Origin of the sequence: Microbacterium sp. AG157 (assembly GCF_003385695.1) — a bacterium.
GTDB classification, from domain to species: domain Bacteria; phylum Actinomycetota; class Actinomycetes; order Actinomycetales; family Microbacteriaceae; genus Microbacterium; species Microbacterium testaceum.
Genome location: NZ_QRDK01000003.1, coordinates 517475 through 629802 on the forward strand (window position 1 = coordinate 517475; position 112328 = coordinate 629802).

At 69.5% G+C, this 112328-nt stretch carries 108 protein-coding genes and 1 tRNA gene (2 of these 109 running past the window's edge); 47 read left to right on the plus strand and 62 right to left on the minus strand.

Features of this window, described 5'->3' with window-relative positions; translation table 11 throughout:
- The 4 genes from DEU35_RS11730 to DEU35_RS11745 all read right to left on the minus strand — a co-directional run.
- Positions 1-912: the 5' portion of an SRPBCC family protein gene (locus tag DEU35_RS11730; protein ID WP_116239605.1), read on the minus strand. It extends 66 nt beyond the left edge of the window; only the first 912 of its 978 coding nucleotides appear in the window; the start codon lies at positions 910-912; its stop codon lies off the left edge, out of view.
- An 18-nt stretch (positions 913-930) separates the two neighbouring features.
- Positions 931-1305 carry a helix-turn-helix transcriptional regulator gene (locus tag DEU35_RS11735; protein WP_116239606.1) on the minus strand — a complete coding sequence of 125 codons (375 nt, stop codon included), beginning with the start codon at positions 1303-1305 and terminating at the stop codon, positions 931-933.
- A 127-nt stretch (positions 1306-1432) separates the two neighbouring features.
- On the minus strand, positions 1433-2338 hold the full coding sequence (locus DEU35_RS11740) for an arginase family protein (RefSeq protein WP_116239607.1): 906 nt from the start codon (positions 2336-2338) through the stop codon (positions 1433-1435).
- Between the two features lie 34 nt (positions 2339-2372).
- On the minus strand, positions 2373-2645 hold the full coding sequence (locus DEU35_RS11745) for a winged helix-turn-helix domain-containing protein (RefSeq protein WP_115916228.1): 273 nt from the start codon (positions 2643-2645) through the stop codon (positions 2373-2375).
- Between the two features lie 98 nt (positions 2646-2743).
- Between DEU35_RS11745 and DEU35_RS11750 the strand changes: the two genes are divergently transcribed.
- From DEU35_RS11750 to DEU35_RS16865, 6 genes are all read left to right on the plus strand, one after another.
- Entirely contained in the window at positions 2744-4219 is a 1476-nt protein-coding gene (locus DEU35_RS11750) for a proton-conducting transporter membrane subunit (protein WP_116239608.1), read from the plus strand.
- Positions 4219-6765, plus strand: coding sequence for a DUF2309 domain-containing protein (locus DEU35_RS11755; RefSeq protein WP_116239609.1), 2547 nt, complete (start codon positions 4219-4221; stop codon positions 6763-6765). The genes DEU35_RS11750 and DEU35_RS11755 overlap by 1 nt, the downstream gene beginning before the upstream one ends.
- On the plus strand, positions 6765-7088 hold the full coding sequence (locus tag DEU35_RS11760) for a P-II family nitrogen regulator (protein ID WP_116239610.1): 324 nt from the start codon (positions 6765-6767) through the stop codon (positions 7086-7088). The genes DEU35_RS11755 and DEU35_RS11760 overlap by 1 nt, the downstream gene beginning before the upstream one ends.
- A 53-nt stretch (positions 7089-7141) precedes the next feature.
- The gene (locus DEU35_RS11765) at positions 7142-7921 is read left to right on the plus strand and encodes a DUF6671 family protein (RefSeq protein WP_147301864.1); all 780 of its coding nucleotides are present in this window, start codon (positions 7142-7144) and stop codon (positions 7919-7921) included.
- A gap of 751 nt (positions 7922-8672) precedes the next feature.
- Positions 8673-9017, plus strand: coding sequence for a hypothetical protein (locus DEU35_RS11770; protein ID WP_147301865.1), 345 nt, complete (start codon positions 8673-8675; stop codon positions 9015-9017).
- A gap of 226 nt (positions 9018-9243) precedes the next feature.
- Entirely contained in the window at positions 9244-9456 is a 213-nt protein-coding gene (locus tag DEU35_RS16865) for a hypothetical protein (RefSeq protein ID WP_147301866.1), read from the plus strand.
- Positions 9457-9521: 65 nt separating this feature from the next.
- On the opposite strand, the gene DEU35_RS11775 is transcribed toward DEU35_RS16865, so the two are convergent.
- The gene (locus tag DEU35_RS11775) at positions 9522-10595 is read right to left on the minus strand and encodes a DUF4241 domain-containing protein (protein WP_116239613.1); all 1074 of its coding nucleotides are present in this window, start codon (positions 10593-10595) and stop codon (positions 9522-9524) included.
- A 9-nt stretch (positions 10596-10604) separates the two neighbouring features.
- A complete protein-coding gene (locus DEU35_RS11780) occupies positions 10605-11354 on the minus strand; it encodes a DUF429 domain-containing protein (protein WP_116239614.1) in 750 nt (249 codons plus the stop codon).
- Positions 11355-11437: 83 nt separating this feature from the next.
- Between DEU35_RS11780 and DEU35_RS11785 the strand changes: the two genes are divergently transcribed.
- A complete protein-coding gene (locus DEU35_RS11785; protein WP_116239615.1) occupies positions 11438-11809 on the plus strand; it encodes a hypothetical protein in 372 nt (123 codons plus the stop codon).
- Positions 11810-11852: 43 nt separating this feature from the next.
- A complete protein-coding gene (locus DEU35_RS11790; RefSeq protein ID WP_116239616.1) occupies positions 11853-12740 on the plus strand; it encodes a helix-turn-helix transcriptional regulator in 888 nt (295 codons plus the stop codon).
- Between the two features lie 39 nt (positions 12741-12779).
- Here DEU35_RS11790 and DEU35_RS11795 read toward each other — a convergent pair whose 3' ends face one another.
- From DEU35_RS11795 to DEU35_RS11810, 4 genes are all read right to left on the minus strand, one after another.
- Positions 12780-13976 (minus strand): MFS transporter, encoded by a 1197-nt coding sequence (locus DEU35_RS11795; RefSeq protein ID WP_116239725.1) that lies wholly within the window; start codon positions 13974-13976, stop codon positions 12780-12782.
- 172 nt (positions 13977-14148) lie between these two features.
- Positions 14149-14829, minus strand: coding sequence for a class F sortase (locus tag DEU35_RS11800; protein WP_116239617.1), 681 nt, complete (start codon positions 14827-14829; stop codon positions 14149-14151).
- Positions 14830-16338 carry a tyrosine-protein phosphatase gene (locus DEU35_RS11805; protein WP_181904639.1) on the minus strand — a complete coding sequence of 503 codons (1509 nt, stop codon included), beginning with the start codon at positions 16336-16338 and terminating at the stop codon, positions 14830-14832. It lies immediately after the preceding gene.
- 197 nt (positions 16339-16535) lie between these two features.
- Positions 16536-17618, minus strand: coding sequence for a citrate/2-methylcitrate synthase (locus DEU35_RS11810; protein ID WP_116239726.1), 1083 nt, complete (start codon positions 17616-17618; stop codon positions 16536-16538).
- A gap of 52 nt (positions 17619-17670) precedes the next feature.
- Between DEU35_RS11810 and DEU35_RS11815 the strand changes: the two genes are divergently transcribed.
- On the plus strand, positions 17671-18852 hold the full coding sequence (locus DEU35_RS11815) for a citrate synthase (RefSeq protein WP_181904640.1): 1182 nt from the start codon (positions 17671-17673) through the stop codon (positions 18850-18852).
- A 230-nt stretch (positions 18853-19082) separates the two neighbouring features.
- On the opposite strand, the gene DEU35_RS11820 is transcribed toward DEU35_RS11815, so the two are convergent.
- Together DEU35_RS11820 and DEU35_RS11825 are read right to left on the minus strand one after the other, a co-directional pair.
- On the minus strand, positions 19083-19352 hold the full coding sequence (locus DEU35_RS11820) for a DUF6457 domain-containing protein (RefSeq protein WP_103207226.1): 270 nt from the start codon (positions 19350-19352) through the stop codon (positions 19083-19085).
- Positions 19353-19537: 185 nt separating this feature from the next.
- Positions 19538-20500, minus strand: a complete 963-nt coding sequence (locus DEU35_RS11825) for an alpha/beta hydrolase (protein WP_116239620.1) — start codon at positions 20498-20500, stop codon at positions 19538-19540.
- Positions 20501-20614: 114 nt separating this feature from the next.
- Here DEU35_RS11825 and DEU35_RS11830 point away from each other — a divergent pair, with 114 nt between their 5' ends.
- Positions 20615-21178 carry a TetR/AcrR family transcriptional regulator gene (locus DEU35_RS11830; protein WP_103207231.1) on the plus strand — a complete coding sequence of 188 codons (564 nt, stop codon included), beginning with the start codon at positions 20615-20617 and terminating at the stop codon, positions 21176-21178.
- A gap of 12 nt (positions 21179-21190) precedes the next feature.
- On the opposite strand, the gene DEU35_RS11835 is transcribed toward DEU35_RS11830, so the two are convergent.
- The 3 genes from DEU35_RS11835 to DEU35_RS11845 are packed head-to-tail and all read right to left on the minus strand — an operon-like array spanning position 21191 to position 23455.
- Entirely contained in the window at positions 21191-21766 is a 576-nt protein-coding gene (locus tag DEU35_RS11835) for a molybdenum cofactor guanylyltransferase (protein ID WP_116239621.1), read from the minus strand.
- Positions 21760-22956 (minus strand): gephyrin-like molybdotransferase Glp, encoded by a 1197-nt coding sequence (gene glp, locus DEU35_RS11840; RefSeq protein ID WP_258873541.1) that lies wholly within the window; start codon positions 22954-22956, stop codon positions 21760-21762. The genes DEU35_RS11835 and glp overlap by 7 nt, the downstream gene beginning before the upstream one ends.
- A gap of 40 nt (positions 22957-22996) precedes the next feature.
- Positions 22997-23455 (minus strand): GNAT family N-acetyltransferase, encoded by a 459-nt coding sequence (locus DEU35_RS11845; RefSeq protein WP_103207239.1) that lies wholly within the window; start codon positions 23453-23455, stop codon positions 22997-22999.
- A gap of 82 nt (positions 23456-23537) precedes the next feature.
- On the opposite strand from DEU35_RS11845, the gene DEU35_RS11850 reads away from it, so the two are divergent.
- Positions 23538-24032 (plus strand): DUF1990 family protein, encoded by a 495-nt coding sequence (locus tag DEU35_RS11850; protein WP_103207242.1) that lies wholly within the window; start codon positions 23538-23540, stop codon positions 24030-24032.
- Between the two features lie 399 nt (positions 24033-24431).
- Entirely contained in the window at positions 24432-26426 is a 1995-nt protein-coding gene (locus tag DEU35_RS11855; RefSeq protein WP_103207245.1) for a ricin-type beta-trefoil lectin domain protein, read from the plus strand.
- Positions 26427-26495: 69 nt separating this feature from the next.
- On the opposite strand, the gene DEU35_RS11860 is transcribed toward DEU35_RS11855, so the two are convergent.
- From DEU35_RS11860 to DEU35_RS11885, 6 genes are read right to left on the minus strand one after another with little or no spacing between them, the layout of a single operon-like run.
- Entirely contained in the window at positions 26496-27362 is an 867-nt protein-coding gene (locus tag DEU35_RS11860; RefSeq protein ID WP_116239622.1) for an Asp23/Gls24 family envelope stress response protein, read from the minus strand.
- 18 nt (positions 27363-27380) lie between these two features.
- Positions 27381-27968, minus strand: coding sequence for a hypothetical protein (locus DEU35_RS11865; protein ID WP_103207251.1), 588 nt, complete (start codon positions 27966-27968; stop codon positions 27381-27383).
- Entirely contained in the window at positions 27968-28546 is a 579-nt protein-coding gene (locus DEU35_RS11870; protein ID WP_116239623.1) for a DUF6286 domain-containing protein, read from the minus strand. The genes DEU35_RS11865 and DEU35_RS11870 overlap by 1 nt, the downstream gene beginning before the upstream one ends.
- Positions 28546-28938: a hypothetical protein gene (locus DEU35_RS11875; RefSeq protein ID WP_103207256.1), complete on the minus strand. Its 393-nt coding sequence runs from the start codon at positions 28936-28938 to the stop codon at positions 28546-28548. The genes DEU35_RS11870 and DEU35_RS11875 overlap by 1 nt, the downstream gene beginning before the upstream one ends.
- Positions 28935-29123 (minus strand): DUF2273 domain-containing protein, encoded by a 189-nt coding sequence (locus tag DEU35_RS11880; RefSeq protein ID WP_103207258.1) that lies wholly within the window; start codon positions 29121-29123, stop codon positions 28935-28937. The genes DEU35_RS11875 and DEU35_RS11880 overlap by 4 nt, the downstream gene beginning before the upstream one ends.
- The gene (locus tag DEU35_RS11885; protein WP_103207261.1) at positions 29120-29602 is read right to left on the minus strand and encodes an Asp23/Gls24 family envelope stress response protein; all 483 of its coding nucleotides are present in this window, start codon (positions 29600-29602) and stop codon (positions 29120-29122) included. Before DEU35_RS11885 ends, DEU35_RS11880 begins: the two co-directional genes overlap by 4 nt.
- 310 nt (positions 29603-29912) lie before the next feature.
- Between DEU35_RS11885 and fdhD the strand changes: the two genes are divergently transcribed.
- Positions 29913-30803, plus strand: a complete 891-nt coding sequence (gene fdhD, locus DEU35_RS11890; RefSeq protein ID WP_116239624.1) for a formate dehydrogenase accessory sulfurtransferase FdhD — start codon at positions 29913-29915, stop codon at positions 30801-30803.
- Between the two features lie 60 nt (positions 30804-30863).
- Positions 30864-33188 carry an FdhF/YdeP family oxidoreductase gene (locus DEU35_RS11895; protein ID WP_103207267.1) on the plus strand — a complete coding sequence of 775 codons (2325 nt, stop codon included), beginning with the start codon at positions 30864-30866 and terminating at the stop codon, positions 33186-33188.
- A 214-nt stretch (positions 33189-33402) separates the two neighbouring features.
- Here the strand turns inward: DEU35_RS11895 and DEU35_RS11900 are convergent, their stop codons facing one another.
- A complete protein-coding gene (locus DEU35_RS11900) occupies positions 33403-34398 on the minus strand; it encodes a glycerate kinase (protein WP_116239625.1) in 996 nt (331 codons plus the stop codon).
- 339 nt (positions 34399-34737) lie between these two features.
- Here DEU35_RS11900 and purL point away from each other — a divergent pair, with 339 nt between their 5' ends.
- The 4 genes from purL to DEU35_RS11915 all read left to right on the plus strand — a co-directional run bounded on the left by purL (position 34738) and on the right by DEU35_RS11915 (position 39183).
- Positions 34738-37080, plus strand: coding sequence for a phosphoribosylformylglycinamidine synthase subunit PurL (gene purL, locus DEU35_RS11905; protein ID WP_103207273.1), 2343 nt, complete (start codon positions 34738-34740; stop codon positions 37078-37080).
- Positions 37081-37137: 57 nt separating this feature from the next.
- The gene (locus tag DEU35_RS17190; protein WP_170210666.1) at positions 37138-37275 is read left to right on the plus strand and encodes a hypothetical protein; all 138 of its coding nucleotides are present in this window, start codon (positions 37138-37140) and stop codon (positions 37273-37275) included.
- 144 nt (positions 37276-37419) lie between these two features.
- Entirely contained in the window at positions 37420-38412 is a 993-nt protein-coding gene (locus DEU35_RS11910; protein WP_141376969.1) for a hypothetical protein, read from the plus strand.
- A 33-nt stretch (positions 38413-38445) separates the two neighbouring features.
- A complete protein-coding gene (locus DEU35_RS11915) occupies positions 38446-39183 on the plus strand; it encodes a hypothetical protein (RefSeq protein ID WP_258873542.1) in 738 nt (245 codons plus the stop codon).
- A gap of 701 nt (positions 39184-39884) precedes the next feature.
- Here the strand turns inward: DEU35_RS11915 and DEU35_RS11920 are convergent.
- Entirely contained in the window at positions 39885-40145 is a 261-nt protein-coding gene (locus DEU35_RS11920; protein WP_116239627.1) for a DUF3253 domain-containing protein, read from the minus strand.
- 47 nt (positions 40146-40192) lie between these two features.
- Here DEU35_RS11920 and DEU35_RS11925 point away from each other — a divergent pair, with 47 nt between their 5' ends.
- Positions 40193-40924 carry a YqjF family protein gene (locus tag DEU35_RS11925; protein WP_116239628.1) on the plus strand — a complete coding sequence of 244 codons (732 nt, stop codon included), beginning with the start codon at positions 40193-40195 and terminating at the stop codon, positions 40922-40924.
- 55 nt (positions 40925-40979) lie between these two features.
- Here DEU35_RS11925 and DEU35_RS11930 read toward each other — a convergent pair whose 3' ends face one another.
- The 4 genes from DEU35_RS11930 to DEU35_RS11945 all read right to left on the minus strand — a co-directional run bounded on the left by DEU35_RS11930 (position 40980) and on the right by DEU35_RS11945 (position 45051).
- Positions 40980-41885: a glycine betaine ABC transporter substrate-binding protein gene (locus tag DEU35_RS11930; RefSeq protein ID WP_103207288.1), complete on the minus strand. Its 906-nt coding sequence runs from the start codon at positions 41883-41885 to the stop codon at positions 40980-40982.
- Between the two features lie 138 nt (positions 41886-42023).
- Positions 42024-43028, minus strand: coding sequence for a proline/glycine betaine ABC transporter permease (locus DEU35_RS11935; protein ID WP_116239629.1), 1005 nt, complete (start codon positions 43026-43028; stop codon positions 42024-42026).
- Positions 43028-44362 (minus strand): glycine betaine/L-proline ABC transporter ATP-binding protein, encoded by a 1335-nt coding sequence (locus tag DEU35_RS11940; protein WP_103207294.1) that lies wholly within the window; start codon positions 44360-44362, stop codon positions 43028-43030. Before DEU35_RS11940 ends, DEU35_RS11935 begins: the two co-directional genes overlap by 1 nt.
- 383 nt (positions 44363-44745) lie before the next feature.
- Positions 44746-45051: a chorismate mutase gene (locus tag DEU35_RS11945; RefSeq protein ID WP_103207297.1), complete on the minus strand. Its 306-nt coding sequence runs from the start codon at positions 45049-45051 to the stop codon at positions 44746-44748.
- Between the two features lie 80 nt (positions 45052-45131).
- On the opposite strand from DEU35_RS11945, the gene DEU35_RS11950 reads away from it, so the two are divergent.
- Complete coding sequence (locus DEU35_RS11950) at positions 45132-46256, plus strand: AI-2E family transporter (protein ID WP_116239630.1); 1125 nt, start codon at positions 45132-45134, stop codon at positions 46254-46256.
- Positions 46257-46626: 370 nt separating this feature from the next.
- Here the strand turns inward: DEU35_RS11950 and DEU35_RS11955 are convergent, their stop codons facing one another.
- From DEU35_RS11955 to DEU35_RS11985, 7 genes are all read right to left on the minus strand, one after another.
- Positions 46627-47829, minus strand: coding sequence for a beta-propeller fold lactonase family protein (locus tag DEU35_RS11955; RefSeq protein ID WP_116239631.1), 1203 nt, complete (start codon positions 47827-47829; stop codon positions 46627-46629).
- Complete coding sequence (locus tag DEU35_RS11960) at positions 47829-49115, minus strand: adenylosuccinate synthase (protein WP_103207304.1); 1287 nt, start codon at positions 49113-49115, stop codon at positions 47829-47831. The genes DEU35_RS11955 and DEU35_RS11960 overlap by 1 nt, the downstream gene beginning before the upstream one ends.
- Before the next feature lie 96 nt (positions 49116-49211).
- On the minus strand, positions 49212-49970 hold the full coding sequence (locus tag DEU35_RS11965) for a FadR/GntR family transcriptional regulator (protein ID WP_116239728.1): 759 nt from the start codon (positions 49968-49970) through the stop codon (positions 49212-49214).
- 10 nt (positions 49971-49980) lie between these two features.
- On the minus strand, positions 49981-51144 hold the full coding sequence (locus DEU35_RS11970) for a mandelate racemase/muconate lactonizing enzyme family protein (RefSeq protein WP_116239632.1): 1164 nt from the start codon (positions 51142-51144) through the stop codon (positions 49981-49983).
- Between the two features lie 31 nt (positions 51145-51175).
- A complete protein-coding gene (locus DEU35_RS11975; protein ID WP_258873544.1) occupies positions 51176-52045 on the minus strand; it encodes a carbohydrate ABC transporter permease in 870 nt (289 codons plus the stop codon).
- Between the two features lie 7 nt (positions 52046-52052).
- Positions 52053-52928 (minus strand): carbohydrate ABC transporter permease, encoded by an 876-nt coding sequence (locus DEU35_RS11980; protein WP_116239729.1) that lies wholly within the window; start codon positions 52926-52928, stop codon positions 52053-52055.
- Between the two features lie 75 nt (positions 52929-53003).
- A complete protein-coding gene (locus DEU35_RS11985; protein ID WP_116239633.1) occupies positions 53004-54371 on the minus strand; it encodes an ABC transporter substrate-binding protein in 1368 nt (455 codons plus the stop codon).
- A gap of 215 nt (positions 54372-54586) precedes the next feature.
- Here DEU35_RS11985 and DEU35_RS11990 point away from each other — a divergent pair, with 215 nt between their 5' ends.
- Positions 54587-55312 carry a Pr6Pr family membrane protein gene (locus tag DEU35_RS11990; RefSeq protein WP_181904641.1) on the plus strand — a complete coding sequence of 242 codons (726 nt, stop codon included), beginning with the start codon at positions 54587-54589 and terminating at the stop codon, positions 55310-55312.
- A gap of 31 nt (positions 55313-55343) precedes the next feature.
- Complete coding sequence (locus DEU35_RS11995; RefSeq protein WP_103207315.1) at positions 55344-56021, plus strand: peptidylprolyl isomerase; 678 nt, start codon at positions 55344-55346, stop codon at positions 56019-56021.
- On the opposite strand, the gene DEU35_RS12000 is transcribed toward DEU35_RS11995, so the two are convergent.
- From DEU35_RS12000 to DEU35_RS12025, 6 genes are read right to left on the minus strand one after another with little or no spacing between them, the layout of a single operon-like run.
- The gene (locus DEU35_RS12000; RefSeq protein ID WP_103207318.1) at positions 56008-56835 is read right to left on the minus strand and encodes an inositol monophosphatase; all 828 of its coding nucleotides are present in this window, start codon (positions 56833-56835) and stop codon (positions 56008-56010) included. The two genes, DEU35_RS11995 and DEU35_RS12000, sit on opposite strands and share 14 nt — an antisense overlap.
- The gene (locus DEU35_RS12005; protein WP_116239634.1) at positions 56832-57551 is read right to left on the minus strand and encodes a glycerophosphodiester phosphodiesterase; all 720 of its coding nucleotides are present in this window, start codon (positions 57549-57551) and stop codon (positions 56832-56834) included. The genes DEU35_RS12000 and DEU35_RS12005 overlap by 4 nt, the downstream gene beginning before the upstream one ends.
- The gene (locus tag DEU35_RS12010; protein WP_116239635.1) at positions 57548-58630 is read right to left on the minus strand and encodes an ABC transporter ATP-binding protein; all 1083 of its coding nucleotides are present in this window, start codon (positions 58628-58630) and stop codon (positions 57548-57550) included. Before DEU35_RS12010 ends, DEU35_RS12005 begins: the two co-directional genes overlap by 4 nt.
- Positions 58627-59448 carry an ABC transporter permease gene (locus DEU35_RS12015; RefSeq protein ID WP_116239636.1) on the minus strand — a complete coding sequence of 274 codons (822 nt, stop codon included), beginning with the start codon at positions 59446-59448 and terminating at the stop codon, positions 58627-58629. Before DEU35_RS12015 ends, DEU35_RS12010 begins: the two co-directional genes overlap by 4 nt.
- A complete protein-coding gene (locus tag DEU35_RS12020) occupies positions 59448-60395 on the minus strand; it encodes an ABC transporter permease (RefSeq protein WP_116239637.1) in 948 nt (315 codons plus the stop codon). Before DEU35_RS12020 ends, DEU35_RS12015 begins: the two co-directional genes overlap by 1 nt.
- A complete protein-coding gene (locus DEU35_RS12025; RefSeq protein ID WP_116239638.1) occupies positions 60395-61546 on the minus strand; it encodes an extracellular solute-binding protein in 1152 nt (383 codons plus the stop codon). The genes DEU35_RS12020 and DEU35_RS12025 overlap by 1 nt, the downstream gene beginning before the upstream one ends.
- A gap of 202 nt (positions 61547-61748) precedes the next feature.
- Here DEU35_RS12025 and DEU35_RS12030 point away from each other — a divergent pair, with 202 nt between their 5' ends.
- Positions 61749-62501, plus strand: a complete 753-nt coding sequence (locus tag DEU35_RS12030; protein ID WP_246078156.1) for a DeoR/GlpR family DNA-binding transcription regulator — start codon at positions 61749-61751, stop codon at positions 62499-62501.
- Positions 62502-62566: 65 nt separating this feature from the next.
- On the opposite strand, the gene DEU35_RS12035 is transcribed toward DEU35_RS12030, so the two are convergent.
- Positions 62567-63805 carry an alpha/beta hydrolase gene (locus DEU35_RS12035; RefSeq protein WP_147301867.1) on the minus strand — a complete coding sequence of 413 codons (1239 nt, stop codon included), beginning with the start codon at positions 63803-63805 and terminating at the stop codon, positions 62567-62569.
- A gap of 108 nt (positions 63806-63913) precedes the next feature.
- Between DEU35_RS12035 and argG the strand changes: the two genes are divergently transcribed.
- The 4 genes from argG to DEU35_RS12055 all read left to right on the plus strand — a co-directional run bounded on the left by argG (position 63914) and on the right by DEU35_RS12055 (position 68681).
- The gene (gene argG / locus DEU35_RS12040; RefSeq protein WP_103207337.1) at positions 63914-65356 is read left to right on the plus strand and encodes an argininosuccinate synthase; all 1443 of its coding nucleotides are present in this window, start codon (positions 63914-63916) and stop codon (positions 65354-65356) included.
- A 174-nt stretch (positions 65357-65530) separates the two neighbouring features.
- Positions 65531-66136, plus strand: coding sequence for a TetR/AcrR family transcriptional regulator (locus DEU35_RS12045; protein ID WP_116239640.1), 606 nt, complete (start codon positions 65531-65533; stop codon positions 66134-66136).
- Entirely contained in the window at positions 66133-66747 is a 615-nt protein-coding gene (locus DEU35_RS12050) for a hypothetical protein (protein WP_103207344.1), read from the plus strand. The genes DEU35_RS12045 and DEU35_RS12050 overlap by 4 nt, the downstream gene beginning before the upstream one ends.
- Positions 66744-68681: a YhgE/Pip domain-containing protein gene (locus DEU35_RS12055; RefSeq protein ID WP_116239641.1), complete on the plus strand. Its 1938-nt coding sequence runs from the start codon at positions 66744-66746 to the stop codon at positions 68679-68681. The genes DEU35_RS12050 and DEU35_RS12055 overlap by 4 nt, the downstream gene beginning before the upstream one ends.
- Before the next feature lie 129 nt (positions 68682-68810).
- On the opposite strand, the gene DEU35_RS12060 is transcribed toward DEU35_RS12055, so the two are convergent.
- The 5 genes from DEU35_RS12060 to DEU35_RS12080 all read right to left on the minus strand — a co-directional run bounded on the left by DEU35_RS12060 (position 68811) and on the right by DEU35_RS12080 (position 77141).
- Positions 68811-71462, minus strand: coding sequence for a hypothetical protein (locus DEU35_RS12060; RefSeq protein ID WP_258873547.1), 2652 nt, complete (start codon positions 71460-71462; stop codon positions 68811-68813).
- Between the two features lie 135 nt (positions 71463-71597).
- On the minus strand, positions 71598-72959 hold the full coding sequence (locus tag DEU35_RS12065; RefSeq protein WP_103207349.1) for a sugar ABC transporter substrate-binding protein: 1362 nt from the start codon (positions 72957-72959) through the stop codon (positions 71598-71600).
- A gap of 85 nt (positions 72960-73044) precedes the next feature.
- Positions 73045-74001 carry a carbohydrate ABC transporter permease gene (locus DEU35_RS12070; protein WP_103207352.1) on the minus strand — a complete coding sequence of 319 codons (957 nt, stop codon included), beginning with the start codon at positions 73999-74001 and terminating at the stop codon, positions 73045-73047.
- Positions 74002-74010: 9 nt separating this feature from the next.
- Complete coding sequence (locus DEU35_RS12075) at positions 74011-74955, minus strand: carbohydrate ABC transporter permease (protein WP_180993415.1); 945 nt, start codon at positions 74953-74955, stop codon at positions 74011-74013.
- Entirely contained in the window at positions 74952-77141 is a 2190-nt protein-coding gene (locus DEU35_RS12080) for an alpha-galactosidase (RefSeq protein ID WP_218026344.1), read from the minus strand. The genes DEU35_RS12075 and DEU35_RS12080 overlap by 4 nt, the downstream gene beginning before the upstream one ends.
- Before the next feature lie 136 nt (positions 77142-77277).
- Here DEU35_RS12080 and DEU35_RS12085 point away from each other — a divergent pair, with 136 nt between their 5' ends.
- Positions 77278-78297, plus strand: a complete 1020-nt coding sequence (locus DEU35_RS12085) for a LacI family DNA-binding transcriptional regulator (RefSeq protein ID WP_103207358.1) — start codon at positions 77278-77280, stop codon at positions 78295-78297.
- A 493-nt stretch (positions 78298-78790) separates the two neighbouring features.
- The gene (locus DEU35_RS12090) at positions 78791-79297 is read left to right on the plus strand and encodes an SRPBCC family protein (RefSeq protein WP_103207360.1); all 507 of its coding nucleotides are present in this window, start codon (positions 78791-78793) and stop codon (positions 79295-79297) included.
- A 418-nt stretch (positions 79298-79715) separates the two neighbouring features.
- Here the strand turns inward: DEU35_RS12090 and mnhG are convergent, their stop codons facing one another.
- From mnhG to DEU35_RS12125, 7 genes are all read right to left on the minus strand, one after another.
- The gene (mnhG, locus tag DEU35_RS12095) at positions 79716-80096 is read right to left on the minus strand and encodes a monovalent cation/H(+) antiporter subunit G (protein WP_103207363.1); all 381 of its coding nucleotides are present in this window, start codon (positions 80094-80096) and stop codon (positions 79716-79718) included.
- Entirely contained in the window at positions 80093-80359 is a 267-nt protein-coding gene (locus DEU35_RS12100) for a monovalent cation/H+ antiporter complex subunit F (RefSeq protein WP_103207366.1), read from the minus strand. The genes mnhG and DEU35_RS12100 overlap by 4 nt, the downstream gene beginning before the upstream one ends.
- Positions 80356-80970, minus strand: coding sequence for a Na+/H+ antiporter subunit E (locus DEU35_RS12105; RefSeq protein ID WP_103207368.1), 615 nt, complete (start codon positions 80968-80970; stop codon positions 80356-80358). Before DEU35_RS12105 ends, DEU35_RS12100 begins: the two co-directional genes overlap by 4 nt.
- Positions 80967-82523: a Na+/H+ antiporter subunit D gene (locus DEU35_RS12110; RefSeq protein WP_116239642.1), complete on the minus strand. Its 1557-nt coding sequence runs from the start codon at positions 82521-82523 to the stop codon at positions 80967-80969. The genes DEU35_RS12105 and DEU35_RS12110 overlap by 4 nt, the downstream gene beginning before the upstream one ends.
- Positions 82520-83101: a Na(+)/H(+) antiporter subunit C gene (locus tag DEU35_RS12115; protein WP_116239643.1), complete on the minus strand. Its 582-nt coding sequence runs from the start codon at positions 83099-83101 to the stop codon at positions 82520-82522. The genes DEU35_RS12110 and DEU35_RS12115 overlap by 4 nt, the downstream gene beginning before the upstream one ends.
- Complete coding sequence (locus DEU35_RS12120) at positions 83098-86025, minus strand: Na+/H+ antiporter subunit A (RefSeq protein ID WP_116239644.1); 2928 nt, start codon at positions 86023-86025, stop codon at positions 83098-83100. Before DEU35_RS12120 ends, DEU35_RS12115 begins: the two co-directional genes overlap by 4 nt.
- Positions 86026-86121: 96 nt before the next feature.
- Positions 86122-87171 carry a substrate-binding domain-containing protein gene (locus DEU35_RS12125; protein ID WP_103207376.1) on the minus strand — a complete coding sequence of 350 codons (1050 nt, stop codon included), beginning with the start codon at positions 87169-87171 and terminating at the stop codon, positions 86122-86124.
- A 77-nt stretch (positions 87172-87248) separates the two neighbouring features.
- Between DEU35_RS12125 and DEU35_RS12130 the strand changes: the two genes are divergently transcribed.
- From DEU35_RS12130 to DEU35_RS12150, 5 genes are all read left to right on the plus strand, one after another.
- Positions 87249-88490 carry a sugar MFS transporter gene (locus DEU35_RS12130; RefSeq protein WP_103207379.1) on the plus strand — a complete coding sequence of 414 codons (1242 nt, stop codon included), beginning with the start codon at positions 87249-87251 and terminating at the stop codon, positions 88488-88490.
- 201 nt (positions 88491-88691) lie between these two features.
- Positions 88692-89387 carry an endonuclease NucS gene (gene nucS / locus DEU35_RS12135; protein ID WP_103208530.1) on the plus strand — a complete coding sequence of 232 codons (696 nt, stop codon included), beginning with the start codon at positions 88692-88694 and terminating at the stop codon, positions 89385-89387.
- Between the two features lie 43 nt (positions 89388-89430).
- Positions 89431-90135 (plus strand): HAD hydrolase-like protein, encoded by a 705-nt coding sequence (locus tag DEU35_RS12140; RefSeq protein ID WP_116239645.1) that lies wholly within the window; start codon positions 89431-89433, stop codon positions 90133-90135.
- On the plus strand, positions 90128-91321 hold the full coding sequence (locus DEU35_RS12145) for a hypothetical protein (RefSeq protein ID WP_116239646.1): 1194 nt from the start codon (positions 90128-90130) through the stop codon (positions 91319-91321). Before DEU35_RS12140 ends, DEU35_RS12145 begins: the two co-directional genes overlap by 8 nt.
- 52 nt (positions 91322-91373) lie before the next feature.
- Positions 91374-93437 carry a bifunctional lysylphosphatidylglycerol flippase/synthetase MprF gene (locus DEU35_RS12150; protein WP_116239647.1) on the plus strand — a complete coding sequence of 688 codons (2064 nt, stop codon included), beginning with the start codon at positions 91374-91376 and terminating at the stop codon, positions 93435-93437.
- Positions 93438-93501: 64 nt separating this feature from the next.
- Here DEU35_RS12150 and DEU35_RS12155 read toward each other — a convergent pair whose 3' ends face one another.
- On the minus strand, positions 93502-93708 hold the full coding sequence (locus DEU35_RS12155; protein WP_056225145.1) for a cold-shock protein: 207 nt from the start codon (positions 93706-93708) through the stop codon (positions 93502-93504).
- Positions 93709-94029: 321 nt separating this feature from the next.
- Between DEU35_RS12155 and DEU35_RS17195 the strand changes: the two genes are divergently transcribed.
- Both DEU35_RS17195 and DEU35_RS12165 read left to right on the plus strand, forming a co-directional pair.
- On the plus strand, positions 94030-94638 hold the full coding sequence (locus DEU35_RS17195; protein WP_181904642.1) for a GntR family transcriptional regulator: 609 nt from the start codon (positions 94030-94032) through the stop codon (positions 94636-94638).
- Positions 94639-94687: 49 nt separating this feature from the next.
- Complete coding sequence (locus DEU35_RS12165) at positions 94688-95116, plus strand: GNAT family N-acetyltransferase (RefSeq protein ID WP_103207393.1); 429 nt, start codon at positions 94688-94690, stop codon at positions 95114-95116.
- A 31-nt stretch (positions 95117-95147) separates the two neighbouring features.
- On the opposite strand, the gene DEU35_RS12170 is transcribed toward DEU35_RS12165, so the two are convergent.
- Positions 95148-96146 (minus strand): endonuclease/exonuclease/phosphatase family protein, encoded by a 999-nt coding sequence (locus tag DEU35_RS12170; RefSeq protein ID WP_116239648.1) that lies wholly within the window; start codon positions 96144-96146, stop codon positions 95148-95150.
- An 84-nt stretch (positions 96147-96230) separates the two neighbouring features.
- Positions 96231-96497, minus strand: coding sequence for a GlsB/YeaQ/YmgE family stress response membrane protein (locus tag DEU35_RS12175; RefSeq protein ID WP_103207399.1), 267 nt, complete (start codon positions 96495-96497; stop codon positions 96231-96233).
- 176 nt (positions 96498-96673) lie between these two features.
- Here DEU35_RS12175 and DEU35_RS12180 point away from each other — a divergent pair, with 176 nt between their 5' ends.
- Both DEU35_RS12180 and DEU35_RS12185 read left to right on the plus strand, forming a co-directional pair.
- On the plus strand, positions 96674-97597 hold the full coding sequence (locus DEU35_RS12180) for a DUF368 domain-containing protein (protein ID WP_116239649.1): 924 nt from the start codon (positions 96674-96676) through the stop codon (positions 97595-97597).
- Between the two features lie 83 nt (positions 97598-97680).
- Positions 97681-99162 (plus strand): ferric reductase-like transmembrane domain-containing protein, encoded by a 1482-nt coding sequence (locus DEU35_RS12185; protein WP_147301868.1) that lies wholly within the window; start codon positions 97681-97683, stop codon positions 99160-99162.
- 181 nt (positions 99163-99343) lie between these two features.
- On the opposite strand, the gene DEU35_RS12190 is transcribed toward DEU35_RS12185, so the two are convergent.
- A tRNA-Leu gene (locus DEU35_RS12190) sits at positions 99344-99427 on the minus strand.
- A 154-nt stretch (positions 99428-99581) separates the two neighbouring features.
- On the opposite strand from DEU35_RS12190, the gene DEU35_RS12195 reads away from it, so the two are divergent.
- From DEU35_RS12195 to pknB, 7 genes are read left to right on the plus strand one after another with little or no spacing between them, the layout of a single operon-like run.
- Entirely contained in the window at positions 99582-100319 is a 738-nt protein-coding gene (locus tag DEU35_RS12195) for a DUF3662 and FHA domain-containing protein (RefSeq protein ID WP_103207407.1), read from the plus strand.
- Entirely contained in the window at positions 100316-100855 is a 540-nt protein-coding gene (locus DEU35_RS12200) for an FHA domain-containing protein (RefSeq protein ID WP_103207410.1), read from the plus strand. Before DEU35_RS12195 ends, DEU35_RS12200 begins: the two co-directional genes overlap by 4 nt.
- Positions 100856-100864: 9 nt before the next feature.
- Complete coding sequence (locus DEU35_RS12205) at positions 100865-102103, plus strand: PP2C family serine/threonine-protein phosphatase (protein ID WP_103207413.1); 1239 nt, start codon at positions 100865-100867, stop codon at positions 102101-102103.
- Entirely contained in the window at positions 102100-103503 is a 1404-nt protein-coding gene (locus DEU35_RS12210) for an FtsW/RodA/SpoVE family cell cycle protein (protein WP_103207416.1), read from the plus strand. The genes DEU35_RS12205 and DEU35_RS12210 overlap by 4 nt, the downstream gene beginning before the upstream one ends.
- A gap of 49 nt (positions 103504-103552) precedes the next feature.
- Positions 103553-105007, plus strand: a complete 1455-nt coding sequence (locus DEU35_RS12215) for a penicillin-binding protein 2 (protein WP_103207419.1) — start codon at positions 103553-103555, stop codon at positions 105005-105007.
- The gene (locus tag DEU35_RS12220) at positions 105004-106782 is read left to right on the plus strand and encodes a serine/threonine-protein kinase (RefSeq protein ID WP_103207421.1); all 1779 of its coding nucleotides are present in this window, start codon (positions 105004-105006) and stop codon (positions 106780-106782) included. Before DEU35_RS12215 ends, DEU35_RS12220 begins: the two co-directional genes overlap by 4 nt.
- Positions 106783-106815: 33 nt before the next feature.
- Positions 106816-108516, plus strand: coding sequence for a Stk1 family PASTA domain-containing Ser/Thr kinase (gene pknB / locus DEU35_RS12225; protein ID WP_103207423.1), 1701 nt, complete (start codon positions 106816-106818; stop codon positions 108514-108516).
- On the opposite strand, the gene DEU35_RS12230 is transcribed toward pknB, so the two are convergent.
- Genes DEU35_RS12230 through DEU35_RS12235 form a run of 3 tightly spaced genes read right to left on the minus strand, consistent with a single transcriptional unit; the run spans position 108488 to position 110090 of the window.
- Positions 108488-109144, minus strand: coding sequence for an aminodeoxychorismate/anthranilate synthase component II (locus DEU35_RS12230; protein ID WP_116239651.1), 657 nt, complete (start codon positions 109142-109144; stop codon positions 108488-108490). The genes pknB and DEU35_RS12230 overlap by 29 nt on opposite strands.
- On the minus strand, positions 109141-109296 hold the full coding sequence (locus DEU35_RS17200; protein WP_170210668.1) for a hypothetical protein: 156 nt from the start codon (positions 109294-109296) through the stop codon (positions 109141-109143). The genes DEU35_RS12230 and DEU35_RS17200 overlap by 4 nt, the downstream gene beginning before the upstream one ends.
- Positions 109296-110090, minus strand: a complete 795-nt coding sequence (locus DEU35_RS12235) for a class E sortase (RefSeq protein ID WP_258873556.1) — start codon at positions 110088-110090, stop codon at positions 109296-109298. Before DEU35_RS12235 ends, DEU35_RS17200 begins: the two co-directional genes overlap by 1 nt.
- A 54-nt stretch (positions 110091-110144) precedes the next feature.
- Here DEU35_RS12235 and DEU35_RS12240 point away from each other — a divergent pair, with 54 nt between their 5' ends.
- Positions 110145-110384: a cell division protein CrgA gene (locus DEU35_RS12240; protein WP_094735171.1), complete on the plus strand. Its 240-nt coding sequence runs from the start codon at positions 110145-110147 to the stop codon at positions 110382-110384.
- A 51-nt stretch (positions 110385-110435) separates the two neighbouring features.
- On the opposite strand, the gene DEU35_RS12245 is transcribed toward DEU35_RS12240, so the two are convergent.
- Together DEU35_RS12245 and DEU35_RS12250 are read right to left on the minus strand one after the other, a co-directional pair.
- On the minus strand, positions 110436-111362 hold the full coding sequence (locus tag DEU35_RS12245; protein ID WP_258027895.1) for a rhomboid family intramembrane serine protease: 927 nt from the start codon (positions 111360-111362) through the stop codon (positions 110436-110438).
- 18 nt (positions 111363-111380) lie between these two features.
- Complete coding sequence (locus tag DEU35_RS12250; protein ID WP_103207428.1) at positions 111381-111938, minus strand: peptidylprolyl isomerase; 558 nt, start codon at positions 111936-111938, stop codon at positions 111381-111383.
- A 100-nt stretch (positions 111939-112038) separates the two neighbouring features.
- Here DEU35_RS12250 and DEU35_RS12255 point away from each other — a divergent pair, with 100 nt between their 5' ends.
- Positions 112039-112328, plus strand: partial view of a hypothetical protein gene (locus tag DEU35_RS12255; protein ID WP_056225083.1) — the 5' portion only. It continues 283 nt past the right edge of the window; 290 of the gene's 573 nt are visible here — the first part of the coding sequence; its start codon is at positions 112039-112041; its stop codon lies beyond the right edge, outside the window.

Sequence of the window (112328 nt, forward strand, 5' to 3'; positions counted from 1 at the left end):
GAGCACGGCGTCGCGGGTGGCGGCATCCGGGTACTCGATCAACAGCGTCACCAGGGTGGCCCCGTCCTCCTCGTAGAGCGACAGGTCGTTGATCGTCGCGGGGTAGTCGGTGCCCGTCATGTGCTCGGTCTGCACCATGCGGCGGGGTTCGTCGAGCAGCAGGATCTCGCCGTCGAACCCGAACGCCTCGCCCTCGGTGCCGGGCTCGGGCTCCCACGCGATGCGGTAGGTCCCGCCCTCGATGCGATCGACCTCGCGCTCGGTCATGCGCCAGCCGTCGGGGCCGAGCATCCACTGCCGCATCAGCTCGGGGTCGACGTGCGCACGCCAGACGAGCTCGCGCGGTCCGTCGATGAGCCGCGTGATGCGCACGTGCTGATCGTCGAGGACCTCGAGCTGCGTCCCCTTACCCTGTGCGAATTCGCGGAGCCCCTGGAGCACGGCGTCCAGCTGATTCATCGCGAGCGTCGAGCCCTCGACCGCGCCCATCGCGACAACCTGCTCCAGCGCCTCGGCGGAGGTGAAGTGACTGACGTTGGTGAGGCGCGCGCCCTCGGGCGTGGCCTCGAAGGCGAAGACCATGCGCATCGACGGCATCCCCTCGATGGGGGTGCCGTCCTCGTCGGCGAACGAGTCGATCACCTCGAACCCGCGCGGTTCGTCGATCGCGGTGAACTCCCACGCGCCACCGGCTCGCTGTCCCTGCGCCGAGGTCATGTGATACTTCGCCTGGCCGCCGATCCGGAAGTCGAAGGCGTCGAAGGTCGCCGGCCACCCGGGAGGGCCCCAGAAGCGCTCGAGCTGGCGCGGGTCGGTGAAGACCGCCCAGAGGCGTTCGGAGCCGACCGGAAAGTCGGCAACCAGGGTCATGGTGAGAGATTCGGTGTCGCTCTCGACGGATGTGACGGGCATGACGACTCCTTCGTCGGTTCAGTTTTCGGTGGGTTCGGAGAGAGGATCGGATGCCGGCACCCCGGCGTCTTCGAGCAGGATCGCGTCGAGTCGGTCGACGCGGCCGCGCCAGAGGTCTTCGTAGGAGCGCAGCAGCGCTTGAGCCTTCGCCAGAGCGGCGGGGTCGGCGGACACGAGTCGCACCCTCCCCTGCGCGCGCTTAGTGATGAGCCGCGCCTCGGCGAGCACGGCGATGTGCTTCGACACGGCGGCGAACGACATCGCGTACGCCGCGGCGAGCTCTGATACCGACTGCTCGGCGACGAGCGTGCGCCGCACGATGTCGCGACGGGTCGCATCGGCCAGGGCGTGGAAGACGCGGTCGATGTCGGCGTCGCTCCGTTGTTCAACCATTTGGTTGCACGTTAGCGCGGTGACCACACGCCCGCAAGAGCGCCCCCGATACAACACGGTTCGCTCGGCATCCCGTGTCCTCTCACCGCTATCCCGACGATGCGGTGATGTCGTCGCCCTGCAGACGTCACGGCATCCGGACCGCGGTCCCGAGTTCTCCCAGACCGTCCACGACGATGTCCGCCACGACGCGCGCGTGAGAGCCGTCGGGGTCCAGGTCGGGGTCGAAGACGGTGACGGAGGCGCCGCGAGCGAACGGCGCGAGTTCGACGAGGAGCCGGGTCAGCTGCGAGGCATCGAGTCCGCCCGGATCCGGGCTGTCGACAGCGGGCATGACGGCGGGATCGAGGACGTCGACGTCGACCTGCAGCCAGTATCCGCGTCCGACGACGCGTCGGATCTCGGCGGCAACGGAGGCGGCATCCCGCGCCAGGACATCCGCCGCGGGCACCACGCACCCCAGCGCGCGACGAGCCTCATCGACGTGCTGGTCGTCGTCCCGATGCCCGATGTGCGCAACACGAGACGGGTGGAAGTAGGGGGACAGGGCGTCGATGTCCGCAATCGCCGGCCAATGAAGACCGACAGCCGCGGCGAGATCCTCCCCGGCCACGCTCGCGCAGTCGTCGCTGTTGCCCGGGTGCCGGAAGTCGGTGTGCCCGTCGATGTGCACGAGACCGCCGCCACCTCGACGCGCACTGGCGATCCCCGCCCCGATGAGGACGCTGCAGTCGCCGCCGATGACGAGGGGCGACCGGCCCGACGCCCAGACGCCATCGATGCGATCAGCGAGCCGCCGCGCATGGTCGACGAGCTGAGCCTGATTGCGAACGAGACCCGGGGCGCGCGCGTCGTCGTCGTCGACATACCGGCCGGCGAGCACGATTCCGCCCTCCTGGGCCCCCCGATGAGCGAGGCGCTCGAAGAGGCCGGCCTCGCGCAAAGCATCCGGCGCCTTGGACACCCCCGGCACGCTCCCCCGCCGAGGCGGCCGCAAGCCGAGATTGGTCGGGGCCGAAACGACGGTGATCATCTCTCGATCTTGCCCTGCGTGTCGCCGCGGGAGGTCAGCCCCGCAACGCCTGCAGCAACGCCCCCACGGGGTGATCGCTCTCGATCGGGTGACGCAACGGCAGGTCCTCGACGCACTCGTACCGATTGCGCCGGCCCTCCTTCTCGCGCTTGAGGTACCCGGCGTCGACGAGGTCGGCCAGGATGCCGTGCGCCGTGCGCTCGGTGATGCCCACGGCATCCGCGATCTCTCGAACGCGAGCACCGGGGTCGCGGGCGACGTAGATGAACACATGGGCGTGGTTGGTCAGAAACGTCCATGTCGTCATCGCCACAGCATACTGACCCGCGGTACCGGAATCAAAGCACCGGTTAATCATTACCTGTTTTTTGACACCAGTAATTTTTTGCATGTAACGTGCTGCGCATGTCGCTTCTCGCCCCGCTCACGATCGCCGCGCTGCTCGCCGCGGTCGTCGCCGCCCTCCTCCCGGAAGTCGCGCGTCGGCACACCCCGGGCTCACTCGCCGCCTGCCCCGCAGCCGTCGCCGCGATCGTCGCCACCGTGGGCCTCGCATCGGCCCTCGCCACGGACGACGACATCGCCGGTTCCGCCCTCGCGCTGCTGGTCGTCGCCCTCACCGTGATCGTGCAGGCCTACGCCAGCCGCAACCTGCGCGGCGACCCCCGTTCGCGCAGCTTCTTCGCCCTGTCGTCTCTCGCGGCCGTCGGGTCGACCACCGCCATCGCCGCGAACGACGTCGTGCTGCTCGCGGCCGGGTGGACCCTCGGCACGGTCAGCATGATCGCCCTCATCTCGACCGGCGGTGCCGGGCCGCAAACCCGGATCGCGGTGTCGCGCAGCACGGTCGCCCTGCTGCTCGGAGACGCGGCCCTCTGGGCAGCGGTCATCGTGGCGGTGGCGTCCACCGGCTCGGTCTCGCTCGCCGCGCTCGGGAGCCTCGACGTCACCTCGGCGGCAGTGGTGAGTGTGCTCGTGGCGGTCGCGGCCGTGGCCCGCGCGGGCTCCTTCCCCCTGCACGGCTGGCTTCCCGCGACCGCGGCGACGACAACCCCGGTCTCGGCGCTCCTGCACGCGGGCTTCGTGAACGCGGGCGCGCTGCTCCTGCTGCGCTATGCCGCTGTGCCCTCCGCCGTGGGGCCCTGGGTGGTGGCCGTCGCCGGCGCGATCACGATGATCGTGGCGACCCTCGCCATGCTCACGCGCCCCGACGTGAAGGGCCGCCTCGTGCAGTCCACCGCCGCGCAGATGGGGTTCCTGCTCTTGGCCTGCGGGCTCGGGGCCTTCGGAGTGGCCCTGGTCCACGCGATCGGTCACGCGCTCTACAAGGCGAGCCTGTTCCTCGGCGCCGGCTCCGCGGTCGAGCACGCGCTGAAGGGCCGGGCGATCGCGCTCCCGGTGGCATCCCGCGGCGGCGCTATCGTCGGCGGCGCAGTCGTGCTCCTGACCGGGGCGGCGGCGCTGGCGGCATCCGGTGCGATCACTCACAGCGCGGCAGTGCTCCTCCTCTTCGCCTGGGCCACCGCGGTGATCGCCGGGGCGCGGATCGGCGGGGGTTCATCGCCGGCCGCGACCCGCACGGCCCTCCTCGCCGGTCTGGCCGCCGCCACCGCCGCCTATCTCGCGGTGGTCTTCCCCGCCGCCGAAGCGCTCACTCCGATCGCCGCCGCCGCACCCGTGCCCGCGCCGTTCGCCATCGCGGTCTTCGTGATCGCCGCCGTCTCGGGCCTCGCCGCGCGAGGCTCGGGCCGGTTCGCCGACCACCTCTTCGCCCTCGCCTTCGCCTGGGGTCGACCACCCCTGCCCCCGACCGCACCCCGCACGGACACGTCCTGGACCCCGGCACCCGCCGACGGCCCCCTCGAGTACCGGAGATTCTGATGACCACCCACACCTCCCCTCCCTCGCCCGCCGTCATCCGGGGCTGGATCGCCGCCGCCGGGCGCAGCATCTCTGCGCACTTCCCCCTCGAGACCTTCATCGCCCGCAACCCCGTCGCCGGCTACGAGAACCTCGATTGGGAAGAGGCGATCGGGCGGATCGCGCGAGACCACGGCATCCTGCTGTCTCTTTCGGAGCAACGGTTCCGTGACCTGCACGCGCGGGGGCGAATCTCGTCCTCCGACCTGCACGCGGCTCTGCGGTTCACCGTGCCCGAGGCGGGCTCCTCCCGCATCCTTCGCATCGGCGGCCTCGCCACCACGGTCGGCGAGGTGCTCGGGCATGACCTGCTCGTCGCTCCCCCGATGACAGCTGCCTCCCCGCAGCCGACACCGGCCGCACGGCTTTCGCCGCGGGTCCACGCGCGGGTCGACGACCTCACCGCGCGGTGGGCCGCCGCCTCGCTGGGCTCGGCACCCTGGTCGCGGGCGAACGGCGAGAACATGTGGACGACGTGGCGGCGCCTGGCCGCACTCGACCCGACCCTGTCGCGGCGGGTGCGCAGCGGCATCCGGAACTCTCCCGACGACCCGGCCGCGGCTGTCGGCGAAGCGCTCGCCCGGTGGCAGCTCGACGAGACCGCCGCGGAGTCCTTCCTGTCTGCGCACGTGCTCGCACTGCCGGGGTGGGCGGCGCTCGTCCGGCACGCCGGCACGACGGGTGTCGACCTCACCTCGCTCGTCGCGATCCGCGCGACGCTCGAGCGGTTGCTCCTGCCCGCCGACACCGTCCTTCCCGCGCGGGCTGCGAACGAAGAAGTTCCGACCGACGACACCGCCCGCATCGGCGCCGTCGCTCTCGCCCTCGGCGTCGACGCCACCGACGGCGAGGCGCGCGGTGCTCTACGGCCCGTCCTTTCGCTCATCGACCCCCCGGCGCGGCTCGCCGTCTGGCAGGAGGCCTTCGAGAGGGGCGTCGCGCGCGAGCTCGCCCCGGCGACCGCCCCGGTGCTCCGCCCGAGCGCACCGGTCCAGCGGCCGCTCGCGCAGGCGGTCTTCTGCATCGACACGCGGTCGGAGAGCTTTCGGCGGCACCTCGAGGCCGCGGGCGGGGTCGAGACCCTCGGCTTCGCGGGCTTCTTCGCCGCTCCCATCTCGTTCCGGCCCGCCGACGGGTCCGCCGAGGTCGCGTCGTGCCCGGTGCTGCTCACGCCTCGCGTCGCGATCACCGAGTCGTCCGTGCAGCGCGACGCGATCGCACGCTGGAAGCGGCAGCGCGCCGCCGGCGTGGAACGGGATGCCACGATCGACGCGCTCAAAGAGTCCGCCGTCGCACCGTACGCATTCGCGGAGACCGCCGGGTGGGTCCTGGGCGCCGCGAGCGCGGCCCGGACGCTCGCTCCGGAGGGCTGGCGCGCACTGGTGTCGCGGATGCGCCCCGCGAAGCCCTCGACGCACGTCGACGCGAACGTCGTCTTCACACTCGAAGAGCGCGTGCTCTACGCCGAGACGGCGCTGCGGATGATGGGACTCGTCGACCACTTCGCGCCCATCGTGCTACTGACCGGACACGGTGCCTCCGTGACCAACAACCCCTTCGCCTCGTCGCTGCAGTGCGGGGCGTGCGGCGGGCACGAGGGCGAACCGAACGCGCGGGCGGCGGCCATGATCTTCAACGACCCCGAGACGCGCGACGCCCTCGTCGCCCGCGGCATCTCGATCCCCGCCGACACGCTCTTCGTCGCGGCGCAGATGGACACCGTCACCGACGAAGTCACCCTGCTCGAGCCCTGGGCCATCCCGGCCACGCACGAGACCGCCGTGCTCGAGCTGACCCGGCGGCTCGAAACTGCCCGCGCCGGGAACACGGCCGAACGCGGCCCGAGTCTGCCCGGAGCGGGCGGCCGCCACGGCGCGATCCGCGACACCGCGCGCCGGTCGGCGGACTGGGCGGAGGCGTACGCCGAGTGGGGCCTGGTCGGTAACGCCGCCTTCATCGTGGGTCCGCGCTCGATCACGGCAGGCACCGACCTCGGTCGCCGCGCCTTCCTGCACAGCTACGACGCCGCCGCCGACCCCGACGGCTCGGGTCTCGAAACCATCCTGACCGCGCCGATGATCGTGGCGCAGTGGATCAACGCCCAGTACGCGGCCTCGACCGTCGCCCCCGACCGCTTCGGCGCCGGGCCGAAGCCCCTGCACAACGTCGTCGGCACGGTTGGCGTGCTCGCGGGCTACGGCGGCGACCTGCGCCTCGGCCTGCCCTGGCAATCGGTGGGCGTCGGCCGGGCGGCCCGGCACGAGCCGATCCGGCTCCAGGTGTTCGTCGAAGCCCCGCTCGCGCGGGTCAACGACATCATCGACGCCTCCGAGGCCGTCCGCACCCTGGTGACCAACCGCTGGATCACCCTCCGCGTCCGCGAGCACGACAGCGCCCGCTGGATGCGGTGGGGCCGCTATGGCTGGCAGGCCGACGACCTCGACATTCCCACCCCATCGGGCGTCCCCGCCGCCCCCGCAGAGACCACCACGAAGGAGATCCACTGATGAGCCTGTCCGAACTGACCCCGATGACCAAGATCGAGGTGGTCGTCGCGAGCGACGACGTCGCCGAGGTGTCCGCCCTCATGCAATCGTTGGGCGCCCGCGGCTACACCGCGATCACCGGCGTGGCCGGCGTGGGCCACCACGGCCCCCGCGGCGGCCGTCTGCTCTTCAACGACCACGACACCCTGACGCTGCTCGTCACCGTCGTGGCTCCCGAGAAGGCGGACGCGATCATCGCCGGCATCCGTCCCGTCCTGGATCACGCGTCGGGCGTGATGTTCGTCTCGCCGACCTCGGTCAGCCGCCCGGACTACTTCGCCTGATGCGCGCCGCGACGAGCCCCCCAGCGTCGGCGTACGCCGGCGAGACGATTGCCGTGGGCACCCGGCATGGCAAGGCGGACGCATTCGCCCCGGCCTTCTCCCGGTGGCTCGTCGCGGGCGTCATGCCGACGACACAGCTCGATACAGACTCCCTCGGCACGTTCACCCGAGACGTGCCGAGGGCGGGCACTCCCGAGCAAGCGGCCACGGCCAAGGCCCGCGGAGCGGCCCTCGAGCTCGGCACCTCGACGGGGCTGGCGACCGAGGCATCGTACGCCCCCGCGCTCGGGGGCTTCGGCCCCATGGTGCACGAGGAGCTCGCCGTCTTCGTCGACCTCGAACGCGGCATCCGCGTGCGCCACGGCATCCGCCAGTACACGCACGTCGCACCCGCGCGGACCGTCCGCACCGAGAGCGAAGCACGGCGCTACCTCGCCCGCGCGGGCTTCCCGCACCAGGCCGTCGTCGCGCACACCGACACCGGGATGCAGAAGGGGATCCAGGATGCCGCGATCATCGACGCCCTGCTCCGCCGCGGCCCCGTCGAGCTCGAGCCCGACCTGCGCGCCCATATGAACCCGACCCGGCGGAGGGTGCTGCGCCGGCTCTCGTGGCTGCTCGCGGCCCGGATGAGGCAGCTGTGTCCGGGGTGCGGGTGCCCGGGCTTCGGCCCGGTGGGCGTCGTGCGCGGACTCCGCTGCGGCGCGTGCGGCAATGCGACCTCGCAGGTGCGCATCGACGTCGACGGCTGCCCCGCGTGCGACGAGCAGCGCGAGCGCCGGCGGCCCCAGCGTGAGGCCGACCCGGCCACGTGCGATAGGTGCAATCCGTGAGGGGGGCTTTGGAGCCGGTGCGGGAGGTGCGGCGCGCGGTTGACTCACCATTTCACCCGACGGTGAGTTGTCGATTTTCGGTCTGCACGGGCCGGACGCACCGAAGGGCGCCTGGCCCGCGATCACCGCCGGCCATTACGCGGCGACGCGCACGAATGGGCGGAGCGTTTTGAGCCGCCATCCTCGCCGGACAATCAGGGGCTATCGAGCCGCCGCACCGTTCTCCGGGGCGAGCAAGACTCCGCGAGATCTGACCAGCCCACGACACCAAGCACTTGTTCGAGGTCGCCGGCCGCCGGCCGGACCCTCTCCCCCGAAACGCAGAAATGTTCGTTTTGCGAAAAGAACTCGTCGAACGCTACGTTCGCAGTGCCGGGGGGGGACCGGTGAGGCTCGAACGTTCCGGGGGGAACTTTGATCAGCAAACACTGGACCTGCCGTGCGGCAACTGCGACCATCACGATGATGCTTGCCTTGCTACCGACTGCCGCGAACGCCGATGACGGAGACCCGCCCCCGACATTGGACACGCTTCAGTCGGTCACAAGCACCGCGGCCGAAACCGGCATTGCCGCGCAAGAGATTTTGGCGGACCTTCATGGGATCTCGAGGGCTATAGGGCGAACAGACTGAAGTGGCGTATCGACGGCGGCGCCTTCCCCTACAAGTGCGACTGGCCGTGAATCGAGTCAGGTCACAGCGCGCCGCGCTGATTGCTACGGGTGTGACTGCTGGCGTAGCGATCACCGCGATGCTGGCCGTTCTCCTCGTCATGATGGCAACCCGGGACACACGACAAGACATTGACCTCGGCGACTTCGCTCACTCCAGCTCGCAATTTCGCGCGCTGAACGGCTACGAGGAGGCGACCGAGAAGCTCTGCAGTGACGTTGCTGGGTGCGTTCAGGGCTACAGCGCGACGTATGCGTCGTACCGGAAGTTCAGCAGCATTGACGATGCGGTAGCGTTCGCCGCCACGTCGTCTAGCTCCTACCGGTCGAACTGGATCGTGATCGAGTACGTCGGGCATTCCCTCAGCGAAGGCGACAGAGCCGATGTGCAGGAATACTTCGACAGCACCGCTACGTCCGAGTAAGGCGCTTCCAACTTTCGTTGTGGGCAGCATGCCCGGAACTAGCCGACGGGCCGGGCGGAACGGCATCACGGCTCGCCTATATCGCTCCGCGACTCGCCGCACAATGTCCCCCATTCGGGGGACCTGGCCCCGGTTATGCTGGCCCCGTATCGAGCCGCGTTCAACGAAGGCGCCGCGTCGATGTGTGACACCTCCTCATCTGCGAGCGACCCGAAGGCGAGGCACCGTGCGAACCGATCCGAATCAGAGGCCGTTCGGGCAGCCGGTCTGGACGAGTGCCGTGGCGGTGTTCCTTCTGTGGGCGTCCGTGTTCGTCCTTGGCCTGTCGGGTCTTGCGATGCTCACCGTTCACGGCGATACCGGCGCCCTGCTCCTCATCGCCGCGCTCATCGCGGCGGCTCCGGCTGCCGCTCTGAGTCAGCAGCGCAGTTCGATCTGAGCAACGCAACGGCCCCTGCGAGACGACCGCGAGAGGCCGGCCGCACCATCACGCGGCCGGTCGCCTCACAGGTGCCGCAGGTTCCCCTCTTCGTCCGCGGTGACGAGCACCAGGAAGTCGACGACGAGCTGTGCGACCGCGCCCGTCTCGTCGATCCCCCAGTACACCGGGTACTGACCGTCGCCGTACCCGGACTCCGCGACGATGCCCACGTCGGACGGCCCGAGACCGACCTCCTGGACGCTCGGCGAGGGCGCGTACATGTACTCGGTGAAGGCCGCGGCCTTGGCCCGCCGGCTCATGGTCGCGTACGCGGGAAGATCGACGATGCACGCGCAGCCCGCGTCGACGCCGAAGAAGTGCCCCGGGCCGGACGGCAGATCGGCGGGATGCCAGGTCACCGGCATCCGATCGCTGAAACGCACCCGCAGGGCGGCGTTGCGGCCGAAACCGGTCACTCTTTCGACCGGGTACGCCCCCGGGGCCACGCTGCGGGCCAGGGGTCGCGCGTCGTCGTTGTCGTATCCGAAGTCGAGCACGGCGAGCACACCCGACGTCGTCACCAGGGTTCCCGCGGGCGAGACGCGTACCTCCGACTCCTCTCCGCTGCGCCGGTGCACGACCGAGCGCTCGGTGAAGTTGCGCACCTCGTCGAGGGTTCGCTGTTCGTCGGGCACCTCGTCGAGAGAGGCGTCCGGTGCCGCGTCGGCGGCGAGCGCCCGGGCCTGTGCCGCATCGGCGAAGGGGGTGCGGGGGTCGTCGAAGTGCTGTTCGATGGCGCTGATCTTCCACCCGCGCCCTTCGCGCTCGAGAACGTACTCGTGCTTCTGACGCGTCGGCGAGTCGATCATCTCGGTCAGGACGAACGCGCGATCGCCCTCGACCTCGGAACGCACGATCCGTTCCGCCGCGACCCCGTAGCCCGGCGGCGTACCGAACGAGGAGTCCAAGCGGACGTGCTCCCCCACCACGTGATCACGTGTCAGCGGGACGACGAGTTCTCGCCACTGCGAGAACGCGTCCCGCCGCGTGGAACGATCCGCGAAGACGGGCGCTACACGCCGCCATTGCATGTCGTAATCCTCGAGGAAGCGCTGCACGCGCTTCTCCGCCGCTTTCGCCCCGCGATCGCCCCACATGGCGCCAGCCTATGTCGCCGCCAGCGTCTCGAGGGCCCCGTCCGGCAGCACGACCCACCCCTCGCGCCGAACGATGGGGAGCATTCCGGATGCCGGGCGCTCGAACGATCCGAGGGCTCCAGCGCGCGTGGCCAGAGCGGCGATGACGGCGTCGAAGGCGTCGGCCTTCGCGATCGCCAGGGGAGCGAACCCGCCGACGTCGAGCCACGGTGCCCGCTCGGTCAGGGCGTCGAACAGGAGCGCCCGGCGGGTGGCATCCACTCGATACCCGCTCGTGTCGAAGCCCCAGAGGCGCAGCGAACCGCCGGGATACACCTCGAACAGGCGCCCTTCGGCCGCGCGATCGACCGGGAATCCGGCCTCGGCCAACCGCCGCAGCAGTCCCGCGCCGCGCAGCGCCGTCACGCCCAGTCGGTCGGTCGAGACGCTCAGCGGCCAGCGCCCGATGCGTTCGCGCACGACGTGGTCGGTGTGGCGATAGACGAGCGAGCGGCGCCACTCCGCCCCTCCGTCGACCGGGCCGAGCGCGGGGTCCGCCTCGGCGTGGTGCGCTTGCACGAAGTCGACGAACGCGTCGGGCCAGCCGAGCGGGCAGTCCACCCCGAGCCACGCGTTGCCAGAAGCGACGGATGCCACGATGTCGGCATCCTGGATCCCGATCTCGAGCCGCGTGAGGCGGGCCGCGCCATCGGCCCAGTGCATCTCGGCGAGGGCCGTGCCGGGGGCTCCGGCGGCGAGGTCGACTCCGACGGTTCTCATCTCCTCGAGCCTAGGCGCGGTCGCCCGCGGCGAGGCCCGTCAAGACCTCGCCGAAAGGCCTCGCGACCTGGGAGGATCGAGACATGGCAGACGACGACCTCCCCGATTCGCTGGAACCGGCCGTCGACATCCCGCCGCGCGACGAGCCGCCCGCTCCTCCCACACCGAAAGGCGACCTGAGGATCGCGTCCGTCGTCGCGATCGTGACCGGCGTCATCGTCATCGCCTGGTACCTCTTCGTCGCGACGGCGAGCGCCATCGCCGACGTCGACAACCTCATGTGGATCCAGATCGGCATGTGGGTGCTCGCCGTGATCTCGTTCGTCTGCGGCATCGTGAGCCTGAACGCCCGCATGGCGCGCGAGCTCGCCGCGGCGGGGTTCATCGCGGGGGTGGCGGCGGGTCTGCTCTCCGTGACGATCGGACTGTTCAGCGGCCTCGAGCTCTTGGGCTGACGCGGCGCGGAATAGCGCCGAGACGAGCGGGGTTTCCGCTCTCATGACGTCACGCGCCGCGCTCGAGAGCGCTCTGTCGAACATCGACGTCCACCCCGGACACGCCTGGCGACAGTCGTTATCGGCGGGCGAGAGGGTGACGCTGTCACGTGGGGAAGCGGCGATCGTGTACGTCCGCTCGGGCGAACTCACCGGTGTCAGCGCCGCGCGAGCGGGATGCTCGGTCAACGCACCGTCCGGCGCGGCGACGACGGTCGAGGGCGGGCGCACCCTGCTCACGGGAGACGCGTTCATCTCGCTCGGATGCCACCCCCTCGAGCTGGCGTCGCAGTCCGGCGCCGAGGTGACCGTCGTCCCCCTCGAGGTCGTCGCGACCGTGCACACCCGCGCCCTGCCGCCGGTGGTGTTCGTCAGCGGCTTCGCCCGCGCCGAGCCCGCTGCGGCCGGTCTCGCCGCCCATCTCGGCGTCCCCGCACCGGGGGCCGCCCTCGACCGCCACGGCGACGAGACCATCTGCAAGCTCATGGTGACGACCGTTCTGCTGTCGGCGCTGCGCGCGTGGGCGGCGTCCGAGCAGGACGCGTCATGGCCGCCGCGCACCGCCGACCCGTTCCTCGCCCGCGTGGCGGCCGCCGTCGATGACGACCCCGGTCGCGAGTGGACGATCGATCAGCTCGCGGCGCTCGGCGCGATGTCGCGCTCGGTATTCGCCGCACGGTTCCGCGAGGTGTTCGGCACCTCACCCGCGTCGTATGTGACGGCGGTGCGGATGCGCCGCGCGGAAGACCTTCTCGACGCGGGGACCCCCGTCTCGGAGACCTCGCGGGCTCTGGGCTACGCCTCTGACGAGGGATTCCGCCGCGCGTTCCGGCGTCATGCCGGGGTCGCCCCGTCGGAGTGGCGCAGCGCTCGTCGGTCGCTCACCGCCTGAGACCCCGCCGCTCCATCGGTAGCGACGGGGTCGTCGTCGTCAGCCCGCGAGGGAACGCCGGCGCAGGGAGAGGCCGAACAGCACGGCGCCGATCACGAGCAGCAGGATGCCGATGGCATCCACCGTCACGACTCCCGCGGCGTCCACGAGCAGGCCGCCGAGGCCGGCCGCGATGGTGATCGCGAGCTGGAAGCCGGTGACGATGAGGCTGCCGCCCGCCTCGAGGCGGTCGGGCATGCGGTGCCCGACCCAGGTGTTCACGATGATCAGCCACGACGAGAAGAAGAAGCCCCAGACCAGGACGGCGGCCGCAACCGCCCCCACCGCCGAGGGGAGCAGGACCACGGTGGCCACGGCGAGCGCGATGACCAGCGGACCGACGACGGCCAGACGCGCGAAGGCGCGGTCGACGATGATCCCGACGAGGATGTTCCCCACGAACCCGCCGACCCCGAACAGGGCCAGCAGCAGCACGATGGTGCCCGCGTCGACGTCGGGGATGCGCTCGAGCGACAGACGCACGTAGGTGTAGGCGAGGAAGTGGCCGAGGACGACGAGCACGTGACCGACCATGCCACCCGCCACACCCCGGCGACGGAGGGTGTCGACCAGGATGCCGAGGCTCGACGCGGCTGCCGCCGGGACGGGCGGCAGCACGACGCGCACCGCGATGCCGACCGTCGCGGTCGCCACAGCCACGAGCAGGAACGCGAGCCGCCAGTCGAGCGCCTCGCTCAGCGCGACACCGAGGGGGACGCCCGCCACGGTGGCCAGCGACAGCCCCGCGGAGCCGAACATGACGGCGCGGCCGATGCGTTCGGGGCTCGACAGGCGTGCCGCCACAGTGATCGACATCGACCAGAACGAGCTGATCGCTGCCCCCAGCAGGAACCGGGCGATGAGGATGGCGACCAGGCTCGGCACGATCGCGACCACGAGGCTCGAGAGCGCGGCCGCGGCCGCCGCCAGGACGAGCAGCGTGCGACGGTCGAGCCGGGGCAGCAGCAGGCCCACCGTCGGGGCGACGAGCAGACCGGCCAGGGCCGTGACCGTGACGGTCTGGCCGGCCTGGCCCGGGGTGATGCCGAGTGAGGCGGCCATCTCGGTGAGGACGCCGTTCGGGAGGAACTCCGCCGTGACGAGCAAGAAGCTGAGCAGCATCACGACGATGAGGCCGCCGTACCGCATCGAGGGCGGGGCGGAGAGCGAGGTCGGAACGGGAGCGGTCGTGGTCATGTTCCGATGCTCGTTCAGCGCCGCCGCCCTCGCCCGACCGATCGTCCGCGGCATCCGACCATTCGTCCGGGCCTCCGCTCGGGTGCTCGCGAGAGGCCCGCGATCCTGTCCGCCGCGTTCGCTCCCGATGGGCGAGACCGCCGAGAGGCGGCTCCGGCGCCCCTTGCTCGGTTCAGGTGACTCTCCGGGCCTCGATCACGAGATTCTCGGTCGAGGGGAGACCGTCGGATCGCTGGAGGCAGGTGACGACGACAAGCCTGCCCGCGGTGTTCGCCCACACGTCGGCGTCGCTCCCGATGGCGGTCTTGTCCACGACCTGCGTTCGATCGACGCGATAGTGCACGTCGGCGACCGAGATGTCGGCCCCGACCGCGATCCGCGCCCGGGCTGCGTCCACGTCGATGAGCGCGTTGCCCGGGCCGACGCCGCCCCCGCGCAGCGAGTGCATCACGACGAACACGGTGCCCGCGTCCGCCCGGTCGGGCGAGACCCCGAGGTTGCGCACCCAGTACGCCGAGGTGAAGCCAGGCGGCTGCAGGACGCCATCGACGACGTTCATGGCTCCGAGCGGGACGTCGAGTCCCACCGACGGTGCGGTGAATCTGCCGACGCCCTCCGGCGTCGCGGATGCGCTCGGCACCGGGTCGGGCCCGTCGAGCTGCACGGGATTGCCCGCGAGATCGTGCTGCGCCGCCGAGGGGCCACCGTCACCCGCCGAGGCCGGGGGAGGCGCGAAGAACGGGCCGAGCGCGATGCCCGCGGTCACGATCAGCCCCAGGGCGGCGGCCACCGCGGTGGCGGCGAGGATGTCTCCCCGCCGCCACCGCCGCAGAGACCGGAGAAACCGGTTCATTCAGCGTCCCAAGCGCGAGCGCGCGCGGCGCGTCACGCCGACGAGGGCCAGCAGCACCAGACCGAGGCCGCCCAGGGCGATCCACGGCCATGGCGCGGGCTGTGCGATCACCGTCCCTCCGGTTGCCACCGAGGGACCGGCGGAGCCGGTGCTCGCGGCGGTAGCGGTGGCCGCGGGCACCGTCACGGACAGGGGAGCGCTCACGGCGTTGCCGTTGGCATCCGCCAAGAACAGCGTGTGCGCCCCCGTCGCCAGCGATGCCGGCAGCATCACGTCAGCGGTGATCGAGCCGTCGCCGGCGGCAGTGAGGTGGCCGATGACCGTGGGCGTGGAGTGCACGACCACGTCGTAGTCTGCCCCGGCGACGAAGCCCGCGCCGGTCACGTGCACCGTCGAGCCTGCCGCGATGTTCGTTCCCTGCGCGAGCGCGATGGTGGGGAGAGCGACGGTGATCGTGTAGGTCTTCATCGTGGTGCCGTCTTCGGCCGTCACCGTGACGGTGGCCGTCTGGCCCGACACGGTGACCGCCGAGGTAGCCGCAGCGCTCGAGGTCGTCACCCGCACGTCGGATGCCGAGAGCGTCGCGATCGGGGCGGTCACGACCGCGCCACCGGTGTCGGCGGCGGTGTCCAGGGGAACACCGACACCCCCGACGCTGATGCTCGAGGCGGTTGCGTCATTCGAGACGAGGAAGCGGGAGCGCAGAGCGGTGGCCTCGGTCGGTGTCACGCCGATGGTCTGAGAGATGTAGGCGTCGAGGCCGCCGTACTTCTTCGCGACGTCCGCCTCGAACGTGCCCTGCAGCAGCGCGGGAGTGGCCCAGGTGACGCCGAGCTGCGTGTTCGACAGCAGATAGTCGTGGAGGATGTCGGAGCTGCCGACCCCCAGGATGCGGTACAGCAGGTCCATCACGGTGCCGGTGCGGTCCATGCCGTGCGAGCAGTGGATGAGGACGGTCCCGGTGGTGTGGGCCGACATCAGCCGAAGGATCTGGGCGTAGGCGCCGATCATGACGCCGGGCGACGAGGGGCTGACATATCCCTTGTCGACGAGGTCGTGGTACATCGCCGTGTCATCGCTATAGTTCCCGTCGCTGCCGAACATCGAGATGTTCACGTACTGGGCGCCGGGGACCGTGACGTCGGGCTTCGCCGACACCTGCGCGGGGGTGCGCAGGTCGATGACGAGGTCGACGTGGTACTTGCTCGCGAGGGTCTGGGCGCCGGCAGAGGTGACCTTGTCGAGCGACTCCGTGCGAAGCAGACGCGGAGCATCGACGATCTGCGCGCCGGCACCGACGAAGGACCCGAGCTCGCGGCCGTTGACAAGGCCGGGCACATCGGTGATGGCGTGATCCTGTGCGGTCAGGGCAGGCTGCAGCTGCGGGTTGGTCGCCGCCTGCGCGGCGGTCGCACCGAAGCCGAGGGAGCCGAGGGTCGCGGCGACGGCCAGGGCGGCGGAGAGCAAGCGCGCGGATGTCACGCGGCGGGAACGGGTAGTCACTGTCATCCTCAGGGGTCGGAGATGGGGGTGGGCGGCGGCACCCGTTCGAGTGGGCGGGTGAGCCGAAGGCGACCGTCCCAACCCCGGGTGACGAACCCGAGAACGCGAGCGAACCTGTACCGAACGGACTCTGAGGATGTTGTCCTGAGGAGGCGATGAATCGGCGGAGAAGCCCTCATCTGTGCACCCGCACCCGACTCGCCTCAGCCGACGAGTACCCGCCCCACATACCGCGCCGCCGGTCGGATGATCTTCGGGTCCCGCGCTTGCTCGAGCACGTGCGCGGTCCATCCGATCGTGCGGGCGAGGGCGAACGTCGGCGTGAACATCGCGCGCGGGATACCGCACTGCTCCATCACCACCGCGGCGTAGAACTCGACGTTGGCGTGCAGCGGGCGCTCGGGCCGGCGCTGTGCGAGCTGACGCTCGGCCTCTTCTTGGAAGGCCAGCGCCTGGGTCACGCGGTCGCCGCCGAGGCCGCGCGCGACCTCGCGCAGCAGCTCGGAGCGCGGATCGGCCGTGCGGTACACCGCGTGCCCGAAGCCCATCAGTCTGCGTCCCGCATCGAGCTCTCCCGCGATCCAGGCGGCGGGGTCGTCGTCCGCGCGGTCGAGACTGTCGAGGGCGCGGGCCGGGGCTCCGCCGTGCAGCGGCCCCGAGAGCGCGCCGAGCGCGCCGGAGAGGCAGGATGCCATGTCGGCCCCCGTCGACGCGATGACCCGGGCCGTGAAGGTCGAGGCGTTGAAGCCGTGGTCCATCGCCGCGACCAGGTAGGCCGACAGCGCGCGGACGTGGGCGTCGTCGGGAGCCGTCCCGGTCACGCGCTCGAGGTAGTCGGCCACCACGCCGCGACCGCCCGCCGCCCCGGGCGCGAGGGCGAGCGGGGCCAGGGCGGCGAAGGCGATCGCCTCGTCGAGCCGCGCGTCGGAATCGAGGTCGTACAGCGCCGCGGACGAGCGGGCGGATGCCGCGAGCGTCCACACCGCGCGGAGCGCCGCGAGCGGCTGATCGGTGCGGGCCGTGACCGCGGCGATCAGCCCGGGCAGGGCGGGGTCGGCCTGGACATTCGCGACGCGCGCGGCGAAGGCGGCTCGGGTCGTGGCATCCGGGAGTTCCCCCACCACCAGTAGCTGCCAGACGTCCTCGAAGGAACGCGTGCGCGCCAGCTCCACCGCGGAGGAGCCCCGGTAGTGGTAGACGCCGGCGTCGCCGTCGACATCGCTGATGGTCGTCTCGGCCGCGACGACGCCGTTCAGTCCGCGGGGCACATCGATCAGGTCGCTCATGCGCTCAGTGTGCGAACATGACGACGACAGCGTCAACGTTGATCGGATCAAGATGAGCGCTCCCCTCCCCCGCCTTTCCGCCGCACAGGTGGCCGCTCGGCTCGGGGTGAAGCCGGAGACCGTCTACGCCTACGTCTCGCGCGGGCTCCTTCGCCGCAAGCGCGAGTCCCACGGCTCCACCTTCGATGCGCTCGAGGTCGAAGCCTTCGCCGCCGGTCGTCGCCGGACGGCCACTCGGATGCCGACCCATCCGACGACCGGCATGCCCCTCGGTGTCGTACAGACCGACGTCGCCGACATCGAGGACGACGAACTGCTGTACCGGGGCCGACGCGCCCGCGACTTGATGAATCGTCCGTTCGCCGAGGTCGTGGCCTGGCTGTGGGACGAGGAGCGCGTGGACGCTCCCGACCCGGCGATCGGCAGCGCCCGCGCGATGGTCGAGGCCCTCCCTCTGCACGCGGGGTCGATGGACCGCCTGCGCGCCGCCCTGACCGGCTTCGCCGCCGACGACCCACTGCGCTACGACGCGTCGACCGCCTCGGCCCACCGCATCGGGTGGACGCTCCTCACCGGTCTTCCCGTCGCGCTCGGCGGCCGCCCCGACGCCGACATCGCGCGGTCGTTGGTCAGCGTCTGGAACGCGCCGACCGACCCGGCGACCATCGCCGCCGTCAACGCCGCGCTCGTCCTGCTGATCGACCACGACCTCGCGGTGTCGACCTTCGCCGCGCGGGTCGCGGCCTCGGCCCGCGCCGACGGATACGCCGCCGTCAGCGCCGCGCTCGGCGCGGCCGACTCGCCCCTGCACATCTCCGCGGCGACCCGCACCGCCCGCCTGCTCACGCGCGTGCGGCGCGGTCAGGAACCCGAGCGGGCGCTGACCGACACGCTGCACGAGGGCAACGGCATCCCCGGCTTCGGTCATCCGCTCTACGCCGGGGGCGACGATCGGGCCGCGGCCCTGTTTCCGCTCCTGGTCGCACTGCCCGACGGGGAAGGGACGATGGATGCCGTGCGGCGGCTGTCCGACGTCGTCGCCGACCGTGCGGGGTTGCGGCCCAACGTGGACCTGGCGCTGGCGGCACTGGCATCCGGGGCCCGCCTCCCCGAGGACGCGGCGGGCACGATCTTCGTGCTCGGGCGGGTTGTCGGGTGGATCGCGCACATCGCCGCGGAGTACGCCGAGCAGGCCATGCGGCTGCGTCCTCGCGGGGAGTATGTGGGGCCGTGACCGCTCGCCTCAGCCCGTTTCCCCCACCGAACGAAAGTCGATAGGTGATGCGTCGATATCTGGCGATCGCTCTTCTCGCTGTCGCGGTCGCGAGCACGACGGGCTGCGCGCCCACCTCGGGCCTCTTCGAGTGACACCGGCCGGCGACGCTCGCCGGGTCCCGAGCGATCCCCGTGAGCGCCGCTCGGTGCCACGGCCGACGACGCCCGATCAGCGATACGGGCGCCCGGTCAGCGGTTCTCCCACTCGCGCGCCATCTGCACCACCGCCGCCACGGCGGCCTCAGTGTCGGCGGGTGAGCCGCCCGCCCGACCGGCGACGAGACCGGCGACGAAGGCGCTGAGCGGGGCCGCGGGCCGGGCGACACCGTTGGCGACGTCGCGCGCGAGGTCGAGGATCAGAGAGATGGGGATGTCGCCCTCCGCCAGACCGAAGCGCTCCGCGAGAGCGGCGCTCCAGTCGTTCAGCGCTTCGGGGGGCAGCGTGCGGGACTCGGTCATGGTTCCTCCTCGGGCCGTGGGGAGATCGTCCCACGACTCGGCCCGAAGGAGGTGGCATCCGAGGACGAGTCACCGAGACCGCTACACACGCCGCTCTCGACCACGCGGGTTCGCCGTTTACCGAACGCGTCCTGACGACCGTCCGCCCGGACCATGCTCCACAGCACAGCCCGGGCCGGCCGGCATTACGCCGCGAGCGCCTTCGATAGGAAGGCGACGGCCTGAGCGACCGCCGCCTGCGCCGCGTACGTGTCGTGGAGCGCGTTCACCATCACGAAGTCGTGCACGATGCCCTGGTAGCGGACGGCGGTGGTGGGCACGCCCGCCTGACGGAGCTTCGCGGCGTAGGCCTCGCCCTCGTCGCGGAGCACGTCGGCCTCGGCCGTGATGACGAGCGCTTGCGGGAGTCCCGCGAGCTGATCGAGCGTGGCGCGCAGCGGCGACGCCGTGATCTGGGCGCGGTCGTCTTCGCTGGTCGTGTACTGGTCCCAGAACCACTTCATGCCGTCGCGCGACAGGAAGTAGCCCTCCGCGAAGCGGTGGTACGACTCGGTATCGAAGGCCGCGTCGGTCACCGGGTAGAACAGCACCTGCGCGGCGAGGTCGACACCGCCGCGCTCCTTGGCGAGCAGGGTGAGGGCGGCCGACATGTTGCCGCCCACCGAGTCGCCCGCAACCGCGACGCGTGAGGCGTCGAGGCCCTTCGACGCCCCTTCGGCCACGATCCACCGGGCGGTCGCCCACACCTGCTCGATCGCGTGGGGGTACCGCACCTCGGGTGAGCGGTCGTATTCGGGGAAGACGACCGCGGCTCCGGTTCCCACCGCGAGGTCGCGCACGAGACGGTCGTGCGTGTGCGCGTCGCCGAAGACCCACCCTGCGCCGTGGATGTAGATCACGACGGGCAGCACACCGCTCGCACCCCGCGGGCGGACGATGCGGACCTTCACCGAGCCGCTCGGACCACCCGCGACCTCGATCCATTCCTCGTCGATCTCGGGCTTGAAGATGGGATCGTCCTGAACGCCGTCGACGGCGGCGCGCCCCTCGGCCGGCGGCAGCTGGTAGAGGAAGGGCGGTTCGCTGGTGGCATCCACGAACTGCTGCGCGGCGGGTTCGAGGGCGATCTCGTGCGGGTTTCCGGACATGGTCGGGGCTCCTTCTTGACGACGGTTCTGCGAAGCGACGGGTGAGAACGATCGTTCTCATCTTCACTCTCGACCATAGAGAACGATCGTTCTCGCGTCAACTAGACTGAGGACATGACCGAGACCCGCGACCGCATCGTCGATGCCGCCGACGCCCTCTATTACGGGCGGGGCATCGGTCAGGTGGGGATGGATGCCGTGCGAGACACCGCCGGCGTTTCGCTCCGAGCCCTCTACAAGGAGTTCCCCGCCAAAGACGACCTGATCGTCGCGGTCCTCGACAAGCGCCACGGCATGTGGACCGACGGGGTGACCGACGCCGTCGAGCGCATCGACGACCCTCGCGAACGACTGCTGGCGGTCTACGACTATCTCGCGCACTGGTTCGACGAGGCGGACTTCCGAGGCTGCGGCTTCATCAACGCCTTCGGCGAATTGGGAGCCGCCAACCCCGGCGTCGCCCGCGCGGTGCGCGCACACAAGGCCGATTTCCAGCGATACGTCGCGAAGCTCGTCGAGGCGGCAGGGGCTCCGGCCTTCCTCGCTCCCCAGCTCGCCATCCTCGCCGAGGGTGCCCAGACCACCGCCGCGATCGCCGGGACGCCCGAGGCCGCGGGCACCGCGCGCGCGGCCGCATCGACACTCATCGACGCCGCCTTCGCACACGGAGCGAGCTGACGACCCCTCTCGTCAGGTCACCGCAGGCCCTTCCGATGCCACCTCTCGCAGGTCTTCCCAGGTGTCGATATCGCGCGTCAACGCGGGGTCGGCCGGCACCGGCTCCACCCTCAGCCCGCCCAGGAGCGCCCGCATGGACGCGTCGCGCCCACCCTCGGAGACACCGGATGCCGCAGTCCGCAGCGCCGCGGCCCGGTAACGGCCGATGAGCCACTGGCGTCGACCGTCGTCGAGGCACACCCCGTCCGCAGCGTCGGGGACCGGATCGCCCAGAAGCGCCACCGCCGGAACAGCGGTCGGAAGATCGCAGGCGACGACGAAGACCTCCGTGGCATCCACGTGGCCGAGGGCGGCGATGATCGCGGCGACCGGGCCGCCGAAGGGCGGCTCTTCTCGCGTCCAGGTCACCTCGAGCGCATCGTCGAGAACGGGGGCGACGACGACGACGCGTCGAGCACCGGCGGCTCGGACCGCGTCCACCGCCGTACGCAGCAGCGTCTGCCCACCCACGCGCACCAGCGGCTTCGTCGCCCCGCCCAGTCGTGAGGCCCTCCCCCCGGCCAAGAGGATGGCATCGACGCTCACCATCGCGTGACCGTGACGAGCTCCCCGGCCGCGACGTCTCTCTCGCTCGGCGGGATGACGGCGAGACCGTCGGCGTCACCGAGTCCGCGCGTTCCGTGGGAGGTGGGAGTCGCCACCCATCGGGCGGGGTCGGAGCGATCGAGGCGCACCGGCACGTACTGCACGCGGCCCGGCCGGGCCCGGCGCCCCTCGGAAAGCGCGACGCGCAACGTCTCGCGCCCCAGGTCGGCGTCGCCCTCGAGAGCACGGACGGCCGGACGCACGAATAACTCGAACGAGACCGCGGCGCTCACGGGATTGCCGGGCAGACCGAACAGCAGCGTGCCGGCGGGGGTGCGGCCGAAGCCCTGCGGCTTACCCGGCTGCATGCGCACCCGGTCGAAACGCATGAGGTCGCCGAGGGTGTTCTTCACGACCTCGTACGCACCCGCGCTCACCCCTCCCGAGAACACCACGATGTCGGCCCCCGCTGCTTCGGCGGCAGCGATGGCCCGACGTGGTCCGTGGCCCTCGTCGCCGACGCTCGCGCGCAGCACGATCTCGGCCCCGGACTCCTCGGCCAGACCGGCCAGCAGCACGCTGTTCGATTCGGGGATCTGACCGCGGCGGAGCGGATGGCCCGCGGGCTGCAGTTCCGAGCCCGTCGACACCACCGCCACCCGCGACGCGCGCGACACCGAGACCGTTCCCACCCCGGCGGCCGCGATCGCGCCGAGCCGGGCGGCGGTCAGACGCACGCCCTCGGGGACGACGAGTTCACCCTCCCGCACGTCCGAGCCGCGATGCCGGATGTGCGCCCCGGGCCCGCGGGGAGCGATGAGCACCGTGACCGCGTCGAGCCCGCCGGCGAGCCCGCCCTCGGTGTCTTCGAACGGGACGATCGCCGTCGCGTCGGTCGGCACGGGCGCCCCCGTCATGATGCGCGCGGCTTCGCCGGCATCCACCCCCGGATCGAGGTCGGTGCCCGCGGGCAGATCGGCGACCACGCGCAGAGTGGCGGGTGCACCGAGGTCGCGCACGGCGAACCCGTCCATCGCCGAGCTGTCGAAGCCCGGGACGTCGACATTCGCGAACACGGGATGCCGCAGCACTCGACCGCGGGCAGCGGCCACCGCCCGGGCTTCGGGGGCGAGCGGAACGACCTGCTCGAGAACGGCGGCGAGGTGCTCGGCGACGTCGATCACACGGTCCATCCGCGGGGGGAGAAGGGCATGCCCTCAGCGTAGGCGCGGGTCAGAGGTCGAGGCGGTGCGGGATCGCTTCGACGCCGTCGCGATAGGGCGCGAACCCCATCGCGGCGTAGTACGCCAGGGCGGGCGCGTTGTCGGCGCCGATGGTCGCGTCGATGTGGCGCAGGCCCGCGGCCTCCGCCGCCGCGAGGGTCCTCGCGAAGAGGCTGCGGCCGATCCCGCTACGCCCTACCTCGGGGTCGATGTGCGTGCCGATGATGCCCCAGCCCTCGTCGACCCCGTAGGGGTTGCCGGGCCAGGCGCGCTTCAGGGACTGGAAGCCGACCACCACGCCGTCGCGGTCCGCCACGGTGCAGGCGATCGAGTGCTCGGGGTCGAAGTACCGCTCCTCGACGAACGCCGCGTCGGACTGCGACGATCGCAGTCCCGCGCGATGGATCGCGTTCTGCACGTCGACCATCGCGTCGATGTCGGCCCGGCGCGCGTCTCGGAACTCGATCATGCAGCCATCTTCGCAGCCTCCTCCGACATTCCGTCGGCACAACCCCGGACCGCGCCACCTCTCACCCCTCTACCGTGGGCGCATGGACGAGCTGACATACGACGAGGTCGGCGCGACCGCCGGTCGGATGCCGCCCGGGTATCACCACGTGCGCGTTCGAAGGGTGATCGGGCGCGGTCCGGAGGTCTTCGCGACGGCCGCCGATGCCCTTCTCGCCGGTGAGGCGCAACGGCGCGCGGGAGCCCGGGTCGAGGCGTCCGAGACGCCGATGCGCGAGGGCACACGCGTGACGATGCGGTTGGGGGTCGGCATCCTGAGCGTCCGCATTCCCTGCCTCGTCGTGTGGGCCGACCGCACCAATACCGTCGCCGGTTTCGCCTACGGCACCCTCCCGGGGCACCCGGAGCGCGGGGAAGAACGATTCACCCTGACGCTCGCCCCGACGGGGGAGGTCGTCTTCGCCATCGCCGCGTTCTCGGCGCCCGGACGCTGGTTCACGCGCATCGGCGCCCCGCTGGGTCGCGTGGTGCAGGCCTGGATGACGAGACGGTACCTCCGCGCGCTCGACCCGCGCTGAAGCGCTCTCCCTCGAGAGCACCGCCGCCTCTCGCGCCAGAAGGTCGAATACGCCGTGACGTCCGTTCCGCTCGAGATCGCTTTTGCCCCGCCCTCGCGCTGCCGCTGAGTCGAGCGGGCGGGGCGCCGGCATCTTCCGTGCGCTCTCCTATCGGCCGAAGACGACGCCAGCCGCGGCGACCGCGACGGGCTCGCTCGGCAGCTGGCCGCAGCGGGGCATGAGCCTGTTCGGGAGAGCCAGTTCTTCCTCGGGGTTCCGCGAGGACTGTTTGTATAGCAAGTGAAGCGAGAGGTATTTTCACCCGTTTCGCTCCGTTCTATGTTTAAATACGGTTTAGGGTGACTTTCTGTTCTTCTGTCTGAATCGTGAGTTACCGTGCCCCATTGTCACGGAGAGCAGATGTCGAACGACCAACCAGCAAGACGAACCTCGGCCGCGTCAGCCCGCGCGAGAAACCGCGGGCTGCTTGCACTCGCCGTTCTCGCCGTCGCCGCCTCCACGATCGGGACGGGCGGGCACACGCAGGCATGGTTCACGTCCGCACAGTCACTGGCCGACAACGGCTTCTCCGCGGCCTCCATCCAACCGGTCGCCTCGGTCCGCGCCACTACTCGGCTCGACGGAGCCAACATCAGCTGGGACGGCGTCCTGGGACAGACCTGGGCAACCGCGAACGGGATCACGCAAGAGCCCCCCTTCACCGTGACGCGAACCATCGATGGTGGTCAGCGAACAACGGTGTACACCGGTTCCGCGACCTCGGCCAGCGACCCGTTTCCGCGGGCCTCTCTGACCCGCGGGCGCTCCACGGTCTCGGCGGGCACCTCCGTCTCCGGTGCGATCTCGCAGGGCAGGGTCTACACCTGGGGCAAGGATCCGGGAACCGGGCAGCTCGGAACGGGTGGCTCCACCGCCTCCACTCCGACGCTGGTCAACATCGCCGCGAGCCATCAGGTCGTCGACCTCTCCATCGGCGACACGAGCGCCGTCGCCGTCGCGTCAGACAACACCGTGTGGGCGTGGGGTTCGGGTGTGGCGGCGAACTGCAGCCAAGCGACGAACACCCCGACGCAGATCCCCGTGCCGTCGGGCAAGACCATCACGGCCGTGTCGGCATATCAGAACTGCGAGAGCCTGCTTCTCGCCTCCGACGGCATCGTGTACAGCTACTCCGGCAGCGGTGGCCTGCAGACCGCTGCGGCCTTGCCGGGCGGGCGCAAGATCGTCCAGATCACGAAGGGGTTCTGCGTACTGGCATCCGACGGCTCCGTCTGGTGTCGCGGATCGAACAACTACGGCCAGCTGGGGACCGGATCCACGGACTCCGCGTCGGCCGACTTCGTGCAGGTGACCTTCCGCACGGGTCTGTACGCCACGCAGCTGTCATCCAACGGGACGACCGTCGCGGCTCTGCTCAACAACAACTCGGTGTGGGGCTGGGGGAGGAATACCGACGGGCAGCTCGGCAACGGCTCGACCAGCGACACGGTGTCCACACCGGTGCCCTTCAAAGGGCTGGGCTCGCAGGAGTTCATCAAGGTGTCGGTCGGCGGATCGCATGTCAGCGCGGTGGCCGCCGACGGCACCCTGTCCAGCGCCGGCCTGAACGCATCCGGGCAGCTCGGCAACGGAAGCACGACCTCGAGCAGCTCCGCCGTCATCGCGTCGGGAAGCGACATCCCGAACTTCGCAGACGTCGTCGACGGCGGCTCTCAGACGTACGGCGTGACGTCGAGCGGCGCGCTGTGGGGATGGGGAGCCAACCTCGTGAACGGTGTCTCCACCATCGGAAACGGCAACACATCGACCACGTCTTACACATCACCGGTCCGTACCGCGACGAACATCACGATCGACGACGGTGCGAACAAGCTCACGTGCGCCAGTGGCACGACAGCGAACAAGATCGCGCGCTGCGCTCCTTCGGGTACCCTCACCTACTCGGTGACGTACGCCGTGCAGTCGTGGGTATCGGGAGCCGTGAGCAAACAGGCGTCGACGACAGCGACACAGCTGGGTTCGGTCACGTTCGGCGGTCCGGGTTCGCTGGCCATGTGCTTGGGGCTCCGAGGCGGCTCCAGTGCCAACTACACCCCCGTTGAGCTCCAGACCTGCGACTCGTCGTCGAATCAGACATGGAGCTCTTGGTCCGACGGAACATTCCGCTCGAACGGGAAGTGCCTCGACGTGAAGGGCAGCAGTCCCGGCAGCGTGGTGCAACTCTGGTCCTGCAACGATCTGGGCTACCAGTGGTGGGTTCTGCGTGACGACAAAACGGTCTACAACCCGAGCTCGGGACTCTGCCTGACCGACCCGAACGGGTCGACGAGCTCCGGGACACAGCAGGTCATCGACACCTGCACGGGCGCGTGGAATCAGCAGTGGTCGTTCTGACGACCATCGACTGATGCAGCAGGAAGGGCGACTCGGCCGAAGCCGGGTCGCCCTTCCGCATCGGTGTCGTCAGCCGCGGGGGCGCTCCTCCTCAACAACCGACTGCACGTCGTCGACCGCCGGGGTCTTCTCGTCGGCGCGCACCTCGTCGGCGGCGATCGCGATGTCGATCGCCGCATCCTCGAGCGCCTCGGCGACGACGTCGCTCACGTCGGCACGATCGTCGCCCCGATCTTCGTCGGAGGCACGCGGGCGCTCGGGCTCGAGGCCGTCGGTCAGGCGATCCGCGGCATCGATGTCCGACTCCGCGTCGGCCGTGGTCACACGCTCACGCGCTTGGCGGATGGTCTCGTCCACGGCGGCCGCGGCCCCGGCGGCGACGTCCTTCGTCTTGGCGACGGCGGCATCGACGGTCTCCGAGGCACTGGCCGCGAGATCCTTCGACCTCTCGCGCGCATCATCGACGGCGGTCGACGTGCGATCCGCGACGTCCTGCGCTTTGGCCTTCACCTCATCGGCCACGTCCGACGCGCGGGCGGCGACGGCATCCGCTTTCTCCTCGGCTTCGGCGACCACATCACGGTCGAAGGGACCGAAGACGCCGGTCACGACGACGTCGACCTCGATCGTGCCGCGGCCGAGCGGCTCGAGAGCCGAGACCACCGCGGTGCGCACGTCGCCCGCCACCTCGCGCAGCTTGTGGGGGTAATCGACGACCAGCGAGATGGTCGCAGTGACCGAGCCGGCACGGTCGGTGTCGATCTTGACGCCGGGTGCGGTGCTCGCCAGGCCGACGCGTTCACGGACGGCGTCCGACGCCCGTCCGATCAAGCTGCCGAGAGCGTGGACGCCCGGAACGGAACCGGCGGCGGTCGCCGCGAGCGTCGCCGCCGCGTCGAGGTCGGGCGGGTCGATGGTCGCATCGGTGATGGACATCACGTCTCCTCGTGGGTGTCAGTGAACGCGGGTGTTGTCGCGCGCGAGTTTCGCGCGCAGACCCGAGTGGATCGAGATGTAGGCGCGCAGGTTCTGGCCCGTGAGCGCGGCAAGGTTCGTCACCAGCGTGTCGACGTGCTCGGCGACCTCACGGGGCGAGGTGTTCTGACGCGGGGTGACCGCCACGTGCAGCACGGACTGCTTTCCGACCTCACCGGCGGTGATGCGAGACGAGAGGATCTCGTCACGCTCGCCCAGCGCGTTCTTCAGTGCCTCGGAGGCGAAACCGTCGGTGACGGTGATGCGTCCCTCGTCGTTCGCACTGCCGGTGGACTGCAGCGGGGCCTGACGACGACCGCGCACGGCGGCCGAGGCGATCAGGATGAGGATGACGGCCAGCACCACGATCGCAGCGACGGCGCCCCAGCCGGCGGACTCACGACCCAGCGACTCGAGCCAGCCCTGGAAGCCTCCCATGACGGAGCCCCATGTGCCGGTACCGCCCGGGAGGAGCCCCACGACGAGGGCGAGAGCGCCCAGGCCCAGCAGCACCAGGGCGACCAGGAAGAGCAGGAAGCGGTTCAGACCGCGTCGCGTCGCGTTCATCAGGACTCCTTGGTGTCGGGACGCTGCACGCGCAGGTGGGTGCGCACGGCGGGCGAGAGCTTGTACGAGGTGACTTCCTCGTCGACGATGCGGCTCAGCTGCGCCTCGTCGACCGGGATGCCGACCGGGGGCCGCACCGTCACGTCGACGGAGCGGTGGGCGACGCCGACGACGATGTCGTCCCGCGCGATGCCCGATTCGTTGCTGAGGTGCTGAGCGAGGGCGGATGCCACGACGCCGTTGTCCACGACGACGGCACGCTCCCCCCACGACATCTCGTGACGCGAGAGGCGGCCGGGCTTGAGAGCCAGAACGAGCACGATGAGTCCGACGATGGCCAGGACGACCCCGCCGCCGATGAAGGCGGCCGGCATGAGAGCGGTGGGCACCGCGACCACGGCGTTCAGCGCCTCACCCGGGGAGACCAGCAGGGGCTGGGCCCCGGCGAGGTCGAGGATGATCTCGACCGCGGCGTACGCGAGGACGAGCAGCAGCAGCACGACCACGACGAGCATCGCCACGGTGCGGGGCGAGTGGGTCTCGCGACGCACGACGGTGCGGAGCACGGTGTCAGTCATCACAGCACTCGCTTTCGCTGAGGGGCGGTAGCGCCCGAGATGGTGAGGTCGACGCGCGAGATCTCGCGGCCGAACAAGTGGGTCAGACGCGAACGCAGCTCGGTCTGGGCGACGCGCGCGGCCTCCAGCACGGGAGTCGCGGCGCGCACGGCCTCGGTGTCGTCGAGGCGGGGGACGGGGAACGGGGTCGTCACGCGCACCGCTGCGGTGTCGCGGGCCGAGACGATCTCGACGCGGACGCTCTTGGCATCCACACCGACGATGTCGGCGGCGGCCCGCTCGGCCGTCTTCTGCAGTACGCGGTCGGAGATGGACACCCGACCGGCGGGGAGGCCGGGGCCGGCAACCGTGGTGCGGTTGCCGACCCCGGGGGAAGCGGTGACGGTGGTCACGATGTGCTCCGACCCTTGAAGGCGTTGACGATGTTGCCGAAGTCGAGTTCACCCGCCGTGATGCGAGCGACGACCACGCCGATCGCCATGAAGAGGGCGACGAGGATGAAGCCCCAGAAGCCGAAGATCAGAGCGCTGAGGGCCAGTACCAGGCCGGCGAGAGCGCCCTTGGTGGAGGCGCTCACTGGACGCGCTTTTCGTTGCTGTCGTCGTCGTTGTTGTCGTCGCCCGGGATGTGGACGTCGTTCACGTCGACGTTGACTTCGACGACCTCGAGGCCGACGAGGCGGGTGATGGCACCGGCGACGCGCGAGCGCACCTGGTCGGCGACCTCCTGGATCGGGGCGCCGTACTCGACGACGATCGTGATGTCGGCGGCGGCCTGCGTCTCGCCCACCTCGACCTTGACGCCCTGCGTCAGGTCGGTGGCGTTGATCGCGTCACGGATGGCGCCGAGCGCGCGGGCTCCGCCGCCACCCAGGGCGTACACACCGGCGACCTCACGGGTCGCGATGCCGGCGACCTTGGCGACGACGCCCTCGGCGATCGAGGTCTTGCCCTCGACGGGAGCGTCCTGGCCGCGGCCGTTGAGCGGACGGTTCACGCGCGACGCCGACTGGGGGACGTTCTGCGCAGCGGGGGTGGTGGGGGCGTTCTCAGCCATGTCCGTGCCTTTCGAATGTCTGGACCCGGGTGTCCGGGGTGGGCGGTTCGGCCTACATGACTAAGACGTACCGGGGGCAGGAATCGTCACGCCGGACGTGAAAAAGTCCGGCGGATCTGTCTCCGCGGGAATGCGGATGGCCATCTCCCACGAGATTCCGCGGCGGGACGCGTCCCGACGACGTGGTCGGCCCGGCATCCCCGTCCGGAGAATCCGGTCGACATCGCGCCTCGATCGCCCGCCCGCGACGTCGGAGGCCCGGCGTACGCTCGACCCATGACCCCCTTCTGCTCCTCGGCGCGGCCCTGACATGGGCCGCCTCACCGCCTCGCGTCGAGTGACGCGCATCACTCTCGACGGCGCGAACCGCCAGCGGCCGGATGCCGTCGCGGTCGAAGAACCGCTCGAGATCCGCGTCGCGGGCTCGCCGTTGGCCGTCACGATGCGCACGCCCGGTCACGACGTCGAGCTCGCGGCGGGTTTCCTCGTGTCCGAGGGCGTGATCAGCCGCGGTGAGGACTTCGCCCGTGCGATCCACTGCGGCGGGCCGGGTACCGGCGGCGCCGACGGCAACACCTACAACGTGCTCGACCTCACCCTGGCCCCGGGCGTGGCTCTTCCTTCCCCCGACATCGCGCGCTCGTTCTATACGACGAGCTCGTGCGGGGTGTGCGGCACGGCCTCGATCGAGGCGGTCGAGAAGGTGTCGACGTACGACGTCTCCACCGATCCCCTCTCGGTGTCGGCGCACGAGGTCGCGGCGTTCCCCGATCGCCTCCGCGAGCAGCAGAAGACCTTCGACAAGACCGGCGGCCTGCACGGGGCCGCCCTGTTCGACGCGGCCACCGGCGACCTTCTCGTCACCCGCGAAGACGTCGGTCGCCACAATGCCGTCGACAAAGTCGTCGGCTGGGCTCTCCTCAACGACCGGCTCCCCCTGCGCGCCACGGTGCTGCAGGTCTCGGGCCGCGTCAGCTTCGAGCTCGTGCAGAAAGCCGTCATGGCCGGCATCCCGATGCTCTCCGCCGTCTCGGCGCCGTCGTCTCTCGCGATCGAACTCGCCGAGCGCGCCGGACTGACCCTCGCCGCCTTCGTGCGCGGCAACAGTATGAACCTCTACACGCGCGCCGACCGTGTCCGTGTCCCCGAGGCCCCGGCATCCACAACCCCCTCCGCCGAAAAGACGACGAGCGTACGCTGACGAGAGGCGGGCGGTGTGTGGATGCCATCGACTCGACGCCGGAATCCACGGAGGGTGAACATGGGTGAATCGTTCGGACTGATGACCGAGGAACCGCGCCAGGGAGGCCTCGGCCCACGGGTCGACGGCGAGTGGTCGAGCACCGGGCCCTACGAGCACCCGGCCGCCGGCTGGGGCGCCGCTCTGACCGTCGGCAAGGTGCTGCTCGAGCAGCGCCAACCGGTCGCCGGCACCAAGGCGATGTTCACGATGAACCACCCCAAGAGCGGCTTCGACTGCCCCGGGTGCGCGTGGCCCGACGACAAGGGCGTGACCCTCGACATCTGCGAGAACGGCATCAAGCACGTCACGTGGGAGATGACCCACAAGCGCGTCGGCAAGGAGTTCTTCGCCGAGCACTCCGTGAGCGAGCTGTCGCAGTGGAGTGACTTCGAACTCGAGGACGCCGGTCGTCTGGTGGGACCCATGGTCTACGACGCCGAGACCGATCACTACGTGCCGATCTCGTGGAACGACGCGTTCCGCCTGATCGCCCACGAGCTCACGGCGATGGACTCCCCCGACCAGGCCGCGTTCTACACCTCGGGTCGCCTGAGCAACGAGGCGTCCTTCCTCTACCAGCTGTTCGCGCGCGAACTCGGGACGAACAATCTCCCCGACTGCTCGAACATGTGTCATGAGGGCTCCGGCCGCGGGCTCACGGCATCCCTCGCCACGGGCAAGGGCACCGCCGACCTCGAGGACTGGGAGAACGCCGACGCGCTGTTCATCCTCGGGGTGAACGCCGCCTCGAACGCGCCGCGCATGTTGACGAGCCTCGCCGAGGCCATCGACCGCGGGGCGCAGATCGTGCACGTCAACCCTCTGCGCGAGGTCGCCGGCACCCGCACGATCGTTCCGCACGAGATCGTCGACATGGCGACCTTCCACTCGACTCCGACCAGCACGATGAACCTGCAGGTGCGCCCGGGCGGCGACCTCGCGCTGATCCGCGGTATGGCCAAGGTCGTCTTCGAGGCGTCCGAGACCGACCCGAGCGCCCTCGATCAGGCGTTCCTCGACCGGTACACGAGCGGGCTCGACGCTTACCGCGCGCTCGTCGAGGCCACGACCTGGGACGAACTGGTCGAGCAGGCGGGTCTCACCGAGGCCGAGATCCGCGCAGCCGCCGCCGTCTACCTCGCCTCGAAGGCGTGCGTCATCAGCTGGTGCCTGGGCGTGAGCCAGCACCAGCACGGCGTCGACACCGTGCGCGAGATCGTCAACCTGCTGCTGCTGCGCGGCAACGTCGGCCGCAAGGGCACGGGTCCCTCTCCCGTGCGCGGTCACAGCAACGTCCAGGGCAACCGCACGTGCGGCATCAACCACAAGCCCACCGAGGACTGGCTCGCGAAGCTCGACGAGGTCTGCGGCATCACCTCGCCCCGCGAGCCCGGTCTCGACACCGTGCACACGGTGGCGGCCCTGCACCGCGGCGATCTGAAGGTCTTCCTCGGCATGGGGGGCAACTTCGTGCGCGCCGCCCCCGACACCGCGCTCACCGCCGAGGGCATGAGCCGGTGCGAGCTGACCGCGCACGTGAGCACCAAACTCAACCGCAGTCACCTCACGCACGGCAAGAAGGCGCTCATCCTCCCCTGCCTCGGCCGCACCGAGCGCGACGAGCAGGAGTCCGGCCCGCAGTCGATCTCGACCGAGGACGCCATGAGCTCCGTCATGCTCTCACTCGGCTCCCGCAAGCCCGCGTCGCCCCACCTGCTCAGCGAGCCCGAGATCATCGCGCGCATCGCGCGGGCGACCATGCCCGACTCGGGCACGCCATGGGAGTGGTACGTCGGCGACTACGACCGCATCCGCGACACGATGGCCAAGGCGCTGCCCGGGTTCGAGCGCTTCAACGAGCTCGTGCGCCAGCAGTACGGCTTCCGTATCCCCCAACCCGCCCGTGAGCGCGACTTCCAGACGCCGTCCGGCAAGGCGGAGTTCTCGGATGCCGAGCTGCCCGACGTCATCCCCGCAGAGGCCGACGTGCTGGTACTGCAGACCATGCGCTCGCACGATCAGTGGAACACCACGATCTACTCGGCCGACGACCGCTACCGGGGCGTCCGCAACATCCGCGAGCTGGTGTTCATGAACCGGCGCGACATGAAGGAGCGCGGCATCGCCGAGGGCGACCTCGTCGACATCGTCGCCACCTCGCGCGACGGGTCGGTGCGCAGCGTCACCGCGTTCCGCGCGCTGGAGTACGACACCCCGCGTGGTAGCGCCGCCGGCTATTTCCCCGAGCTGAACGTGCTGCTCGGCCCCGACGACTACAGCCGCCAGAGCGATCAGCCGCTGATGAAGGACATCCGGGTGCGGATCGCGAAGACCGGAGGCTGACGCGGGGTTCGCACGACAGAGTCGGAGAATCGCGCCGAAATCGGACGAGTGATTCCGCGGCACCCGATCCTGCGTTCATCCGATCCCCGCGATCGCCCCTCGTCGGTTCACGGACCTCGGGAGAAGATCGGACTCCCGGCGTCGGACCCGAGCGACGGTGCAGGCGCTGCGCGTCCACCCGACGCCGACGCCGACGTCGTCTCATCGCGGCGGCTCAGAGGTCGAGCTGCCAGAGGGCTTGCGTCGTCGTGACGCGGAGCGCGTCGGCGGCGTCGCCGAGAGCGCGCTCGGCGCCGAGGACCTCGCTCATGGAGAAGACGCGCGAGCCGACGGCATCCGCGGTGACGACCCCCGCGATGACGACCGCGGGGACGCGGAGACGGGCGGCGAGGGCGAGGACGTGTCCCGGGCCCTTGCCCGCGGTACTCGTCGCGTCGAAGGCGCCCTCGCCGGTGAGGGCGAGGTCGGAGACCGCGAGCGCCTCGGTCAGCCCGAGCGCGTGCGCGACGTACGCCGCACCGTCCACGACCTCGGCACCGGCGGCGAGCAGAGCGCCCGAGAGACCGCCCGCCGCCCCCGACCGGGGAACATCGGCGACGTCGGCACCGAAGCGCGCCGCCCACTCCTCGGCATCCGTCCTCAGTCGCTCCGTCAGGCGGGCGACGAGCTCGGGGGCCGCGCCCTTCTGCGGAGCGAAGACCGTCGCCGCGTGAGCGAACGTCGTCGTCGTGTCCGTGAGCACCGTCACCCGCCCGGGAGCGAAGGGCACGTGAGCGTTCAACGCCTCGATCGCGCCGCGCCCGCCGTCGGTGGAGGCGACACCCCCGCTGCCCACGACCACCCGTGTCGATCCCGCCTCGAGAGCGCGCGCGATGAGCTCGCCGACGCCACGGGTGGTGGCGGCCCAGGGATCGTTCGCGTCCGCTCCCCCGGCCAGGAGAAGCCCGGATGCCGCCGCCGCCTCGATCACGGCGGCTCGGCCGTCGAGCCGCCAGGCGGCGCGCACGGGTTCGCCGAGCGGTCCGGTCACCTCGTCGTAGACGTTCGCCCCGCCGAGGGCGTCGAGGGTACCGTCTCCGCCGTCGGCCATCGGCACGATCGCGATCTCGGCGCCGGACCACCTGTCGCGCACGGCGAGGGCCATGGCATCCGCCGCCTCACGCGCGGTCAGCGTGCCCTTGAACTTGTCGGGGGCGATGACCACGCGCATGCTGTGCCGTTCCGGGACGGGGAGGCAGAGCCCCGGCCCGTCCCCATCATCCCGCGCCCGCGGTCGAGCGGTGACCGCGGAGCCCCGAGCCGGGATGCCGCTACGAGGCGGAGGGGGGTGCGCGACGACGGCGCGCGCGCACCCCCCTCCCGCAGCCGTACAGGCTGATCGGTCGCGCGAGGCCGTGGGCCCGTCAGCGTCCGAAGTGTTCGTAGATGCAGGTCACGCTAGCGCCGGCATGTCACGGGCCGTTTCCCGACGACCCACCGCCCTGCCGCGTCGGACCACCCAACTAGACTGACTGGCGTCCGGCCCCTGCGATTCTTGGAGCTCAGCCGCGTGACCACCCCGAACCCCTCCGCCGCCCGCACGGCTCTCGCCGATACCGTCGAGAACGCGATCGCCACGCCCGAGAAAGAGCAGCCGTACGGCGCCCTCGGCCTCAAGAGCGACGAGTACGCCCAGATCCGCGAGATCCTCGGTCGCCGCCCCACCAGCGGCGAGCTCGCGATGTACTCCGTCATGTGGAGCGAGCACTGCTCGTACAAGTCGAGCAAGATCTACCTGCGCCAGTTCGGCCAGAAGGTCAGCGACGAGATGAAGACCCGCCTCATGGTCGGAATGGGCCAGAACGCCGGCGTCGTCGACGTGGGCGACGGCTGGGCGGTCACCTTCAAGGTCGAGTCGCACAACCACCCCAGCTACATCGAACCCTTCCAGGGCGCGGCCACGGGCGTCGGCGGCATCGTGCGCGACATCATCTCGATGGGCGCACGACCCGTGGCGGTCATGGACCAGCTGCGTTTCGGCGCGATCGACCACCCCGACACCCCGCGCGTCGTGCACGGCGTCACCAGCGGCATCTCGTTCTACGGCAACTGCCTGGGCCTGCCCAACATCGGCGGCGAGACGGTCTTCGACGCCGTCTACCAGGGCAACCCGCTCGTCAACGCCCTCGCGGTCGGCGTCATGCGTCACGAAGACATCAAGCTCGCCAATGCCACGGGCGTCGGCAACAAGGTCGTGCTGTTCGGTGCCCGCACGGGTGGCGACGGCATCGGCGGCGCCAGCATCCTGGCATCCGACACCTTCGCCGACGGCGGACCCACCAAGCGCCCCGCGGTGCAGGTGGGCGACCCGTTCGCCGAGAAGGTGCTGATCGAGTGCTGCCTCGAGCTGTACAAGGACGATCTGGTCGAGGCGATCCAAGACCTCGGTGCCGCGGGCATCTCGTGCGCCACGAGCGAGCTCGCCGCCAACGGCGACAGCGGCATGAGAGTCGAGCTCTCGAAGGTGCTGCTGCGCGACCCCTCGCTCACGCCCGAGGAGATCCTCATGAGCGAGAGCCAGGAGCGCATGATGGCGATCGTCGCGCCCGAGAAGCTCGACGCCTTCCTCGCCGTGGTCGGCAAGTGGGACGTCGAGACGAGCGTGCTGGGCGAGGTCACCGGCGACGGCCGCCTCGTCATCGACTGGTACGGCGAGCGCATCGTCGACGTCGACCCCTCGACCGTCGCGGTCGACGGCCCCGTCTACGAGCGCCCGGTCGCCTACCCGACGTGGATCGACGCGCTGCAGGCCGACTCCGCCGTGAAGCTGCCCCGAGCGACGGATGCCGGCACCCTCCGCGACCAGTTCACGACCCTCGTCGCGAGCCCCAACCTCGCCGACACCTCGTGGATCACGAACCAGTACGACTACTACGTGCTCGGCAACACCGCGCTGAGCTTCCCCGACGACGCCGGCATGATCCGCGTCGACGAAGAGACCGGCCTCGGCTTCGCGATCGCGACCGACTGCAACGGCCGCTACAACCAGCTCGACCCCTACAACGGTGCGAAGCTCGCCCTGGCCGAGGCATACCGCAACGTCGCCGTCACGGGTGCGGTGCCCACCGCTGTCACGGACTGCCTCAACTTCGGCAGCCCCGAGAACCCCGAGGTCATGTGGCAGTTCAGCCAGGCCGTCGAGGGTCTGAGCGATGGATGCCTCGAGCTCGGCATCCCGGTCACGGGCGGCAACGTGTCGTTCTACAACCAGACCGGCGACCAGCCGATCCACCCGACCCCCGTCGTGGGCGTCCTGGGCATCATCGACGACGTCGCCGCACGAATCCCGAGCGGCTGGCAGGATGCCGGCGAGAACCTCTACCTGCTGGGTGTCACCGCCGACGAGCTCGACGGCTCGCAGTGGGCCGGCACGATCCACGACCACCTCGGCGGTCGCCCGCCGAAGGTCGACCTCGCCCAGGAGCGCAAGCTCGCCGAGCTGTTGCAGGCCGCGGGCTCGCAGTCGCTCGTCTCGAGTGCGCACGACCTGTCGTCGGGCGGTCTCGCTCAGGCCCTCGCCGAGGGCGTCATGCGCTTCGGCGTCGGCGCGCGCGTGTGGCTCACCGAGCTCATGGAGCGCGACGGCGTGGATGCCACGGCCGCCCTGTTCAGCGAGTCGACCGGCCGCGTGCTGGTGAGCGTTCCGCGCGAAGAGGACGTGAAGTTCCGCGGATTGTGCGACGGCCGCGGCTACCCGGTGCTGCGCATCGGCGTGACCGACGTCGAGCCCGGCACCGAGGCAGCCCTCGAGATCCAGGACGTCTTCACCGTCGCCGTCTCGGAGCTGCGTCGCCTGTCGAACGAGACGCTCCCCGCGGTCTTCGGACCCACCGTCTCGGAGCCGGCGGCCTGAGGCCTCAGACCCGGGGACCGGACCGCACCGCACCGCACCGCCGAGAGGAGACGCGCGATGACCGATGACGACGACGACATGACCGTGTTCAGCGACAAGCGTCAGAAGCGCGTCAAGATCACCGCGTGGGTCGTCATCGGCGCCCTCGTGCTCACCGGCGGCGGTGCCACGGTGATCTCGCTGATCCTCGGCTGAGTCCCTCGGTCCCCGGCAGTCGGGGTCGCCTTCTGTCGCCGGGGCGGCAACAGGCGCCCCGGGCGCCGGCGCACCCGGCCCACGGCTGCGGATTCCGGCCCGACGCCCAGCCCGCTGTCGGAGGCCCGGCATAGCATGGGGAACGTGGAACCGCTGATGGCCCTTCTGGTCGACTGGTGGTGGATCGGCCCGGCAGCGGCCGGTGCGGGCACCGTCGGCTGGCTCGGCGTGCGCCGTTCGCGCCAGCATGCGCTTCCCGCCGGTGCGACGACCACGACCGGTCGAGCCGTCCGCGCCTGGTCAACGCGTCCCCTCGGCAAAGCCGCCGCACGCCGCCTCGAACTCGACGCCGCCGTGCTCGACCTCCAGGTCGCGCGCACCGCCGTCACCCGCGGACGCGCCGACGTCAAGGTCGCCGACGCCGAGGTAGTCCGCGCCCAGGCCGAGCGGGCGGCATCCCGCGTGTCGTCCGACGCGGTATCCGCCGCGCGTGGCCGCCTGACCGATGCACAACGAGATCTGCGTGCCGCGATGGCCGAGGTGCGTGCCCGCCGCGCGGGAGTCAAAGCCGCAAAGGCCATGCTCCCGGCGATCCGCTCGGGCAGCGCACCGCTTCCCGTCGCCCGCCTGCTGGCCGAGCACGATGCGATCCTCGCCCGGTGGATGGCCTATGAGACCGACCCCGGCCTCGCCATCGACTTCCCGCAGATGAGCGACTCCCGCTCGCCCCTGCTGGCGGATTTCCTGCGCGCGCACGAGAAGGCGCAGTGGCTGCGTCCGGCCTCGGTGCAGACGCGGCTCGAGCCGGCCGACTTCCTCGCCTATCGCGACGCCGTGCGCCGCACCGCCCACGCCTTCGACCGCGCCGAGCGGGCGGCCCGTCGCGGCGACCGCGAGCAGCCGAACACCCAGAGCGACGACGCGTGGACGCGTGTGGCATCCGACCTGGCCGAGACGGCTCAGCGCGCCCTCGCCCGCTCGATGGAGTCGATGGGCCGAGCGGCCGCTCGCAGCTGGAGCGAGCGAGGCGCCAGACGAGCCCAGAAGAAGACCCCGGATGCCGGTGATTCGCGGCCGCGGAACGGCTCGGTGTGGCCGCCTCCCGCACGCGATCGGCCGCCGACATCGCCTTTGTGAGAACCGCTGGGGAGAGCGGCGTAGCATGACGCCGTGGATCACTTCTGGACCTTCGCCGGCAGCTATTGGTGGCTCGTCTTCCCCCTCTTCGGAATGACGATGGGCGCCATCAACGCACGGGTGAAGCACCGCGAGGTCACCGCGCGGCGACGCCACCGCGAACAACTCGAGCTGATCCGCGCACAGGGCGGCGCGACCGCCGCCAGCGCCACCCCCCTTGCGGCCCCCACCGACGGACAGCAGCGCGTCGTCGCGGCACAGGACGCCGTCACCCACCGCTGGCTCGAGTACGAACTCGACGCGTCGAAGCTCATCACCTATCCCGCGATGAGCGACGGACGCCAGCCGCTCACCGCCGCTTTCCTGCGGGCGAAGAAGGCCGCCGACAACCTTCGCCCCGACGACGGCGAGACGCTCACTCCCGAACGGCTGCGAGAGTATCGCGACGCCGTCACCGACTACGAGGTCGCCTTCGACGTCGCCGAGCGCGACGCCCGACGTGTCAAAGACGCCGCCTTCACCCCCGACGAGCGCAAACGCCTCGACACCGCCAAGCAGCTGCTCACCGTCGCGACCGACCAGGCCGCCACACCGAGCGAACGCCAGCTCGCGTACAAACGCGTCCGTGAGGAGCTCGACGGGCTGATCCTGCTGTCGGACGAGGCCGTCGACGTGCTCGAGAAGAAGGTGGCTCTCGAACTCCCGCGGGCAGCGACCGCGCCCCCGGCATCCGCGCCCCCGGCCGAGACCGCGCCCGGCTCCGCCGCCTGACCGTGCCCGCCTCCGGGGCCGATGCGCCCCGAAGTCGGAACACCGCAGCAGAATCGGATGCCGTGCCCTCTGGCATCCGATTCCGGTGACAATCTCCGATTTCACGACGGACGATGCGCCCGCGGTGACCTCAACGCCTCACGAACGCGCCGCGATCTGAGAAACCCACGCCCTCAGCGACACCCGCACGCTTGTGCGACCACCAACACCCGCCCGACCGCTCCGCAGAATCGGAACACCGCAGCAGAATCGGATCCCGTGCCTCCTCGCATCCGATTCCGGCGCGAATCTCCGATTCCACGACGGTCGGCGCGCCCGGGAAATCTCGCCACCTCACGAACGCGTCGCGATCTGAGAAACCCGCGCCCTCAGCGACACCCGCGCGCGACCACCCGCACCACCCGCAGAATCGGAACACCGAACCAGAATCGGATTCCGAGACCCCGTGGCATCCGATTCCGGTGCGAATCTCCGATTCTGCGATGGGTGGGGCGCCCCACCACCGGGTCCCTCTCCCGACTCGGCCCCGCCTCGAGCTGCCGAACACGGGCGCCTCAGCGAGCACCCGCCCCACCGCACCGCACCGCACCGCACCGCACCGCACCGCAGAATCGGAACATTGCCGCAGAATCGGATGCCAAGGTCGCTGGCATCCGATTCCGGTACGAATCTCCGATTCTGCGGCGGCCACAGCAGCCGTCTCAGCGCACGCGACGAATCCGTACCGGCCCCCGGGCGGTGGTCACGTCGACCACCTCGCCCTTCTGCGTGACCTCGACCTCTCCCCGCTCGACCAGCGAATGCGCGGCGTCGCGTGCCGGCTGCATGAGCTCGCGCCAATCCTCGCCGCCGACCGCGCGCGCGGCCTCGGACGGGCAGATCGTCTTGCCGGCGTCGCGCGCCGCGAGCAGTTCGCGGATGGATGCCACGAGCCGAGGGTCTGCACCAGATGACGGGGCCATCTGTCCAGTGTCCCTCCACGCCGAGGCGACGGGGCCACAATGGCCCGGTGATCACCGAGCGCCACGCCCCTGACCTGCCCGGACGCGCCGTCATCGCGCAACGCTGGAGCCGTGCCGTCTTCGTGCACTGGCGCGTCGATCCGGGCGAGGTGGCGCGGCTCCTCCCACCGGGGACCCGCCCCGACGTGCACGACGGCTCCGCCTGGGTGGGCCTCGTGCCGTTCGTGCTGAGCGAGTTCCGGTTCCTGCCGCTGCCACCGGTACCGCTGTTGGGCACCTTCACCGAGATCAACGTGCGCACGTACGCCGTCGACGACGAGGGTCGCCGCGGGGTCGTCTTCCGCACACTCGAGGCCGAGCACCTCGCTCCCGTCCTCGCCGCGCGCGCCCTGTTCGGCCTGCCGTACCGCTGGGCCCGGACGGGGGTGCGCACCGAGGGCTCGCGCATCGAGTTCCGGTCTCGGCGCCACGGGGCGCGGCATCCGGCGACCCGGGTGCGGGCGACCCTCGGCACCGACACGGTCGACACGCCCCTGTCGCGTTTCCTCACCGCCCGCTGGGGCTTCCACGAGCGGCACCTCGGCCGCACGATCTGGGCCGCCAACGCGCACGAGCCCTGGCCGCTGGTCACCGCCGAGCTCGACGTCCTCGACGACGGCCTCGTCGCCGACTCCGGCTTCCCCCAGCTCGCCGGACGCACCCCCGACTCGGTGCTGGCGATGCCCGCCGACCACCCCGGCTTCATCACGCGATTCACGGCCGCGCGGGCCGTCGGGTGACGACGACGACGCCCCCTCCACCGCGAGGGCGAAGGGGGCGTCGTGGAGCGAGAGGTCAGTCGCGCTGCGTCGAGAACGCCGAGGGGTTCTTCTCGAGCCAGGCGTCCACGGCCTCGGCCTCGCGGCCCTCGCCGTACTCGTTGACCACGAGGTCTTCGAGCGAGCCGTACTGCTCGTCGTCGAGCTGGATGCCCTTGATCAACTCAGCGGCATCCGGGTACTTCTCTTCGAAGCCCGAGGTGCCGAGGAAGTGGAGGGCCTCGGGTTCGCCCATGAGGCCCTGCGGGTCTTCGAGGTCTTTGACGTCATAGGCGTCATTGGCCCAGAACGGACGCCACAGCGTCACGGCGATGTCCTTCTTCGCCGCGATCGCGTTGTCGAGCTCGGTGAGCATCGCGGCGGTCGAGGAGGTCACCAGCTCGAACTCGCCGTCGAGGCCGTAGCCGGGGAGCATGGTCTCCTGCGTCTGGGTGGTGAGGCCGGCACCCGGTTCGATGCCGTAGATGCGGCCGTCGAAGCGCGCGGCGTTGCCCTTGAGCTGGTCGATCGAGTCGATGTCGACGTAGCTGGGCACCGCGATCGTGAGCTTGGCGTTGTCGTAGTACGCGCCGAGGTCCTCGATCTTGTCGCCATAGCGGTCCATGTACGACTTGTGCGTGAGCTCGGGCCAAGCCGACGGGTAGATGTCGACGTCGCCCTGGGCGAGACCGGTGTAGAGCGGGCCCGCCTCGGTGAGGGTCTGCATCTCGACCTTGTAGCCGAGCTTGCCGAGCTGGTCTTCCAGCAGGTACGCCGTGCTGAGACCGTCGGTCCACGAGGGCAGGAAGCCGAGCGTGATCGTGCCCTTCTCTCCGCCGTCGCCCGAGCCGCCTTCGGCCATGTTCCCGCTGGCGCAGCCGCCGAGCAGCAGGGCGCCCGCGGCGCCGAGGGCGAGAGCAGAGGTGAGGTGTCGCTTGTTCATTGCTGTGTTCTCTTCCGTTTCGTATGTGATTCCGTGGGTGCTTCCCCGGGTGAGGGGTCGTTCTCTGTCGCCGGGAGCTCGCCTGTGCGACCGAAATCGACCCCTCGCGCCGGAGAACGAGGGAGGGATGCCGGGGGCTCAGTGCCCCGACGACACCGGCGCGCGACGCGGCGAGGCCTTCTCACGCTCGGCCTCGCTCGCGGCATCCGCTGACGCGGTGTCGACGTGCGGCGCGGCAGTGGTACCGGCCGTGACGGCCGCCGCAGAACGCGCGGCCCGGCGCCGAGCCAGCACGCCCAGCAACGAACCGCGGTTGTCGGCCCGGTTGCCGAGGGCAGCAGTGAGCCGGTCGAGGTACACGGCGAGGACGACGACGCTCAGGCCCGCCTCGACGCCCTTGGGCAGGTTGACCGTCGAGATCGACTGCACGACCTCTTTACCCAGGCCGTCGGCTCCGACGATGCCGGCGACGACCGCCATCGACAGCGCGAGCATGATGACCTGGTTGACGCCCGCCATGATCGTCGGCATCGCGAGCGGCAGCTGGATGCCGCGGAGGATCTGGCCGGGGGTCGCGCCGAACGCATGCCCCGCCTCGACCGTCTCGGAGTCGACCCCGCGGATGCCGAGCTCGGTCAGACGCACCCCCGGGGGCAGAGCGAAGATGACGGTGGAGACCACGCCGGGTACTACACCGATGCTGAAGAACGTGATCGCCGGGATCAGGTAGACGAAGGCGGGCATCGTCTGCATGAAGTCGAGGATCGGCTTGAGCACCGCGCGGACGGTGGCGTTGCGTGCCGACCAGATCCCCAACGGCACCGAGATCGCCACGGCCACGATGGTGGCCACGAGAACGAGCGCCAGCGTCTGCATCGCCGTGACCCACTGGCCCATCGCGAGGATCAGGGCGAAGCCGATCACGGTCCCGAGAGCGAGCTTCCACGAGCGCAGGAGCCACGCGAGAGCCGCCGCGACGATGATGACCACGACGATGGGAGCGGCGAGCAGCACGTCGCTGAGCCCGCCGACGAGGAAGCGCACGATCAGGGCGACGACGTCGAACAGGCCCGAGAGGTTGTCGCGGACCCAGTCCACACCGGCATCCACCCAGGAGCCGACCGGGATACGGAAACCGTTCATCAGCGCACCCCCTCGGTCTCGGATGCCGTGACCCCGGCGTCGGCGGGGGTCCCGTCGAGCGCCGCGTCGATCTCGGCGGAGGGAAGGGGCTGGGGCAGCACGGTGAGCTCCTCGGTGGCGGTGGGACCGGGGCCGAGAGCGGCGAGCAGGGTCACGCGCGGGATGACTCCGGCGAGGCGACCGTCGGCGTCGAGGACGGCGAGAGGAAGGGGTGATTCGACCGACGGCACGAACAGGTTCATCAGCACGTCGTCGACGCCGACGCTCTGCGGGAGCGGCTTGAGCTTGCCGAGCAGCGAGTTCTCGCCGGCGCGGACGAGCTTGATGGCGTCGCGGTCGGTGATGATGCCGAGCGGCTTGCGGTCGCGATCGGTGACGTAGACGGCCGACATGTAGGCGTCGCGCATCTGGCGCAGCGCCGTGCGGGGTCCGGCGGAGGCGTCGACGCGCGGACGCGGGCGCTCCATGACGTTGCCGGCGGTGAGCACGCGGGCACGGTCGACGTCCTGCACGAACTGCTCGACGTAATCGTTCGCCGGGTCGGTGAGGATGTCTTCGGGCGTACCGATCTGCACGATGCGGCCGTCGCGCATGACGGCGATGCGGTCGCCGAGGAACATCGCCTCGTTGAGGTCGTGCGTGATGAAGACGATGGTCTTCTTCAGCGTCCGCTGCAGCTCGAGCAGCTGCTCCTGCATCTCTCGACGGATGAGGGGGTCGAGGGCGCTGAACGCCTCGTCCATCAGCAGGATGTCGGTGTCGGCGGCGAGCGCACGGGCGATGCCCACGCGCTGCTGCATTCCGCCCGAGAGTGCGGAGGGGAGCTTGTCGCCCCAGCCCTCGAGTCCGACGAGCGCGAGGATCTCGTTCGCCTTGGCGAGGCGCTCGGTCTTGCCGACACCGCGGAGCTCGAGGGGGTACGCGACATTCGCCGCGACCGTGCGGTGCGGCAGGAGCGCGAAGTGCTGGAAGACCATCGCGAGGCGATCGCGCCGGAGCGACCGCAGGCGCGAGGCGCCGACGCCGGTGAGGGCATCGCCCTTCACCTCGACGGTTCCGGCGGTGGCCTCGTGCAGGCCGTTGAGCATGCGGATGATCGTGGACTTGCCGGAACCGGAGAGGCCCATGATGACGAAGATCTCGCCCGGCTGTACCTCGAAGCTGGCGTCGATGACGGCGGCGGTCCCGTCGTCGGCCACGTCTTCGCGGCGGGCGCCGGAGCGGAGCTTGTCGACGGCGGCCTGAGGGGCGCGGCCGAAGACCTTGAAGAGATTCTTGGCGGCGAGAGCGGGCGCCGTGGAAGCGGGCGCCGCAGAGGCAGGCGGATGGGTCACTGTGTGCACCTCAGCGGCCTCGGGTGGCCGCAGCGGTCACGCCCGGGTGGCAGCCGTCGGCGCTCTCCGGGGGTGGAGCACGTCAGCGTCGGATATCGGATCCGGCACTCAGGCCGCCGACCGTACGCTCACCGGGCCGACTCCCCCGAGTCGTCACCGGCGACCGCGGACTGGTCGGGTGGGCGGCCCGTGATCGGGCCTCTACAAACGTTTCACGCTGACGGATTCCCTGGCAAATCGCTCGCGGCCTTGCGATCCCGGATGACGTGTGGCACGCGTGCGCGCGTGGACGAGGCACCGTCGCCGCTTCCCGCGGCCACGCGTGAGTTGTCAGCCCGGGCGTGTCGCAACGACCGCGCCGGTGCGCGGTTCGAGGCCGCGCGTCAGTCGGCGGCGGGCTCTGCGGCCGCCGACCGGTGGTGACGGATGACCTCCGCCACGACGAAGTTGAACCACTTCTCGGCGAAGGCGGGGTCGAGGTCGGCCTGTTCGGCCAACTGCATGAGCCGGGCGATCTGCTGCTCTTCACGGGAGGGGTCGGATGCCGGCATCCCGTGCTTCGCTTTCAGCACCCCGACTTGCTTCGTGCAGCGGAAGCGCTCCGCCAGCAGGAAGATCAGGGCGGCGTCGATGTTGTCGATACTGCCGCGCAGCCCCTGCAGAATCGTCGAAGGATCGGCCTCGGTCATGTGTCCTCCTCAATCGCTCCGACCCTACCGTTCGGCGCCAGCCTGCGAGGACGACTCTCAGCGAGTCCTACAGTGTGAGCATGAGCCGATCCACGCGCCCCGACCCCACCGCCGAAGGCGCAGATGCCGGGGCCACCACCTCGCGCGACAAGCCGGTCTGGTCGGCCGTCTCCCGCCCCTACGCGGCCGGGTTCTTCCTGACCCTCGGTGGGCTGACCGCGATCCTTCTCGGACTCGCGCTCTCGAGCCTCTCGACGGTGCTCGTCTACATCGCGATCGCCCTCTTCGTGGCTCTCGCCCTCGATCCCCTGGTGCGCTTCCTGGTGCGCCGTGGACTGGCACGGGCCTGGTCGATCGTGATCGTGTTCGGCGGGCTCGCCGTCATCCTGGCCGGGGCTCTGTGGTTGCTCATCCCGCCGGTCGTCCGGCAGGTCGAGCAGTTCATCGGCGACATCCCGACCTTCGTGAACGACCTGATCGACAGCGACGCCGTGCGGTGGGTCGAGAGCAACTTCGGCGACAGCCTTGGTGACGTCCTCAAAGAGGTGCAGGGCTTCGCCACGAACCCCGCCAACATCGCCGCGATCGGCGGCGGACTCCTGCAGGTCGGCGTGAACATCGGCGCCTTCGTCTCGGGCGCGATCATCGTGCTGGTGCTGAGCCTGTACTTCCTGGCATCCCTGCCCAAGATGAAGAACTCACTCGTACGCCTCACTCCCGCCCGGAGCCGGGAAACGGTCGCCGATATGACGGGTCAGATCACCGACTCCGTCGGTGGCTACCTCGCCGGGATGGTCGTGCTGGCGCTGTGCAATGCCGTCTTCGGCTTCATCGTGCTGACCATCCTCGGTCAGCCCTTCGCGGCGCTGCTCGCCGCTCTGGCGTTCGGCATCACGCTGATCCCGCTGGTCGGCTCGGTGCTGTTCTGGGCGACGGCCACCGTGTTCACCCTCATCGTCAGCCCGACCGCGGGCCTCATCTTTGCCATCGTCTATCTGGTGTACATGCAGATCGAGGCATATATTCTCACCCCCCGGGTGATGAACCGCACCATCTCGATCCCGGGTGCTCTGGTCGTCATCGGCGCACTCGTCGGCGGCACGCTGCTCGGCTTGCTCGGAGCGCTCGTGGCGATCCCCGTGACCGCCTCCGTGCTGCTGATCGTCAAGCAGATCGTCATCCCGCGGCAGGACGCCAAGAAGTAGAGCGGCGTAGCGCCGCTCCCCCACGCATAAACGCTCTCCGCACCCATAAACGCGCTGGTCCCCGCGTTTACGAGCGCGGATCGCGTTTATGGGTGTCCGCGGACGCGATACCCGGTGCGACCTGGATGCCGAGCGGCGACGCCCGGCGACGCCCGCTCCCCCACGCATAAACGCTCTCCGCGCCCATAAACACGCTGTCCTCGCGTTTACGAGCGCGGATTGCGTTTATGCGTGCTCGACCCCCGTGATGGGCACCGCCGCCGGACCCTCCCCGGCGGTGACGGTCCACGCGGAGACGCCACGCTCGTGAACGCCGTATCCCGCGCAGACCGCCGCGGGGCGCAATCGCGCGCGGGCCGCACGCACTCGCTCAGCGCATCGGCAGCAGGCGCGTCGGCGACGGCGACGGGGTGCGGTGGCGAACCCGGCCCGGAACACCGGTGCGGGTGTCGAGCGACAGCGACACGATCTCGTGCGCCAGCTGACCCGCCACGAGGAGGGTGTCGTCGACGACGAGGTGGTGGCGCGGCCAGTGCGTGCCCGTCTCGGCGAGGGCGAGCAACTGCACCTCTTCGCCGTGCCCGCGAACGGACAACACCCCCACGGTGTCGCTGCCGCGGACGCCCGCGTACAGCGTCGTCCCGTCACGGCTCATCGAGAGCTCCGCCGCCGTGTCGGTGGGAAGGGTGCCGAGCAGCGGTTGGCCCGAGACCACGTGCCAGCGCCCCGCACGGTCGGGCGCCAAGACGAAGACCTCGCAGCTCAGCTCGGTGACGACGTAGAGGTGGCCCGATGGATGCCAGAGTCCGTGGCGGGGTCCGCTGCCCTTCGGAAGCGCGACCTCCTGCACCAGGATCAAGCCGCCCTCGTTCGCGCTCCAGAAGCGCACGAGGTCGAACCCCATGTCTGTCGTGGCCACGAGGCCGTTGGCCAGGAACACCGCCTGATGGGCGCGCGAGACGCGTGCACCAGCCGCAGCCTCTTCCGATTCCGCATCGGTGAGGGGGACGTCGTCGTACGCCGGGATGAGGTGCGCGTACTCCTCGCCCGCGGCCTCGCGGAGCGCACGCGCTGCGGCGGCGAGGTCGGGGACGACCGCGCCCGAGACCCGGGCGCCGGTAGACACGCTGCCCTGCTCCGAGGGTGCCCCGTAGGGATCGGCCGCCTCGGCGGAGACGACCGGACGCGACGGCCGCCCCTGCGCATCCAGCGCCATGCGGACGACTCGCCCGTCGCCCCAACAGCTCGCGATCAAGAACGAGGCGTCGGGCGAGACCGCGACGTGGCACACCGCTCCGCCTGCCTCGACGGGCGGGCCGAGGGGGGACAGCCGCGTCTCACTCGATCGGCGGAACGCTTGGACCGTGCCGTCGAACTCGACGGCGGCATACAGGATGTCGTCGTTCGAGGGATGGGCGGCCACCCACGACGGCGATCCGGGCACCTCGGCCGCGGTCGCGACCATGCCGAGGGGGCCACCGGCGCCGAGCGCGTCGCGCTCCCCCGCCTGCAGGATGCCGATGCCCTCCGCCGACCCGGTGTCCGGGGCGTAGGCACCGACCCAGAAACGCATCAGTCGATGAGGTCGTGTCGCACGATCACCTGGTCGCGGGCCGGGCCCACGCCGATGACCGAGATGCGCGTGCCGCTCATCTTCTCGAGCGCCAGCACGTAGTCCTGCGCGTTCTGCGGCAGGTCGTCGAACGTGCGGGCGGTGGAGATGTCTTCGCTCCAGCCGGGGTAGTACTCGAGGATCGGCTTCGCGTGGTGAAAGTCGGTCTGGTTCACCGGCAGATCGTCGAACCGCTCGCCGTCGACGTCATAGGCAACGCACACGGGGATCTGTTCGAGACCGCCGAGGATGTCGAGCTTGGTCAGCACCAGATCGGTGATGCCGTTGATGCGCGTGGCGTACCGCGTGATGGGTGCGTCGTACCACCCGACTCGGCGGGGACGACCGGTGGTCGTACCGAACTCGAAGCCACGGGAGCGCAGCCAGTCGCCGCTCTCGTCGAACAACTCGGTCGGGAACGGACCCGAGCCGACGCGGGTCGTGTACGCCTTGACGATGCCGACGATCCGATCGAGCCGATTGGGGCCCACTCCCGAGCCGGTCGACGCGCCGCCGGCGGTCGCCGAGGAGGAGGTGACGAAGGGGTAGGTACCGTGGTCGACGTCGAGCATGGTGGCCTGGCCACCCTCGAAGACGACGACGTCGCCCGCTTCGAGCGCGTCGTTCAGCAGCAGCGACGTGTCGGCCACCATGGGGCGCACGCGCTCGGCGTACGACAGCAGGTCTTCGACGATCTCGTCGGCCGTGATCGAGCGGCGGTTGAAGATCTTCACCAGCAGGTGGTTCTTCTGGTCGAGGGCACCCTCGACCTTCTGCCGGAGGATGTTCTCATCGAAGAGGTCCTGCACGCGGATGCCGACGCGGTTGATCTTGTCGGCGTACGCCGGGCCGATTCCACGGCCGGTGGTGCCGATCATGCGCTTGCCGAGGAAGCGCTCGGTGACCTTGTCGAGGGTGCGGTGGTACTGCGTGATGATGTGCGCGTTGGCACTGATCTTGAGGCGGCTCGTGTCGAGACCGCGCGCGTTGAGGGCCTCGAGCTCGTTGAAGAGCACCTCGAGGTCGACGACGACACCGTTGCCGATGACGGGGGTGACACCCGGAGACAGGATGCCGCTGGGCAGCAGGTGCAACGCGTACTTCTCGTCGCCGATGACGACGGTGTGCCCGGCGTTGTTGCCGCCGTTGAACTTCACCACCCAGTCGGTTCGTTCACCGAGCAGATCGGTGGCCTTGCCCTTGCCTTCGTCGCCCCACTGGACGCCGACGATCACGATTCCGGGCATGTGCGCTCCTCGCGTCTGATTCCGGCGGTACACCCCATCCTATCGAGCGGGTGAGACACGCCCGCGCGGAGCGGACGGGGCGCGGCGGGCGACGCGTCAGGGGTGCAGGTGGTGGTCGCCGTCGGGGAGACGGCGTCGACGCCACGAACCGAGGATGTGCTCCTCCATGGCGACGCGCGCGGCGGTGGGGTCTCCCGCCTCCATGGCGGCGAACACCCGCTCGTGCTCCGCCAGCGTGCGCTCGACGGCGTCTTCGGGGTTGTTCCCTTCCCAGCGCAGCGACTGCCGGGGTCGCACGAAGAACGAACGCGCGATGGTCGCCGCGATGCGGTTGCGGCTGGCCGACATGGTGGCGAGATGGAAGTCCTTGTCGGCCTCGAGGAAGGCCGGGTTGTCGTCCTGCAGGCGCCGCATGTCCTCGAGGTGTCCGCGGATGAGGATCAGGGACTCGGGGCTACCGGTGCTCGCCACTTCGCCGGCCATGACGCCTTCGAGGGCCGCGCGGACGACGCTCACCTCGTCGAGCACGCCCAGGGATTCGTCATGGCGCACCAACGCGTCGAACACATCGGGGTCGAGGACGTTCCAGTCGTTGAAGTGGCGCACCTGGGTGCCGCGCCCCTGAGCGACGACGACCAGGCCCTTTTCCTGGATCCGTTTGATGCACTCGCGGATGACGGTGCGGCTCACGCCGAACTCGTCGCACAGCGCCTGCTCGGGGGGCAGGAATTCGCCGACCGCCACTGCGCCCGTGACGATCATCTCGACGAGCTCTTCGAGCACCCGCACACCGATGCGGTCGATCTGGCCCCTTCTCGGATTCGCGAGCTGCGCGTCGATGGGGGCGGAAGGCATGGTGAGCACTTTACTCCGGCGATGGCTCCCGGGGCGGGAGCCGGACGCCCAGTTCCAGCCCTGCGCGGCTGCTGCGCACATGCGGCCCGCCGGCACCGCCCCACACGAAGTCCGTCGATCCGTCGAGCACCGCCGTGTCGAGAGCGACACCGCCACCCGGCTGATCGCCGAGCACGAGTCCGCCGTCGGCGATCTCGCAATCCAGGATGACGCCCTCGGGGGCACGAGGCGTCGTGACCTCGGTGAGGAGATGGTTCGGCAGCGACGTCGCGACGTTCGCCACGGCGTAGTTCGACGTCATGCCGATCGGGCTCACCGGGAGATCCCTCGCGTGCGAGGCGATCGCCACGCGAAGGGCGTGCGTGACGCCCCACACCGCCGAGGACTGCACGATGTCGACCGCCTGCGCGTCGAAGAGCTGACGGTACTGCTCCAGTCCCGTGAGGTTCTCGCCGGTCGCCACCGCCGGGGCGATGCTGTCGCGCAGCCGGCGGAGTCCCTGTGCGTCCCACCGACGCAGCGGCTCTTCGATCCAGGACAGTTCGACGGTCTCCTCGAGGTGGCGGATGTACCGCACCGCCTGGGGCAGGTTCCATGATTCGTTCGCGTCGAGCATGACCAGCGGCTCGTCGGTCGCGCGGCCGAGGAGATCGCGGGTGAGCGCGAGACGATCGGCGTCGAGCCGCACATCGCGTCCGCCCTTGAGCTTCGCGGCCGTGAATCCACGATCGCTCATGTCGGCGTAATAGGCGGTCAGACCGTCGGAGTCGAGGGCGATATCCAGGCCCGAGGCGTACCCGGGAACGAAGCGGTCGCGACCGCCCAGAAGTCGCCAGAGCGGCTGGCCGGCGGCCTTCGCCTTGATGTCCCAGAAGGCGCTGTCGAGCGCTCCGATGCCACCGAACACGGCGCCGCCGTGGCCGATCTTGAACATGCGCGCGATCATGCGGTCGTACAGAGCCGAGGTCGCACGGGGATCTTCGCCCTCGACGGCCTCGAACAGTTGCGGGATGCCGTCGTGCATGCCCATTCCGATGCCCTCGATGCCCTCGTCGGTCTCGACGACGACGATCGGGAGGGCCGTGACTCCGGAGTCGATGAAGCCGTTGACGTCGCCCACGGGACGACCCCAATCGAGGGTTGTATTGATGAGCCGGTAGCCGGTGATCTTCATGCGTGTACTTCTTTCGTCCCGCGAAGCGGGCTTATTCCTTCGTCCCGCCGGCCGTCATGCCCTCGACCAGGAACCTCTGCGAGAAGAGGAAGACGATCAGGATCGGGGCGACCGAGACGAGGGTGGCCAACGCCATGACCGGCAGGTCGAGAGTGACCGACGCGGCGGAGGTCGGGTTGAACAGAGGCACGTTGGAGAGCAACTCCGCGAGACCGACCTGGATGGGGGCTTTTCGACCGGGCTCCATGACGAAGGGGAGGAAGTAGTTGTTCCAGTTGCCGACCAGGTTGAAGAACCCCACGAGCGCGATCACGGGGGTGGCCAGCGGCAGAGCGACCGCGGTGAAGACGCGGAGCTCGCTGGCCCCGTCGATCCGGGCCGCGTTCAGCAGATCCTTCGAAACGCTCGTCGTGAAGTAGATGTACGTCAGGTACACCCCGAACGGGAAGAACGAGAACGGCAGGATCACCGCCCAGGGGGTACCGACCAGCTTGAGCGCGCTCATCTCGAGGAAGACCGGGAGAACGAGAGCGGTGTTCGGGATCAGCATGACGACGAGGGTGATGATCAGCAGCACCCCGCGTCCGCGGAACTTCGTCATGGCGAGGGCATAGCCGGCGGGGATGGTCACCAGGAGCGTCAGCACGAGAGCCACGCCGGTGTACAGCGCGGCGTTTCCGGTCCACTGCCAGATGACACCGTTCTGGAACTCACTGAGTCGTGCCCAGTTGTCGGCGATCGTCGCGAAGGAGCCGAAGCTGAAGGGCGGCTGCCCCGTCAACTCCGTCGACGACTTCGTGGGCGCGAGCAGCAGCCACACGATCGGCAGGCCGAAGACCACCGCGAAGAAGAGGATGACGACGGTGACCAGGGAGCGGCCCAGGAAGCGGGCCGGGGTCACGGTGCGCTTAGTCGCGTTCAAAGAGTCCCCCTCGGAAGACGAAGAAGGCGGCGAGTCCGGCGGCGACGACGAGCAGGAGCAGCGAGATGGCGGCCGACCCGTTGAAATCGTTCTGCCGGAAGGCGTAGAGATAGGCCACCTGGTTCAGCGAGTAATCGAGACCGACGACGCCCTTGCTCGCCTGCGACAGCACGCGCGGCTCGACGAAGAGCTGCGTGCCGGCGGCGAGCGACATCACGGCCATGTACGAGATCCACTTGCGAAGGAGCGGGATCTGGATGTGCCAGGCCGTGGCGATGGGACCGGCGCCGTCGATGCGCGCGGCCTCCATGACCTCGACGCTGATGTTGTTGAGGGCGCCGTACATGATGACGATCCAGCCGCCTGCTCCCGCCCAGAAGGCGATGACGGTGAAGACGATCGGGAGGTCCCCCTCATTTCCGACCACGTCGACGAACGTATTGAAGCCCAGAGCCCGGAGGAAGCCGCTGACCGGGCTGACCGTCGGGTCGAGCATGAAGAGCCAGAGCAGCACGCTCGAGGCTCCGGCGAGCGCGCCGGGGATGTAGAAGATGAACCGTGCGGCCGACGAGAGCCACCGGACGCGGATCGCGTGGACGATCACCGCGAGGATCACGACGATGATGATGAGGCTCGTGAGCCAGATCGCCACGAAGGCGGCGACGTGGCCGACCGCGGGAAGGAAGCGATAGTCCGCGACGACGCGCTGGAAGTTCTCGAACCACACGAACGCGCCGTCCCGGGTGAAGGCGAGGAAAGCGGCGTAGAGGGTCGGGAAGACCCCGAAGGCCAAGAGCAGGAGGACGTACCCACCGATCATCAGGTAGGCGAACGTCGATTGGGCTCGACGTAGGGAGAGCATGGTCACTTCCGTTTCGGGAGAGGGCTGGCCGCGGCGGTGTCGAGCCGCGGCCAGCCCGTGGAGAGATTCGGACCCTTACTTGGCGACCGTGTAGCCCTGCACCTGCGCCTGGTTGTCCATCTCGGTCTTCCACGCGTCGGTCACGCTCGCGACCGTCTTGCCCGCCGTGATAGCGGGAAGGACGACCTTCGAGAACGCGGCCTCGATGCTGAAGCTCGGGTAACCCCAGCCCTGCCAGACCGACGACGCGGCTCCGGAGATGTTCTTCTGGAAGTCGCCGACGTAGAAGTTGCTGGCCGCCTGCTCCTTGAGCCACGCGTCCGCCGCCGACTGGTAGGCCGGCAGGCCGGAGGCGAGCTTGACCGCGTCGTCGGAGCTGGTCACGTAGGTGAGGAACTTCTTGACGGCATCGAGGTTCTTCGAGTGGCTCGAGCCGTACCAGACGCCGCCGCCGACGTTGCCGGTGACCTTCTCACCGTCAGACCAGCTGAGCGCCTGGCCCACGCCGACCGTTCCGGCGGTGTAGTTCAGGCTCTTGTCGTTCTGGAACAACGCCCCGGAGTACCAGGCCGGACCGGGGATGCCGAGCAGCTTGTCCTTGTACTTGGTGACGAAGTCCGCGCCGAAGACGCTGTCGGTGACGAGCGTCTTGTTGGCGAGCATGTGGTCGATGAGGTCGGTGACCTTCTCGGAGTTCGGGTCGGAGAAGTTCGAGGTGAACGTGTCGCCCGACGCCTGGAAGATCGGCGCCTCACCACCCCAGTAGTACACGTAGGGCGCCTGGAAGGAGTCGCCCACCGAGCCGAGGATGTAGCCGGGGTGCTCGGCGGCGACCTTGTCGCTGAGCGTCTTGTAGTCCTCCCACGTGGTGGGGATCGTGTAGCCGAACTGGTCGAAGAGCGTCTTGTTGTACCAGAACACCACGGGCGCGAGGTCGTTACGCAGGCCGTAGACCGTGTCGTCGACGGTCATGGGTCCGAGTGCGCCCGTGGTGAAACCGTCGAGGAAACTCTGGTCCATGAGGCCCTTGTTCAGCGGCGCCGCGAAGGCCTGAACGCCGTTGTTCTCTTTGGATGCCCAGGAGGTGTCGTTCTGCTGCGTCGAGAACACCACGTCGGGCCAGCCCTCCCCGGACTGGTCGAACAGCGCGATCTTCTGCTGGAACGACCCGGATCCGCCGGAGCCGCCGTCGTAGGTCTCGATGTTGAGCTTGACGTCGGGGTTGGCCTTCTCGAAAGCCTGGGCGAGGGGTTCGCGCGAGGAGTCCACCCACACGGTGATGGCGCTCGAGGGGTCCTGCTCGGCGGCGGTGAAGCCGTACGGGCTGCTGGAATCGTTGCCGCTCGAGGCGGGGCTGCATGCGCTGAGCGCAAGAGCGGAGACGACGGCGAGACCGCCGGCGAGGGCGAGGCGGCGGCGAGCGCCGGGGAAGTGCTGCGGCATTGCGAAAGCTCCTGTCTTCTTCGACGAGGTCGGGTGACCGTACGCTAGCATAGAACATACGTCATATGTTTAGTCGACGCTCTCCGATCACGAATTGGCAACGCCTTCCGCGTCGCCGTCGGGGGCTTCCGGGAACGGACTGCCGGTGCGTGACCCCATGGCGGGGGCCGCTGCAACCCCTCCCCCTGCATCCGGGCCCTCCTTAGCCTGGAGCGATGCAGAGATCGCGCGGGTGGGCTATCGGATGGAACACGGCGCGCGTGGCGGTGGCCGTATTCGTCCTCGTCGCGGTGGGCGCGCAGTTCGTGTCGTCGACGGCCGAGGCCGCCGCGCGGGGCCGGGACGTCACGACGGTGGTCGCCAACTTCTTCAGCTTCTTCACGATCCTCTCCAACGTCTCGTCGGCGGTCGTGCTCGCCTGGCTCGGCGCCCGTTTCTTCGCGCGCGGTCGTCGAATCGACGTCGATCCGCCCGCCCTGGCGACCGCTCTCGTGTTCGTGTCGACCTACATGATCGTCACCGGCGTCGTCTACAACCTTCTGCTGCGCGGCATCCCCCTGCAGCCCGAGACGGTCGGCTGGTCGAACGAGATCCTGCACGTGTGGGGCCCGCTGTTCCTGCTCCTCGACGTCCTCCTCGGTCCCGCGCGACGGCGACTGCCCTGGTCGGCGGCGTTCGCGGCGGCGATCTTCCCCATCGCGTGGATCGTCTACACGCTGCTGCGCGCGCCACTCATCACCAACCCGACGACGGGCGCACCCTTCTGGTACCCCTACCCCTTCCTCGATCCGAACACCGGCGGGTGGGGCAGTGTCGCGGTCTACATCGTCGTCATCGCCGTGGCCATCATCGCCCTCGCCCTCGGTGTCGTCGCGATCGGTCGGGCACGCGGCATCCGGATGCCGATCGACCCGGCGCACCAGAAGCAGCCCCTGCACTGACGGGTCGAGGTCGACGCCCTACCCTGGAGGCGTGCGCACTCGACTGATCTCCGCGGCCCTCGCCGCCTCCGCCCTTCTTCTGCTCGCCGGCTGCGCCGGAGGCACCACGTCCGCTCCCGCCCCCGCGGCGAGTGCCTCGAGCTCGAGCGCCGCTTCGGGCGACTGCTCCTACCCGACATCGGGTCAGCCTTCCGCGGACGTCACCCCGCCGGCCGCGGGCACGGAGCGCCCCACCGGAAAGATCGAAGCGACCCTCGAGACCTCCGCCGGCGCCATTCCGATCACCCTGAACGGTGAGCGCACCCCGTGCACGGTCGAGAGCTTCGTCTCTCTCGCGCAGCAGCAGTACTTCACCAACACCGAATGCCATCGCCTCACCACGCAGGGCATCTTCGTCCTGCAGTGCGGCGACCCGACCGGCACGGGCCGCGGCGGCCCCGGCTACCGCTTCGACGACGAGCTCGACGGCAGTGAGACCTACCCCGCGGGCACCGTCGCGATGGCCAACGCGGGCCCCGGCACGAACGGTTCGCAGTTCTTCCTCGTCTACGCCGACACGAAGCTGCAGCCGAACTACACGGTCTTCGGCACCATGTCGCCGGAGGGACTCGAGGTCGTCAAGAAGATCGCCGCGGCGGGCACGGCCGGCGGCGCGGCCGACGGCGCTCCGGCGACTCCGGTCACGATCACCGGCGTCACGATCGGCTGATCGCGGCGCGAGCATCCGACGCCGACCGGGCGAGAGCCCGCGACCACACCGCGGACATCTCGTCGGCGACGAGCCCGGATGCCACGAGCACACCGCCGCGGCGGGGGAAGAGCGATCGGCGACCGTCTTCGTCGCGCACCTCCGCCCCGGCCTCGTGGGCGATGAGCACCGCGGCGAGGTGATCGATCGGGCTGAACCGGTGCACCAGCGCGGCGCATCCGCGGCCCGCGGCCGGCCCGAGGAGCGTCAACGTTCCCGAGCCCATGACGCGCAGCGTGCAGAACGCCGCCGTGAGCGAGAGCGCGACGCCGTCCATCCCGGGCCAGGGCTCGTGGCCCGCCAGCTCGGTGCCGACCACTCCCCCGCGCAGCCCCGCGCGCTCCGGCAGGTGCAACGGGATGCCGTCGCGTCGAGCGCCCTGCCCGGCGACCGCATCGAACACCGCGTTCTGCCAGGGCTCCGCAACGACGCCGACGAGTGGCTGATCGTCGACGGCGAGCGCGAGCGAGAAGGCCGTCCAGGGAACGCCGTTGGCGAGATTGGTGGTTCCATCGACGGGATCCAGGTACCAGGTCGGAACACCGGTTCTCGCACTGCCCCCGTACTCCTCCCCGACGAACGCGTGGTCGGGAAAGCGATCGAGCACGACCTCGCGCACTCGCCTCTCGATGGCGCGATCGAGCTCGGTGACGAGGTCGGCCGGATGCGCCTTGGCGTGCACCGCCGTCACCCGGTACGCGCGCGTCTCGTCGATCGCCCATCGCGCGAGGTCCACCGCCAGTTCGCGGGCCGCGGATAGATCCGTCGGGGTCATCTGCTCTGCTCCTTCGTTGCGGATGCCGATCGCGTGGCGATCATCGCCTGCAATCGATCGAGGCGATTGGTGGTGATGGTGTCGATCCCGAGCTCGATCGCCCGGACGAGGTCGCTCTCGTCGTCGATCGTCCACGCGGTGACCGGCAGGCCCAGGTCGTGGACGGCGTTCACGAACCGATCGTCGACCACGGGAAACGGCGCGTTGATCAGCACCGGCGACAACTCCTCCAGGTCGAGTGACACCGGGGGCTGCTCGTGCGCCCACGGCAACCAGATGCGCGCGTCCGCGTCCAGCTGACGGAGGACGCGCATGGCCTCGAGATGACCGCACCAGTCGACGACGACGCCCGAGGCCGCGACGACCGCGTGGGCCGCGGCGGCCGGGCGGGCGGCATCCATGTCGATCACCAGACGACTCTCGGTGTCGGCGAACAACGGCAGAACCTCGGCGAGGAGGGGCGGCCGGTGATCGGCGTCGCCGAAGGCGACGAGCTCGACGGTACGAACGTCCTCGATCTCGCGCGGGTCGCCCCAGAGCCGATCCAACGTGGCGTCGTGCAGGACGACCACGTCGCCGTCGGCGGTGAGACGCACATCGATCTCGACGACGGCCGCGCCTTTGGCGAGCGCCGAGCGCATCGCCGGCAGGGTGTTCTCGCGCAGGCTGCCGGAGTCCCCCCTGTGGGCGCAGGCGCGCGAGACGCGTGCCGTCATCGTGACACCGCATCGACGAGACGGCCGTCGCGATACACCAGGGCCGAGGCGATCGAGGCGTATCCGCTGGTCCCCACCGTGGGCGGCTCCCCCGGAACGAAGGCGTCGAGGGTCGCGTCCTCGCGGCGCAGGCGCACCCGGTGGAAGTGCCCGTGCGGAACGACCCGCTCCACGCGCGCCGGCACGGCACCGGGCCGGGAATCGAGCGTGAAGACGACGTCTTCGGGGCGGATGCCGACGACATCGGCGCCCGGAACGAGGCGCGTCCCGTCGAACCCGCCCGCGAGGCGGTTCATCGAGCCGATGAACGTCGCCACGAACTCTGTCTCGGGCCGCCGGTAGAGCTCGCCGGGAGCGCTGAACTGCTCGACGCGACCCGCGTTCATCACGGCCACGCGATCCGAGATCGACAGGGCCTCCTCCTGGTCGTGCGTCACGACGACCGTGGTGATGCCGAGCCTCTGCTGCAGGTCGCGGATCTCTTCGCGCACCCTGATCCGCAGCTTCGCGTCGAGGTTGCTGAGCGGCTCGTCGAGCAGCAGCACCTCGGGCTCCTGCACGAGCGCGCGGGCCAGGGCGACGCGCTGCTGCTCGCCGCCCGAGATGCGCGGCGGGCGCGAGTCGCGGTGGTGCAGCAGGTTCACCAGCTGCAGCACGGCGTCGACCCGCTCGGCGATCTCGGCGCGCGGGAGGCGGCGCAGACGCAGCGGGTAGGCCACGTTCTTGGCCACGGTCATGTGCGGCCAGAGGGCGTAGTTCTGGAACACCATCGCGCTCGGCCTCTTGTCGGGCCCGAGCCGGGTCACGTCGCGGCCCGCCATCTCGATGCCGCCCTCGTCGGGGGCGAGAAAACCGGCGATCATGCGCAGAGTCGTCGTCTTGCCGCACCCCGAGGGACCGAGCAGGGACACGAGCTCGCCCGGCTGCACGGTGAGGTCGAGGTCGTCGATGATGGTCCGCCCACCCAGGGTCTTGCGCAGAGAGCGCAGGCGGAGCCCCGCGGAGGGGTCGGACGAACCCGCCGGCGACGGCGAGAGCGAGGTCGGATCGGCCGCGATGGTCACAGCATGCTCCTTCATTTGAGCTGGAATCCTTCGGCGAGCTGACCGCCCATGACGTGCTTGCGCACGGCGAGCAGGAGCACCACCGAGGGAATGGCGAGCAGGATCGAGAACACCGCGGCGACCTGCTTGGGGAAGTTGAGGACGAGGGAGTACATCTCGGTGGGCATCGTCACGATGTCGGGGGCGCCGACCAGGTAGGTGCCCTGGGCTTCGTCGAAGGCGGCGAGGAAGGCCATCACGCAGCCCACCAGGATGCCGGGGAGGGCCAGCCGCAGGGTGATGGTGAGGAAGACGCGCACGCGGGACGCGCCCGCGTCGCGCGCCGCCTCTTCGAGCGAGCGGGGCACCGCGGCGAAGGCGGCCGCGGGAATCCACGTCATGAAGACGATCGTTCCGAGCAGCTGCACGATCACCACGCCCGCCACCGTGTTCATCAGCCCGAGCGCGTAGTACAGCGAGGCGAGGGTGGCGAACAGCCCCATCTTGGGGAACGCGTTCGTGGCGAACAGACCGATCAGGAACACTCGCCGCCCGGGGAACTCGAACCGCGCGAACGCGTAGGCCGCCGGCAGGCAGACGACCGCCGCGACCACGACCACGATCGGGGTGATGGCGAGGGAGCTCTGGATCGACGACGCGAGCTGCGGGTCGGTCAGCACGGTCGACCACCAGCGCAGCGTCCACGAGTCCGGCAGCAGGTGCGGATAGGTCCACGTGTCGGCGAAGGCGTGGGCGCCGAGCCAGACGAGCGGCCCCAGCACGAAGACCAGCAGGACGACGGCGAACAGCACGGCGGCCGAGGTGCGCAGGGCCGTGGCGAGCGCCCGGGGCATCAGGCCCTCCCCTCGCGACGAGCGGTGCGGAAGTTGGCCCACACGTACAGGGCGCCGATCCCGGATGCCGCGGCGAAGACGACGAAGGCCATGACGATCGACTGCTGCGGCTCGTTGTACGACGTGAACGAGTTCGCCAGCGCCACCCCGAGCATCGTCGGCGCATTGGGGCCGGTGAAGTACGGCACGGTGTACGAGCCGATCACCCCGATCGCGGTGAACGTCACGGCGATGACGATGGGCACCGCGCTCATCGGCACGAGGATGGTCCGCACGATGCGGACCGTTCCCGCACCGGCGTCGCGGGCCGCCTCGATCATGGCATCCGGGATCGACTGCAGACCCGACGTGATCATGAGCACGGCGAAGGGCAGAGACGTCCACGCCGAGCCGATGACGACGGCGACCGGGGTGAACGCCCACACCGGCGCATCGAGGCCGACCGCCGCGAACAGGCTGGTCAGGAAGCCGTCGGCCGAGTAGAAGGTCAGGATCGCCCACGACGCGATGACGACGGGGATGAACAGCGGCACGATCGCGACCGCCGAGAGCAGCCGCGCCAGGAACCCGCCGTGCAGGCGCAGGAAGAGACCGATGCCGCCGGCGAGCACGAGCACGATCGCGGTGCTGGCCAGGGTGACGCCGAGCGTCAGGCCGAGGTTCTGCCAGAAGTCGTCGGCGCCGAACACGTCGCCGTAGGCGGCGAGCGTGGGCACGGCGCCGTCGGCGCGGTGGACGTTCTGCCCCACCGCGGCGATGACCGTGTTGAGGCCGCCGGTGAACCCGACGCTGAACGCGAGCGCCGTCACCACCGGCACGCCCACGAACAGGGCGATCACGAGCACCGGGGGGAGCGCGAGCAGGAAGCCGGCCGCCGCCGCCCGCCGAGCCGGGTGGGCTCGGCGGACGGCGGGGCGCGCCACCCGCGGTGCGGTGGCGGCGGTCATCACTTGCCGGGGACCTTCTGGGCCCACGCCTTGTTCATGTCGGCCGCGTTGGCCGAGAAGTAGCCGGGGCGCAGGTTCGCGATGTCGGCGTCCTTGAACGTGGACTGCACCGATGCCGGCAGCTTGTCGAGCGAGATCACCGGGTAGCCCGAGATGCTGTCGGCGACGAGCGCCTGGGCCGTGGGCGAGAGCACCCACGAGAGCAGCTTCTCGGCATCGGCCTGACGCGGCGACGCCGCGGGGATGCCGAGGTAGCTGGCGCCGCCGGTGAACGAGGGGTCCGAGATCTGGGTGTAGGCGATGTTCGAGGGGATCTGGCCGTTCTTCACGCCGGTCACGAACTGATCGCTCCACACGGGCGCCATCGAGATCTGCCCGCTCGAGAGCAGGTCGAGCACCTGGCTGTTGCCGTTGGGGTAGACGCCCTTCTGGTACACCGAGGCGTTCAGGCCGGCGAGGGTGGCGAACCCGGTGCTCCAGTCGCTCTCGAGGTCGGGGGCGGCCTCGGTGGCGAGCGTCGTGCGGTCGGTCGTCGAGATGTTCTGGTCGAGCACGGTCGTCACGAACGAGGCGCCGCTGCCGCCCGTGCTGGGCGCGCAGTAGGTGAAGCGACCGGGGTTGGCCGTGATCCACGCGAGCAGGTCGGCGAGGGTCTTCGGCGGGGTGGCGACCGTCTTGGTGTCGTAGGCGAGCACGACGCTCGACCCCCGGTAGGGCACGCCGCCGTTGCCGCCGGCCTGCACGAGAGCTGCGGGTACGTCGGAGAGCGCGGGCACCTGGTCGGCGGTCACGGGGGTGAGTAGACCGGATGCCGCGACCTGGGTCACGAAGCCGGCGTCGACGAGGTCGTAGCCGGGGTCCTGGTGCTGCACCGTCGCTGCGGTGAGCTTGGCCACGGTCTGCTGGTCGTGTGCGCCGTGCAGGTCGAAGTCGACCTTGACCGTGTAGCCGGGGTTGTCCTTCTCGAACGCGGGGATGAGCGTCTTCTGCCAGAGGTCCTGGATGTTGGTGTCGGCGCTGAGGAAGACGGTGAGGGTCTTGTCGGACCCGTCGGACGACGAGCCGTTCGAGCCGCTCTGGCTGCAGCCGGCCAGGGCGAGCCCGACGGCCGCGACGGCGGCGAGGGAGGCGATCAGGCGAGGACTTTTCACGGGGTTCTCCTGTGAGAGGAAGGGGGTTCGGGTGCGTCGTCCCGTGCGGCGCGAGGACGACGGTGTCACGCTAACTCGCGCGCTCATTTGCGGCGAAGCCCTGACTGGAGGTTTCAAATGAGCGCCTATAGCCGTTCAATGAGCGTTAATCTGAGCGAAAGTGAGCACCCCCAACCTGAGTTCGACCCCTGAAGGAGCGGCCGTGCTGACCCATCAACGCGAGGCGGCGATCGTCGAACGCCTCGAAGCCGTCGGAAGCGTCACCGTGGACGAACTGTCGCGTCTGCTCGGCGTGAGCGGCACGACGATCCGTCGAGATCTGGAGCGCCTCGAACAGCGCGCGCATCTGCGGCGGGTGCACGGCGGTGCGACCATCGCCCGGACGCCCGAATCGGGCCAGGACGGGGAGCTCGACGACGACACGCGCGAGAAGGAAGCCCTCGCCCGAGCCACCGCCGACCTCATCGTCGACGGTCAGGTCGTGCTGCTCGACATCGGGATCACCACCCGGCGTCTGGCTCGACACCTCCGCGGTCGGCCGGTGACCGTGATCACCAACAGCCTCGCCGTGCTCGACGCCCTGGGCGACGACGACGTGGCGAGCCTCGTGCTCCTCGGCGGCATGGTCGGCGGCAAGACACGAACGCTCATCGGCCCCTTCACCGAGCAGGCCCTGGGGCGCGTGCACGCCGACATCGCGGTCATCAGCAGCACCGGAGTGAAGAACGAGGGCGCCGTGGTGACCGATCTGACCCACGAGGCCACCATCAAGGGCCGCATGCGCGAAGCCGCCGACCGCTCCATCTTGGTCGCGAACACGTCGAAGTTCCCCGGCAGCGGTTCCTACCGCATCGCCTCCCTCGGGGACTTCGACACGATCGTGACCACCGATCGCGTCGAGTCGACGGCGCTGACCCGAGCGGCGCGCGGAGGCGTAGAGGTCATCCGCACCTGAGGCGCGGACCGCACGGTTCGAGTGCTCCGCCGGTCGCGCGCCGATGCTCTCGCGCGGCGGCCTCGTCAGCCGTCGTGGCGCTGCAGCCAGTCGAGCGCGAGCTGCCGGCTCGCGTCGGCGGCAGCGGTCAGTGTGCCGTTGGTGTCGCCGGCGCCGTGCTCCATGCCCGGGTACTCGACGTAACGGTTCACGATGCCGCGTTCGGTCAGCAGGTCGACGAAGCCGCGGGTGCGATCGGCGAGCACGAGGTGGTCGCGGGTGCCCTGGTAGATCAGGGTGGGCGGGGAGTCCGCCGTGATGTGGTTCGCCGAGTCGGTGAAGCGGTAGCGGTCGGGGTACTGGGCGGGAGTGCCTCCGATGTACCACTGCTCGACCTGGCGGGCGATCGCGGTGGCATCCCCGATTCCCGTCAGATCGACCGCGGGGTACCCCGCGATCACGGCGCGCACGGTGGGCAGCGGGGTTCCCGACGGGGAGCAACTCGACGTGAGGGTGCGGTCCGCCGACATGTACGCCGCGTTGACGGCGAGGTTGCCGCCCGACGACAGTCCCAGCGTGGCGATGCGGTCGGGATCGAGGTTTTCTGCTCGTCCGTCGTCGGCGATCCAGGCGAGAGAGCATCCGATGTCGGTGACCTGCGTGTCCCACGCGTGAAAGGTCGACGAGGCGAGACGGTAGTCGACGTCGAGGACGGCGTAACCGTGCTCGGGAAGAAAGCCCGTGTACGCGTTCGGCCCGCGGGTGCCGGTCGAGAACCCGCCACCGTGGATCGAGACCACGACGGGCCACCCCGCCTGGGGGGCTGTGCCCGAGGGCAGGTACAGATCGGCCTGGAGCGTGGTCGTGTCCGCCGTGCCCAGCGTGACCGTGCGGCTCGGGCCACTGCCGAGACCGGTGAACGGCAGCGCGGGAAGCAGCGGGCTCACCCCGACCCCGAGCGAGCCGATCGAGGCGACCAGCAGCGCCGTGCTGGTGACGACACCGACCGTGCCCGCGGTCCCGCCGACGGTCAACCAGAACGGGAGGTGCCGGATGCCGCGCCGCGGCCTCCAGAGGAGGACCGCGCAGACGAGACCGACGACCGCGACGACGAGGTTCCAGATGCCGAGCGTGTCGCGGAACAGCCCGATCACGAGAACGACGAACTGCGTCACCTCCGTCTGGAGGAGCCACATGGTCCACGACACCGGGACGATCGCGAGCAGTTGAGCCAGAACCGTGTAGCCGATCGTGAGGACGGCGAGAGAGGTAAGGATGACACGGGCCGTGCGGGACCGCACTCCCGGGTCGCGGGGGGTCTTCACGGTCACACCGTACCGGCGGCGCGTGGTGAGACGCCATGACCTGACCGACGACCACGTCGCACGGACGGACGTCGGGGCACGGCATCCCTCCGCTCTAGAATCGAGGGCATGTCCAAGGTCTTGCAGTCCCTTCCCGTCGGCGAGCGCGTCGGCATCGCCTTCTCGGGTGGTCTCGACACCTCGGTGGCCGTCGCGTGGATGCGCGACAAGGGCGCCGTCCCCTGCACGTACACCGGCGATCTCGGTCAGTACGACGAAGACGACATCGCGTCGATCCCCGGCCGCGCCACGCAGTACGGTGCCGAGGTCTCGCGCCTCGTCGACTGCAAGACGGCACTGGTCGAAGAGGGCTTCGTCGCCCTGGCGTGCGGTGCCTTCCACATCCGCTCGGGCGGACGCACGTACTTCAACACCACGCCGCTCGGTCGCGCCGTCACGGGCACGCTGCTCGTGCGCGCGATGAAAGAAGACGGTGTCGACATCTGGGGCGACGGCTCCACCTACAAGGGCAACGACATCGAGCGGTTCTACCGCTACGGCCTGCTCGCCAACCCCGCCCTGCGCATCTACAAGCCGTGGCTCGACGCCGACTTCGTCACCGAGCTCGGTGGCCGCAAAGAGATGAGCGAGTGGCTCGTCGCTCACGACTTCCCCTACCGCGACAGCGTCGAGAAGGCCTATTCGACGGATGCCAACATCTGGGGCGCCACGCACGAGGCCAAGACCCTCGAGCACCTCGACGTCTCGCTCGAGATCGTCGAGCCCATCATGGGCGTGCGCTTCTGGGACCCCGCGGTCGAGATCGAGACCGAAGACGTCACCGTCGAGTTCGAGGCCGGTCGCCCCGTCGCCATCAACGGAACGCGCTTCGCCGACCCGGTCGAGCTCGTGCGCGAGGCGAACACCATCGGCGGCCGCCACGGCCTGGGCATGAGCGACCAGATCGAGAACCGCATCATCGAGGCCAAGTCGCGCGGCATCTACGAAGCCCCCGGCATGGCGCTGCTGTTCCTGACCTACGAGCGTCTGGTCAACAGCATCCTGAACGAAGACACCCTCGCCACCTACCACGAGCAGGGTCGTCGCCTCGGTCGCCTCATGTACGAGGGCCGCTGGCTCGAGCCGCAGTCGCTCATGCTGCGCGAATCGATCCAGAAGTGGGTCGGTTCGACCATCACCGGTTCGGTCACCGTGCGCCTGCGCCGCGGCGAGGACTACACGATCCTCGACACCGTGGCATCCGGCATGTCGTACTCGCCCGAGAAGCTGTCGATGGAGCGCGTCGGCGATGCCGCCTTCGGTCCGGTCGACCGCATCGGGCAGCTCACGATGCGCAACCTCGACATCGCCGACTCGCGCGCGCGTCTCGAGCAGTACGCCGCGATGGGTCTGCTCGGCGGCCCCACGGGCGAGCTCGTGGGTGATGTCGCGGCGGGCGGCGCGCAGGGCATCACCGAGTCGGCGGCCCCGCTCGACGCGGCGGGCGAGCGTCTGGCCGAGGCGACGGATGCCGCTGGCGAAGCCGCCGCGTTCGACTCCGGCACCGACTGAGAACCCCTCCGAAAGAGCCCGCGGCGCCCCTCAGGCACCGCGGGCTCTTTCGCGTTCCGGGTGTGAGGGGCCCGAAACCGTCGCCGAGAACCCTGTCAGGCGACACGAGGCGGCCTCTCACGCGGAGAAGAAAGTTGCACACGACCGTGCAATTTCGGCGTACACTGGTGACCCGTGAGCACCCCCACCCGCCGCGACGCCGTCGAGAACCGCGCCGGCATCCTCGACGCCGCCACGGCGGCCATCGGCCACGACCCGCGCGCCTCGATCGACACGATCGCCCGTCGCGCCGGCCTCTCGCGCCGCGCCCTGTATGGGCACTTCGACGACCGCAACGCCATCGTGCGCGAGGTCATCGCCGCCGGAGCGACCCGCTTCAACGCCATCGCCGATCGCGTCGACGACGCCGACTCCCGCGTCGCGCTCGCCCGACTGGCATCCGAGCTCTGGCGCGAAGCCGCCCACGTGCAGGCCGCCGCCGCGCTCGCCCTCGACGACGCGCACCTCGCCGAGACCTCCGACGCTCTCGCCCCGCTCCGCCGCCGCATCGACCAGATCGTGCGCCGCGGGCAAGAAGCGGGAGAGCTGCGGACGGACCTTCCCGCGCCGACCCTCGCCCGCCTGCTCGAAGAGACCGGCCGCATGGTCGTCGCGCGAGTGGATGCCGGCTCGTCGACGGCCCGCTCGATCGCGGTGTGCGCGGTCCTGGGCATCGCGGGTCTGTCGTGGACCGAGGCGCGCGCCCTGCTGGAACAGCACCCCGACCTGGAGGCGCAGTGAGAGTCGTCCTGAACGCCGTCGCGAAGGGCCGTGCGCACAGTGCCCTGCCGGAGACGTCGACCTCGTATGAGACCGGCCGCGCGACCCTGGTCGTCGCCGAGACCGAGCAACGCCCCACGGTGCTGGGCCTCGTGGCATCCGGTCGCATGAAGGTCGACAGCGGCACCGTGACCCTCGACGGTCGCTCCGACTCCTCGGGCATCCGCCGCCGGGTCGCGCTCGTCGATGCCCCCGTGGTCTCGGAACCCGAGTCGAACGTCACCGTCACCGGGGTCGTCGCCGAGGAGCTGATGTTCGCCGGCCACGCCCCGAATCCGTTCTCCGCCGCGCGCTGGCTCGAGGGCATCGGGCTCGAGTCGCTCGCGAACGTGGCCATCGGCAACGTCGAGCCCGCAGCCCGGGTGCGCCTGCTGCTCGAACTCGCAGCCCTGCGCAAAGACGTCGAGGGGCTCGTCCTGGTCGCCCCAGACCGCCACGGCGGCGAACCGCTCGCCTGGTGGCGTATCGCCGAGGAGTTCGCCGAGCGCGGGTACGCCGTGCTCGTGGTCGCGGGCCACGCCTCGAGGACCATGATCGACGCCCTCGACGAGACGGTGGAGGCCGCCCGATGAAGATCCCGCAGATGATCACGGCGGAGCTGCGCCGCCTCACCTCGACGCGCATGTCGGTGATCGCGTTGATCGCGCTGCTCGCCGTGCCGATCCTGTACGGCGGTCTGTACCTCTGGGCCAACCAGGACCCGTACGGCAACCTTTCGAGCGTGCCGGTCGCTCTCGTGGTCGACGACCAGGGCGCGGACGTGAACGGTCAGCACCGCAACCTCGGCGATGAAGCCGCCGAGCAGCTGCTCGACAGCGACACCTTCGAGTGGCACCGGGTCTCGTCCGACCAGGCCGACGCCGGTCTGCAGGCGGGCGACTTCGACTTCATCGTCACCCTGCCGACCGACTTCTCCGAAGCCGTGGCGACGCTGTCGAGCAGCTCTCCTCGCCAGGCCGACATCGAGCTGCGCACCAACGACGCGAACAACTACCTCGCCTCGACGATCGGCACGCAGGCGGTGGCGAAGATCCAGGAGTCGGTGGCGAAGAAGGTCGTCGATGAGGCGGGTCGCTCGCTCCTCGATGCCCTGCACACCATCCGCGTGAAGCTCGTGGATGCCACGGACGGGGCGACCCAGCTCGTCGACGGTCTCGCGACCGCGAAGAACGGGTCGTCGCAGCTCTCGACCGGGTCGACCACCCTGGCTGATGGCGCGGCGAAACTGGCCGACGGCAACGCCCAGCTGTCCTCCGGCGCGAACCAACTGCGCGACGGAACCGCTCAACTCCGCGACGGCTCGGCCCGCGTGGCCGACGGCGCCCAGCAGGTCGCCGGTGGAGTCGACCGTCTCGACGCCGCGGCCCGTCAGGTGGGCTCGGTCGCGGGCGACGCGGCGTCACAGCTGCCGCAGGCCCGAACGGACATCGCGAAGGCCCTGGCCGACGCCGGACTCGACCAGACCCGCATCGACGAGATCCTCTCGCGCCTCGACCCCGTGGGCGAGCGCCTCACCACCGCCAACGCGCGCGTCCAGGACACGGTGAAGCAGATCGATCAGCTCGACGACGGCGCCCGCCAGGTCGCCTCGGGAAGCGCCGCCCTGGCCACCGGCGCCGCCACCGCGGCCGATGGCGCATCGGCCCTCGCCGAGGGCGCCGCCACCGCGGCATCCGGTGCCTCCCAGCTCCGCGACGGATCCGCGCAGCTGCGCGACGGAGCGACCCAGCTGGATGACGGCATCGCGCAGCTCTCGACCGGCGCCACCCAGCTCCGCGACGGTCTCAGCGCGGGGGTCCAGCAGATCCCCGACTCCGACGACTCCACGCGCCAGGCGCAGGCGTCGGCCATCTCGGACCCCGTCGCCGTGGGCACGAGCTCGGTCACGAAGGCGCAGAACTACGGTGCGGGGCTGGCCCCGTTCTTCGCCGCGCTGGCCGGATGGATCGGCATCTACGCACTGTTCCTCATCGTCAAGCCGGTGTCCAAGCGCGCCGTGACGGCGCTGCGTTCGCCCTTCCGCGTCACGCTCGCCGGGTGGCTCACGCCCGCGGGCCTGGGGGCCCTGCAGATGGTGGGGCTCTTCACGATCCTGGCGTTCGCGCTGCAGTTCTCGTTCGCGAATCCGTGGGCCGCTCTCGGCATCCTGATCTTCGCGTCGGCGACGTACGCGGCCATCGTCCTCGCGCTGAACGTGTGGCTCGGGTCGGTGGGTCAGTTCCTCGGTCTCGTGCTGATGGTGCTCCAGCTCGTCACCGCCGGTGGCACCTTCCCGTGGCAGACCCTGCCCGGCCCCCTCGCGGCGCTGCACCACGTGCTGCCCATGGGATACGTGGTGGATGCCATGCGCCAGGTCATGTACGGCGGAGACGTCTCGAGGGTCGGTCAGGACCTGCTGGTGCTGGGTGCGTGGATGGTCGGTGGCGTGCTGGTCGCGGCGATCGGCGTGACCCGCATGACGCACCACCGCACCCTGCGCGACCTGCAGCCGAGCCTGATCGGCTGACGCGGGCACCCGGCGCGGCGCGCGCACCGATAAGCCGGCCTGTCGAGGAGGAACGGGGTGCTCCCGACAAGAGGACGGGTGGGGAACGGTTTGCCGTCCCCACCCGTCCTCAGTTGTGAGCGTGAGAAATCAGTTCTTGCCCGCACCCTCCCCACGGGATGACGTGGCGTCGGCCGTCCGGACCGCGTCGGGTGCATTGGTGGTCTTGGTCACCAGGGGTGACAACACGAGCCAATCGATGTTCGGAGCGTTGCCGGTCGTGTTGCCCAGGCGCAATACGCCGCCCGCCGTGGTCAGGTCGATGGGAACAGTGTGCGTCCAGAACCCGTTCCACGAGTAGTTGTTGCGGAACGCACCGCGCGTGGTCGCGCCCCCGTCCTCGCTGATGTCGAGGAAGCGGGTGATGACGTCGGTGTTGTACGCATGTCCGGTGTTCTTGTCGGCGTTGGCATACCGCACCGTCAGGTCGTACTGCCCCGCGCCGAGTCCGCGGGGACGCGTGAGGGTTGCGTAGTTGTCGGCTCCGCCGCCGAGCCACCCCAGATGCTGGCCCGAGACGTTGGTCGGCGCTCCCGGAGTCTCGAGGCGGGCTGCACCGTGCAGGGTGATCTGCGAGGAGTCCTCCGCCTCGACCTGCACGCCCGCCGCGTCGCCGTCAGTGGCCCGGGTGACTGTGACGGACTGCACGGCCGCCCCCTGGGACGACGCCAGACGCAGCTCGCTGATGCCTTCGGCGAGGTGCACCCGTGCCGTCGACGTCCAGGTGCCCGCCGCGTCGGCGCCGAGCCCGGTGATCGTGCGGTCGTTCAGACGCAGGCCGAGATCGGCGGCTCCGGTCGTGGAGTAGCGCACCGCGACGTCGTAGTAACCCGTCTCCCGCGCGGAGGCGAAGAACGTGGCGCTCTTGTCGCCGCTCAACATCGCCGCGCCCTTGCCGTAGTCCAGCGGCGCGTCGGTGCGTGAGAGCACGGCTGGATAGGTCGTGGTCTCGGGTCCGTCGATGCGCGTCAGGTCGAAGCGGTCGAGCGAGATGTCGGAGCCGGGGAGCAACGTCGTGCCGTCGGCGCTCATGCGCACAGAGAGCTCATGACGGCCCTGGCTGAGGGAGACGAGGGTTTCGCCGCGACCGCGGTAGCCCCAGTCGAAGCCCGCCTCGTAGTCGATCGTGGCGGCCTGCTGACCGTCGACGAACAGAGCGTGCGAGCCCGGGCCGATCTTGCTGCCGTTGACACCGGCGATCGCACCGAAGCGGTACGTGCCGGTCGTGGGCACGTCGACGGTCCACGTCAGCGAGGAGGTGACCTGGTTCGTCGAGCCGACATCGAAACCGCCGGATGCGGAGAATGTCCAGTCCGCGGCTGGGTCCTTCTCGTATACCTCGACGTCGCGCAGTGCCGTGTTCTCGGCCTCGATCGTCGCGGACCAGGTGCTGTCGGAGACCGGGGCGACCGGCAAGGCGGGGGTGATGACAGCCTGGTAAGCGTCGAGCCGGTTGTCGCTCGGCACATCGATCTCGATCGTGCCGCCGACCGCGACCCTCTTCGTGACGACCACGGGCGGCGCCTGAGCCTCGCCCTCCTGACCCGACCATTCGGCCTTGCGGACCTGGATGTCGACGGTCGTGCCGAAGACGGCAGGATCAAGTCCCGACACGTCGAGGCGGGTGGCGTCGTTCGTCCCGCCGAACAGCACCGTGGCCTGCTTCTTCGCGGTGTCCACGGCGCCGATGCCCTGCAGGGTGTCGGGAGCGTTCAACGCGGGAGGCGTGACCGAAACGGTCTGGCCCGAGAGGTCGCCGTACCATTTCAGCAGCCACCACGCGCCGTTCGCGCCGTTGGTCTTGGCCATGTTGTCGTTCAAGTTTCCGGCGTAGGTCCAGTAGGCCGTCTGTGCATCGACCTTCTCGTCCTCGAACATCGCGAGCCACTGGACGAGGTTCCCGGGAACCGACATGTCGCGGCGCATGGCGTACTCGGTGATATTGACGGGTCGCGGTGAGACACCGAGGTCGCTCTCGATCTGTCGGTACTCCGCCAGGTGCTGACGGAAATACTGCAGGCTTCCACGACCGAGCTCGTGCCACGTGAACAGGTCGGGCAGCACGTCGTTGGCCTTCGCGAAGGCGAGGAAGTCGCGCGTACGCGTGGGCTGCCAGCCGGTATCGCCGTTGCCGGCGATCTTCGCGTCGGGGTAGACCTCCTTGATGGCCTGGTAGACGGCCTTCCAATCCTGGAGGTACACGTCCTTCATCGAGTTCCAGTCGCTGTACCAGTTGCCCCCGTCGGGCTCGTTGAACGGCGTGAAGACGTACTTCTCGGGGTGGTCGGACTCGTCGACGACGCTCTTGACCACCGTGCGGACGATGTCGAGGTAGGTGGAGAAGTCGGACGGACGCTTGCCGCCGTTGTAGGCCCAGTCGGGGTAATAGTCCTGGATGTTGGTCATCAGGTACTGGCCCCCGTTCTCGAAGAACGCGTCCTCGACCTCGAGGGGATCACCATTGGGGTGTTGCGCGCCGTGCGGTGCCTTCTGCGTGAGGTTCTTGGGGCTGGCGCCGGCGATGATCGGGTCGGTGGGCACGCCGTCATCGGAGAGGCCGTAGAGCATCCCCGACGCGCCTCCCTTGACGGCGCCGGTCGGCTGGCTGAAGTCGACGCCGATGACATCGACGGTCGCGGCGTTGGCGGGTGCGGCTGCTCCGGCGGCGAGGCCGGAGATCACCAGGGCGGCGAGCGCCGCGGAAGCGGTCACTCGATCGAGATTCTGGCGGGGGCGGATCACGTGTACTCCTTCGTACGGTGGGGCGGGGGCGCTGCAAGGGGGATGGGGGATGCCAGGTCGGACGCGTCGCGCGGTCATGTGCCGCAGCGCGGCTCTCGGGGTGCCCGGCGACGAACGGGCACCCCGAGAGTCATGTCACTTGAAGAGGGCGTTGACCTGGTCGTTCGCGGTCTTCAGCGCGCTCACGTCGGACACGCCCTTGAGGTAGGACTCGATCGCGGCCTTCATCGTGTCGTTCACGTCCGACCAGTGGTCGGCGATGGGGAGCAGTTTGGTGGTGCCATCGGTCACCTGCTCGGTGAATCCCGTGACATCCCAGCCCTTGGCCGCGAAGGCGGCCTCGGCCTTGGCGGTCGAGGTCTTGACGGCGGGGAAGACGACGGCGGCCTTGCCGATGACATCCTGGCAGTCCGCCGAGCCGAGGTACTTCACCCACTGCCACGCGGCATCCTGGTTCTTGCTCCCGGCCCAGATGCCGTCGGAGAGACCGTTGAAGAGGCTGGCGCGCTGACCGCTCGGGCCGACCGGGGTGGGGGCGACCTTCGTGGCGATCTTGTTCTGACCGAGGTATGAGCCGTTCATCCAGCTGCCGTCGGTGACGAGCGCGTAGCGACCGGCGAGGTAGCCGTTCAGCGGGTCCTGCTCCGACAGAGCGATGTCGACGCTGGGCATGAAGCCCTTCTCGATCAGCCCCTTGTACCAGGCGAGGGTGTCGCTGAACTTCGTGTCGCCATAGTTCCAGGAGCTCGTCCAGGGCGTCTTGTTGCCGTAGTACCAATCGTTGCTGAGGGCATAGGGAGACCAGGTCTGCTGACCGCTGGCGTTCAGCCCGTTACCGCTGAGCGCGAGTCCGTAGACGGCGACCTTCGACTTGTCGAAACCGGCCTCGTCTCCTCGAACGCCGTTCTGGTCGATCGTGAGGTGGGCGACGAGCTTCTCGAACGAGCCGCCGTCGGTGGTGTTCCACGCGAGTGTGGAGAGCTGGTCGGCCGTGTAACCGGCATCCGTCACCATCTTCTCGTTGTAGAACGTCGCGACGGTGTCGAAGTCCTTCGGAAGGCCGTAGCGACCGCCCTCCGGCGTGGTCCAGAGGTCGGCGAGGCCTTCCTGATAGATGCCGAGGTCGAGACCGTCCTTCTCGACGCGATCGGAGATGTCGAGCAACTGCCCCTGAGAGACGAATTCGGGGTAGTACGACAGGTGGTCGGCGAAGACGTCCGGGGCGGTGCCCGAGGCGAAGCCCGTCGTCAGACCCTGCCAGTAGTCCGACCAGCCGAATTGCTCGATCTTGACGGAGATGCCCGACGACTTCTCAAAGTCTTCCGCACACTGCTGGTAAGCGGGCTGCTGATTGCTGTCCCACAGCCAGTAGGTGATCGAGTCACCGCCGGTGGCCGCGGTACCGCCCGCGGAAGAGCACCCGGCGAGGATGACGGGAACAGCCGCGGCGACGGCGGCGACCGCGACGGTGCGGTGCGCGCGTGAGATGGTGCGCATGGGATTGCCTTTCAGGAAAGGGATGTGCGGGTGGGGCTCCCCGCCCGACGTTCGGGTCGCCGGGCGGGAGATGAGGGGCGGGGGGTCACTTGATGCCGGAGTAGCCGAGGTTGTCGACGAGCTTCCGGCCGAAGAGGATGAACAGGAGGAAGATCGGCAGGGCCGCGATCAGCGTCCCGGCCATGAGGCCGGCCCAGTCTGGGCCCGTCTGCGGAGTCTGCGAGCGGAAGATGCCGAGCGCGACGGTGAGTACGCGCGAGTCGTCCGCGCGCCCCACCAGGAGAGGCCAGAAGTACTCGCCCCATGCCGTGATGTAGGTCAGCAGGGCGAGGGTGAAAACCGGAGTGGATGACATCGGCAGCACGATCCGGAAGAAGATGCGCAGGTGTCCTGCACCGTCGATCTTGGCCGACTCCTCCACTTCGCGACTGATGCCGAGGAAGAACTGGCGCATGAAGAAGATCGCGAACGGCGTCATGAAGAAGAACGGCAGGATGATGCCGGCGAGGGTGTTGAGCAGGCCGAGATCGCGGATGAGGATGAAGTTCGGCAGTTGCACGAAGATCGGCGGGATCATCAGCGCCGTCAGGAAGAGAAAGAAGACGGCGTCGCGCCCCTTCCACTCCAGCCGCGCGAAAGCGTAGGCCGCCATCGACGAGAACAGCACCTGGCCGAACGTGATCACCGTGGCGACGATGACGGTGTTGCGCAGGTACAGCCAGAAGTCGATCGACCCCGTGGTCCCCCCCTCTGCCGCCGCCTGCTCCGGTGACGACAGACCCAGGACGCGTGCGAAGCCGCCCCAGCTGAACTCCACCGGCAGAAGGCTGCCGGCGTTCGTGTACAACGCGGTGTTGGTCGACAGCGCGGTGCGCAGCATCCAATAGAACGGGAACAGCGTCACCACCAGCAGCACCACGAGAGCGGCCCAGGCGAGGAGGCGCCCGAGTCCGATGCGGCGGCGACGGGGAACTTCACGGCGGGAGCCGACGGGCGCGGGCTCGGACCGGGTGACGCGGGGAGGTGTTGCGACGGAGGTCATGAGGGGCTCCTATGCCAGATCCGACGAGTTCGAGCGCATGATCTTGAGCTGGAAATAGGCGACGACGGCCAGCACGACCAGCAGGAAGACCGACATGGCCGACGCGTATCCGAGGTGGAATTTCTCGAAGGCCTGTTGGTAGATGTAGTAGTAAATGACCCGGGTCGAGTTGATCGGTCCGCCCTCGGTCGTGACCGCGACGGTGTCGAAGATCTGGAACGACCCGACGACGGTGATCACCAAGACCAGGGCGAGCACCGGTCGCAGCAGCGGCAGCGTGATCGAGCGGAACATGCGCACCTCGGACGCACCGTCCAGAGCTGCGGCTTCATAGAGTTGTGTCGGGATGGTCTGCAGGCCGGCGAAGACCAAGAGCGCTGTGTAGCCGACGTAGCGCCACACATTGATGAGCGCGATGGTCGGGATGGCCAAGGCCTCGCTGCCGAAGAAGGCCATGCGGTCGCCGCCGAGAGCGTCGAGGAAGACGTTGATGATGCCCGTGGAGTAATCCATCATCCAGAACCAGACCAACGCGACCACGACGTTGGCCACAAGGTACGGCAGCAGGATGATGCCACGGATGACGGCCGAGCGGGTGAGACGGTGCATCAGCACGGCGATGCCCACCGCGAGCACCGTCTGCACGCCGATGTTGATGACGACGTATTCGACGGTGACGCCGAGGGAGTTCCAGAAGAGCGGATCCGCGACCATGCGGGTGTAGTTCTCGACACCCACGAACTTCCCGGCGCCGATGAGGTTCTGGTCGGTGAAGCTGAACCAGATGCCTCGCAGCGAGGGGACGAGATAGAAGGCGAGGAAGCCGAGAGCGGCGGGGGCGATGAACAGAAGGGCGATCTTCGCGTCGCCGCGCCGACGACGCGCGGCACGGGGAGCGACGATCGCGCGAGTGTCCAGCGATCGGGTCGTCGGGGACTGGGTCGGGGCGCTCATCGGACGACCTCCACGTCGAGCAGGACACTGGTGTCGGGATCGAGGGCGGCGACGTGTACGCCGATCTCCTGGAGGACGGCACCGGACAGACTGATCCCGCTGCGGTACCACGACGGATGGATACGCGGGTCGTAGGCCGGCAGCGGCCCCGGTCCGCCCACGCGGACGCGGTATTCGCGGTCGGGATCCAAGCCCGGGAGACGCACTCGACCCACGGGCCACGTGACGTGCCGCTCCCGCAGGATGACCGCGTAGAGGGCGCGATCGCGGTGGGGACTGACCGAGCCGTGCAACCACAGGTCGCCGCCCTCGAGTTCGCGGCGCACCGTCGTACCGGAGTGGATGAGGCCGCGGACGCCCTTGTAGTAGGCGACCCACGCCGTCAGTCGTTGCAGGTCATCGGGCGAGACCGTGGTGAGATCCCACTCGATTCCGAAGTGCCCGAAGAGCGCGGTGGCCGCCCGGAAGTCCAGGTCGATGCGGCGGCGGGTGGTGTGCGCCCTGTCCGCGCCGACGTGGCTGCCGACCAGCTCCGGCGGAAGCAGCTGCGCGGTCCAGCGCTGGATCTGCTGCCGTTCGCGGGCGTCGATGCAGTCCGACGCCCACACGCGATCGGTGTGCTCCAGGATGCCGAGGTCGACGCGTGCTCCTCCGGAGGAGCACGACTCGATCTCCAGTCCCGGGCAGGCGCGGCGGATGGCGTCGAGCAGGCGATAGGTCGCGAGGGTCTGTTCGTGTACGCCCGCTCGCCCGGTCCGGGTGGACCCGGCCTCGATGAGGTCGCGGTTGTGGTCCCACTTGATGTAGTCGATTCCGTGCTCGCGCACGAGCGAGACGATCTGGTCGAAGACGTGGGCGAAGGCACCCGGGTGCGAGAGATCGAGAACCTGCTGGTGTCGGAAGTCGACGGGCAGACGACCGGGCACCTGCAGGAGCCACTCGGGGTGGGCGGTGGCGAGGTCGGAGGTCACATTGACCATCTCGGGCTCGAACCACAGTCCGAATTGCATGCCGCGTCGCTTGACCCCCTCGACGAGGGCGCGGAACCGTCCGCCGCCCCAGACGTCTTCTGCGATCACCCAATCGCCCAGACCCGACGTGTCGTCACGGCGCGAGCCGAACCATCCGTCGTCGAGCACGAAGCGTTCCACTCCCACGCGCTCGGCCGCGTCGGCGAGTTCGAGCAGCCGCGGCAGTTCGTGGTCGAAGTAGACCGCCTCCCACACGTTCATCACCACGGGGCGGGCGGAGCGCGGGTGCGAGGGCCGCGAGCGCAGGTGAGCGTGGAAACGCGCGGCGACGGCATCCAGTCCGGCACCGTATCCGGCGAAGAGGGCGGGGGTCTCGTACGTTTCACCCGGAGCGAGCTGGATTTCGCCAGGCAGCAGGAGTTCGCCGCCGAGAATCAGCCGCTCCCCCGAGAAGGCGCGTTCCGCGAGCACACGGTGGTTGCCACTGAACGCGACGTGAAGCCCCCACACCTCGCCCTGGCCGAAATCGAGATCGGCTGTCCCCGCGGCCAGGAACGTGGCCGCATCGGCGCCCGTGCGTCCGTGTCGACCCTCGCGAAGGTGCGTACCAACCGTGAACGGACGCGACTGGGCAACCCTCTCTTTGGCCCACCGCCCGGCCATGTCGAACACGACATCCGCGCGGGTCGGTACCGGCAGCGCCAGATCCAGCGCGTCGATCGTGTAGGAATCGACGCCGTCGTTCCGCAACGTCGCCGAGAGGCGCAGGAGTCCACTCGGCAGCAGCTCGAGCAGGAGCCCGAGGGAGAGCTGGGCGTCGACGTCGACCGCCCGCACGCTCACCGATCCACCCGACGGCGCATCGTCTGAGATGTCCACCGAGACGGGAACGAACCGCGTCGACCACGCCTGTCCCGAACGGTGGCCCTGAAGACCCGGGGTACCCGTCCATCCCGCGGCGTTCTCGGGCACGACTCCGACGATCACCGGCACGTCGACACCGTTGGTGGCCAGTGGCGGCTGTGCGTGCAGGGCGAGCTCGCGGAGGGAGTCGGCATCCTGCGCCCCGATGTCACCACCCCAGTGGATGACGAAAGGGAGAGCGTCTTGCGGCAGGCCGAGGACGACGGCGACGCCGGCCGCCCGGAGGGTCACGGCCGATGGCCAGAGGGCCTCGAGGTCGCCGTTGATCTCGTTCATCGTTTGGGTGGTCACTGCGTCATCGCCTTCCGGAGAACCCCTCGTCGGGTTCTGCAAACGTTGGTCAAGCTAGCATGCGTTCACTCGCTCTGCAAACGTTGGTCAGAGATTTTCTTCGAACAAAGAAAACGTTGGTCACTAGACTTGGGTCATGCCACTCGATCGAGATGTCCCCGGGATCGTCGACGTGGCCGAGAGAGCCGGAGTCAGTCTCTCCACGGTGTCCCGCGTGATCTCAGGACGCACCCGCGTGAGCGATCGGCTCCGCGAAAAGGTCGAGGCAGCGGTGGCCGAGCTGGGCTATCGGCCGAACGCCGCCGCGCAATCCCTGGTCAGCGGACGTCGATCGACGGTCGCCGTGTTCGCGCGCAACACGATCCGCTACGGGTACGCCGCCACTCTGCAAGGTATCGAGGAGGCCGCTCGGGCCGCCGGCTACGTCATCATGATCGCCGTGGTCGAGTCCGACGACCCCGCGGCCATCTCGGCAGCCGTCGACGGCGCCCTCTCGCAGCCCCTTGCCGGGGTGATCGTGATCGAGTTCGACGAGCTGGGCGTCGCAACCCTGGCGGCCATGCCCAAGACGGTGCCCGTCGTCGCCGCCGCCGGTGCCCGGCGTCCACCGGGCGAGACTCCTCACGCGTTCCTCGACGACTACGTCGGAGGATACGAAGCCACGAAGTACCTGCTCGCCCAGGGGCATCACACCGTGCACCACGTCGCCATCCCCGCCACCCGCCCCGGGACGGGTCGCGCGTGGGGGTGGCGTGCGGCGCTGGACGAAGCCGGCGCGCGCGTCCCTCCCCTGTTGCAGGCGAGCTACTCGCCCACGTCGGGATACGACGTCGCCCAGACTCTCCTCGACGACGATGCCGTAACAGCGGTGCTCTGCGGCAACGATGAACTCGCCATCGGTGTCGCGCGCGCCTACCAGGAGATCGGTAGACGCATCCCCGAAGACGTCAGCGTCGTCGGCTTCGACGACCAACCGTTCGCGCGCATGTGGACTCCAGCCCTCACCACCGTCCGCCAGGACTTCGTCGACCTCGGCCGACGCACTTTCGCGCTGCTCGGCACCTGGATGGAGCAGGGGCGTCCTCCCGAAGACTCCGCCGTGACGCCCGAGCTCGTCGTGCGCGAGAGTGCGGGGGCGCCGCGCCTGCACGCGTGATCCACGCCGCGGCCGCTCACGATCGGGCGCAAGCACTGTTCAGGCCGGGACGAGTGGGGGCGGTCCTCGGTCGCACCGGCAGCCGCACGTCGAACACCGTCCGGGGGCGCGGCCTGCGCCGACGAAGAGACGCTGCCGCAGATTGCTCGAAGCCTGACCCGCCCCTTCCGAGAGGGGCCGTCACGCTCAGCGCGTCATCGCGCATGGCTCCGGACGTGACTCGACGTGCCCGCTGGCGCCGGTACCGCGAGACCGGGGTTCGCGTCCGACATCACGCGCGGCTGCTCCGACCGGCACGGGTCTGTGCCCCCTCATCGCGCGCCCTGGGTCGCACCCATCCAGCGTGAGGCGGGTTCCTTCACTGTTCTGCGCCTCCCCACTTCTCAGGTTCCCGAGCCTGCCGACGAGCGGACCCGCCCGTGCGTTCGGTCAAGGGGTGCGCCGCCCTCGACGATCACGATCTACCGTAAGAAATGTCGAACGGAGGGATGCCATGGCCGCCCGCAACACCCGCCTCATGCGCTGCACGCCCGACGACCTGTTCGCGGTTCTCTCCGACGGTTGGCTCTATCCCATCTGGGTGGTGGGGGCGGCGCGCATGCGCGATGTCGACGAGCAATGGCCCCAGGAGGGGTCGCAGATCCATCATTCCCTGGGCATCTGGCCCGTCATGATCCACGACGAGACCAAGATCGTCGAGTGGGACCCTCCGCGCCGAATGCGGTTGCGGCCCGAGGCCGGCATCCTGGGCCGCGGCGTCATCCGTATCGACGCCCGGCCGCATGAACTCGGCACCGCCGTCACCATCGCCGAGGAGCCCGTGTCGGGAGCGGCGGCTCTGCTGCCGTCGCTGCTGTGGAAGCCTCTGCTCGTCGCGCGCAACCACGAGTGCCTCAACCGTCTGGCTTTCCTCGCCGAAGGGCGGCGAGAGAAACGCGAAGCGCGCGAACCGCAGCACCGGAAGACCGATCCGGATGACCTCGGCGAAGCCGGCAGCTGACCCGACCGCCCCTCCATAAACGCTCTTTCTAGCGAGACACGCTGCCTCACGGCGTGTCTCGCTAGGGAGAGCGTTTATCGCAGCGGTGAGCGGTCGCAACGGCCAGCGGTCGCGGCGGTGAGCAGTCGCGGCGGCCAGCAACGGCCAGCAGCGGCAGCAGCGGTAGCAGCAGCAGCAGCAGCCGCAGCAGCATTCAGCAGTCGCAGCGGCCAGCGGAGGCAGCAGTCGCGGCGGCCAGTGGACGCAGCGGCCAGCACTCCCAGCGGCCAGCACTCGCGGCAGCCAGCAGTCGCATCGACCAGCAGTCGCGGTAGCCAGCAGTCACAGCGACCAGCACTCGCAACGGCCAGCGGACGCAGCAGCGGGCAGAGGCAGCGCCGAGCGGGAGCGGGGGCGCGAGCGGCGACGCGGCGCCGGCTCAGCTCTCCGGCCGCGTCTCGGCGCCGGTCGAGCCGGGCTGCTCCGTGCGGTGCCGCAGCTCGTCGATGTACAGGCCCTCTTCGTCGGTCGTGCGGTTGCGGTAGGCCGCTCGCCCGACCATGTGCGCGGCCAGCGGCGCCGTGGCGAACTGGATGAGCACGATCGGGATGCCGAAGGCGAGCACCTCCCACGTGCGCGACGACAGCGCCACCGCCGAGACGATCAGCAGCACCCCGAGCACCTGGGGTTTGGTCGCCGCGTGCAGGCGTGTGGGCACATCTCGCCACCGCAGCAGGCCCATGGTCGCGGTGAGGCAGAGGATCGCGCCGAGGAGCACGAGCACGAGCGCCACGGTGTCGAGAACGCCGTCGAAAGTCATCTCGGGTTCTCCTTCCGCGCGACGAACCGGGCCACGGCGATCGAGCCGAACACTCCGACGGCCGCGATGATGAGCATCGCGGGCAGCGAGCGCGTGTGGTGATTGATGACCATGTCGGCGCCCAGGATGCAGAGCACCTCGGTCAGCAGAACATCCGCGGCGACCGCGCGGTCGAGGATCGACGGACCGATCACGAGGCGGATGAGCGCCAGCACCGCGGCGACGGCGAAGACGACGAGGATGACCACGACGAGGATGTTCACAGCAGGGTCCTCCCGTCGCGCGGCGTTTCGGCACCGTGGAGCGCGTCGGCGTCCGACTCGGCGATCTTGGCCCGAAGCTCCTGGAGCTCTTCCTTCGACCCGACGGCACGCGTGATGCGGGCCTCCCACCCGAGCACGACGCGGCGCTGATGTTCGGCATCCGCGTCGCTGCGCACCCCGATGGTGTGGAGGAACAGCGTGCGGTTGTCGCGGTCGACGTCGACGATGAGAGAGCCGGGAATGAGGGATGCCGTCACCGCGGTATGCGCCATGATCACGTCATCGTCCACGCGCAGAGGCACGGCGATGATCGCCGCGCCGGGCTGACGTCGGACGTCCAGGACCTGCCACGCGACGATGAGCGAGCCCTTGATCACCGCGCCGAGGAAGGTGACGACGAAGACCAGGCCGTACCAGAGGTTGATGCGGCCCGAGAGTTCGACCGGGGGGAGGCGGAAGACGCGTGTGACGAAGACGGCCATGACGAGCCCCGTGAGGAAAGCGAGCCAGGTGAACTGCCCCCAGAGCAGCATCCACAGCGCGACCAACCACACGAGGAAGGGCAACTGGTGGAGGAACAGCGAGACCTGCGAACGGCGGGAGGGACTCATCGTTGGCCCGCCTGTTCTTGGATCTGGACGAGGCTGACCCCGTCGGTGATGTCGACACCGGCTCGGAGGCACATGTCGAGCAGGGGGCCGGCGAAGATGGTCAGCGACACGGTGACCGCCACCATACCGACGGTGGCGAGCGTCATGATCTTGGGCGTCGTGCGACGCTCGGTCGAAATGGTCGCCGCGGGCGCGTTGCCGAGGTACGCGATGCGCTCGGTCGTCTCGGCCGAGTCGTCGTCTTCGCGCCAGAACGAGAGGTTCCACGCGCGCATGAGCGCGTACAGCGTGAGGATCGAGGTCACGATACCGCCGACGATCAGGACCATCATCACGGGTGTTCCCACCTGAGCCGCGGCGTCGAACAGCGCGTACTTGCCGATGAAGCCCGAGAACGGAGGCAGGCCGCCCAGGTTGATCGCCGGGATGAAGTAGAGCACCGCCAGCAGTGGCGCCGCGCGCATCAGGCCCTTCACCTTCAGGATCGAGGTACTTCCCGCCCGGCGCTCGATGAGGCCCACCGCGAGGAACAGCGTCGTCTGCACAATGATGTGGTGGACGATGTAGTAGATCGTGGCCCCCACCGCGAGCGGCGTGTTGATCGCCAGACCGAAGATCATGTACCCGATGTGGCTCACCAGCGTGAACGACAGGATGCGCTTGAGCTCGGCCTGCGCGACCGCCCCCAGGATGCCGACGATCATCGTCGACAGCGCGACCATCATCAGCAGGAAGTTGAGGTCGTTGTCGACGAACAGCTGTGTCTCGGTGCGGATGATCGCGTAGACGCCGACCTTGGTCAGCAGGCCCGCGAACACCGCCGTCACCGGCGCGGGAGCCGTCGGGTACGAGTCGGGCAGCCAGAACGACAGGGGGAAGACCGCCGCCTTGATCGCGAAGGCGAGCAGCAGCATGAGGTGCAGGATTGTCTGCGTGTCCTGGGGCAGCAGCGACATCCGCTCGCTGATCTGGACCATGTTGACCGTGCCGAGCGCGCCGTAGACCATCGCGATCGCGGCGAGGAAGAGGATCGACGACACCAGCGACACGACGATGTAGACGACGCCGGTGCGGATGCGCGACTCGGTGCCGCCCAGGGTGATGAGCACGTACGAGGCGACGAGAAGGATCTCGAAACCGACGTACAGGTTGAACAGGTCTCCAGCGATGAAGGCGTTGAAGATGCCCGCGCCGAGGATCAGGTACGCCGGGTAGAAGATCGAGACCGGGGTGTCCTCGTCGTTGTCGGCCGCGCCCTGGCCGATCGAGAACAGCAGGACCGCGAGGAGGACGATGCTCGTGACGACCACCAGCAGGGCCGCGAGCACGTCGACGTAGAGCACGATGCCGAACGGGATGTCCCACGCGGCGATCGCCACCGCGATGGGCCCGCTCGTGTCGACGGTGACGAGCAGGACCGCACCCAGCACGAGGACGGCCGCGAGGGAGGCGACCGACACGACGATCTGCGTCTTCTTGCGTCGTCCGAAGATGAGGTTGATCGCGGCACCGATGAGCGGAATGCCGACGAGCAGGGGCACGAGGGCGCTCACGAGCGATCACCGTCCTGGGGGTCGCGGGGGGCGTCGAGCGGCGACTCCGATTCACGCGACACCGCGACCCGGTCGACCGGAGCGTCGTCGACCAGCTGCGAGAGATCGCCCTGGTGCAGCACGCGGATGGGCGAGGCCACATCGCCGACGAAGTCGGTGGTGACGTCGTCGTCGTCGGAACGGGCCTCTTCGTCCATCGCGTCTTCGGGCTCGTCGGCCGCGCGGGTGCGCAGAGCCACGTCGTCGGCGTCGTCGATGACCGTGTCCGCCTGACCGAGCTGCCAGGACCGGTAGATCAGAGCCAGAAGGAACGCCGAGATACCGAAGGTGATGACGATCGCGGTGAGCGTCAGGGCCTGGGGCAGAGCGTCGGACATGTCCGCGGCATCCGTCTGCCCCCCGTCGTAGAACGGGGCCCGGCCGGGCGCGCCCATGACGATGAGCAGCAGCAGATTCGCGGCGTTGCCCAGCAGGAGGAAGCCGATGAGCACGCGGGTGAGGCTGCGCTCGAGCATGGCGTACACGCCGCACGCGAAGAGCACGGCCATGACGATGACGAGAACGAGGGAGATGGTCATGCGGGTGCCATCTCCGCATCTTCCGGATGCTGCGACTGCCGGTCGACCTCGGCACCGAGGCTGCGGAGCACATCGAGCACGAGCCCGATGACGACCAGGTAGACGCCGACGTCGAAGATCGTGCTGGTGACGAACTCCCAATGCCCGATGATCGGCAGTTCTCCCTCGAACGTGAAGCTCTGCAGCGGTGCGAAACCGAACACCATCGGCACCAGGGCGCACAGCACGGCGATCGCCATGCCCGCGCCGAGCAGGCGGCCGGCGTCGGTGGGCGCTGCGGCACCCAGCTCCCAGCGACCGCCGGCGATGTAGCGCATCACTAGGCCCATGCCGGCGACCAGGCCGCCGGCGAAGCCGCCACCGGGCAGATTGTGACCGGCGAAGAGCAGGTACAGCGACACGATCATGATCGAGTGGAAGAGCACCCGGATGATGATCTCGAGCAGGATCGAGCGGTTCTCGGGCTGTACCTTCGAGCCCGAGATCAGCCAGGCCCGCGGGGCGCCGGTCTCGCCGACTCGCTGCGCGCGCACACCGCTGTCGGTCTCGATGAGGGGCCGACGTCGCCCCAGACCCACGCGGCTGCGGGCGGTGCCCGAGCGGCGCGCGAGGTTGTCACTGCGGTTGGTGATGAACACGAGCGAGGCGACGCCGGTGGCGGCGAGCACGAGCACCGACAGCTCGCCCATCGTGTCCCACCCGCGAAGGTCGACCAACGCGACGTTCACGACGTTGCGGCCGTGGCCGATCTCGTAGGCCAGCGGCGGCCATTCGAGCGAGACCGGCAGATCCTGCCGCGCACCGGTGGCGACGATCGCGACGAGAGCCATCGTGAGGCCGACGCCGGCGCCCAGGACAGCGCGTGCGATCGGGGCGACCGACTCGTTCTGCTCGCCCATCCGCGCGGGCAGACGCCGTAGGACCAGAGCGAACACCACGAGCGTCACGGTTTCGATGAGCACCTGGGTGAGCGCGAGATCGGGGGCACCGCTGGTCGCGAAGAGCACCACCATGCCGAGCCCCGTCACCGAGACGAGCGCGACGCCCGTGTAACGCTTGCGCGCACGGACGGCCAGGATGCCCGCCGCGATCATGATCGGCGCCGAGATGAGCTGCGCGGGCGACTGCCAGGCATCGAGCTGAGCGCGCCACTCGTTCGATGCGAGGAGAGCAGTGCCCTCGGCGACGACGAGAACGACGAAGATCGTTCCGACGTAGAACGGCAGCGAACCGCGCTGGAAACGGCCGGTCACCCACTCCGACGTGTGGTCGATCGCGCGGAGGGTGCCGTTGTAGGCGTCGTTGGCCGTGAAGGGCAGTACGCGCGGACGCTTGTGGAGCTGGGTTTTGCGCACGACCCAGAACACTCCCGCGCCCAGAGCCAGGGTGCCGAGCGAGATGAACAGCGCCGGCTCGAGCCCGTGCCAGAGGGCGAGGTGATACGGATACTCGGGCGAATCGACCCCGGCCGTCGCCTCGGGGAGCCCGTCGGCGTAGGGAGCGAGCCAGTGGTCGACGATCGGCGCGAGGAACCCCAGGGCCAGCGTGGTCGCCGACAGAAGCACGGGAGCCGACAGGAAGCCGATGGGAGGGTCGGGCCACTCGGTCGTCTCGACGTCGCGCTTCGTCCAGTACGCACCCCAGAGGAAGCGGATGCCGTACGCCGCCGTGAGCGCCGAGCCCAGAACGATGCCGATCAGGGCGACGATCCCCCACACCGCGCCCCCCTCGGCTTCGTGCAGCAGAGCGGTCAGCGCCGTCTCTTTCGCCACGAACCCGAGCGTGGGGATCACTCCCGCCATCGAGAAGATCGCGATGAACGACGCCGTGGCCATGACGGGCGCCTGGCGACCGAGGCCGGAGAGCTGGCCGATGTCTCGCGTGTTCAGCTGCCGGTCGATCACGCCGACGACGAGGAAGAGGCACGACTTGAACAGGGCGTGGCTGAGCAGGAGCGCGACGCCGGCGAGAGCGGCATCTCTCGTTCCGTATCCCAGCATCACCGTGAGAAAGCCCAGCTGGCTGACCGTGCCGAAGGCGAGGATGCGCTTGAGGTCGCGTTCGCGCAGCGCCTGGAAGCCACCGAGCAGCATGGTGAAGACCCCGAGCGCGATGAGGGTCGGTCGCCAGAACGGGGTGTCGGCGAAGCCGGGGGCGAGGCGGGCGATCAGGTAGATGCCGGCTTTCACCATGGCCGCAGCGTGGAGGTATGCGCTGACCGGGGTGGGCGCGGCCATGGCGCCGGGGAGCCAGAAGTGGAACGGGAAGATCGCGGACTTGCTCAGGGCTCCGACGAGCAGCAGCAGCACGGCGATGTCGACGACCGGGCCGGTGGGCGGGTCGGCGAGGATCGCCGACAGGCTGGAGGTGCCCGACTGCACCACCAGCAGCACCACGCCGATGAGCATGACGAGTCCGCCGAGGGTCGTGACCAGCAGAGCCTGCAGCGCCGCTCGACGACTCGCGGAGCGGCTGTGGTAATAGCCGATGAGCAGGTACGACAGCACGCTCGTGGCTTCCCAGAGCATGACCAGCACGACCAGGTCGTCGGTGAGCACGAGGCCGTACATCGCGCCCGCGAAGCCGAGCAGGACCGCCGAGAACTGGCCGACCCCCTGCGTCTTGCCGCGGAAGTACCAGCGGCAGTAGAGCATGACGAGGGCACCGACACCCGTGACCACGAGGGTCAGCAGCCACCCGAGGACGTCCATGCGCATCGACAGCGACACGTTCAGGGCGGGGATCCACCTGTATTCCTCGAAGGGAATGTCGCCTGCGAAGACGGCGGGAGCCTGCACGATCGCGTGGGCGAAAGCCAGGGCCGGAAGCACGGCGGCGATGTAGAACGCCCGGGCGCCGATGCGTGAGACGAGCCACGGCAGAAGAAGGGGCACGGCCGCGAAGGCGCCGAGGAAGATCAGCACGGTCGGGCCTCCTCGGGGTCGACGGGCGGGTGCCCGGGCTCTCGGGGTGTCCTCACTATTCTATGCGGAGCATGAGAGTCCCAGCACCCCGCCGACTCATGTGGTACGCGGCGGAGCGGTGGTCGTTCCCTCGCGGAAGGTGCACCGCAGGTCGAGCCCCGAGGGTGTGGCGTCCTCGAGCATCGCCGCGACCGCCTCTCCGGCGGCACGCCCTTTCGCCGTGGCGGGTTGGACCAGGGTGGTCAACACGTGCGGGGCCAACCCGTCGACGACGACGCCGTCGAAACCCGTCACGCTCACATCGTTCGGAACGTGCAATCCCGCTTCTTCGGCGGCGCGGATGACGCCCGCAGCGAGCAGGTCGCTCTGCGCGATCACCGCCGTCGGGCGGCGATCGGGGTCGGCGAAGATGGCGCGCCCGGCGATGGTGCCCTCGTCGATCGAACTGGTGGCCGCCGCCACAGCGGGAGCGGCGGGGAACACCTCGCGGGCTCCGGCGAGGCGATCGGCCGTGACATCGACCCGCACCACCGCGTCGCCGGCGATCCAGCCGCGGCGGCGGGCGGTGTCGGTGGGAAGCGTGACGATCACGACGTCGCGATGTCCGAGTGCGGCGAGGTGACGAGCGGCTGCGCGTTGCGCCTCGGCGTTGTCGAGCAGTACCTGGGGAACGCCCTCGCCCGCGTCGCCTTCGACCACGACGACCGGGATGCCGCGAGCCCGCACGATCTCGAGGGACTCGCGCATGCGGGGGCTGCAGCCGATCAGCACGGCGGCGTCGATGGGCGCGGTGTGCAGCGAAGGTTCGCTGACCGTCTCGCCGTCGTCGCGCAGGAGCAGCAGCGCCGCGCCGAGGCGGGAGACACCGTCGGCCAGGCCGTCCATCATGTGCGTGGTGACCGGGTCGAGGAAGGCGGTGCCGAGGTGCTGATCGAAGACCACGCCGACGATGCCGGAACGACCGCGACGCAGGGAAGCCGCGCGGGGATCGGGACCGGTGTAGCCCAGCCGCTCGGCGGCGGCCAGGACGCGCTCCCGGGTGGCCTGCGAGGTGGGCGTCTTGCCGCTGAAGACGACGGAGGCGGTCGACGCCGAGACGCCGGCCTCTCGGGCGACGTCGCTGATGGTGGCGCGACGGGTGCTCACGGGCCGATCGTACCCGGCGACGGGCGCTCCGCCGAATCGATTCGATACACGTCGAATCGATTCGGTACAGTGGCGGCATGCACTCGACGCTCACCCGGTCCCAGCTCATCCGCTGGCACATCGCGATCTGCGCCATCTTCCTCGCGAGCGGACTGAGCATCTCGACGTGGGCATCGCGGGTACCCGCGATCCGCGAGTCGCTCGGCATCGAGAACTCCGGCGTCGGACTCCTGCTGCTGGGTATGGGCGTGGCATCCATCATCGGTCTCTCGATCGCGCCCGCCGTCATGGCCCGCATCGGAGCGCGCACCGGCATGCTCGTCGCCCTCCTGCTCGTGGGCATCGGCCTCATGATCATCGGCTTCGGCGCCGACTCCCTGCAGTTCTTCGCGGTGGCCCTGGTCGGACTCGCGCTGTTCGGCTTCGGCAACGGCGCGGTCGACGTGATGATGAACGTCGAGGGGGCGGCGCTCGAGAAGGCCACCGGACGCACGATCATGCCGCTCCTGCACGCCTTCTTCAGCTTCGGCACCGTCATCGGCGCAGGTCTGGGCTTCGTCGCCGTCAGCCTCGGCATCCCCGTGGTCGCGCACAGCGTGGCGATGGGCGTGGTCATCATGGTGGTGGCCTTCGTCTCGGTGGCCAACGTGCCGCGGGCCGAGATCGCGATGGACGCCCCCGCCGCCGAGGAGCGCGCCCACTGGCGCGAGCGTCTCGCCGTCTCGTTGCAGGCCTGGCGCGAGCCACGCACCTACACGCTCGGCGTGATCATGCTGGGCATGGCGTTCGCCGAGGGCAGCGCCAACGACTGGCTCCCCTCGGCCGTGGTCTACGGCCACGGTGCCCCCGAAGAGGCGGGGCCGGCCGTGCTCGCGGTGTTCTCGGTCGCCATGACCGTCGGCCGCATCGCCGGGGGGCCGGTCGTCGACCGCCTCGGCCGCGTGCTGGTGCTGCGCGTACTCGCCGGCACCGCCGCCGCGGGCCTGCTGCTGTTCATCCTCGCGCCCTACGGGCCCCTCGTCTTCGTGGGTGCGGCCCTGTGGGGCCTCGGCGCCTCGCTCGGCTTCCCGATCGGCATGTCGGCTGCCGCCGACGACCCCGCCAAGGCCGCTTCCCGTGTCGCCGCCGCCGCGACCATCGGTTACGTGGCGTTCCTGTGCGGACCGCCGATCCTCGGGTGGATCGGCGACCACATCGGCCTGCTCAACACGCTGCTCATCGTCGTCGGGCTGATCGTGGCATCCGGTCTCTTCTCGGGTGCAGCCAAGCCCCTCGCCGTCGAGAACGAGCGGGCCGCCGAGCCCGCGCGACGCGATTAGGCGACGCGGCCCCAGCGGCCGCTGCTGCGTCGATGACTCCGGCCGCCTCGACGCGCATCTCGCCGTCGCGACAGAGGTGCGGAACACTCGGGGTGACGCGACCCGTCGGACGACCTACCCGTGGCGGCGGCGCACCGCAGCCACGGCACGGTCTCTCTCCACGGCGGTGTGACCATCGTCTCGAGTTGCGACAATGGAGTCGTGCGCCTCGTCATTGCTCGTTGCTCCGTCGACTACACCGGTCGTCTCAAGACACACCTCCCCCTCGCGACCCGACTCATCATGGTCAAGGCCGACGGTACGGTCGCGTTCCATCGGGACGTCCAACACGCGCCGCTGAACTGGATGAGCCCGCCGTGCTCGCTCACCCTCGAGCAGCCCGACGAGGCCGACATCGAAGACGGCGTCATCGAGCGCTGGCGCGTGACGCACGCGAAGAGCGGCGACGCACTGCTGGTGCGCATCCACGAGGTCATGCACGACACCGCCCACGACCTGGGCCTCGACCCCGGGCTCATCAAGGACGGCGTCGAGGCCGACCTGCAGCGCCTGCTCGCCGAGCAGGTGTCGGTGGTGGGTGAGAACCTCACGCTCGTGCGCCGTGAGTACCCCACCGCGATCGGTCCGGTCGATCTGCTGCTGCGCAACGACGACGGCCACGGCACCGTCGCGATCGAGGTCAAGCGTCGCGGCGACATCGACGGTGTCGAGCAGCTCACCCGCTACCTCGAGCTGTTGAACCGCGACCCCCTGCTCGCCCCGGTCACGGGTGTGTACGCCGCGCAAGAGATCAAGCCTCAGGCGCGCGTTCTCGCCACCGACCGCGGCATCCGGTGCCTCGTGCTCGACTACGACGAGATGAAGGGCGTGCAGTCCGGCGCCCCGCGGCTCTTCTGACACGGCGAGCGCCGCGCGCCGGCGGCGCCGGTAGCGTGGACGCATGTCTGCACGCTCTCCCTTCTCCTGCGTCTTGTGGGACGTCGACGGCACCCTCGTCGACGCATCGGAGGGCATCCTCCGCCGGTTGACGATCACGCTCGAGCACTTCGGGCGCACGCCCCCGGTGCGTGGCGAACTGTCGCGCTGGATCGGTCCGCCCATGTTCGAGTCGTTCCAGGTGAACGTGGGGATGACACCCGAACAGGCCACCGACGCCGTGACGTTCTACCGCGGACTGAACAAGAGCGAGGGCTACACGGTGAGTGCGCGCCTGTACCCGGGCGTCGAGCAGCTGGTGCACGACCTGCACGCGGCGGGCATCCCCCAGTCGACGGCGAGCTCCAAGCCCGAGGTGCAGGTGGTCGCCCTCATGGACCACTTCGGCCTCGCGCCGTCGCTCGAGGCCATGGTCGGCGCCACCCTCGACGAGCGCACCCTGAGCACCAAGGCCGACGTGGTGCGCGAGGCTCTGCGTCGCCTCGACGCCGCCGGAGCGGATACCTCTCGCCCCGTGCTCATCGGTGATCGACACCACGACGTCGAGGGAGGGGCGGATGCCGCGGTGCCGGTGATCTTCGTCCGGTGGGGCTTCAGCTGGCCCCACGAGGCGGACGGCGCCCAGGCCGCCGTCGACGACGTCGATGAACTGCGTGCTCTCCTGCTGATCGACGACTCGTCGGGTCCGGACGTCTCCGTCGGTGTCTGACCTCGGCTGGGTCGTCCCCGCGGCGATCGCTCTCCTGGGCGTGGCGCTCCTCGTCGCCGCGATCGCCATCGCGGTGCGACTCTCGCGCCGTTCGCCGCGCGCCCGCGCCGCGGCCTCGCGATCCGTGAGCGACTCCGCCGACGCCCTTCTCCGCCTCGACGACGCCGTCAACGAGCTCGATCTTGCGTTCCGGGCGGCCGACGCGGTAGATGTCATCGACGAACCGACCGAGCTCCGTCGCGCACGCGCCGCTGCCCTCCGCGCGCGCGACCGCGCGTTCGCCGAGGTCTCCCGCCTCCAGGACGACACCGGTCTCGCGGCGCGGCGGCGCGACGAGGCGCGACGGCTGGGCACGCAGCTCGACGGCCAGTTGGAGCGCGTCGCTCGTACCCGCAGGCAGCTCGACGAGTGGGCGCGCACGCACCGCACCGGGCCCGAGCTCCTCGCCGCCGCACGCCGACGCCGCGACGAGGTGCTCGAGACGACCGGAGACCCCGAGCAGCTCCTCGCCGTCCTCCGCGACCGTTTCGCTCCCGAAGACCGCGACGATGCCGAGACGGCCGGGCGAGCGGCATCCGATGCCCTCCGCGACGCGGATCTCGCGCTCCAGCGCGCCGCCTCCGAGCCGGACGGCCGCGACCTCTTCGACGCCACCGCGGCACTCGCCCGCGCCGAACGCCAGGTGCGCGCCGTCGAAGACGCGCACCGCATCGCCCTGCAGGCCGCCGAGAACGCGGCGGCCGAGGTCACGGCCGCACGAGCCGAGATCGAGGCGGCGACCGAGGTGGCGACCCTCCGTCCGACGGAGGCCGCACCCGACGCCGCCGAGCACCTGCGCGCCGCCGCTCGAGACCTCGAAGCCGCGGCGGCCGTTGCCGCCCAGCGACCCCGGCGTGCCATCGCGATCGTGGCCCGGGTGCGGGAGCGGCGAGATCAGACGCTGAGTGACGCGATGACCCCGCGGCAACGCCTCGAAGCCGCGCGCGCGGCCCTGCCCGGTACTCTCGCTTGCGCCCGAGCAGCCCTGGCCGTGGCGGACGCGCGCGACTCCGACGCTCCCATCGCCGACCGCCTCCAGCTCGAGCGAGCCCGCCGTCAGCTCGCCTCGGCACGCGCGGCCACCGATGCCGAACAGGCCCTGGCCCATGCCCGAGCCGCCTGGCACGCGGTCGCACGGCCGATCTGACGACCGACCGCGGTCTGCGTCTCGGGAACTCGCGTGCCCTATCGTGAGCGGCATGGGGGAGAACACGATGCTCCGACGGGCGACGCAGCTCGCTCGACGCCTTCCTGCCACGCTCATCCTGGTCGGCATCCTGATCGTCGTCGGCGTCGCGACGGGCGCCCTCTCGCAGCCGTTCACGGTCTCCGCTGCCTACGACTCGCTCGCGTACGGTCTCCCCGCCCTCGAGGCCGGTCGGTGGTGGACGCTCATCACCGGCACGTTCGTGATCAGCGCGCCGTGGCTCTACCTGCTCGGTATCCCGACCCTCGTCGGGATGGCGTATCTCGAGCTCCGCCGCGGCACCCGCGTCGCGACGGCGTATTTCGCCGTGGGCCAGCTCTTCTCGATCTTCGCCGCGTCGCTCTTCCTCTGGGTCGCTGCGCTGCTCCGCTGGCCGTGGGCCCAGCAGCAGGCGATGGCCCTCGATGTGGGCCCCTCGGGCGGCGTCTTCGCGTGCCTCGCGGCGGCGCTGGCCCTCCTGCCGTCTCCGTGGCGCCTGCGCGCGTGGACGGTCCTGATCGCGGGCCTCGCGGTCACGTTCCTCTACTACGGCTCGCTTCCCGACCTCGAGCGCGTTCTCGCCGTCGCCCTCGTGCTGGGCGTGGACCGGTCCCTGCGCCCGCAGCGCGTGAGCGTGCGCGAGCAGCGCCTCATCGCGTTCGTGGTGCTGTGCGCCCTCGGCGCGTTCGAGATCCTGGGCTATCTCGCCCCGATGACCGGCCCCTTCGGTTCATCGGCGGCGGCCTCGGGCTCGTGGGTCGACGTCGCGGTCAATACGCTCGTCGTCCTCGTGGTCGCCACAGCCCTCCGCCGCGGTCGACGGTGGGCCTGGGTCGTGGTGATGCTCTACAGCGCGCTGAACCTCCTGTTGGTTCTTCTGCTCTTCGGCGTACTGCTCCTGGAGGGTCTCACCCAGATCGAAGCGGATCTGGATGCCGACTTCACCAGCGTCCTGGCCTCCTCGGCGCTGTGGCTCGTGGCATCCGTCTACTTCTTCCTCGTGCGGGCGGCCTTCCGCGCCCGCCCGCGCGCGGCGCTCGGCGACTCCCCCGCTCCGTCGGTCGCCGAGGTGAAGACAGAACTGCACGCGACCGGCGGCGGCACGCTGTCCTGGATGACGACGTGGGATGGCATGTCGTACGCGCGCTTCGGCCGGGGCATCGTCGCCTACCAGCGTCGCTCCGGCGTCGCTCTGGCTCTCGGAGATCCCCTCGGTCCCGTCGGCACGCGCGCTCAGACCGTCCGCTCCTTCGTCGACGCCGCCGAAGCCGCCGGACTCGCCCCGTGCTTCTTCAGTGCGGGCGAGGCCACGGCCGACGCGGTGCCGAGCGGCTGGCGTCGCATCGTCGTCGCCGACGACACGGTGGTCGACCTTCCCGGACTCCAGTTCACCGGCAAGGCATGGGGTGCCGTGCGCACGTCGCTCAATCGCGGCGAGCGCGAGGGCATGACCTTCCGCCTCTCGACCCTCGCCGACGAGACGTGGGGCGTACGTCAGCAACTGCGTGCGATCTCCGAGAGCTGGGTGGACGACAAGGGACTGCCCGAGATGGGCTTCACCCTCGGCACGCTGCACGAGGCGGCCGACCCCGAGGTGCGCATCGCCCTGGCGGTCTCTCCGCAGGGTGACGTCGACGGATTCCTGTCGTGGCTGCCGATCTACGGCGAGGGCGGGATCCGCGGATGGACACTCGACCTGATGCGCCGCCGCGACGGCGGCTTCGGGCCGGTGATGGAGTACCTCATCGGTGCGTCCGCCCGCCAGTTCTCGGCCGAGGGCGCCCAGGTCATGTCCCTGTCCGGCGCCCCGCTGGCCCACGAGTATCCGGCGGATGCCGGCACCATCGCCGACCTGCAGGACCGCATGGCCGCGATGCTCGAGCCCGTCTACGGCTTCGCGTCGCTGCACCGGTTCAAGCAGAAGTTCCACCCGCGCTACGAGACGATGTACCTGCTCTACCGCGACGAGGCCGATCTCACGCGCATCGGTGCCGCCCTGACGCGGGCGTTCCTTCCGCACGCGACGCTGGGGCAGTTCGCCGCCGCGGGCGTCGACCTCGTGCGTCACGAACACTGAAGGCCCCGGCCGACACGCGGAACGCGCACGACCGGGGCCGGACCGACCGAGGCCGGAGGGAGGATCAGAGGGGGCGGATGTTCTCCGCCTGCAGGCCCTTGGGACCCTGGGCGACCTCGAACTCGACGCGCTGGTTCTCCTCGAGCGAGCGGTAGCCGCCCGACTGGATCGCGCTGTAGTGCGCGAAGACGTCCTGGCTGCCGTCATCGGGGGCGATGAAGCCGAAGCCCTTCTCGGAGTTGAACCACTTGACCGTGCCCTGCGTGCTCATTCGTTCTGCCGTTTTCCGCTTGAGCCGGCGCCGAGCGCGCCGGTCTGTGCCACCACGGTAACGGCCGAGGTCTTGTCGCGCACGGGTCCGTGACATAAACGTTGCGAGCGCGAAAGAAGGGGGTGTACGCCCTTGAGCCCATACGACGCCCGGGCTGAGCAAGGCTCAAAGCCCGGGCGTCGACGGATCCCCCCGGATATGTCACGCGAGGCGTGACGGCGATCACTTTACCGGCGCGGAGGCCTGCGCGCGACACGAAAACGAAGAATCAGCAAGTTCTGTCCATGTGCTGTGGTAATCGGAGGCCCTAAAATCCGGCTGATGGATAGTCGTCGGCGCGCTTCCGCCCTCGTCGACGAGGCCTACCGGGCCCTCGGCGAGGCAATCGTCGACGGTCGGCTCCAAGCCGGCGATCGGTTGCGCGACGTCGAATTGGCGACGCTCATGGGTATTTCCCGTACCCCCGTGCGCGAAGCGCTCCAGAGGTTGGAGCGCATCGGACTCGTCGAGGTCGCGGCCAACCGGTACACCCGGGTCGCGGCCCTCACCGACCGCGCCCGCAACGACATGCGCGAGTACGCCGCGCACACCATCGCGGCTGTCATGCACGTCGCTCTCCCACGTTGTACCGACGAAGAACTCGCTGAAACCGCACGCATCGTCGAACAGATGCATTCCGCCGATTCTTCGAACGACTACGTTCTCGCGATCATGGCGTTGGCCTCGCACCTCGTGGCCGTTTCGCGCAATGTCGTCTTTCAGAAGACCTTCGTGCAGATCGACCTTGTTCTACGCCGCAACCTCGAGGGGTGGACGAGCGTGACCGACAGCACTCGCGCGACGCTCTTCCGCCATCTCCACGACCAGATCGGGCGTCGCGACACCAACGGCGCCACCTGGACCTTCCTGGCCCTGCACGGTTTCGCCTGAGCGCACAAGAGTCGGGACTCGTCCGGCGAGCTCCGGTTAGCGTGACGTCATGCCCCACATCGAGTTGCGCGAGCTTCGACACGACGATCAGGATGCCGCTTTCCAGGCGGTGTCGGCCAGTACCTCGGCGTGGCCGCGCGCCACGTTCGACGACCGCGACGCCTTCGACCAATGGACCGCCGACGAGAAGGTCGACGCGCGCGCAATCGTCGAGGACGACACCGTCGTCGGGGTGGCCGCGGCTCTCGAGGTCAACGGTGACCGCGAGATCCTGCTCGCCGTCTCACCCTCGGCGCACGAGGACGCCCCGACCGAAGCGCTGCGGCTGCTCACCTCGCAGGAGGCCGAGCGCCCCCTCTACGCGTGCGTCTCCGCCGACGATCAGCCCTCGCATGCGATCCTGGCCCGCATCGGTTTCGTCGAGCACGAGCTCGACGGCGACGACGTGGTCTACGTGCTGCCGCCGACGCTGGAGTGACGCCGAGCCGAGCACGCTCGGCCGAACGTCCTCACTCCCGGGTCATCGTCGCGACGATGGGGCGGTGATCGCTGCCCGCGTCGTCGAAGTCGGTGAGAACGGCGAATCCCTGCACGTGCCACTCGGAGCCGACGAGCACATGGTCGATCGGAGCCGCGAGTGCGACCGGCAGACGTACCGGCCAGGTACCCGCGGCGGCCGAGCCTGACTCGGCGGCGGCGTCCTGGCATCCGCCGATCATCCCGCCCTCGATGCCGAGGCCGCTGAAATGGTCGACGGTGGAGTTGAGGTCTCCCGCGACGACGACATCGGGGTCGCGGCATCTGTCGGCGATCCACGCGAGACCGAGCTCCCATCTCTCCGTGGCGCCCGGAAGCGGCGGCATGGGGTGCGCGGCCACGAGAGTCGGCCCGGATCCGTCGACGGGCTTCCAGACCCCGCTCGGCAGGCCGACCGTCGAGCCCGCGCCGGCGTCCAGCCGATAGGTTCCCAGAACGCGCGAGATGAGGATCGAGGTCGGGATGTTCTCCCCGTCCGGCGCCGCCGCGACCGTGTCGTGCGCCATCGCGATGCCCTCCCGATCCAGGATGCCGGCCACCTCGGCCGCCGCGATCGCATCGGTCTCGGGAAGGCTGACCACGTCGGCGCCGGTCTCTCGCACCAGGCGCGCGATCTCGGCGGGTGTGACCGATCCCCCGTAGGTGTTCCAGGCCGCGACCGTGAGCTCGCCCGGAGCCATCGGGACTCCCCCGCCGCGAACGAGAAGAACGGCCCCGTCGCCCAGCACGGCCGCGGCGAGCGCGAGCGCGAGGCCCGCCGCCACTCCCCATCGTCGACGCCACATGGCGACGGCGCCGACCAGCACCGCGAGGACCCCGAGCCCGATCGCGAGGATCCCGCGCAGCGAGATCGCGTTCGCAACGAAGGGCAGGCGATGGATGCCGACCCCTTGCGGCCACACCACGAGAAACGCCGCCACCGATCCCCCGGCGAGAGCGAGGAGGAAGGGGAGGCGGCGGTGTTTCGGCATCCCGCCCAGTAAAGCGGGTGGACGAGGGAAGACGTGAAAAGGCCCGGGGCGCGGTCCAATCGCCCCGGGCCTTTCGTTGCGAGGTCAGCGCGCGGCGCGACGACCCACGATCAGGCCGTAGATGAGCAGAACGATGATCGAACCGCCGATGGCGAGCAGCCAGGTGCGCAGCTCGAAGAAACCGCCGAGGTCGACACCGAAGATCGCGGTTCCCAGGAAGCCGCCGAGCAGAGCGCCGACGACGCCGAGCACCAGCGTGATGAGCCAGCCGCCACCCTGCTTGCCGGGGAGGATCAGCTTGGCGATGGCGCCGGCGATGAGGCCGAGGAGGAGAAATCCGAAGAATCCCATGATGTGTTCCTTTCGCGAGTGTGAACCGATGCCCGCTCGAGGCGGGACTCTCGTTACATACAGCTTCCTCTCAGGATCGAGTTCTGCGGGGTGGGTTGCATAAGGCGCGCATTTCTGGTGGGGTCGCGCGTCCGCGCGAATGGCGTTCCCCGGCCGGCTCGCCTAGCGTGGATCGAATGGCCGACACCTTTGCCGACCGCCGTTCGCCGCTGCGCCCCCTGGGAAACCTCGTGCGCGGCACACTCATCGGGGTGGTGGAGGTCATCCCCGGGGTCAGCGGCGGCACTGTCGCCCTCATCGTGGGGGTGTACGCCACGCTCATCGACGCCGCCAGCCACGTCGTGCGCGGAATCGTGGCGAGCACCGACGCCGTCCGCGGCCGAGGGTTCGCGCGCAGCGCCGCACACTTCCGGGCCGTGCGGTGGAGCGTCGTCGCCCCCGTGCTGGTCGGAATGGTCATCGCCGTGATCGTCGGGGCCCAGGTTCTGGCGCCGTTGGTGAAGGCGTATCCGTCCGAGACGCGAGCCGTGTTCGGCGGCATGATCGCGGCATCCCTCCTCATTCCCGTGCGCATGCTCGGCCGGGGGTGGACGTGGCGCCTCGGACTGATCGCACTCGTCGCAGCGTTCGCCGCATTCGTCCTGACCGGTCTGCCGACGGCGACGATGGCCGAGCCGCCGCTGGTGATCGTCGCCCTCGCCGCGTCGGTCGCGGTCTGCGCGCTCGTGCTGCCCGGGCTGTCGGGTGCCTTCCTGCTGCTGGTGTTCGGGCTGTACGAGACCACGCTCGTCGCCCTCAACGAGCGCGATCTGCCGTACATCGCGGCTTTCGCGCTCGGCGCTGTCGTGGGGCTCAGTCTCTTCGTGAATCTGCTGCGCGTGATGCTGCGTCGATTCCACTCGCTCATGCTCGCGATGATGACCGGGCTCATGCTCGGCTCCCTCCGCGCGCTCTGGCCATGGCAGGACGAGTTCGGTCAGGCGTCCGCCCCCGGCGACGACGCGGGCACGCTCGCGCTCCTCGCGGCAGGCGGGGTGGCCGCCGTGCTCATGGTGGTGGCGACGCAGGCGCGGATGGCGCGCGGTCGCGGCGCGGCGTAACGTCCCCATCCCGCGCCCGTCCGCACGCGCGGTGGGAGACTGGTCGAAGGCCGGCGCGCCCGACCCGACCGGAGGACGTCCCCGTGAGCAGCACGATCCGACCGGATGGTTCCCCGCCTTCGGCACCTCCGGGTAGGACGCAACGCGACCGCGACCGGTCCGTGCGCCGACGAGAGCGTGCCGAGATCGCCCTGATCGCCGCTTGCTGGGTCTCGGTCGTCGCCGCCGTGATGCTGTTCCTGGGATCCGGGCGACCCGCGCAGCTCACCGATCTCGCCGGGGCGGTGACGGCCGCGGGGATCGTGACCGGCCTCGTCGGCACCGACCTGCTCCTGCTCATGCTCGTGCTCGCCGCCCGCGTCCCCTGGGTGGATCAGACGTTCGGTCAGGACGCCGCGATGAGGGTGCACCGCCGCCTCGGCAAGCCCGCGGTGTACCTCGTCCTGGGCCACGGCGCTCTGCTCACGGTGGGCTACTCCCTTCGCGACGGTCTGTCGCTCTGGCATCAGACGCTGTCGCTGTATTCCGGGGCCGACATGCTCCTGGCGCTGCTCGGAAGCTGCCTCCTGGTACTCATCGTCGTGACCTCTCTCGTCATCGTGCGTCGTCGCCTCGCCTACGAGGCCTGGCACGCGATCCACCTCATCAGCTACGCGGCCGTTCTGGTGGCGGTGCCGCATCAGCTCTCGGCCGGGCAGGTCCTCTCCGGCAGCACGCCGCAGACGTTCTACTGGATCTCCCTCTACGTCGTGGCGTTCGGCTCGATCGCGTGGTTCCGGTTCGCCGCGCCGCTACTCGCCACGCAGGAGCATGAGCTGCGCGTCGCCCGTGTCGACCCGCTCGGTCCAGACGTCTTCACGATCCATCTCCGCGGACGCGACCTGTCACGACTCGGGGTGCGCGGTGGGCAGTACGCGATCTGGCGCTTCTGGAGTCGCGGCACGTGGTGGCACGCGCATCCGATCTCGTTCTCCGCCGTGCCGACCGACACGGATGCCCGCCTGACCGTGCGCACGCTCGGCACCGGAACGGAGCGTCTGCGTCGACTGCGGCCCGGAACGAAGGTCTCCTTCGCGGGCCCCTACGGGATGTTCACGGATGCCGCGCGCACCGCCCCGCGCCTCGCGATCGTCTCGGCCGGCATCGGCATCACCCCGGTGCGGGCTCTGCTCGAAGACAGCGGACTGCGCCCGGGGGAGGCCACCGTCGTCCTGCGCGCGACAGAACGCTCGAAGACCTTCCTCTGGGACGAGGCGACGACCCTGGTCCAGAACAGCGGCGGCGACGTCGTCGAGATGATCGGCAGGCGACCCGCCGAGGTGGTGTCGTGGATGTCGGCCGAAGCGATTGCGCGCGGAGCGACGATCTCGTCCGTTCTGCCCGACCTGCTCGACTCGGACCTCTTCGTGTGCGGTCCTGCGGAGTGGACCGACCTGGTCGTCCGGGATGCGAGGGCCGAGGGCCTCCCCGACCGACGGATCCACGTCGAGAGGTTCGACGCCGTGGGGCCTCGCGTTCCTCGTCGATCGAGATCGCTCCGTCGACGACGAACACCCACCCCGTGATGTCCGACACTTCTCGGCCCGGTCGATCGGCTCGTGATCATCCGCCGTTCACTCGCCGGAGGTGACCGTGAACACGCCGTGACGTGTCGAGACGGCGTGGCGCCTCGCTCGGGGGCCGCCACCCGATCCTGATTCGACGACGAAGGGCCCCGGGGGAAACCCGGGGCCCTTCAGTTTCGTGTGCGCGAGGGGGGACTTGAACCCCCACGCCCTTGCGGGCACTGGCACCTGAAGCCAGCGCGTCTACCTATTCCGCCACTCGCGCGTGCGCGGCATCGTGGATGCCACGCGATCAACTTCCCGAGAATATCACGGCCGCCACCAGGTCACGAAACGCGGTGCTCGAAGCCCGCGTCCATGACCTCCCCAGCCGTGCTGACTACGATGTGCCTACTGGTCTGCCTGCCTGAAGGAGTCTCGTGGGGCTACTCGACAGTTTCGAGAAGGGTCTCGAACGCGCCGTCAACGGTGCGTTCGCGAAGACCTTCCGCAGTGGCATCCAGCCGGTGGAGATCGCGTCCGCTCTGCGGAGCGAGCTCGACAAGAAGGCCGTGGTCGTCACGCGTGAGCGCATCCTCGCGCCGAACACCTTCGTGGTGCGCCTCTCACCCGCCGACGACGAGAAGATGAGCGCGCTCGGTTCGACCCTGGTCACCGAGCTCGACACCCTGGTGAAGAAGCACGCCCGCACACAGGGCTACTCGTTCGCCGGCCCCGTCGCCATCTCGATCGAGCGCGACGGCTCCCTGTCCACGGGCACGCTGCGCGTGGACTCGCAGACCACCGAGGGCCAGGTCGCCTGGCGCGGAGTCGTCGACATCGACGGCACCCGTCACCCGCTGACCTCCGCCCGCACGGTGATCGGCCGCGGCAGCGACGCCGACATCACGATCCCCGATGCCGGGACGAGCCGTAAGCACGTCGAGATCCTGTGGGACGGCGAGCGCGCCATGGTGCGCGACCTCGGTTCCACCAACGGCACGACACTCAACGGGCGTAAGGTCTCCGAGGCTGCTCTTCCGCCCGACTCGACGATCTCGATCGGCCGCACCACTATCGTGTTCCGTGTCGTCGCCCAGGCGCAGCCGCCGCGACGCTCTTCCGCGTCCGACGCCACGAGCATCTTCGATGTCCGGGAACGGGGCCCCCTCTCATGAGTCAGTTGACTCTCCTTCTTCTGCAGGGCGGCTTCCTCGTCCTGCTGTGGTTCTTCGTGTTCGGCGTCGTGTACTCGCTGCGCGCCGACCTCTTCGGCGTGAAGGTGCGCAAGCTCCCCGAGCCCTCGGCATCCGCTTCCCCGGCGGCGGCCGCGCCCACCTCGTCGCCCGACGCGGTGACCACGCAGGTCAAGCGCCCCGCGGCGCCCGTCCCGGCACCCGCCGGGGGTCTCGCGACCACGGACGCGGTCTCACGTATCGTCATCACCAGCGGCCCCAAGGCCGGCCTCGAGCTGCCGCTGGGCACCGAGCCGCTGACGATCGGCCGTTCCAGTGAGTCGGGTCTCGTCATCCGCGACGACTACACCTCGAGCCACCACGCGCGTCTCGTGCTGTGGGGCGAGCAGTGGATGCTGCAGGACCTCGATTCCACCAACGGCACCTCGCATGACGGCGTCCGCGTGGCGGCACCGGTCCAGGTCAAGGTCGGTGCTCCCATCAAGGTCGGCGCCACGACGTTCGAGTTGAGGAAGTAACCCTCCCCCATGGTCTTCCAGGGCTCGAGCGCCGCCATCTCCCACACGGGCAAGGTGCGCTCCAACAACCAGGATTCCGGCTACGCCGGGTCCAACCTCTTCGTGGTCGCCGACGGCATGGGCGGTCACGCGGGCGGTGACGTCGCCTCGAGCCTGGCGATCGGCCGTCTGACCGAGCTCGACCAGCCGTTCGAGTCGCCCGCCCAGGCCGAGCACGCCATCCGCGATTCCCTCGCCGACACGGCCGCGGAGCTCATCGACACCGTGGCGCGGCGCCCCGAGCTGGCCGGTATGGGCACCACGGTGAGCGCTCTGGTCATGGTCGACGACTACGCCGTCATCGGCCATATCGGCGACTCGCGCATCTACCTGTATCGCGACGACACTCTCACGCAGATCACCGCCGATCACACCTTCGTGCAGCGCCTGGTCGACTCGGGTCGCATCACGCCCGAAGAGGCGCGGTACCACCCCCGTCGCTCGGTCCTGATGCGGGTGCTCGGTGACATGGATCCCGACCCCGAGATCGACAGCTTCATCATGCCGACGCAGGACGGCGACCGCTGGCTGCTCTGCTCCGACGGCCTCTCGGGTGTCGTCGACGACGCGCACACCGCGAAGACGCTCGCTCTCGGCATGCCCCCGGCCCGTACCGCCGACGCTCTGCTCAAGCAGGCACTCGACGGCGGCGCACCCGACAACGTCACCGTCGTCCTCGTCGACGTCGGTGGCCAGCACCCGGTCTTCATCGGAACCCCGACGATCGTCGGCTCCGCCTCGAACCCCAGCGGCGTGGTGGTCCCCGCCGCGCGTCCCGGTCGCTCCGGCTGGCTCCACCACGCCCGTCAGGTCGCGAACGAACCCACCCACTTCGAGCCGGCGGCCGAGTTCCTCGAGGAGTTGATCGAAGAAGACCGCCGTCGCGCCCGCCGTCGCCGCTTCGGCTGGCTCGCCGCGTTAATCGTGGTGCTCGCCGCGATCGGCCTCGGCCTGTTCGCCGGGTACACCTGGACCCAGACGCTCTACTACGTCGGCGCCGACAGCGACTCCGTGGTGATCTACCGCGGCATCCAGCAGTCCATCGGCCCGATCTCGCTGTCGACGGTCTACCAAGATACGAACATCCCCCTGAACCAGCTGTCCGACTTCGATCGGCAGACCGTTCAGGCCACCATCTCCGCCCCGTCACTGAACGACGCGGAGAAGATCGTCGAACGCTTGCGTCCCGCAGCGGAGGGAAGCGGATGACCGACCAGAAGCTCACCCGTCCGGGCGACGCCGTGTCCACCGACACGGCCGTCATGCGCGCGCTCAAGAAGATCCGCGTCCCCGCCAAACAGCGCAATCGCGAGCTCGGTCTGCTCCTGTTCGCGATCGTCGTCTACGGCGGAGCCGTCGTGCTCGTCCAGCTCGGGGTGAACAACACCGTCGAGACCGGCTACCTCAGCATCGCGGCGATCCCGGCCGTTCTCGCGCTCGTCATGCACGTGGTGCTGCGCCTGCGCGCCCGAGACGCCGACCCCTTCGTGCTGCCCATCGCCACCGTCCTCACGGGTCTCGGTATCGCGATGATCTACCGCATCGACCTGGCCGAGAAAGCGAGCGGATGGGATGCCACGGGCAACCGCCAGATCGCCTGGGCGGCCCTCGCGATGCTCGCGGCCCTCGCCGTGCTGATCTTCCTGCGCAACTACCGCGTGCTCTTCCGGTACACCTACCTCTTCGGCCTCGTCGGCATCTTGCTCCTCCTGCTGCCGTTCGTGCCGGGCCTCGGTACCGACCAGAACGCCGACGTGTGGGTGTCCCTCGGGTTCGTGTCGTTCCAGCCGGGCGAGCTCGCCAAGATCTGCCTGGCCGTCTTCTTCGCCGGGTACCTCGTGCGCACACGGGAGAGCCTCACGTCGACCGGAACGCGCTTCCTCTTCATGACCTGGCCGCGCGCACGCGAACTCGGCCCGGTGCTGATCATCTGGCTCGTCTCGCTCGGCATCATCGTGCTCCAGCGCGACCTCGGTACAGGCCTGCTCATCTTCGGCATGTTCGTCGCGATGCTGTACGTCGCGACCGGCAAGACGAGCTGGGTCCTGATCGGTCTGATCCTGGTCGGAGTCGGTGCCTTCCTGGCATCCCGAGTCCTCCCCTACGTCAACGGCCGCTTCGCCAACTGGCTGAGCGCCTTCGACCCCGAGGTCATCAACCGCGACGGGGGCAGCTACCAGCTCGTTCAGGGCATCTTCGGCCTCGCGCACGGCGGACTGTTCGGCACCGGTCTCGGCCAGGGCCGGCCCTACATCACGCCCCTCTCCCAGAGCGACTACATCGTGCCGAGTCTCGGCGAGGAGCTGGGCCTGGTGGGCCTGTTCGCGATCCTCGCGCTCTACATGGTGTTCACCAGCCGCGGCATCCGCATCGGTCTGGCCGGTCAGGACGACTTCGGCAAGCTGCTCGCGACGGGTTTCTCGTTCACGATCGCCTTGCAGGTGTTCATCATGGTCGGCGGCGTCACCCGTGTGATCCCGCTGACCGGACTCACGACACCGTTCCTCGCGGCCGGCGGATCCTCGCTGATCGCGAACTGGATCATCGTGGCGTTCCTGCTGCGCATCTCCGACGCGGTTCGCAGCCGCCCCCGGGTGGTGATCGGCTGATGACCCACCCGTCCGCTCCCGTCGACGCCCCGATCATGGAGGAGGCACCGTGACCAAAGAGCTCCGACGCCTCAGCATCGTCATGCTGGCGATGTTCCTGGCCCTGTTCGCTTCGACGAGCATCATCCAGGTCGCCCAGGCCAGTTCGTTGACCAACACCACGGGCAACACCCGCGCGCTGTACGACTCGTACCAGATCCAGCGGGGATCGATCATCGCCGGCGGCACCGCGATCGCCTCCTCGGTTCCCTCGGACGACGTGTACAGCTGGCAGCGTCAGTACACGGATGCCGCGATGTGGGCGCCCGTGACGGGCTACATGAACCCCGTGCTCGACAGCAAGACCCAGATCGAGTCGGCGGAGAACAGTGTGCTCAGCGGCTCCGATTCGAACCAGTTCTTCTCGCGCATCGACCGGGCCATCACCGGTCAGGCTCCGCGCGGATCGAACGTCGAGCTCTCACTCGATCCGACCGTGCAGAAGGCCGCCTGGGACGCCATGGGCGACCTCCAGGGTGCCGTCGTCGCGATCGAGCCCTCGACCGGCCGCATCCTGGCGATGGTCTCGACGCCCAGCTACGACACCAATACGCTCGCCTCGCACGACACCGACGCCGTCAACGCGGCATACGACCAGCTCGTGGCCGACCCGTCGAAGCCGATGGACAACCGCGCCATCGCGGGCAACCTCAACCCCCCGGGCTCGACCTTCAAGCTCGTCGTGGCGTCGGCCGCCCTGGCATCCGGTCGTTACACACCCGATTCCGCGTTCCCCAACCTCGCCGCGTACACCCTGCCGCAGTCGACGAACGTCGTCAGCAACGCCGGCGGCGGCACCTGCGGCGGGGGCGACACCGTCACGATCGCGACCGCGCTGCGCCTGAGCTGCAACATCCCGATGGCCGAGCTCGCCGTCGAGCTCGGCGACGACGCCATTCGCGCCGAGGCGGAGAAGTACGGCTTCAACAAATCGTTCAGCATGCCGCTCGAGTCGACCCCCTCCACCTACCCGACCTCGCCGAACGCCCCGCAGACCGCGCTCAGCGGCTTCGGCCAGGGCGACGTGCGCGCCACCCCCCTGCAGATGGCGATGGTCTCGGCTGGCATCGCGAACGGCGGCGTCGTCATGAACCCGCGCATGGTCGACCGCGTGATCGAGCCGAACCTGTCGGTCAAAGACGAGGCGAGCAGCAGCGAATTCGGGCGGGCTCTCGAGCCGTCGATCGCCTCGCAGATGGTCACCATGATGACGGCGAACGTCCAGGACGGCGCAGCATCGAATGCAAGAATAGACGGGGTCGCAGTGGCGGGTAAGACCGGCACGGCGGAGAACGATTCCCGTCCCTACACTCTCTGGTTCACCGGCTTCGCACCGGCGGAAGACCCCAAGGTCGCCGTCGCCGTGGTCGTCGAAAACGGTGGTGGCCAGGGGCAGAACGGGAGCGGCAACGAGATCGCCGCCCCGATAGCGAAGAAGGTCATGGAGGCGGTGCTGGGTAAATGAGACCGACGCAAGGTGTGACCTTCGGAGGACGCTACGAGCTCGATTCGCGGATCGCGATCGGCGGTATGGGCGAGGTCTGGGAGGCGACGGATCACGTCATCGGACGTACCGTCGCGATCAAGATCCTCAAAGACGAGTACATGGGCGACCCGGGCTTCCTCGAGCGCTTCCGTGCCGAGGCCCGCCACGCTGCCCTCGTCAACCACGAAGGCATCGCCAGCGTGTTCGACTACGGCGAAGAAGACGGCAGCGCCTTCCTCGTGATGGAACTCGTCCCGGGCGAAGCCCTGTCGACGATCCTCGAGCGCGACGGCTCTCTCTCGACCGACAAGACTCTCGACATCGTCGCCCAGACGGCCGCCGCCCTCCAGGCCGCGCACGCGGCGGGCCTCGTCCACCGCGACATCAAGCCGGGCAACCTGCTGATCACGCCCGACGGTCGCGTGAAGATCACCGACTTCGGCATCGCGCGCATCGCCGATCAGGTGCCGCTCACCGCGACCGGCCAGGTCATGGGCACGGTGCAGTACCTCTCGCCCGAGCAGGCGTCCGGTCACCCGGCGTCGCCGGCCACCGACACGTACTCGCTCGGAATCGTCGCCTACGAGTGCCTCGCCGGAAAGCGCCCCTTCACGGGCGAGTCGCAGGTCGCGATCGCGATGGCGCAGATCAACGAGCAGCCCGCGCCGCTCCCGCCCACCGTCGCGCCGCCGGTGCAGAACCTCGTGATGGCGATGATCGCCAAGAAGCCCGATGACCGACCGGCCTCCTCCGCTGCCGTCTCGCGCGCTGCCACGGCCCTGCGTCGGGGCGACCTCGCCGCTGCGGCGGCCGCCGTACCGGCGATCGCGGGCGGTGCGGCCCTCGTCGACGACGCGACGCAGCTGCTCACGGCCGGCGGACAGACGTCCGCCACGACACGCCTCATGCCTGCCTCCGCAGCCGCGACGTCGCTTCTCAGCGAGGAGCACCGCGAAGAAGACCCCGCACCGCAGAAGAAGAAGCGCAGCCCCTGGACGTGGCCGTTGATCGCGCTCATCGCGCTGCTCGCGCTCGTTCTGATCGGCACGCTCGTCACGCTGCTGTCGAACCAGGGTGAACCGGATGCCGTTCCGGCGAGCCCCTCGGCCTCGTCCTCGACCCCGGCACCTCGGCCGTCGTCGCCCTCGCCTGCCCCGTCGCCCTCGAACACTCTCGTCGACGTCGACGCGCTGAACCTCATCGGCAAGACCTGCGACGAGGCCCGCGAGCTCCTGCGTGACGCGAACCTCGGTGCCACCTGCGCCACCGGCAACGCCGCAGCGAGCGCCGATCAGGTGGGAAAGATCTACGTGGTCGACCCCACCGGGCGCAACCCGCAGGGCACCAACATCGAGGTCACGGTCTACGGCGACGAGACGCCCCTCTCCACCCCCGGCACCCCGACCCTCCCTGGAACCTCGGTGACGGCCGGGAGCGACATCCAGGTCTCGTGGCAGCAGTACTCCTGCCCCTCGGGCACCGGGTCGGTCACGTCGTACAACTTCACCGCGACCAACGGCACCTTCGACACCAACGGTCAGTCGACCGCGTCGTTCGCGCCGGACGCGCGGAACGCGAAGCTGACGGTCAGCAACGCCCCCGGTCAGACCCTGCGCGTGACGTACACCGTCAGCTGCTCGGGCGCCGGTGACCGGACGGCCGGTCCGTCGGGTGAGGCCTCGGCGACGATCTCGGGCGGCAGCTCGGCATCGCCGTCGGCCAGCCCCGCGGCCGTTCCGACCGTCAAGCCCTGATCCCCCCGTCCCCCCACGCCAGGAGCTCCACCCGTGACCACTGAGACGCGCGTCCTTTCCGGGCGCTACCGCGTCGACGACCTCATCGGTCGCGGCGGCATGGCCAGCGTCTATCGCGGGTACGACCAGACGCTCGGCCGCACGGTCGCGATCAAGGTCCTGAAGGCCGACCTGGCCGGGGATGCGGCGTTCCGCACGCGCTTCCGCCTCGAGGCGCAGGCGGCCTCGCGCATGGCGCACCCGACGATCGTGCGGGTGTTCGACGCGGGCGAAGACGTCGAGACCGGCGCAGACGGCCACGAGCGTCCCGTGCCGTACATCGTCATGGAGCTCGTGCACGGGCGCCTGCTCAAAGACGTCATCGCCGCCGGCCCCGTCCCCACCGACGACGCGCTGCGGTACGTCGACGGCATCCTCGAGGCTCTCGAATACTCTCATCGCGCCGGCGTCGTCCACCGGGACATCAAGCCGGGCAACGTCATGATCACCGACTCCGGTCGCGTCAAGGTCATGGACTTCGGGATCGCCCGCGCGGTCTCCGACTCGTCGTCGACGGTCGCCGAGACCACCGCGATCGTCGGGACCGCGGCCTACTTCTCGCCCGAGCAGGCCAAGGGCGAATCCGTCGACGCGCGCGCCGACCTGTACTCGACAGGCGTCGTGCTCTATGAGCTCCTCACGGGACGCACCCCGTTCCGCGGCGAGACGCCGGTGGCCGTGGCCTACCAGCACGTCAGCGAGGCGCCGGTCCCGCCCAGTGAGATCGTCGAAACGGTCCCTCGGGCTCTGGATGCCATCGTGCTGCGCGCCCTGGCGAAAGATCCGTTCCAGCGCCCGCAGGACGCCGCGAGCTTCCGCGAAGCTCTCGACGAGACGATCGACGGGAAGGGCCCGACGAAACGCCAGATGTCGGCGCTGTCGAACGAGCTGTACGGGCCCAATCCACGTCAAGCGGCCGAGACCGCCCGCTCGTTGCGTCAGCTCAGCACCGACACGACGATGCGCCGCACTCAGCCCGGTCCTCCCGTGGCGTGGATCTGGGCGGGCGTCACCGTTCTCGCGGTGCTTCTGGTGGCGGTACTCATCTGGGTCATGCAGATCCAACCGAGCAACGACGTCCCCACCAGTGCCTACACGGTGCCGAATGTGGTCGACATGTCGTACGACCGTGCCGTCGAAACGCTCGAGGCGCAACAGCTCACCACCAGCCGTGTGAACGAGTCCGACGAGAAGATCGCCGCCGGAAACGTCGTGAGCACGGTCCCCGAGGCGGGAACGAACGTCACCGCGGGACAGCGGATCACCGTCTACGTCTCCACCGGTCCCGACACGGCGACGGTACCGACGCTCAACGGGATCACCGAGAGTGAGGCGCGCACGTCGCTGCAGAAAGCCGGGCTGTCGGTCGGTTCGATCCGACGCCAGGACAACCCCGCGCTGGCCGCGGGCACGATCATCTCGTCGAGCGTCGAATCCGGCTCCGAGGTCGCCAAGGGCACGACGGTCAACCTCGTGGTGGCCAGCGGTCAGGTCGTCATCGTGGACTACACCGGGTACACGGTCGACGCTGCGCAACGCGAGCTGGAGTCCGACTCGAAGCAACTGACGGTCACGAAGCAGCAGGATCCCGGATGCAAGGCGGCGACGCCCCAGACGGTCAAGACGCAGTCTCTGGCCCCGGGCGAGGTTCCCGTGCACAGCGAGATCACGCTGACGGTGTGCTCGGGCTCCTGACCCCGCGGGGATGAAGGAGGGAGCCGCGCGCGGCGGCCCCGGTCAAGCCGGAATTCTCGAGCCAGCGGCCGAGCAGCAGGTGACCCCCCTCGGTGAGCACGCTTTCGGGATGGAACTGCACACCTTCGATCGGTGCTGTCCTGTGACGTATACCCATCACCACACCGCTGTCCGTCTGCGCCGTGATCTCGAGTTCGGCCGGGAGGGAATCCGGTTCGACCGCGAGGGAGTGGTATCTCGTGGCGACGAAGGGGCCGGGGAGATCGGCGAAGACTCCCTCCCCGTCGTGTCGGATCACGCTCGTGATCCCGTGCAGCAGTTCCGGCGCGTGCCCCACCCGCGCGCCGAAGGCGGTCGCGATGACCTGATGGCCGAGGCAGACCCCGAGCAGGGGGATGCCGGCATCGAGGGCCGCGTGAACGACAGCGACGGAGTGTCCGGCGTCGTCGGGATGTCCCGGTCCCGGTGAGACGAGGATCGCATCCGCCTCGCGGACGGCTCGCCGAGGCAGCGCGCGCTCCTCGGCGTCGAACAGAACGGTCTGGGCGCCGAGGTCGCGGAGGTAGCCCGCGAGGGTGTGGACGAAGCTGTCGCGATTGTCGACGACGACGACGCGCCAGGGCCTCACTCGACCGTGACCTCCTGGGGATAGACGAGGTCGCTCACCCACGGGAAGACGTAGAAGAAGAGGCCGTACAGGACGGCAGCGACAAGCACGAGGATGATCAACACGCGCACCCACCACGGACCGGGGAGGACGCGCCAGAGGGCTCCGTACATCAGGATGCTCCAGAGGTCAGGGATGTCGGCGGACCGGCGTCGGTGCGCGGGGTGAAGGACTCGAAGACGCCGTACCCGATAGCCCGCTCCGAGAAGCCGTAGCGCGGGCTGCAGGTGGTCATCGTGATCAGTCGGTCCGTCGCTTCGACCTGCGGCTGCTGCGGCGTGGGCAGCAGGACGTTCACCCCGTCGGGGCGCACGTACTCGATGTTGCGGAAGCGGTAGGTGAACCAGCCGACCTCGGTCTCGACGACGATGGCGTCACCGATGTGCAGCGAGGGGAGGTCGGCGAAAGGGGCTCCGTGACTGCCACGATGGCCGGCGATGGCGAAGTTGCCCACCTGCCCGGGCATCGCGGTGTCGGGATAATGCCCCAAGCCGATCGGGTCGAGCGTGCGTGACGAGCTGACCCCGCCCGCCACGGTGAAGTGGTAATCGGGTCCGAGACGCGGGATGTACACCACACCGAATCGTTGTGCGTCGCCGGGCTGCTCGAGGGCGGGCGGGTCCGCCGTCGGCGGGGCCGCGGGCTGGGACGGAGACGTCGTGGTGGCCGAGGGAACGGGGGGCGGCGGATCGGCGTTCCACTGCTCGCTGAGCTCTTTGCCCTGGTCTTTGAACTGGGCACCGATGATGGCGTCACCGATCCAGAGTTGCCACACGACGAAAAGGAGCACGAGAACGCCTGCGGTGACCAGCAGGTCGCCGATCACCCCGATCACGGTCACCCGTCGACGCGGTGCACGCCCGCGCCGTGATCCCCGACGGGTCTGCGGCTGGTCGACGGTCTGCACGGGGGCAGTCTAGTTCCGCGGGATCACGCGTACCTGACCGTTAGACTGTCCGGCATGGCACGAACTGGCAAAGGCGAAGACCCGATCGCTGAGCGCAACGAAGGCGGATCGGCTCCGAACCCCGTGTGGTTCTTGCCCATCATGATCGGCCTCATGCTCATCGGTCTCGTGTGGGTGCTGGTGTTCTACCTCAGCAACTCGCAATTCCCGATCCCGGGCATCGGCCCGTGGAACCTCGTCATCGGCTTCGGAATCGCTTTCGTCGGATTCCTCATGACGACGAAGTGGCGCTGAGTTACACACGTGTAATTCATCCCCACCTGTGGATGGGGCTGTGGATAACTCTCAGACGTAGAACAGAGCCGGGATTGCCAGCAGGGCGATCAGCAGCACGCTGAGCCCGACGAGCAGGCCGATCTGCAGGCGCTTCTGCGTTGCGGCACGGGTGCGCGCGTACACCAGCCCCACAGCCGCTCCGGTGATGAGACCACCGAGGTGGGCCTGCCACGAGATACCCACCGCCGCGAGCGATCCGGCGAAGTCGCCCGATCCGATGGCACCGATCGCCGCGATCACGAACGGCCAGGCGAAGTTGATGGCGATCAGCACGGCGATGACGCGGATGTCCGCCCCGATGTGCCGCCCGATCACCAGGAGCGCACCGAACAGCGCGAAGATCGCCCCCGAGGCCCCGACCGTCCAGACGCCGGGGGCGAGCAGCGCGACGGCCACCGATCCGCCCAGCGCGCCGATCAGATAGAGCACGAGGAAACGCGCACGCCCGAGCAGAGGCTCGAGGCTGCGACCGATGAACCAGAGCGCGAGCATGTTCAGGCCGACGTGGAAGAAGCCGCTATGGACGAGAGCGACCGTGAGCAGCCGCCACGGCTCCAGTACGCCGAGTTGCGGCACCACGTACAGACTGTTGAACGCGAGCAGGTTCCGGACGAAGCCGCCCACACCGGGGATCAGACCGATGATGTAGACGAGTCCGGTGACGGCGATGATGCCGAGCGTCATCTGAGGTCTGCCCGACGAGACCACCGACAGGGGGCGCGACGCCCAGCGGCGCTGCGCCTTCTTCTGAGCAGGGGTCTGGGAGGCGCGCTGCTGCGCCATGCACTCGGGGCAGATGACACCGACGGCGGCGGGGGTGCGGCAGTCCGAACACACGGTGCGCATGCACCGCTGGCACAGCACGAAGCTCTGCCGGTCGGGATGCCGGTAGCAGAAGTTGTCGCTGTTGCGACGGAACTCGTCAGTCGTGGACACCCGCCGCCGCCTGGAAGATCAGACCGAGACGATGTCGACCGACTGGAGCACGACGGGCTCGATCGGACGGTCGCCCGCGGCGGTGGGAACAGAGGCGATCTTGTCGACGACGGCCTTCGAGTCATCGTCGGCCACCTCGCCGAAGATCGTGTGCTTGCCCTGGAGCCACGGGGTGGGGTCGGTCGTGATGAAGAACTGCGAGCCGTTGGTGCCCTCGGGCTGGCCGGTGATGGCGTTGCGGCGCAGACCGGCGTTGGCCATGGCGAGCTTGTAGGGCTGGGTGAAGTCCAGCTCGGGGCTGATCTCGTCGTTGAAGTTGTATCCCGGTCCACCGATGCCCTGACCGAGCGGGTCTCCGCCCTGGATCATGAAGTTGGGGATGATGCGGTGGAAGATGACGTCCTTGTAGAGGGGACCCTCGCCCTTGGCACCCGTTGCCGGGTTCGTCCACTCCTGGGTTCCGTCGGAGAGCCCGACGAAGTTGCGGACGGTGCGCGGAGCGTGGTCGCCGAACAGGTTGACGACGATGTCGCCGTGGTTGGTGTGCAGGGTCGCGACGGCGGTGTGGTTGGCCATGGCTACATTCTCTCAGAGTTATCTGCAAGGGTCGGCGGTGCCGGCGACCCGTTCTGGCAAGATGAACGAACGTACATCCCATCGACAGGGAGGATGAGCCGTGGGCCTCAGCCGCAAGAGCAAGAAGGAACTGCGCAAGCTCCAGAAGCACGCCGCGAAGGTGTGGGAGTCGCAGCAGGTGCTGCTGGGCGAGAGCGGGAAGGTCGCTCGAGAAGCCGGCCACCAGCTCGGTCGCTTCAGCCGCGAAGACCTCGTCCCCGCCGTGCAGGACGGGTACAACAAGTACGCCGCTCCGTACGTCGACAAGAGCGTGAAGTACAGCAATCGCTTCCTCAGTCACAAGGTCGTTCCCGCGGCCGGTGCCGTGGTCGGCGGAGCGATGTCGGTGTG

Bases quoted from the DNA above. Each gene is read 5' to 3' on its own strand.
- DEU35_RS11735 (WP_116239606.1), bottom strand. From the start codon at position 1,305: ATGGTTGAACAACGGAGCGACGCCGACATCGACCGCGTCTTCCACGCC.
- DEU35_RS11740 (WP_116239607.1), bottom strand. From the start codon at position 2,338: ATGATCACCGTCGTTTCGGCCCCGACCAATCTCGGCTTGCGGCCGCCT.
- DEU35_RS11745 (WP_115916228.1), bottom strand. From the start codon at position 2,645: ATGACGACATGGACGTTTCTGACCAACCACGCCCATGTGTTCATCTAC.
- DEU35_RS11750 (WP_116239608.1), top strand. From the start codon at position 2,744: ATGTCGCTTCTCGCCCCGCTCACGATCGCCGCGCTGCTCGCCGCGGTC.
- DEU35_RS11755 (WP_116239609.1), top strand. From the start codon at position 4,219: ATGACCACCCACACCTCCCCTCCCTCGCCCGCCGTCATCCGGGGCTGG.
- DEU35_RS11760 (WP_116239610.1), top strand. From the start codon at position 6,765: ATGAGCCTGTCCGAACTGACCCCGATGACCAAGATCGAGGTGGTCGTC.
- DEU35_RS11770 (WP_147301865.1), top strand. From the start codon at position 8,673: ATGCTGGCCGTTCTCCTCGTCATGATGGCAACCCGGGACACACGACAA.
- DEU35_RS11775 (WP_116239613.1), bottom strand. From the start codon at position 10,595: ATGTGGGGCGATCGCGGGGCGAAAGCGGCGGAGAAGCGCGTGCAGCGC.
- DEU35_RS11780 (WP_116239614.1), bottom strand. From the start codon at position 11,354: ATGAGAACCGTCGGAGTCGACCTCGCCGCCGGAGCCCCCGGCACGGCC.
- DEU35_RS11785 (WP_116239615.1), top strand. From the start codon at position 11,438: ATGGCAGACGACGACCTCCCCGATTCGCTGGAACCGGCCGTCGACATC.
- DEU35_RS11790 (WP_116239616.1), top strand. From the start codon at position 11,853: ATGACGTCACGCGCCGCGCTCGAGAGCGCTCTGTCGAACATCGACGTC.
- DEU35_RS11795 (WP_116239725.1), bottom strand. From the start codon at position 13,976: ATGACCACGACCGCTCCCGTTCCGACCTCGCTCTCCGCCCCGCCCTCG.
- DEU35_RS11800 (WP_116239617.1), bottom strand. From the start codon at position 14,829: ATGAACCGGTTTCTCCGGTCTCTGCGGCGGTGGCGGCGGGGAGACATC.
- DEU35_RS11805 (WP_181904639.1), bottom strand. From the start codon at position 16,338: ATGACAGTGACTACCCGTTCCCGCCGCGTGACATCCGCGCGCTTGCTC.
- DEU35_RS11810 (WP_116239726.1), bottom strand. From the start codon at position 17,618: ATGAGCGACCTGATCGATGTGCCCCGCGGACTGAACGGCGTCGTCGCG.
- DEU35_RS11815 (WP_181904640.1), top strand. From the start codon at position 17,671: ATGAGCGCTCCCCTCCCCCGCCTTTCCGCCGCACAGGTGGCCGCTCGG.
- DEU35_RS11820 (WP_103207226.1), bottom strand. From the start codon at position 19,352: ATGACCGAGTCCCGCACGCTGCCCCCCGAAGCGCTGAACGACTGGAGC.
- DEU35_RS11825 (WP_116239620.1), bottom strand. From the start codon at position 20,500: ATGTCCGGAAACCCGCACGAGATCGCCCTCGAACCCGCCGCGCAGCAG.
- DEU35_RS11830 (WP_103207231.1), top strand. From the start codon at position 20,615: ATGACCGAGACCCGCGACCGCATCGTCGATGCCGCCGACGCCCTCTAT.
- DEU35_RS11835 (WP_116239621.1), bottom strand. From the start codon at position 21,766: ATGGTGAGCGTCGATGCCATCCTCTTGGCCGGGGGGAGGGCCTCACGA.
- glp (WP_258873541.1), bottom strand. From the start codon at position 22,956: ATGGACCGTGTGATCGACGTCGCCGAGCACCTCGCCGCCGTTCTCGAG.
- DEU35_RS11845 (WP_103207239.1), bottom strand. From the start codon at position 23,455: ATGATCGAGTTCCGAGACGCGCGCCGGGCCGACATCGACGCGATGGTC.
- DEU35_RS11850 (WP_103207242.1), top strand. From the start codon at position 23,538: ATGGACGAGCTGACATACGACGAGGTCGGCGCGACCGCCGGTCGGATG.
- DEU35_RS11855 (WP_103207245.1), top strand. From the start codon at position 24,432: ATGTCGAACGACCAACCAGCAAGACGAACCTCGGCCGCGTCAGCCCGC.
- DEU35_RS11860 (WP_116239622.1), bottom strand. From the start codon at position 27,362: ATGTCCATCACCGATGCGACCATCGACCCGCCCGACCTCGACGCGGCG.
- DEU35_RS11865 (WP_103207251.1), bottom strand. From the start codon at position 27,968: ATGAACGCGACGCGACGCGGTCTGAACCGCTTCCTGCTCTTCCTGGTC.
- DEU35_RS11870 (WP_116239623.1), bottom strand. From the start codon at position 28,546: ATGACTGACACCGTGCTCCGCACCGTCGTGCGTCGCGAGACCCACTCG.
- DEU35_RS11885 (WP_103207261.1), bottom strand. From the start codon at position 29,602: ATGGCTGAGAACGCCCCCACCACCCCCGCTGCGCAGAACGTCCCCCAG.
- fdhD (WP_116239624.1), top strand. From the start codon at position 29,913: ATGGGCCGCCTCACCGCCTCGCGTCGAGTGACGCGCATCACTCTCGAC.
- DEU35_RS11895 (WP_103207267.1), top strand. From the start codon at position 30,864: ATGGGTGAATCGTTCGGACTGATGACCGAGGAACCGCGCCAGGGAGGC.
- DEU35_RS11900 (WP_116239625.1), bottom strand. From the start codon at position 34,398: ATGCGCGTGGTCATCGCCCCCGACAAGTTCAAGGGCACGCTGACCGCG.
- DEU35_RS17190 (WP_170210666.1), top strand. From the start codon at position 37,138: ATGACCGATGACGACGACGACATGACCGTGTTCAGCGACAAGCGTCAG.
- DEU35_RS11920 (WP_116239627.1), bottom strand. From the start codon at position 40,145: ATGGCCCCGTCATCTGGTGCAGACCCTCGGCTCGTGGCATCCATCCGC.
- DEU35_RS11930 (WP_103207288.1), bottom strand. From the start codon at position 41,885: ATGAACAAGCGACACCTCACCTCTGCTCTCGCCCTCGGCGCCGCGGGC.
- DEU35_RS11935 (WP_116239629.1), bottom strand. From the start codon at position 43,028: ATGAACGGTTTCCGTATCCCGGTCGGCTCCTGGGTGGATGCCGGTGTG.
- DEU35_RS11945 (WP_103207297.1), bottom strand. From the start codon at position 45,051: ATGACCGAGGCCGATCCTTCGACGATTCTGCAGGGGCTGCGCGGCAGT.
- DEU35_RS11950 (WP_116239630.1), top strand. From the start codon at position 45,132: ATGAGCCGATCCACGCGCCCCGACCCCACCGCCGAAGGCGCAGATGCC.
- DEU35_RS11955 (WP_116239631.1), bottom strand. From the start codon at position 47,829: ATGCGTTTCTGGGTCGGTGCCTACGCCCCGGACACCGGGTCGGCGGAG.
- DEU35_RS11960 (WP_103207304.1), bottom strand. From the start codon at position 49,115: ATGCCCGGAATCGTGATCGTCGGCGTCCAGTGGGGCGACGAAGGCAAG.
- DEU35_RS11965 (WP_116239728.1), bottom strand. From the start codon at position 49,970: ATGCCTTCCGCCCCCATCGACGCGCAGCTCGCGAATCCGAGAAGGGGC.
- DEU35_RS11970 (WP_116239632.1), bottom strand. From the start codon at position 51,144: ATGAAGATCACCGGCTACCGGCTCATCAATACAACCCTCGATTGGGGT.
- DEU35_RS11980 (WP_116239729.1), bottom strand. From the start codon at position 52,928: ATGCTCTCCCTACGTCGAGCCCAATCGACGTTCGCCTACCTGATGATC.
- DEU35_RS11985 (WP_116239633.1), bottom strand. From the start codon at position 54,371: ATGCCGCAGCACTTCCCCGGCGCTCGCCGCCGCCTCGCCCTCGCCGGC.
- DEU35_RS11990 (WP_181904641.1), top strand. From the start codon at position 54,587: ATGCAGAGATCGCGCGGGTGGGCTATCGGATGGAACACGGCGCGCGTG.
- DEU35_RS12000 (WP_103207318.1), bottom strand. From the start codon at position 56,835: ATGACCCCGACGGATCTATCCGCGGCCCGCGAACTGGCGGTGGACCTC.
- DEU35_RS12005 (WP_116239634.1), bottom strand. From the start codon at position 57,551: ATGACGGCACGCGTCTCGCGCGCCTGCGCCCACAGGGGGGACTCCGGC.
- DEU35_RS12010 (WP_116239635.1), bottom strand. From the start codon at position 58,630: ATGAAGGAGCATGCTGTGACCATCGCGGCCGATCCGACCTCGCTCTCG.
- DEU35_RS12015 (WP_116239636.1), bottom strand. From the start codon at position 59,448: ATGCCCCGGGCGCTCGCCACGGCCCTGCGCACCTCGGCCGCCGTGCTG.
- DEU35_RS12020 (WP_116239637.1), bottom strand. From the start codon at position 60,395: ATGACCGCCGCCACCGCACCGCGGGTGGCGCGCCCCGCCGTCCGCCGA.
- argG (WP_103207337.1), top strand. From the start codon at position 63,914: ATGTCCAAGGTCTTGCAGTCCCTTCCCGTCGGCGAGCGCGTCGGCATC.
- DEU35_RS12055 (WP_116239641.1), top strand. From the start codon at position 66,744: ATGAAGATCCCGCAGATGATCACGGCGGAGCTGCGCCGCCTCACCTCG.
- DEU35_RS12065 (WP_103207349.1), bottom strand. From the start codon at position 72,959: ATGCGCACCATCTCACGCGCGCACCGCACCGTCGCGGTCGCCGCCGTC.
- DEU35_RS12070 (WP_103207352.1), bottom strand. From the start codon at position 74,001: ATGACCTCCGTCGCAACACCTCCCCGCGTCACCCGGTCCGAGCCCGCG.
- DEU35_RS12075 (WP_180993415.1), bottom strand. From the start codon at position 74,955: ATGAGCGCCCCGACCCAGTCCCCGACGACCCGATCGCTGGACACTCGC.
- DEU35_RS12085 (WP_103207358.1), top strand. From the start codon at position 77,278: ATGCCACTCGATCGAGATGTCCCCGGGATCGTCGACGTGGCCGAGAGA.
- DEU35_RS12090 (WP_103207360.1), top strand. From the start codon at position 78,791: ATGGCCGCCCGCAACACCCGCCTCATGCGCTGCACGCCCGACGACCTG.
- mnhG (WP_103207363.1), bottom strand. From the start codon at position 80,096: ATGACTTTCGACGGCGTTCTCGACACCGTGGCGCTCGTGCTCGTGCTC.
- DEU35_RS12105 (WP_103207368.1), bottom strand. From the start codon at position 80,970: ATGAGTCCCTCCCGCCGTTCGCAGGTCTCGCTGTTCCTCCACCAGTTG.
- DEU35_RS12115 (WP_116239643.1), bottom strand. From the start codon at position 83,101: ATGACCATCTCCCTCGTTCTCGTCATCGTCATGGCCGTGCTCTTCGCG.
- DEU35_RS12130 (WP_103207379.1), top strand. From the start codon at position 87,249: ATGCACTCGACGCTCACCCGGTCCCAGCTCATCCGCTGGCACATCGCG.
- DEU35_RS12140 (WP_116239645.1), top strand. From the start codon at position 89,431: ATGTCTGCACGCTCTCCCTTCTCCTGCGTCTTGTGGGACGTCGACGGC.
- DEU35_RS12150 (WP_116239647.1), top strand. From the start codon at position 91,374: ATGGGGGAGAACACGATGCTCCGACGGGCGACGCAGCTCGCTCGACGC.
- DEU35_RS12155 (WP_056225145.1), bottom strand. From the start codon at position 93,708: ATGAGCACGCAGGGCACGGTCAAGTGGTTCAACTCCGAGAAGGGCTTC.
- DEU35_RS17195 (WP_181904642.1), top strand. From the start codon at position 94,030: ATGGATAGTCGTCGGCGCGCTTCCGCCCTCGTCGACGAGGCCTACCGG.
- DEU35_RS12165 (WP_103207393.1), top strand. From the start codon at position 94,688: ATGCCCCACATCGAGTTGCGCGAGCTTCGACACGACGATCAGGATGCC.
- DEU35_RS12170 (WP_116239648.1), bottom strand. From the start codon at position 96,146: ATGCCGAAACACCGCCGCCTCCCCTTCCTCCTCGCTCTCGCCGGGGGA.
- DEU35_RS12175 (WP_103207399.1), bottom strand. From the start codon at position 96,497: ATGGGATTCTTCGGATTTCTCCTCCTCGGCCTCATCGCCGGCGCCATC.
- DEU35_RS12180 (WP_116239649.1), top strand. From the start codon at position 96,674: ATGGCCGACACCTTTGCCGACCGCCGTTCGCCGCTGCGCCCCCTGGGA.
- DEU35_RS12200 (WP_103207410.1), top strand. From the start codon at position 100,316: ATGAGTCAGTTGACTCTCCTTCTTCTGCAGGGCGGCTTCCTCGTCCTG.
- DEU35_RS12205 (WP_103207413.1), top strand. From the start codon at position 100,865: ATGGTCTTCCAGGGCTCGAGCGCCGCCATCTCCCACACGGGCAAGGTG.
- DEU35_RS12210 (WP_103207416.1), top strand. From the start codon at position 102,100: ATGACCGACCAGAAGCTCACCCGTCCGGGCGACGCCGTGTCCACCGAC.
- DEU35_RS12220 (WP_103207421.1), top strand. From the start codon at position 105,004: ATGAGACCGACGCAAGGTGTGACCTTCGGAGGACGCTACGAGCTCGAT.
- DEU35_RS17200 (WP_170210668.1), bottom strand. From the start codon at position 109,296: ATGTACGGAGCCCTCTGGCGCGTCCTCCCCGGTCCGTGGTGGGTGCGC.
- DEU35_RS12240 (WP_094735171.1), top strand. From the start codon at position 110,145: ATGGCACGAACTGGCAAAGGCGAAGACCCGATCGCTGAGCGCAACGAA.
- DEU35_RS12250 (WP_103207428.1), bottom strand. From the start codon at position 111,938: ATGGCCAACCACACCGCCGTCGCGACCCTGCACACCAACCACGGCGAC.